Raw genomic sequence first — 112,177 nt, forward strand, 5'->3', positions numbered from 1 at the left:
CGGCTTCTTCTGGATCTTCTTCTCCATGAACATCGTGTTCCTGCTGATCAGCTACATTCCCATGTTCCCGGCGTTTTTGAAGCTGCGCTCGGTCGATCCGGCCGCGAACCGCGTGTTCAAGGTGCCGGGCGGGCGCGGCGTGCTGCTGGTGGTAACGTGGCTGCCCGTGGTGCTGCTCGTGCTGTCCATCATCGCCACCATCGTGCCGCTGAACGGCTCCGAGGCCGAGATGTCGAAGATACCCATGCTCATCGGCGTGATAGCGTTCGTCATCCTCGGCGAGATCGTGCGCGTGTGGTCGGCCCGCGGGCGCGACGACCACTACGGCGGCATGGGCACGCACGGCGATCCGTTCGCCTACGACGTGGCGCACAGCTTCGAGGAGGAGCCCCCCTCCGAGGAGGTCGCCATGGAGGAGGACATGCTCATCGGCCGCGAGCCGCGCGATCTGGTGTAGCGCGCCGGCCTTGCGGGGCGCTCCGCCGCGCAGGCGCACGCCACTCGCGCGGGCGCCCTGCCTCGGCGAGGGACGCGGCTCCCAAGGCGCGGCTCTCGCCTGGGTGTGGCGCCCCGCCCCGCACCTGCTATGTTGTAACGACGTTCGAAAGGACCTGACCTATGGAAACCATTTACGAAGAGCAGTCCACCCCGAGGCAGGACGGCTACCGCATGCCCGGCGAGTTCGAGCCGCAGGAGCGCATCTGGATGCTCTGGCCGCACCGTCCCGACAACTGGCGCGACGGCGCAAAGCCCGCGCAGAAGGCGTTCGCCGAGGTGGCGCGCGCCATCGCCCGCTTCGAGCCCGTGATCATCGGTGCGAAGCCCGAGGACTACGAGGCCGCCCGCTTCGAGATGTCCGAGGATGACAACGTCATGGTCATCGAGATGACCTCGGACGACTCGTGGATCCGCGACTGCGGCCCCACGTTCGTGAAAAACGACGACGGCGACGTGCGCGCGGTGCACTGGCACTTCAATGCCTGGGGCGGCCTGTACGACGGCCTTTACTTCCCCTGGGACCAGGACGCGCTGGTGGGCGTGAAGGTGGCCGACCTCGCGCGCGCCGTGCGCTACCGCCCCGACACGTTCGTGCTGGAGGGCGGCTCCATCCACGTGGACGGCGAGGGCACCGTCATGACCACGGAGATGTGCCTGCTGTCGCCGGGCCGCAACCCGGAGCTCTCGAAGGAGGACATCGAGGGCTATCTGCGCGAGTACCTGAACGTGGAGAAGATCATCTGGATCAAGGACGGCATCGACCCCGACGAGACGAACGGCCACATCGACGACGTGGCGTGCTTCGTCCGCCCCGGCGAGGTGGCCTGCATCTGGACCGACGACGAGGACAACCCGTTCTACGAGGCCGCCCATGCCGCCTACGACACGCTGTCGCAGGCCACCGACGCGAAGGGCCGCCAGCTGAAGGTGCACAAGCTCACCATGCCGAAGGTTCCCACCTATATGTCGCAGGAGGAGGTGGACGCCATCGACGTGGTGGAGGGCACGCTGCCGCGCACGACCGACGATTACGCCATCGCCTCGTACATGAACTTCCTCATCGTGAACGGCGCCATCATCTTCCCGCAGTACGGCGACGAGTACGATGAGTTGGCCCGCGAGCAGGTGCAGGCCATGTTCCCCGACCGCGAGATCGTGGGGGTGCCCACCCGCGAGATAGCCTACGGCGGCGGCAACATCCACTGCATCACCCAGCAGGAGCCCGCCCGCAGGTAGGTTCCGCAGCTAGAAGCGCCCGGCCGACCCCGTCTGACTCGTACAGGCGGGGTCGGCGCCTTTACCGCAGCACCACGGCCTGCGCGCCCAGGGCGTAGTAGCGGGCGGCGAACGTGGCCAGGGGATAGGAAACCTGGCCGGCCAGGGAGTCGCTGACCAGCACGGTGCCGGCGTCCAGGTCGTAGCCGCGCACCACCACGCAATGGCTGTTCGTGACAAGGCGGTACGTGCGGCCTTCTTCCTGCGCGGTGCGGTAGCACGCGCCGGGCTCGTCCAGGCCAATGGTGCACCATACGACGACGGGGTTGCCGGCGGCCGCCTGGGCGAGCACGTCGCGGAAGGCCGCACCTGTCAGGTCGGTTGCCTCGAGGCTGGACCCGTGGGCGGCCAGGTAGGCCGACGCCGCGTCCGCGATGGCGGGGGCCATGCAGGAGTGCCCGTTGGGGGAGGAGGGATCGCCCATGAAGGCGTGCACGAAGTCGTCGGCGCTCGTGGGCAGCCACTCCTGGGCCATCTCGGTCTTCTGAAGGACGAAGCCGCAGGCCAGAAGCGCGTTCGTGAGCGCTACCGACTCGCAGCCGGTGGGGAGCTCGGGGTACTGCTGCAGGGCCGGCACGTCAAGGGACGCGCTGCGCGGGAGCTCGGCGGCGGCCTGCAGCTGGGCGGCTTCGGCGGCGGCCCGCGCCTCGAGGTCCACGTCGGCCGCCGCCGAAGGCGAGGTCGTGGGCGGCAGGGCGAGCGCAAGGGCCAGCACGAGAGCCGCAGCGCCGAAGCAGGCGAGGGCCGCCTTGCAACGTGCCAGGACGCTTCCCGCCCGCGCCACGCGGCTCTGCGCGAACAGCGGCCGGGAACGGCGGGCGCCTTCGACGCAGGGGCGGCGCCGGTACGGCGTGGTGCCGGGGAAGGTATTCTGGCGACGGGTCGGTCGGTACGGCATAGGTGCCCCTTCGAGCGGTTTCCTTTGGTGCCGAGGTTAGCGCCCGAACTTGAAAGCAAGCTGAAAGAACGGGCGAACCTGCATGCGCACCATCACGGCTCCTCGGTTACCGAGCCGTTACCAAGAACACGCGCGAGGAAGCCGAACTGTTTCGCCGGCCGCGGAATCTCCTCAATTTCGTGGATCAGGCGCGGGCGCGCCCCGAGGAGCGGCCCGAGCCGCCCTGCATGTGCGCCCTAGGTGCAGCCCGCCCTGCGCACGCGCTTTGGGCAGCCCGCGCTATCTTGCACTCCCCCCCGGCGTCGTTTCTCTGCTTGCCGCATAACCTCCAGATTTTCGATAGGCCCGCGCAAGAAGGGAGGTGCGTTTGCTACCCTTGCGTTGTCGCATCGGGACTGCTGCTTCGCATCCTGTGCGAGATTTTTTGAAAACACCCCTTGACCCTCCCCGTGCAGGAGGCTGTTGAATGCGATGAGAAGGAGGTGAGAACCATGTTCTACATCGGAGAGTTCTCGAAGATGGGCAAGACCACCATCAAGACGCTGCACCACTACGACCGCATCGGGCTTCTGCGCCCGGCTGCCGTGGACGGCGCGACGGGCTACCGCCTGTACACCACGTCCCAGCTCGTCGACCTGCACCGCATCCAGGCGCTGCGGCAGGCGGGCCTGTCGGTGGACGAGGTAGCCGCCATCGAGGGCGGCGCCGACCCGCGTCCCATCCTCGCACGACGCCGTGAGCTCGTCGAGCGGGAACTCGCCGCGCGCCAGGAACGCCTCGCGCGTATCGCATTCATGCTCTCAGACGAAGGAAAGGGGTTTTCCATGAACTATCAAGCCACCATCAAGGACCTGCCCAGCTGCATCGTGTTCTCCAAGACCATGACCGTGCCCGACTTCTCCGCGTACTTCGAGGTGATTCCCGCCCTCGGCCGCGCCGTGAAGGAGGCCAACCCGAACCTCAAGTGCGCCACGCCCGAGTACTGCTTCATCACGTACCTCGACGGCGAGTACAAGGAGCGCGACATCACCATCAAGTACAGCGAGGCCGTGGAGGAGTACGGCGTGGAGTCGGACGGCATCGTGTTCGAGGAGGCGCCGGCGGTCACCGTTGCGTCCGTGATGCACCGCGGTTCCTACGCCGACCTGCCGCGCGCCTACGCGTTCGCCATGGACTGGATCGAGCAGAACGGCTACCGCGCGTCCGGCCTCGCCCGCGAGAGTTACATCGACGGCATATGGAACTGCGCCGACGAGTCCCAGTGGCTCACCGAGATCCAGGTTCCCATCGAGAAGAGGTAGCGTGTGGCCGGGGCGCGGAACGGCCGCCGCGCCCCGGCTTGCGCTCTAGTCGTCGAGCAGCTCGAACCCGTAGCAGTCGGTGTCCTGCGTCGTGTGGAAGATGCGGCGCACAGTGAGCGTGTCGTCCGTGCACGTGTAGTACACCCAGTAGCGCTTCACGAGCTTGCGCCGGTAGGCCGGATGCTCGAGGTCCTCGTCGAAGAACGGCTGGCCGAGCTCCGGCATCTCGGTCGCGCGCTCGATGGCGGCGAAGATCGCGTTGGCGGTGTCGCGCGCAGCTTGCGGCGACTTCAACGTGAGCGCGATGTAAGCGAGAATGCCGTCGAGGTCGGCGCTTGCGCGCGGCCTGAACTCAATCTCGCGCATGAAGTTGCTCCGCCGATTCGATGAGCTTGTCAACGCGCGTCTTCACTTCGTCGAAGGGAATGGCGGCCGGCCGATATTTCTCCTCGATCTCCGCTTCGCGTAGCTTGCGCACGGCGCGCTCATGGCGCAAGTGCTCGTCGTAGGCCTCGCTGTCGATGACGACGAGCGAGGCCGCGCCGTTTTTCGTCATGATGATGGGCTCGCGCGTCTCGCGCGCCAGACTCTCGATATCGTTCAACCGTGTTCGCAAGTCGCTGATGGGCCGTATCTGAGGCAGTGCAGCCTGCATGCTCATGGACGTCCTCCTTGTTATAAATAAGTAACTTATTTATAACATAATAAAAGACTGCCAGCAAGCACGCATCGTCTTACCGGTGGACCCCCCACCCGAACAGCCCGCAACCCGCTCCCCAGTGACGCAGAGCACGCAGCTTGACCCCCTGCGAAAGAGTCCACCACCCTGCCGGTCGGCGCCCCGCCCGTGCAGCACGCCGAGCTTTCGCGAAGTGTGCGAGAAGCGCTGCACGGGCGGGGCGCCGACCGGCAGGGTGCCCACGCCCCCTATTTCATCAGCATCTTCAGCAGCTTCATCTTCGTATCGTCAAAAGGCGGGTTGCGGATGGGCATCTCCAGCCACGTGCCCTTCTTGAGCGTGGACTTGTAGTGGGTGAAGCAGTCGAAGCCCACCTTGCCGTGGTAGGCGCCCATGCCGGAGTTGCCCACGCCGCCGAAGCCCATGTGGTTGTTCGCCAGGTGGATCACCACGTCGTTCACCGTGGCGCCGCCGAAGGGCAGGCGCGTGAGCACGCGGTGCTGCACCTGCTTGTCGTCGGAGAACACGTAGCAGGCGAGCGGTTTCTCGAAGGCGCGCACGATGTCGAAGGCCTGGTCGAGCGAGCGGTACGTGAGCACGGGCAGCACCGGCCCGAATATCTCCTCGCCCATGATGGGGTCGTCGAGCGTCACGCCCCGCAGGCACGTGGGCTCGATGCGCAGCGTCTCGGGGTCGCCGTGGCCGCCGAACGCCACCGTCGCGTTCGGATTGCGTCGCTCGATGAGTCCCATAACGCGCTCGAAGTGGCGCTGCGAGATCATGTGCGGCCACTGCTCGCACGCCAGGATGTCCTGCCCGTAGTACTGATGGAAGCACGCGTCGAGCTGCGACACGAAATCGTCCACGACGTTCTCGTGCACGAGGAGGTAGTCGGGCGCCACGCACGTCTGCCCTGAGTTGATGCCCTTGCCCCAGGCCACGCGTTGGGCTGCGCGCTTCACGTTGGCGGTCTCGTCCACGATGCAGGGGCTCTTCCCGCCCAGTTCCAGCACCACGGGCGTGAGGTGCTTCGCCGCCGCCTCCATGATGGTGCGGCCCACGCCCGGGCTGCCGGTGAAGAAGATCTGGTCCCAGCGCACGTCCAGCAGCCAGTCGTTCATGGCGCCGGAACCGGGGAAGCCGCATACGAATTCGGGCGGGAACACGTTCGCCAGGATATCGATCAGAAGCTCGCTCGTGGCCTTCGAGGTGCGCGAGGGCTTGAGCGCCACGCAGTTGCCGGCCGCGATGGCGTCCACCATCGGCACGAGCGCCAGCTGCACGGGGTAGTTCCACGGCGAGAGCACCAGCACGACGCCCAGCGGGCTCGGGTACACCTTCGACGTAGAGTGGAAGTGCACGAGCGGCGTGGGCACCCGGCGCGGGCGCGCCCACTTGGACAGGTGCCTCACGCACGTGTTGATCTCGTCGTAGACGAGGCCGAGCTCGGTAGCGTAGCCCTCGAACGCGGCTTTTCCCAGATCGGCGTGCAGCGCCTCCAGGATGCGCGCCTCGTTGGCCTTGAGGTAGGCCTTCAGCTTCACGAGCGCCTCGCGGCGGTAGTCAACCTGCAGCGTGGCGCCCGTCTGGAAGAAGGCGCGCATCCGCTGCGCGGCGGCTTCCACGTCGGCGAGGCTTGCGAAGGTGGGGATGTTGGTCATGCTCGTGCCTTTCTCGTTACCTTCGTAGGGCAAGGGCTCTGTCCTTGCCGCTCGACCTGCGATGGCGTCCCCTATTGACTGCAAGGGCAGAGCCTTTGCCCTACGGGGGAACCTGCCTAGTACGTTGCTTCCAGGATCTCGAGGGCGTCGTCCAGCGTGATCTCGGCCTCGTTGTACAGGGCGGCGCCGTCGTAGCGGGCCTGCCTCGCCACGGCGGGAAGCTGGTCGTGCGCCACGCCCAGCTCCGACAGCTTGAGCGGCACGCCGTACTGCTCGTGGCAGTGCTCGTTCATGGCGAACAGCGCATCGCAGAAGGCCAGGTCGCGCTCGGCTGGCATCGCCTGCGGCCCCAGCTCGGCCGCGCGCGCGGGCGCCAGGTGGGACAGCAGCTCGCCGTAAAGCCCGGCGTGCACGCCATGGTAGAGGTTGAAGCGCACGCAGTGGGGAAGGAGCATCATCATGGCCTGGCCGTGCGGGATGTGGCAGAGGCCGCCGAGCGAGTGCCCGAGCGCGTGCACGATGCCCACCATGGCGTTGCTGAACGCCGCCCCCGCCATGAGCGATCCGAGTGCCAGGCTCGTGCGCGCATCGACGTTCGCGCCGTCGCGGCAGGCCGTGGGCAGGTTGGCCGCGATGAGCTCGATGGCCTTCACCGCGAACGCGTCGGACACGGGGTTCTTCTGGATGGACGTGTACGCCTCCACGGCGTGCGTGAGCGCGTCCATGCCGGTGGTGGCCGTGAGCTTCGGCGGCAGCGACGCCGTGAGCGCCGGGTCGAGGATGGCCGCGTGCGGCACCAGCTTGTAGGACGTGAACGAGAGCTTCGCATGCTTCTTCGTGTCGGCCACCACGGCCACGAGCGTTACCTCGCTGCCGGTGCCGGCGGTAGTTGGCACGGCGATGAACGGCGGCAGGTCGGCGTGCAGGATCTCCGAGCCCTGCAACGTGGCGAAGTCCACGCCCTCGCAGGCGAGCGAGGCGGCCGCGCCCTTCGTGGTGTCGATGACCGAGCCTCCGCCGATGGCCACGAACCCGTCGCAGCCGCGCTCGGCGTAGAGGCGCGCCACCTCGTTCACCACGTCCATGGACGAGTCGGGCGGCACCTGGTCGAACACCTCGTAGGCCACGCCGGCCGCGTCCAGCACGTCGGTGAGCTTGGCGGCCACGCCCAGCTTCACCAAGCCCGCGTCCGTCATGACCAGCGGATGCACCACGCCGCGGTCGGCCAGCTCATCGGGCAGCTTGTCCAGCGCGTGCGACCCCGCGATGATCTTGGTGGGGCAGCAGAATTCGAATGCTTTCACGGCTTCTCCTTCGCCTTCTCGGGAAAACTTGCCACAGCCTCCGTTCTTGTCCAGCGCCATGAGCAGGTCATATGCTGCATCTACGCAGGTCGAACGCTTGCGAAGGTGCGGCCGAAAACAGAGGCTGTGGCATGTTCCGGGGCACCGTCTCCCTTTCTCCTACGGCGTTGCCGCCGTCGGTCTGCGATACGCGCGCCGCCAGCCGAAGAACATCTTCAGCAGCGCCGTGAACAGATAGGTGAGGGCCACGCCCGTGTCGTTGGGACCGCGCGTGGAGAACGCGCGCTGCGCGAGGGCGTCCTTCAGCGTCAGGCCGCCCGAAAAGCAGCCGAACGCATAGGCCGGCGAGCGGAAGTCGATGACGTAGTCCACAGCCACGGCGTCCGCATCGGCGCTGGCCAGCCCGCTTCCCGGCTCGACGTCGCGGGCAACGCGCGCGGGCGGAATGCGCTCGAACGAGCCGCGGCCGGTGCGGCGGCATGTGCAGGCCAGGTCGGTGCCGCGCACAGACAGCATGAACGTATAGCCCGGCGCCAGGTAGGCCACCTCGGCGCGGATCTTCGGCGAAACGTGCCGGAGCAGCGTTATCAGGTGCGGCAGCAGGCGCAGCAGCACGCGTACGTACAGCGCTTGGAGGCGTTGGGCGGCGGTTCGCCGCGGAGGCGTTTGGTCGGACATGGGCGCTCCTTGCACATCCTCGATGACGATGCCTCTCATGATAGCACGCCCCTTCTCGCATCTCTTGCGCGGCCCGCCCCGCGGCCTGCGTCAGCCGATGTACGCCCTGTACACCAAACGGTGTAATTCCATGACGCGAAGATGACAATTGCGTTGAAGGAAACCTGATCAGGAACCACGCGTGATATGGTAGGCCCATCACCTACCTAAGCGAAGCGATCATCGACCATAACGATACCCAAGGAGCGTGAACCACATGACCGATATGCACGGCAACACCCCCGCCGGCGGCTCCGTCCCGCCGACTCCGGGCGACGAGCATGCCCAGCATTCAGCCCAAACGGGGCAGCAGCCTTACTACCAGCAAACCTACAAGCCGCAGCACACGCCTGGCCAGGTGACGGTTGAGAAGAAGTCGCACGGCCTGCGCACGTTCCTGCTCGCGTTCGCGGGCGCGGCTCTCGCCTGCGTGATCGGTTTGGGCGGCTTCGGCATCTGGCAGGCCGCTACCGGTGCCGACAAGGGCGGCGGCTCCGACTCCGGCTCGTCCACGCAGCTGGGCTCGCAGAGCTCCGGCAGCATCAACGCCACCGACGCCGAATCCGACCAGACGCTGGCCGAGGCCGTGGCCCAGAAAGCGCTGCCCTCCGTGGCCGCCATCGACGTGTACGCGAACCAGTCCAACATGGGCGGCATGTACGGCTTCGGCGGCGGTTCCAACTCCGGTTCCGGCAGCACGCTCACGCAGGCCTCGCTCGGCAGCGGCGTCGTGCTCACCGACGACGGCTACATCATCACGAACTACCACGTCATTGCGGGCGGCGACGCCTACAAGGTCACCATCGAGGGCGAGACCTACGACGCCGAGGTCGTGGGCAGCGATCCCAGCTCCGACATCGCGGTCATCAAGGCCAAGGACGCCAGCGGCCTCAAGGCCATCGAGATCGGCAACTCCGACGACCTTATCATCGGCGAGTGGGTCATGACCATCGGCAGCCCGTTCGGCCTCGAGCAGTCCGTCGCCACCGGCATCGTGTCGGCCACGAGCCGCTCGCAGATCATGGACGCCGGCACCGACCAGTACGGCCAGAGCTCCGGCGAGACCACCATCTACCCGAACATGATCCAGACCGACGCGGCCATCAACCCCGGCAACTCCGGCGGCGCGCTCGTCGATGCCGACGGCAAGCTCATCGGCATCAACACGCTGATCACGTCCTACTCGGGCAACTACTCCGGCGTCGGCTTCGCCATCCCGGTGAACTACGCGGTGAACCTGGCGCAGCAGATCATCGACGGCAAGACCCCGACCCATGCGCAGCTCGGCGTGTCGCTGTCCACGGTTAACGCCCAGAACGCCCAGCGCTACGGCCTGTCGGTTGACGAGGGCGCCTACGTGGCCGCCGTCAGCGCGGGCTCCGGCGCTTCCGAGGCCGGCCTGCAGGAGGGCGACATCATCACGAAGTTCGACGGCCAGAAGGTGGAGTCCGCGAGCGACCTCATGCTGGACGTCCGCTCCAAGAACCCCGGCGACAAGGTGAAGCTGGAGGTCAACCGCAACGGCGAGACGAAGGAGGTCGAGGTCACGCTCGGCTCCGACGAGAGCTCGCAGAGCGCCTCCACCCAGCAGAACAACGCTCAGGAATCCCTGCTCGAGCGCCTGTTCGGCGGTGGCAGCGGGTCCAGCGAGAACGCGGCGTAAGGGTTGCGGGCGGATACCCGCCGCCCGTCTGCTCATTGCGTGAACTGCCTGGAAAAGGCCGTGCGAGCTGCGCGGCCTTTTCCATTTTCGGGTAAGATTGATGCAACGTATGCACATATGACGGTCATCGAAGGGGTTGGTCATGGCTGAGGACAGGGCGAAGGCGGAGGAGAACGTCGAGGAGCTTGAGAAGTGGGCGCGCGTGCGCGAGCGCGGGTATGCGTACCCGCGCGTGCTGCTGAAGCTCTCGGGCGAGGCGCTGGCGGGCGACGTGGGATACGGCATCGACCCGAAGGTCGTCGACGCGCTGGCCGACGAGATCGCCGACATCGTCGAGGACGAGGTGGAGGTGGCCGTGGTCGTGGGCGGCGGCAACATCTTCCGCGGCTTGGCGGGAAGCGCCGAGGGCATGGACCGCGCCCAGGCCGACTACATCGGCATGCTGGCCACCGTCATGAACGCATTGGCCCTGCAGGACGCCTTCGAGCGCCACGGGATCTTCTCCCGGGTGCAGAGCGCCATCACCATGCAGGAGGTTTCCGAGCCCTACATCCGCCGCCGCGCCGTGCGCCACCTGGAGAAGGGCCGCGTGGTCATCCTGGCCGCCGGCACGGGCAACCCCTACTTCACCACCGACACCACGGCCGCCCTGCGCGCCTGCGAGCTCAACGTGGACTGCCTCATGAAGGCCACGAAGGTGGACGGCGTCTACGACAGCGACCCGTCCAAAAACCCGGACGCCAAGCGCTTCGACCGCATCAGCTACATGGACGTGCTGTCGAAGGGCCTCAACGTCATGGACTCCACGGCCACCTCGCTGTGCATGGACAACCACATGCCCATGATCGTGTTCGATCTGACGGTCGAGGGCAACATTTCGCGCGCTTTGAAGGGCGAAAACGTTGGAACCACGGTAGAATAGAGATGCATCCGCGCCCCGGCGCGGCGATCGGTGCGCGCCGCCGCACCGCAGGGAGTTGGGTGAAAGGAGCCGATCATGGTTGATGATATTATGTTGCAGGCCGAGGAGCGCATGGAGCGTGCGCTCGCGTCGCTGGGCGAGGCGTTCGGCTCCGTGCGCACGGGGCGGGCGAACGCCCTGCTGCTCGACCGCATCAAGGTGGACTACTACGGCGTGCCCACGCCGGTGAACCAGATGGCCGGCATCAAGACGCCCGACGCGCATATGCTGGTCATCGAGCCGTGGGACAAAGGCGTGCTGGGCGCCATCGAGCATGCCATCATGGAGAGCGACCTGGGCGTCACGCCGTCGAACGACGGCTCGTGCATCCGCCTGCCGTTCCCCTCGCTCACCGAGGAACGCCGCCGCGAGCTGGTGAAGCAGTGCAAGGGCTATGCCGAGGAGGCCCGCGTCGCGGTGCGCAAGGCGCGCCAGGACGCCAACGCCGCCCTCGATCGCTGCGTGAAAGACGACAACCTCCCCGAGGACGACGAGCGCCGCGCCCAGGCCGAGGTGCAGAAGCTCACCGACAAGTACGTGGCCCAGGTGGACGAGGCCTTCAAGAAGAAGGAAGCCGAAGTGATGGAAATCTAGGGGTTCCGCGGGCCTCCGGCCCGCGGAACTGCTCGACGCTGCGAAGCGTCGATGCGCCCGATCTCGCGGCGAAGCCGATGACTCGCGTACCGAAGTACGCTTCGCCATCGCCTTCCCCACGATCTCGAACACCTCGACGCTTCTCGCTGACTTACTACGCCAACCTGTGGGATTTGAATCAACCTGCGCGGTTGGCGTGCGACTTGAAAGCAGTGCTTCCTTGAACAAACCGCTCGACTACATATTCCCGAACCCTCCCGCCGACCTCGATCCGACGCGGCTCGACCCTGCGGCGGTGCCCGAGCACGTGGCCGTCATCATGGATGGCAACGGCCGCTGGGCCAAGGAGCGCGGCAAGAACCGCCTGTTCGGCCACAAGGCCGGCATCGAGGCGGTGCGCGAGACCATCCGCTGCGCGTCGGACGTGGGCGTGCGCTACCTCACCATCTACTCGTTCTCGTCCGAGAACTGGAAGCGGCCGCAGGACGAGGTCATCGGCCTCATGAACCTGTTCGCCACCACGATGCTTGCCGAGGTGGACGGCCTGCACGAGGAGCACGTGCGCGTGATGACCATCGGGCGCACCGACGAGCTGCCGAAGAAGACGCGCGACGCGTTCGCGAAGGCGTGGGAGAAGACGAAGGACAACGACGGCATGACGCTCGTGGTGGCCGTGAACTACGGCGGCCGCGTGGAGATGCTGGACGCCATGCGATCGCTCATGGACGAGGCCCATGCCGCGGCGCGCGCCGGCCGCGCGCCCGAGGAGCTCACCGAGGAGTCGTTCGCCCGGCACTTGTACACGGCGGACATCCCCGACCCCGACCTGCTCATCCGCACGAGCGGCGAGATGCGCGTGTCGAACTTCCTGCTGTGGCAGATCGCCTATTCCGAGTTCGTGTGCACCGACGTGCTGTGGCCCGACTTCGACCGCTACGAGCTCCTGCGGGCGCTCTTGGAGTTCCAGGGGCGCGACCGCCGGTTCGGGGCGGTGAAGTAGGATGGAGCCGCGGCGGGCCGACGAGGCGGTTCCGGAAGAGGACGACCGCACGCGCAAGGAGCGGCTCAAGGACTTCGCACAGGACAAGACGCCGAAGAAGCTGAAGAACCCCACGAACTTCCAGGTGCGTTTCCGCACCGGGTTCGTCTACATCGTCGTGTCCGTGGTGTGCGTGCTGGCCAGCGAGTGGACCACGCTCGCGCTGCTCGTGGCCATGGCCGGCATCACGGCCGGGGAGTTCTACTACATGCTGCGCCAGGACGCGAAGCTGCCGAACGAGATGCTGGGCATCATCGCCGCCATGCTGTATCCCGTGAGCGTGTTCTTCCTCGGGTTGGACGGGGCGCTGTACGTGAGCCTGGCGCTGCTCTTGGCGCTTATCGTGTGGTACGTGTTCTGGATGCGGGCGCGCGTGCCCGACGTGGGCGTGAGCTTCTTCGGCGCCGCGTACTGCGGCATGCTGCTATCGGGCATCATCGTGGTGCGCGAGGCGCTGCCGGCGCCATGGGGCGGCGTGCTGGTGCTGGGCATCCTCTTGAGCGTATGGGCCAACGACTCGTTCGCCTACTTGGTGGGAAGCAAGTTCGGCAAGCACAAGCTGGCCCCGCGCACCTCCCCGAAGAAGAGCTGGGAGGGCTTCTTCGCCGGGCTCGCGGGCTCCGCGGTTTTCTGGTGCCTGATGACGCTCGTGCCCGGTGTGACCATGTCCATCCCGCAGGCCATCCTGTTCGGCTTGGCGAGCGGTCTCATGGGCGTGCTCGGCGATCTGGCCGAGAGCCGCATCAAGCGCAACTCCGGCTTCAAGGACTCCGGCACCATCATGCCGGGGCACGGCGGCCTGCTCGACCGTTGCGACTCGCTGTTCCTGGTGGCCGTGACTTCGGCCATCTTGCTGGTGGCAGGAGGCTGCATACCGTATTAGGCTCCGCTGCTCTAGGAGGCACGTATGAAACGCATCGTCGTACTGGGGTCGACCGGCTCCATCGGCACGCAGACGCTCGACGTGGCGCGCCGCCATGCCGACAAGCTGGAGGTGGTGGCGCTCGCCGCGGGCACGCGCGCGGAGGAGCTGCTGGCGCAGGCACGGGAGTTCGGCGTGCGCCACCTGGCCGTGGGAGACGGACGCCTGGCAGGCGAGCCGGTGGCCGACGAGCTGGCCGCGCAGGCGCGCGGCGGCGCGCTGCCGGCGGCGGATGCGCCGTCGTCGCTTGCCGAGGCCGTGGCGCGCCGCAGCGCGGGCGGCGAGGGCTCGCTCGGGTTCGGTGCGCAGGCCGTGGCCGACCTCGTGCGGCTGCCGGAGGCCGACATCGTGGTGAACGCGCTCGTGGGCGCGGCCGGGTTGCGTGCCAGCTACGAGACGCTGCGCGCCGGCAAGGTGCTCGCGCTGGCCAACAAGGAGTCGCTTGTGGTGGGCGGCGACCTCATCATGCCGCTGGCCGCGCAGGTGGACGCGCAGCGCCGCGCAGCCGGCGCGGCGCCCGCCGTCGGGCCCGCCGGAGCGCTCATGCCCATCGACTCGGAGCACGGCGCTATCTACCAATGCCTCTTGGGCGAGGACGCGCGCGAGGTGGCGCGCCTGTGGGTGACGGCGTCGGGCGGCCCGTTCCGCGGCCGCACGCGCGCCGAGCTCGCCGCCATCACGCCCGCCCAGGCGCTCGCGCACCCCACGTGGAACATGGGAGCGAAGATATCCATCGACTCGTCCACGCTCATGAACAAGGGGCTCGAGGTCATCGAGGCGCACCACCTGTTCGCCATGCCCTACGACCGCATCAGCGTGGTGGTGCAGCCGCAGAGCGCCATCCATTCCATGGTGGAGTACTCCGACGGCAGCGTGAAGGCGCACCTCGGCACCACCGACATGCGCATTCCCATCCAGTTCGCGTTGAGCTACCCCGAGCGCTGGGACGCGCCGGTTGAGCCGCTCGACTTCACGAAGCTGGGCTCGCTCGAGTTCGCCGCGCCCGACACCGGCACGTTCCGCTGCCTGGCGCTCGCGCGCGCGGCCGGCGAGCGCGGCGGCACGCTGCCGTGCGCCATGAACGCTGCGAACGAGGTGGCCGTGGCGGCGTTCTTGGCCGAGGAGGGCACGTACTTGGGGATAGCCGCCTGCGTGGAGGCCGTCATGGACGCCCACGACGTGCAGCCCGTGGAGAGCCTGGAGCAGCTGGAGGCCGTGGACGCCTGGGCCCGCGCAAGGGCCCGGGAGTGGATCGCGGCGCAGTAAGGGGCGGCCGCGCTCTTGCGGGGACGAAGGGGAAGGGGCTCGGCATGGAAGAAGCCGGAGAAGGGCGTGGGACCAGGCGGGATCCTTTCCGCCTGGTGATCTGTGCGGCCGTCGCCGTCTCGCTCGGCCTTCTTGCGGTGGCAGGGGGCGTCCCGGCGCCCGAGCCGTCGGGAGAGCCCCTCGTGCAGGTGGTGAAAAGCGCGAAGCAGTTCCCCAACCGGGTAACGGAAGGCCGCGCGTCACTCGGGTATCCTGACGGCCTGTGGGTGATCGCGGAGATGGAGCCCGGGACTTCGAACATGATGGGCAGGGAGATCGCCGGTTCGCAGAAGGTGGTGGGCGATGACAGCTTCTCCCACGGGTTCTACGTGGGGGAGTTCACAGGGATGAGCTTCGACGATCTGCGGGGCTATACCGAGAAGGCGCAGGAGGAGGCGCGCAAGGCGGCCGATGCGCTGGAAGAGAGATTGCGTGATCCGAAAACCTCGGATGCGCAGGCTGCCATGTGGTCTTCGTTTCTGGAGAACCTTCGAAAACGCGTCTACCTCGAGCCGCAGCTTGTGGTCTTGGACGGGTGCCGCGGCTTGATCTGGGATACCGTCGTGCCCTACGAAAACGATGGGTTCGTCACGAGATCCTGCTTTGCAGAAATCGACGGGGACACGGTGGGTTTCGTATACTGTGGGTTCTACCAGCACGAATACGACGACGACCCCGCGTTTTGGGACGACATCCTCGCCAGCCTCGAGGTACGCTAGAGAAAACGCCGGTCACCGTGCGGCTCGCCGCCGGCCTGCCGCCGCCCGATTCGCCGTCCGGCCTGCTGCAACCTGGCCTGTCGCTGCCCGACCCGCCGTCGTCCGGCCTGCTGCAGCCGGCTTCTCGTGTGCATTTTCCACAGGGCTTGTAGGTTTTTCCCGCACATCGGTTCGGGCGGGTTCCCGTTTCCTATAATGGGCGCAGGCGCGGGAAACCGCGCTGGCTTTCCCAACCTCGCGCTCGAAAGGACTCGAGTTCATGGATATAGTTCTTATGATCGTATACGCCACGATCCTGCTCGGGTTCCTCGTGTTCATCCACGAGGGCGGGCACTATCTGGCTGCGCGCGCGTTCGGCGTGCGAGTGACTGAGTTCATGCTGGGCCTGCCGGGACCGAGCATCGGCTTCACGCGGGGCGGCACGCGGTTCGGCGTGACGGCCGTGCCGCTCGGCGGGTACGCGAAGGTGTGCGGCATGGAGGCGGGCGAGATGAGCCCGCATCTCCAGCAGGTGCTCGCCGCGCTCTACCGCCGCGGCACCGCCAACATGGAGGATATCGCGCGCGACTGCGGCATCTCCGACGACGAGGCGTACGACGCGCTCGAGGAGCTGGTAGAATGGGGCAGCATCAAGGGCCCCACGAAGAAGGACCAGTACAACACGTACCGCACCGTCGAAACGAGGCCTACGAGGAAACAGCTCAAGGCCGCGGCGGCAGGGGAGGCGGCCCCGGTGTCCTATGCGCTCGGAGAGGCGCGCCCGGTGGACGACGCGCACGCGCTGTATCAGAGCGAGTACCGCCAGCAGTACCGCGCGCTGCCGTTCTGGAAGCGCTCCGTCATCCTCGTGGCCGGCGTGTTCGTGAACCTGCTGTTCGCCATGTTGCTTTTCGTGCTCATGTACTCGGTGATCGGCTTCGAGGCCCAGAGCCCGAACACCGGCGTGTTCTACCATGCAGTGCTCACGCCGCTGCAGTCCGTGCAGGCCGGCTTCGCCTATATCGGCCAGGTGGTGGCGCTGGTGGCCAGCCTGTTCAACCCGGCGACGGCCGCGGACACCATGTCGAACACCACCTCCATCATCGGCATCGCCGTGATGTCGAAGGACGCGGTGGACATGGGCCTCATGGGCATCTTGAGCTTCACGGCCATGATCTCGGTGTCGCTCGGCATCATGAACCTGCTGCCCATCCCGCCGCTCGATGGCGGGCGCTTCGTGGTGGAGGTATTCCAGAAGGTGTCGCGGCGCGTGGTCTCAACGCGGGCGCTCAACTACATCTCCGCGGCCGGCATGCTGCTGTTCCTGGGATTCTTCCTGATCATGGCGAACCAGGACATCCAGCGGTTCGTGTTCGGGAATTGGTGAGCGGCGGTCTGGGGGCCGCCGGAACCCGCTGATCGCCCAGCTTGCTTTTGGCACCTGGTCTTCGCTTGCAAAGCCGGGTGCCTGCGTGGCCGTAGCAGGCCGCATGCGTGGCTTCATCTTGTCCCTGCGGCGATTGGGCCCGGCTTCGCCGAGTCTTCCAGCATCCTTCGAGTCTTCCGGCATTCCCTCGGTTCTTCCGGCATCCCCTCGAGTCTTCCAGCGCAGCGATGGGCCGGCCTTCGGGTCCCGGCTTGCCCCGTCGCGCCGGAGGCGCCCTCCGTGCATCCTTGGGATGGGGCCGCAAAGGCACAGTAATCACCGGTTTTCGACGGGCTGTTCCTCTCCCGGGATTACGCCGCTTTCATCATCACCTCGCGAGCAGGGAAAACGTCCGAAGTCCCGGACGAAGCGCGTTCGCGCAGGCAGTCCCTGCCTCGAATCGGTAGAAAATCGGTGATTACTGTGCAACGGAGCCTCGGCTTCGGTTCTCGCTTCGCACGGTCCGTGCAAGGCCCGGGCCGGTACGGTGCACCTCGAACCTGCTTTGGGCACCTGTCGGTTGCTTGCCGGCCGCTTCCGGCCGGTTTTTGCGGCAGACTTCGTGAAGGGACCTCGGGCGGGCCGCTTTCGGCGGTACAATAGCCCGACATGCGGTTTGAGGCGCTTGAGGAAACGGAGGGGCGGATGCCCGGCACAGCGAAGCCGAACGAGGGGACCCGGCGGGTCATGGTGGGCGGCGTGCCGCTCGGCGGCGGCGCGCCCGTCGTCGTGCAGTCCATGCTGAACGCCCCGGCCGGCGACGTGGCGGCGAACCTCGCGCAGATCGAGGCGCTGGCGGCGGCCGGCTGCGAGGTCGTGCGCATGGCCATCCCGCACAAGACCGACCTCGACGCGTTCGAGGCCGTGTGCGCCGCCTCGCCGCTGCCCGTGGTGGCCGACATCCACTTCTCGGCCGATATCGCGGTTGAGGCCGCGCGCCGCGGCGCGGCGAAGCTGCGCATCAACCCCGGCAACATCGGGGGCCTCGCCAAGTCGGACGCCGTGCTCGACGCGGCGGGGGAGGCCGGCATCCCTATCCGCATCGGGGTCAACGCCGGCTCGCTCGACGCCGAGCTGGCCGCGCGTACTGACCTCACGCTCGCGCAGAAGCTCGCGCGCTCGGCCGCCGACTACGTGCGCTACTGCGAGGGCCGCGGCTTCCGCGATTTGGTGGTCAGCGCGAAGGCCCACGACGTCATGGCCACGGTGGCCACGTACCGCCAGCTCGCCCGCGAGCTGCCAACGTGCCCGCTGCACATCGGCGTGACGGAGGCCGGCACCCTGTTCCAGGGCGTCATCAAAAGCGCCTGTGGCCTGGGTATCTTGCTGGAAGAGGGCATCGGCGACACGCTGCGCATCTCGCTCACCGACGACCCCGTGCAGGAGGTCCGTGCCTGCTGGACGCTGCTCGCGGCGCTCGATTTGCGCCGCCGCGCGCCGGAGCTCGTGAGCTGCCCCACGTGCGGGCGCTGCCAGGTGGACCTCATCGGGCTGGCGCAGCAGGTGGAGGAGCGCATCGCGAACCTGGGCAAGCCGCTCAAGGTGGCCGTCATGGGCTGCGTGGTGAACGGCCCGGGCGAGGCTGCCGACGCCGACATCGGCGTGGCGTGCGGAGCAGGGATGGGCGTGGTGTTTTCCAAGGGAGACGTCGTCCGCAAGGTGGAGGAGAAGGCCATCGTGGACGCTTTGATGGAGGAGATAGGAAAGCTATGACGAACGCGAATATCATGCGCATGAGCGAGCTGTACGTGCCCACGCTCAAAGAGGATCCGACCGATGCGGAGATCGCCAGCCACAAGCTGCTTCTGCGCGCCGGCATGATCCGCAAGACGGCCTCGGGCGTGTACACGTTCCTGCCGCTCGGCAAGCGGGTGCTGGCGAAGGTGGAGCGCATCGTGCGCGAGGAGATGGACGCCATCGGCTCCCAGGAGATCATGATGCCGGCGCTGCAGCCCGGCGAGCTCTGGCACGAGAGCGGCCGTTGGAACGACTACGGCCCCGAGCTCATGCGCCTGGTGGACCGCCACGACCGCGAGTTCTGCCTCGGGCCCACCCACGAGGAGCTTATCACGGCCCTCGTGCGCAACGAGCTGCGCTCCTACAAGGAGCTGCCGCTCACGCTGTACCAGATCCAGGTGAAGTTCCGCGACGAGATCCGCCCGCGCTTCGGCCTTCTGCGCAGCCGCGAGTTCATCATGAAGGACGCTTACAGCTTCCACGCGAGCCAGGAGTCGCTGCAGAAGACCTACGACGACATGAGCGCCGCCTACGGGCGCATCTGCGAGCGCATGGACATGGACTACCGTCCCGTGGAGGCGGATTCCGGCCAGATCGGCGGCAGCGTGACCTGCGAGTTCATGGCGCTCGCCGAGGCAGGCGAGGCCGAGCTCGTGCACTGCGCGTGCGGCTGGGCGGCCAACGCCGAGGCGGGCGACTGCCTGGCGCGCCCGACCGTCTACGACGTGCCGGCCATGGAGAAGGTGGCCACGCCGGGCGTGCACACCATCGCCGAGCTGGCGGCGTTCCTGGACATCCCCGAGTCCTCCACCGTGAAGGCGCTGTCGGGCAAGAACGACGCAGGCGACCTGGTGGTGCTGTTCATCCCCGGCGACCACGAGCTGAACGAGCTGAAGGCCGAGCGCGTGGCCGGCGGCTTCACGCTGCTCACCGACGAGGACATGGAGGCCTTCGGCCTGCACAAGGGCTCCATGGGCCCGGTCGGCCTGCCCGAGGGCGCGCGCGTCATCGCGGCGCGCAGTCTGCAGGCCGTGCCGAAGTGGGTCGTGGGCGCGAACGAGGACGGCTACCACTACGTGGGCGCCCAGCTGGGCGTGGACTTCAAGGTGGACGAGTGGGCCGACCTCTGCATCGTGCAGCCCGGAGACAGCTGCCCGAAGTGCGGCCTGCCGCTGGAGGGCGCGCGCGGCATCGAGGTGTCGCAGGTGTTCCAGCTGGGCGACAAGTACTCGAAGGCCATGGGCGCCACGTTCATGGCGGAAGACGGTTCCGAGCAGCCGTTCCTCATGGGCTGCTACGGCGTGGGCGTGTCGCGCACCATGGCGGCCATCGTGGAGCAGCACAACGACGAGAACGGCATCGCGTGGCCCTTCTCGGTGGCGCCGGCGCACGTGTGCGTGCTGCCGCTAACCGTGGGTGACGACGAGGTGCAGCCAGCGGCCGAGAAGCTGGCCGGCGACCTGGCGAAGCTCGGCCTGGAAGTGGTCATCGACGACCGCAAGGAGCGTGCCGGCGTGAAGTTCGCCGACGCCGACCTCGTGGGCTGGCCGCTGCAGGTCGTGGTGGGCAAGCGCGGCCTCGCCGAGGGCAAGGTGGAGATCAAGCACCGCAAGACGGGCGCGCGCCGCGACATCTCGCTCATGGCGCTCACCGACGCGGTGGCGTTCGCGCAGCGCAACACGAAGGTGTGGGGCTCCGAGGTCGACCTGTTCGGCGGATTGTTCGCCTGATGAGCTCCTTCCCGGACGTACGCGGGGTGCTGTTCGACCTGGACGGCACCCTGCTCGATACCCAACGCCTGATTTTGGTTTCGTTCCGCCATGCCGTGGAGACGGTGCTGGGGAAGAGCATGCCCGACGAGCTGCTCATGGCCAAGGTGGGCCAGCCGCTCACAGTGCAGATGTGGGACTTCACGGACGACCAGGAGGTGCACGACGAGCTGCTCGCCGTCTACCGCGACTACAACGCCCGCGTGCACGACGACCTCATCCGCATCTTCCCCGGCGTGCCCGAGCTGCTGGCTGACCTGCGGGAGACGGGGCTGCCCTTCGGCGTGGTGACCTCGAAGCGCCACGAGGCTGCCGTGCGCGGCCTGGCCACGTTCGGCTTGGACGGCGCGTTCGACCTGCTCATAGGCTCCGACGACTGCGCTGCCCACAAGCCCGATCCCGGCCCGGTCCTCCAGGGCTGCCGCCAGCTGGGCCTGCGCCCCGAGGAGTGCGCGTACGTGGGCGACAGTCCCTTCGACCTCCAGGCTGGGCGCGGCGCCGGCTGCCCCACCGCCGCGGTCCTGTGGGGCATGTTCCCCGAAGAGGTGCTGCTGGCGGAAAAGCCGGAGGTCGCATGCCGCAACGTGGAAGAGCTCCGCGGGTGCCTGCTCTAGGCCAGGCTGGGCTGCGGGGCTAGCCCCTCTCGTTCTCGCCCAGGGAATGGAGGGCTCCTCCGGGGGTCAAAAGGGCGTCGAGGGGGCGCTCGAAGGCCCGCGCGAACTTCACGACCTTCGAGAAGTCGGCGTCTATCAAGCCGTCCTCGATGTCGGTGATGTGGCTTCGGCTGGACCCTACCATGTCCGCCAGCTCCTTTTTCGTCAGGTGCTGGCTTTCGCGCAGGACGCGCACGTTCTCGCCGAACGTGCGCGCGAGGAGTTGGACAAGGGGGTCCTTGCCCAGCATCTTGGCCTGTCGTGACTTCTCCGGCATGATCGAAATCGTAGGCGAGCCTCCAAAGTTGAAAGTATTCAGCTGAATACACTTTGCCTGCGCCGGACAACAAAGCCGCTCATTTCGGGATGCAGGCGGTTGGCCCGCCACCCGCCTGCGCGAAGCACGGCCGATCGCGCCCCTCATCCCCCTATTCTGTTGCTTAGCAGTGAATTTCCCCCGGCATCTACGCCGCGACCTCAACCTTCCTCTATAATCGGTTATTCGATCTTTGACTAACTGCAAATCGAAGGGGGTGTGAGTTCATGCCGAGACTTCAAATCATGGATACCACGATCCGCGACGGCCAGCAGAGCCTCTGGGCCACGCGCATGCAGATCGGGGACATGCTGCCGATCCTGCCGAAGATGGACCGGGTCGGGTACTGGGCCATCGAGGCGTGGGGCGGTGCGACGTTCGACACGTGCCTGCGCTTTCTCGACGAGAACCCGTGGGAGCGTCTGCGATCTATCAAGGCGAACACGCCGAACACGCCGCTCGCCATGCTGTCCCGCGGCCAGAACCTCGTGGGGTACAAGCACTACTCGCGCGAGATCTGCAACCGTTTCATCAAGGCTTCCAAGCGCAACGGCATCCACGTGTTCCGCGTGTTCGACGCCCTCAACGACATCCGCAACGTCGTGGACAACGCCGAGGCCATCAAGGAATGCGGCGGCCACTTCGAGGGCGCCATCTCCTACACCATGTCGCCGGTCCACACGCTGGACAGCTACTTGGAGTACGGCCAGAAGATGAAGGATCTGGGCGCCGACTCCATTGCCATCAAGGACATGGCCGGCATGCTCACGCCCTACCGCACCGAGCGCATGGTGAAGGCGTTCAACGCCGAGATCGGCCTGCCGCTGCACATCCACTGCCACTACGTGGGCGGCATGGCGCCCGCCAACATCATCAAGGCTGCCGAGGCCGGTGCCGCCATCGCGGACACGGCCCACGCGCCGCTCGCGTTCGGCAACTCGCATCCCGCCGTGGAGATGATCGTGGCCGCCCTCCAGGAGAGCCGCTACGACACGGGGCTCGACCTCGACCTGCTGTTCGAGATCGCCGAGTACTGGGAGGAGGTGCGCAAGCGCGGCCACTACAAGCGCGGCGTGTCCTCGCTCACGCACATGAAGGTGTACTCGCACCAGGTGCCCGGCGGCATGATGTCCAACCTCGTGTCGCAGCTGGAGATCCAGAACGCCGGCGACCGTCTGCCCGAGGTCATGCAGGAGATCCCGAAGGTGCGCGCGGAGGTGGGCTACCCGCCGCTCGTCACGCCCCTGTCGCAGATCGTGGGCACGCAGGCCGTGTTCAACGTGCTCACCGGCAAGCGCTGGAGCGTGGTGTCCAAGGAGATGAAGGACTATATCTGCGGCTACTACGGCAAGGCGCCGGGTCGCATGGACAAGGACATCGTGGCGAAGGTGGTGGGCAACTCCGAGATGCTGCCGCCCGATATTGCCCCCGGCTCGCTCGTGACCACTACGTATTCCCAGGTGGAAGACGAGATCGGCGACCTCGCGAAGAGCGAGGAGGACGTGCTCATGTACGCCCTGTTCCCGAACGAGGCCCGCACGTACCTGAGCAAGCACCGCACATCGGAGAAGGTCGACTTCCTCATGGAGCAGGAGTCGAGCCACACCAAGGAGGACGATTACGTGGACATCAATCAGATTCGCGAGCTGGTTCGCGTCGCCGAGGAAAGCGGCGTCGGCGAGATCGTAGTCGAGGAGGAGGGCACCCGCATCGCCGTGCGCATGCCGGGCACGCTGTCCTCCGACGCCGTGGCGGCCGCAGCCGCGGCGGCCCCGGTGGCCGCCGTCGCCCCCGCCCCCGCGGCCGAGGCCCCCGCTTCCGCCGACGACGGCGTCGAGCGCCCCTCGAACTGGTACTGCGTGACGGCCCCCATGGTGGGCACGTTCTACACGTCCCCCGCGCCCGGCGAGCCGCCGTTCGTGCAGGTGGGTGATGAGGTGGCTGCCAACCAGACGCTCTGCATCGTGGAGGCCATGAAGCTCATGAACGAGATCACGGCCGAGGAGATGGGCACGGTGCGCGAGGTGTGCCTCGAGGACGCCATGCCCGTCGAGTTCGGCACGCCGCTGTTCTACGTCGAGCCCCACGGCGCCCCGGCCCCGGCTCCGGAGACGGCGTAATGTTTAGCAAGATACTGGTAGCGAACCGCGGCGAGGTGGCGTTGCGCATCATGCGCGCAGCCAAGGAGCTGGGCGTGAAGACGGTGGCGGTGTACTCCACGGAGGACGCGGACACCTATCCCGTGCAGTACGCCGACGAGGCCGTGTGCATCGGCCCCGCCCAGGCGAACAAGAGCTACCTCGTCATGCCCAGCATCATAGCCGCAGCCAAGAACGCCGGCGCCGAGGCCATCCACCCCGGCTACGGCTTCCTGGCCGAGAACGCCGACTTCGCCCGCGCCTGCGTGGACAACGACCTGGTGTTCATCGGCCCCGCGGCCGACTGCATCGAGCGCATGGGCGACAAGAGCATGGCGCGCGAGACCATGAAGTCCTGCGGCGTGCCCACGGTGCCCGGCTCCGACGGCTGCATCGACACGGCCGCCGAGGCCAAGGCGTTCGCGGACAGCGTGGGCTATCCCGTGCTCATCAAGGCCACGGCGGGCGGCGGCGGCAAGGGCATGCGCGAGGTGCACGACCCAGCCGATCTTGAGGCCCAGTACCAGGCCGCGCGCACCGAGGCCGGCGCCGCCTTCGGCAACGACGGCGTGTACCTGGAAAAGCTCGTGCTGCGCCCGCGCCACGTGGAGGTGCAGGTGCTGGCCGACGACTTCGGCAACAACCTGGCGCTCTGCGAGCGCGACTGCTCCGTGCAGCGCCGCCACCAGAAGCTCATCGAGGAGGCGCCCTCGCCGGCGCTCACCGAGGACCTGCGCCGCGCCATGGGCGTGGCGGCCATCAAGGCCGTGCGCGCCGTGAACTACAAGAACGCCGGCACGATAGAGTTTTTGCTCGACGAGCGCGGCAACTTCTACTTCATGGAGATGAACACGCGCGTGCAGGTGGAGCACCCCGTGACCGAGCAGATCACCGGTACCGACATCATCAAGGAGCAGCTGCGCATCGCCTCCGGCGAGCCCATCAGCTGCGCCTCCCGTGCGCCGTTCGCCCCGTTCGGCCATGCGATGGAATTCCGCATCAACGCGGAGGACCCCGCGCACGGCTTCCGGCCCTGCCCGGGCACCATCACCAAGTTCGAGCCCCCGGCGGGTCCCGGCGTGCGCGTGGAGAGCTATGTGCGCACCGGCTCGCGCATCTCGCCCTACTACGACTCGCTCGTGGCGAAGCTCGTGGTGTACGGCCAGGACCGCGAGGAGGCGCTGCAGCGCGGCCGCCGCGCCCTTGACGAGTTCGTCATCGAGGGCATCGAGACCACCATCTCGTTCCACCGCCGCGTGCTGGACAACGCCGTGTTCTGCGCGGGCGAAGCGACGACCGACTTCATTGAGACCCAGATGGGAGACGTGTTATGAACGAGCTGAACCTTGACGGCATGGCGCTTGCGCCGGGTGTCGTCGAGACGATCGTGTCCATTGCAGCCAACGAGGTGGAGGGCGTGGCCTCCGTGGGCTCCGCCGCCGCGGGCGGACTGCGCTCCGTGTTCGGCGCCAAGCCGTCCACCCAGGGCATCGATATCGCCGTGGACGAGGACGACAAGCTGGTCATATCGGTGCGCGTGGACGTGTACTACGGTTATGTGCTGCCCGAATTGGCCGCCAACCTGCGCCAGGCCGTGGCCGATGCCGTGGCGAGCCAGGTGGGGGCGCAGGTCTCCTCGGTCGACGTGTACATCGACGGCATCCAGTTTGCCGGTTAGCCGGAGGTTTGCTGAGCTCCTATGGCTGCTAAACGACATGAACGAACGCGTGCGCGCCGCTCGGCGCTCGCGCTGCTCTACACGAGCGAGATCACGGACGAGGGCGCTACCAAGATCGCCGAGGAAGGCCGCTACCTGGCCGAGGACGGCCCGCTGCCCGACTACGCCACAGCGCTCGTGCGCGGCGTGGAGGCGCACCGCATGGCCATCGACAAGCATTTGGCGGCCACGTCGGAGAACTGGGCGCTTGCGCGCATGCCCATCGTCGACCGCTCCATCCTGCGCCTGGCCACCTACGAGATGATGTACGTGGACGACGTGCCCACCTCGGTCACGATCAACGAGGCCGTTGAGCTGGCGAAGGACTTCGGCGGAGAGGACGAGTCGCCGCGTTTCGTCAACGGCGTGCTGGGCCGCATCGCGAAGATCCTGGACGAGGAGAAGGCCGAGGAGAAGGCGGCGTCGGCGTCCGCTGCGGCGCGGGAGGGCGAGCTGCCCGAAGGAGCCCCTTCCCATGGCGCATGAGTCATATGAAAGCTTTGACCAGGTGAAGGCCCGCCTCGACGAGATCGTCGACGCCGTTGGCTCGAGCGAGATGCCCCTCGACGAGGCGCTCTCCCTGTATGAGGAGGCTGTGGGATTGGGCCTGCGGGCGAGCGAGCTGCTCGAAGAGAACATCGAGGCCCGCGATGCCGAAGACGAGGCCGAAGACGGCGCGGGCAAGGCCGTCTGCGAGGCCGCCGCGGGAACCGAGGTTGAAATCGAAGCCGCAGCTTCGGACGCGGAGGCGTCCGCGGCGGCTGCGGCTCAAGCGTAACGGGGGGCGTGACTATGGACCATCGCATTCTCGACGTGATCTCGTCGCCGGCCGACCTCAAGCTGCTGACCAACGAAGAGCTCTCCATCCTCGCCCGCGAGATACGCGAGGAGATCGTGTCCGTAACGTCGGAGACGGGCGGTCACGTGGGCTCGTCGCTCGGTGCCGTGGAGATCATCCTGGCCGTGCACAGCATGCTGGACTGCCCGCGCGACCGGTTCATCTTCGACGTGGGCCACCAGGCCTATGCGCACAAGCTGGTCACGGGCCGCCTCGAGGAGTTCAAGTCGCTGCGCACCTACGGCGGCCTCTCCGGCTTCCCGAAGCCCGGCGAGAGCCCCTACGACGTGCATCCCTCGGGCCATGCCTCCGACTCGCTTTCGGTGGCGCTCGGCCTGGCGAAGGCGCGCGACCTCTCGGGCGGCGACAACAAGGTGGTAGCCCTGATAGGCGATGCGGCGCTCTCGGGCGGCATGGCGTTCGAGGCGCTCAACCACATCGGACAGGCGCAGACCCCGATGGTGGTCGTCCTCAACGACAACGAGATGTCCATCTCGCGCAACGTGGGCGCGCTCATGAAGCACCTCGGCTACATGCGCGCCTCCTCGCAGTACCGCCAGACGCGCGACTCCGTCCAGGAGAGACTGGAAAGCAGCGGACCCTTCGGGGAGGCACTCGCGAACTTCGGGCGCAACATGAAGGAATCCATGAAGCAGTTCGTGCTCCCGCGTACCATGATCTTCGAGCAGCTGGGTATCCTGTGCACGGCGCCCATCGACGGCCACGACATCGGCGCGCTCAAGGAGACGCTCGCCATGGTGCTGGAGACGGACGCACCCGTGCTCATGCACGTGGTGACGAAGAAGGGAGCCGGCTACGGGCCGGCCGTGCGCAACCCCGAGAAGTTCCACGGCATCGCGCCGTACGACGTGGCTACCGGTGCCGTGAAGAAGAAGCCGTCCGCCGCTCCCTCGTACACGAGCGTGTTCGGCGCGGCGCTTGCGGCCGAGGCGCGCAAGGACGAGCGTATCGTGGCCATCACGGCCGCCATGAAGGACGGCACGGGCCTGGCGGGCTTCGCCGAGGAGTTCCCGAGCCGCTTCGTGGACTCGGGCATAGCCGAGGAGCACGCTGTGGGCCTGGCCTCGGGCCTGGCCATCGGCGGCAAGAAGCCGGTCGTGGCCATCTACTCGACGTTCCTGCAGCGCGCCGTGGACCAGCTGGTCATCAACAACGCGCTGCCGAACCTGGACGTGGTGTTCGCCATCGACCGCGCCGGCGTGGTGGGGGAGGACGGCCCCACGCATCACGGCATGTTCGACCTCGCATACACGCGCATGGTGCCGCATATGCGCGTGCTCGCCCCGTCGAACGAGGCGGAGCTCGTGCATGCGCTGCACACGGCGCTGGCGCTGGGCGGCCCGTTCGCTATCCGCTACCCGCGCGGGGCGGCGGAGGGCGTGCCGCTGCCCGAGGAGCCCCAGGTGCTGGAAGTGGGGAAGTCGCAGGTGGTGCGCGAGGGGGCCGACGTGGCCATCCTCGCGTTCGGCCGCATGGTGGGCCGTGCGCTGGGCGCCGCGGAGCTGCTGGCGGTGCGCGGCATCGACGCGCGCGTCGTGGACATGCGCTGGGCGAAGCCGCTCGACGCCGATGCCATCGCGCGTGCGGCGCAGACGCGCCTCGTGGTCACGGTGGAGGGCGGCATCGTGTCGGGCGGTGCGGGCGAGGGCGTGCTGGGCGAGCTTGCGCGCCAGGGCCTGGCCGTGCCCGCGCTCACGCTGGGCATCCCCGACATGTTCGTGCCGCAGGGCAAGGCCGACTTGCTGCTTCGCGACCTGGGCCTCGATCCCGAGGGGATAGCGGCCTCCATCGAGGAGCGCATGAAATAGGGGCGACTTTACCTAAACTTGATCTTTCCGTTGCCTTGACTTGACAAAGCACCGTTATCATACGATTCCGTGTGCTTTGTCACCGAAGCCGTGAAAGGGACCACAAGTTGAATACTCTTGCCGATCGGCGCCCTTCGTTCGAGGAGGAGTCTGAGTGAGCTACGATTTCGGCTCGTTCGCTGCAGCGTTCGTCAGCGACCCCATACTCGCCCTCATCGTCATCCTGACGCTGGGCGCCACGGTGGTGAACGGGGCGACCGACGCCCCCAACGCCATCGCCACCGTCGTGGGCACGAAGGCCATGAAGCCCACGCCCGCCATCGTTATGGCGGCGATATGCAACTTCGTCGGCCTTGCCGGCATCACCCTGGTCTCGTCGGCCGTGGCCGCCACCATCTTCAACATGGTGGATTTCGGCGGCGACAACCACGCCGCCCTCGTCGCGCTGGCGGCGGCCATGGTGGCCATCATCGTATGGGGCGTGGCGGCCTGGTACTTCGGCATACCCACGTCCCAGAGCCACTCGCTCATCGCCGGCATCACCGGCGCGGCCATCGCCCTGCAGGGAGGCCTGGGGGGCGTGAACGGCGGCGAATGGATGAAGGTGGTATACGGCCTGGTCATCTCCACGGTGCTCGGGTTCGGCACGGGGTGGCTGTTCACGCGCCTCATAAAGAAGGCGTGCCGGCGCGCCGAGCGCTCCAAGGCGAACTCGTTCTTCAAGTGGGCGCAGATCGTGTCGGGCGCCGGCGTGGCCGTGCTGCACGGCGCGCAGGACGGCCAGAAGTTCCTGTCGCTGTGCATGCTGGGCATCATGCTGGCCATGAGCGGCCAGTCGGGCGGCGACGTGTCGTTCCCGTTCTGGCTCATCATCATGGTGTCGGCCGTCATGGCGCTGGGCACCGCCGTGGGCGGCAAGAAGATCATCAAGTCCGTGGGCATGAACATGGTGAAGATGGAGCAGTACCAGGGCTTCGCCGCCTGCCTGTCCGCCTGCTTCTGCATCGGCCTGGCCACGTTCACGGGCCTGCCGGTGTCCACCACGCATACCAAGACCACCGCCATCATGGGCGTGGGCGCCGAGAAGAGCCTGCGCAACGTGAAATGGGGCCTTGCCGGCCGCATGGTGGGCACCTGGGTGCTCACGTTTCCCGGCTGCGGCCTACTGGCGTTTGCGTTCACGCACCTGTTCCTGATGTTCTTCTAGGGGGATCGGGTGGTGCGTCCAACGAGGTCGTAGACGGGTTGGCGTTGTAGATCGGCGCGAGGGGCCCCCGTGCCCAGAATTGCCGTGAGCCGGCGAAGCGCGCTTTTGCACGCGAGGAAGGCTTGGAGCGGCAAGGCTGGGCACGGGGGCCCCTCGCGCCGTCGAGCGTTTCCGCTGGCCGTTAGGCCAGCGGAACGAGCTAATCCTCTTCCACGACTTCTGCGCCGGGGGCGTTCCTCTTCACGCTCTCGATGCCCTTCTTGCAGGATTCCTTGGACTGGTAGTGCTGCGACGTGGCGATGACTTCGCCGTTGTCGGCTTCCAGCACGAAATGGCATCCCGTCTCGGACGTCTTGATGACGAACTTGCCCATGCGACCGCTCCTTCTCTTCGACGATAACGGAATCATATACCCCGGTCAGATAGAAGGGGCGTCACAGCAGGCGGTTTCACCAATGGTTGAACGGCATCCTATGCGCCGATGCGCTTCTCCATGATGAAGTCGTCCATGATGAAGCCCTGCCCGATGTCGGTCTCCACGGAGTCGATGGTCTCGAACCCCTTGCCCCGGTACGCGCGCACGCCCAGGTCGTTGTGCTTGTTCACCGTCAGGTACATGGCCGCGAGTCCGCGTGCGCGGCACAGGTCCTCGTAGAAGCGGATGGTCTGGCTGGCGAACCCGTGCCCACGCTCTTCGGCGCGCAGGTAGATCTTCGAGATGAAGAAGCGGTTCGTCTCGGGCTCGACGCGCCCTCCCGTGTAGCCCACGGTGCGGCCATCCTCGGCGGTGCGCAGGAACCAGTACTCGTAAGCGTGCTCGGCCACGTCGCGCTCGATAGCTTCGAGGCTCTGGAACTGTTCCACCATGTAGTCGGTTTGGGCCTCGCCGATGAGGGCGGGCCAGTACTCGTGCCAGATCTCGCTGGCGAGCGTCGCCAGGGCGGCGCGGTCCTCGGGCGTTTCGACGGGGACGAACTCGATGGTCATGCGGTGGTCCTTTCTCTCGCGTGTCCCTTCCACTATACCGCAACGGTGCGCGCTGCCATCGTTCCCGCAGTCCGATTCCTTCGGGCTCGCGGCCCGGTGCTGCGAGGCGTGTTTCCTTTCGGTAACGGCGATGCTTCCCGTCTGTTAAAAGGCGTTTTTGAGCGCGTTAACAGTTGCAGGTCTCGCTTGGGACGGTCGCGGGGCGGTGGGATCATCGAATGCGTAAACAGGTAGCGCTCGTATTCGAGGGAGGTAGAGGCACATGTTCGACACAGGATCGACGGGTTTCATGCTGGTATGCGCGATGCTCGTCTTGCTGATGACGCCGGGGCTGGCGTTCTTCTACGGAGGTTTGAGCCGTCGCAAGAACGTCGTGAACACGATGCTCATGTCGTTTGCGGTGCTCGGCATCGTGGGCGTCACCTGGACGGTGTGCGGATGGTCGTTCGCGTACGGCGGGGACGGGTCGCTTCCGTTCTTCGGAGGCTTCGACCAGCTCGGCCTCGCGGGGCTGGTGGCCGACATCGTGGGCGAAGCCCCCGAAGCGCTGAGCCACGACGCGTACCCCGCGATGGCCGACGTGGTGTTCCAGATGGCGTTCTGCATGATCACCACGGCCATCGTCACGGGTGCGGTGGCCGGGCGCGTGAAGTTCGGCGCGGTGTGCGCGTTCACGGCGGTGTGGACCGTCGTGGTGTACCCGCCGCTCGCCCACATGGTGTGGGGCGGCGAGGGGAGTCTCGTGGGAGGCATGATCGGCGCGCTCGACTTCGCGGGCGGCGATGTGGTGCACATCTCGTCCGGCCTCACGGGCCTGGTTCTCTGCGTTATCGCGGGCAAGCGAAAGGGGTACGCCGTGATGAGCTACCGCCCCCACAACGTGCCGTTCGTGGCGCTGGGCGCGACGCTCCTGTGGTTCGGATGGTTCGGCTTCAATGCGGGCTCCGAGTTCGCCCCCGACGGCGTTGCCGCGCTCGCGCTCGTGAACACCGCGGCGGCGTCTAGTGCGGCGCTCGTTTCATGGCTGGCCGTCGAGCGCGTGCGGGTCGGCAAGCCCACGCTCGTGGGCGCGGCGACGGGCTTGGTGGCCGGACTCGTGGTCATCACTCCGGCAGCGGGCTTCGTGGAGCCATGGGCAGCGGCGGCGATGGGCGTCATCGTGTCGCCCGTGTGCTACGCCGCCGTCTCGTTCCTCAAACGCACGTTCGGCTACGACGACGCGCTCGACGCATTCGGCATCCATGCGGTCGGTGGCGTGACCGGCGGTATTCTGACCGGGCTGTTCTGCGTGCCCGAGCTGTCGTGGACCGATTTCGGCGGCCTGCTCTATACCGGCGATCCCACGCTGCTGGGCGCGCAGGTGCTCGGCATTCTCGTGACGGCGGCGTTCGTGGGCGTGCTCGACGTGGCGCTCGGTTTCATCGTGAAGGCGTGCTTCAGGGGAAGCCTGCGTGTGGGCGAGGCGGAGGAGGCGCAGGGCCTCGACGTGACCGCGCACGGCGAGAGCGCGTATCCGGCCTATGTGGGACTCGACTAAGGTTCCCCTTCTGCCGAACGGCGGAACGGGCCGGCGACTCTCGCTGGCTTTGACGAACCAGTGATAGCAAAGGAGCTGCTAAATGAAGAAGATCACCGCCATCGTGCGGCCCGAGAAGCTCGAGCCGCTCAAGGAGGCGCTGTTCGCCGCGCAGGTGGGCGGCATGACCGTCAGCCAGGTGCAAGGCTGCGGCAGCCAGCATGGTTGGAAGGAGTACTACCGCGGGACCGAGGTGATGCTCAACATGATACCGAAGGTGAAGTTCGAGCTCGTGGTCGACGATGCAGAGGTGGCGCCTCTCGTCGACCTCGTCCGCGCCACGGCATGCACCGGCGAGGTGGGCGACGGCAAGATCTTCATCTTCCCGGTGGAGGAGGTGGTGCGCATCCGCACCGGCGAGACGGGCGTCGCCGCTGTGTAGCGAGCGCAGAAGGTGCCGGCATGTCCGGACGGCATCGATCCAGCCTGGATCGGTGCCGTCCCGTGTGGAGGTTCGGCGGCGGGGTTTGCAGGTTGTTGTTAATGGGATATAATCCTATTTAAATTACGATAGTGATAAGCAGACCCAAGGAGTTCGCAATGGCCACGGCAACGAAGAAGGGGGCGTCCACGGCGCCCTCGCGCAACACCATACAGCGGGCGCTCGTGCTGGAGGCAGTGCGGTCGCTGCATAACCACCCCACGTCGGCCGACGTGTACGAGGCGGTGCGTCGCACGTACCCGAACATCTCGCGCGCCACGGTGTACCGCAACCTGGGCGTGCTGGCTAGCCGAGGCGACGTGCTGCGCGTCGAGGTGCCCAACGGCGCCGACCGCTATGACTTCTTCAACGAACCGCACTATCACGCGAAGTGCCGCGTGTGCGGCGGCATCGTGGACGTCGATATGCCCTACGAGCCGGACATCGCCTCCCGTATAGCCGATGCACATGGCTTCGCTATCGAGGGCCACGAGATCATCTTCGACGGCGTGTGCGCCGCTTGCCAGAAAGCCTAGGGCCGAGGCCTGCCGCGCGGCGGGCAGAAACGGCCGCGCCTTCGCGCCTCGCGCCCTCCGCCGCCTGCCTCATGGGGTAGAATGGACGCGGGAACACGCCCCGGAAGGCACGGGGTGCAAAGGCGCACGCGGACACCGCCCGTCGTCCGAGACGGGCACGGGCCGAGGGAGATAGCGAGGAGAGGGCCGGCATGGCTAACCCTTACGAGATATTCGACGCGCTGGCGGAATGCGTGTACGTGAGCGATCTCGATACCCACAAGATGCTGTACCTCAACGGATCCGCGGAGCGCCTCGTAGGCGACTGGCGGGGCCGGACGTGCTATGACGTGGTGCTGGGCAAAGACGCCCCCTGCGAGTTCTGCAACAACCACGAGCTTTCCGCGGACGCGTTCGTCACGTGGGCGCACTACAACGAGAAGTTCGGGCGCCACTACCTGCTCAAGGACAAGGTCGTGGACTGGGAGGGCCGCCCGGCCCGTTTCGAGGTGGCGTTCGACATGACCGCCGAGCAGGAGCAGCGCCGGGCGTTGGAGACGAAGCTGGGCCTGGAGACGCTGCTCGTGCGCTGCGCCATGAAGCTGCAGAACATAGACGGGTTCGCGGGCGACATGACGTCCGTGCTCCAGATGATAGGCGAGTTCATGGAGGCCGACCGCGTGTACCTCTTCCAGGTGTCGCCCGACGGCACCTCGTTCAGCAACTCGCACGAGTGGTGCGCCGAGGGCGTGGTGCCCCAGATCGACGAGCTGCAGAACATGGACCTGCATTTCGTGACGCAGTGGATGCCGCTGTTCCTGAAGCGCGAGACCATCGTCGTCAAGAACCTGGAGGATTTGCGCGAGACTTCGCCGAACGAGTACGAGATGCTCGCCCCGCAGGGCATAACCACCCTGGTGGACGCGCCGCTGCTCGTGGAGGGCGAGCTCATCGGCTCCATCGGCGTGGACAATCCGGCCGCTATCCACCTGGACCACTGCGGGGAGTTCTTCAGCAGCCTTTCCTACTTCCTGTCCATGGAGCTGGAGCGCTACCGCACGAAGGAGCGGTTCCGCCAGCTCAGCTTCACGGACACGCTCACCGGCCTGGGGAACCGCAACCGCTTCATCGCCGACGTGGAGGAGCTCGACGCCGCGGGCCCGCGCAACGGGTTCGGCGTGGTGTACGTGGACATGAACGGCCTGAAGGACATCAACGACCGCGACGGCCACGCAAGGGGCGACCGCGCGCTGATCGCGGCGGGCAGCGCGCTCGCAGACGCGCTCCCGGGGGCATACGTGTACCGCATGGGCGGCGACGAGTTCCTCGCCATCGTGAAGGACGTCTCCGCAGACGGCTTCGACGCGCTGGTGGAAACGGTGCGCGCCCGGCTGGCCGACGCCTCGTGCCCCATGGCCATGGGGCTGCACTACGCCGCGGAGCCTTGCCTTGTCGACGAGGCCGTCAGGTGGGCCGACGGTGCCATGTACGAGGACAAGCGGGCCTACTACAGCTCGCATGCCGCCTCCGCGCGCTACCGCGGCTGATGCGAGGCCAAAGGTGGCGGAATGGCGAGAAATAATCGTGGGGCCTTGTGAATAGTGGTTCTGGGGACGTTGCCTGTGTGATATACTAATGCGGCTTATCGGGAATCCTCCCGGAAGCGCACGTAACTGTAGGCCCCCGAGACATGTTTTTGTTGCACAGCTGAGCGAGCAAGCTTTTGCAGAGCGAACATGGTGTAAGCAATCAATCATGACGAAGGGTCCCCGACTTAAGTTTGAAAGGGGTCCGTTTTGACCGACATCAAGAACACGTCCGTCATCGACTTCAGCGACATCTCCGACGAGCAGATGAACGAGATGATCGACGGCACGCTGACCGAGTTCGACGAGGGCGACCTGGTCGACGGCACGGTCGTCAAGATCGAGCACGACGAGGTGCTCGTGGACATCGGCTTCAAGAGCGAGGGCGTCATCCCCTCCCGCGAGCTGTCCATCCGCAAGGACGCCGACCCGTCCGACATCGTGGAGCTGGGCGAGAAGATCGAAGCCCTCGTGCTCCAGAAGGAGGACAAGGACGGCCGCCTGATCCTTTCCAAGAAGCGTGCCGAGTACGAGCGCGCATGGATCCGCGTCGAAGAGAAGTTCAAGGCCGGCGAAGTGGTCACGGGCGAGGTCATCGAAGTCGTCAAGGGCGGCCTGATCCTCGACATCGGCCTGCGCGGCTTCCTGCCGGCGTCGCTGGTCGACCTCCGTCGCGTCAAGGACCTCGACATGTACCTCAACACCGAGATCGAGGCCCGCGTCATCGAGATGGACCGCAACCGCAACAACGTCGTCCTGTCCCGCCGCGTGCTGCTCGAGGAGGGCCGCAAGAACGAGCGCGCCGAGATCCTCGCGAAGCTCTCGAAGGGCATGCGCCTCAAGGGCACCGTCTCCTCGATCGTCGACTTCGGCGCGTTCGTCGACCTCGGCGGCATCGACGGCCTGGTGCACATCTCCGAGCTGTCCTGGAACCATGTCAACCATCCGTCCGAGGTCGTCAAGGTGGGCGACGAGGTCGAGGTGGAGGTCCTGGACGTCGATCTGCAGCGCGAGCGCATCTCGCTCGGCCTCAAGCAGACGACGGAGGATCCGTGGATCAAGCTCGTCGAGAGCTACCCGGTGGGCACCATCGTCGACGGCAAGGTGACGAAGATCGTGCCGTTCGGCGCGTTCATCGAGCTGGGCCAGTCCATCGAGGGCCTCGTGCACATCTCCGAGATGTCGCAGCGCCACATCGACACCCCCGCGCAGGTCGTGAAGGCCGGCGACGAGGTGAAGGTCAAGGTCATGGAGATCAACCCCGAGCGTCGCCGCATCTCCCTGTCCATGAAGGCCGCCGCCGAGGAGCTCGGCTTCGAGATCGAGGTGGACGAGTCCATCCAGGCCGAGGAGAAGCCGGCCAAGAAGAAGGCCGAGAAGAAGGAAGAGGCCGCTCCGGCTGCCGCTCCCGCCGAGGAGCCGGCTGCGGAGTAGCTTCCCCGCCGATTGTACGAGGGCCCCTCGAAAGAGGGGCCCTCTTTGCTTTATGAGGAGTCGTTGGCGCAGCCGGCCCGTTCGGCCCTTGAGCCGGATGTTTAGCGCTCGATCGACCCGAGGAGGTCGCGGGATGCCGCGTCCAGCGCGGAGCGGTAAGCTCCCTCGATTTCAGCGAGAGCCAGGTCGATGGGGGTTTGCACGGCGGGAGCGGCAGCATCTTCGGCATGCTGCGGCAGGTAGCTGGCCACGGCGTCGTGCACGAGGTCGATATAGACGCGCGCGCCCTCCTCGGTCAGGTGGGTGCCGTCGCCGTCGAAGAGCTCGTCGCGTCCGGCGCTTGCGCCGAACCAGTCGATGAGATGGACGTTCCCATAGCGCTCGGCAGCGCCTGCCAGCACGTCGTTCGTGGAGGATACCCAGTCTTGCGGGCTGCGGGTGTTCACGAGCCAGAGCTGTTTGTCGGTTCCCACATCGGCGACGATATCGTCCAGCTGCCCATCGGTAGCCGGGCCGTTCGTGCCCAGCGCCAACACGACGATGCCGCCTACAAGGCCCTGGTCGCGATACGAGTCGTACACTTCCCTTCCCACGTAGATCTGGCGGTTCACGGCGGCGTCGATGGCGCCGTGGGGGAAGCGCTCTTGGAAATAGGGCACGGAGCGCACCGATACCGAGTCGCCTATCATGAGCACATCGAGCTTCGGTTGCTCGTCGGCGACGGGCGCGGAGCCTTCGGGCTCCTGCGGCGACTCCTCCGCCAACGGTTGCCCCGACGGATCTGCCTGGGCCTGGCCCGAGGGGCTCGTCTGGCCCTGCTCGGCCTGCTTCAGCAGGTCGCCGCCCTCCAAGGCCGAGGTGGGCGGCACGAGCGCCAGCCCGCCTGCGGCCACGATCACGAGCGCGCCGGCGCCCACGGCAGGCACGGCGTGCGTGCGCAGCCAGTCCGGCAGCGACGCCTCGCCCGAGCGTACCTTCCTCACCAGACGGCCGAAGGCCCCGTGGCGGAAGGGGTTCTCCACGAAGCGGTACGACAGCGCGGCGCAGCCGAACACGGCCGCCAGCTGCAGCAGGTAGAGCCACCAAGGCGTGTCGCTGATGCCGCCCGGGTCCATGAGCAGCAGCAACGGGTAGTGCCACAGGTAGATGCCGTAGCTGCGCTTGCCTATCCACACGAGCGGCCTCGCGCCCGCAACGCGCCCGATGATGCTGGCCGGATGCACCATGACCGCGATGACCAAGGCGGTGAGCATCGAGCACAGCACGAGCCCGCCCCGGTACAGGAAGGGCGAGAACCCGTTCGAGAACACCACCAGCAGCAGCAAGCCCGCGAGCGCCGCGGCCCCCACGCCGTCGAGCACGGAGCGCTCGCGCTTCGTCAGGCGCACGCCGCTTTTGGCGCCCAATAGGTGCGACGGCCACACGAACGCCAGCCATGCGCCGATGAGCAGCGAAAACGCCCGTGTGTCGGTGCCGTAGTACACGCGGCTCGGGTCGGCGGCGGGGTCGAACAGCAGCGCCATCTCCAGTGCGGAGAGCGCGGCCAGCACGAGCACGACGTTGCGCACCGTGCCCTTCCTCGCTCCCAGCTTCAGCGCGGCGAGCAGAGCCACGGGCCACACGAGGTAGAACTGCTCCTCGATGGCCAGCGACCAGAAGTGCGCAAGCGGCGACGGCGCGCCGAGCGCCTCGAAGTAGGACACGTCGTGGAATATCTGCCACCAGTTGTTGAAGAAGAGCAGAGACGGCAGGACGTCGGGGCGCATCTTCGTGAGCAGGGCGTGGTTGAACAGGGTGCAGAGCACGGCCGTGCAAACGACGACGAGCACGATGGCGGGCACGAGCCGACGGACGCGGCGCAGCCAGAAGCGCGGAAGGTCGATCGTGCCCGATTCGTCGTGCTCGATGAGCAGCAAGCTGGTTATAAGGTAGCCTGACAGCACGAAGAAGACGGTGACGCCCAGCAGGCCGCCGGGTGCCCAGGGCATGCGCATATGGTAGGCGATAACGGCGAGCACGGCGAAAGCTCGCAGGCCGTCGAGCGCCGGTATATAACGGGATTTCGAGCCCGACACGTGCGATCCCCCTTGTTGCGTTTGCGGTCGATGCGCGGGATGCGCAGGATCCAGTATAGCGCTCCGTCAAGCGCCGAGAGCGTATCATACCGCGCTGCGCTCCTTCTGCGTAGGCTCTTCACGTATAGTTGAAGCGCTGCGCTGCACGGGCATCGCTTCCTTTATACTGGCGACGAAAGAAGATGCAAAAGGAGGGAAGATGGCAACGGGCGAGAACGGCGCACGGCGCGTTGCGCTGGGTATGAGCGGCGGGGTGGATAGCGCGGTATCCGCCGCACTGCTTATGCGCGCAGGCTACGAAGTGGTAGGCGTCACCTGCCGCTTCACCGACGATGCGGCGGCCGACCGCGCCGCCGACGACGCGGCGGCGGTGTGCGCCCGGCTGGGCCTGCGCCATGTGGAGCGGGACTGCGCAGCCCTGTTCGAGAGCGCGGTGGTCCAGCCGTTCGTGGATGCCTACGCGGCAGGCCTCACGCCGAGCCCCTGCGTGGGCTGCAACGCCTGCTGCAAGCTGCCCTCCTTGCTGGACGCGGCCGACGAGCTGGGCTGCGACGTCGTGGCCACCGGCCATTACGCCCGCATCGCACAGCTTGCGGACAACGGACGTTACGTGGTGAAGTGCGCGCTCGACGCCCGCAAGGACCAGAGCTACATGCTGGCGCTGCTCTCGCAGGAGCAGCTGGCGCGCCTTGTGCTGCCGCTGGGCGGCACGACGAAGGCGGAGGTGCGCATGCTAGCCGCCGACCTAGGGCTTCCCGTGGCCGAGAAGCCGGAGAGCCAGGATGTGTGCTTCATCGAGGGAGACTATCGTGCGTTTCTGCGCGAGCGGGGCGTAGACGATCCGCCGGGCGCCATCGTGGACTGCGCGGGTGCCGTGCTCGGCCGGCATGACGGGCTGTCAGGTTTCACCGTGGGGCAGCGCAAGGGCATCGGCGTGGCCGCGCGCGAGCCGTACTACGTAGTGGGCAAGCGGTCCGAAACGGGCGAGCTGGTGGTGGGGTTCGCCGACGAGGCCCGCATTGCGAACGTGCTCGTGGGCCCGGTGAGGTGGCAGGCCTTCGTGTGCCTGGACGAGCCGCGTGCCGCCAGCGTGAAACTGCGGTACCGTAGCCGGGCCGTTCCGTGTATCATAGAGCCCGAACCCGAAGGGCGCGTTCGCGCAGTGCTGCGCGAGCCGCAGCCGACCACGGCGCCGGGACAGTTCGCCGTCTTCTCCGTGGGCGACACCGTGCTCGGAGGCGGCATGATCGAGGAGGTAGCATCGGTATGAAGAAGCTGTTCATCATCGGCGGCATGGGCGCCGGGAAGTCGACTGCCCGCAAGGCCCTTGTGGATGCGGGCCTGCCGTACATCGACCTCGACAAGGTGGGCCACGACGTGCTCGCCTGGGACACGGTGAGGGAAGAGCTGGTGGACACGTTCGGCGTCGACATCATGGACGGCGACGAGGTGAACCGCAAGGCGCTCGCCCACAAGGCGTTCGTGAGTCCCGCCGAGACGCGCAAGCTCAACCGCATCACCGTGCCGCGCATCGAGGACGCCTACCGCGACAAGGTGGCCGAGCTGGAGGCCGCGGGCCATCCGGCCGTGGTGGTGGAGCATTCCGTGTTCAAGAACCGCACGTCCTCGCTCGCCTACGATGCCGATGTCGTTATCGCCGTGCTGGCACCGCTGGACGTGCGCATCGAGCGCGCCGTGGCGTCGGGCTTCGACGAGGCCGATGTGCGCCGCCGCATCGCCCGCCAGATCACCGATGCCGACCGCATCGAGGCCGCCGACGTGGTGTTCAACAACGACGGCACCCCCGAGGAACTGCACAACCAGGTGATAGCCTGGTGGGGAGAGTACGAGAAAGGCCTGTAAAGACTAGACGGCGAGGATGCCCCTTGGGCGGGCCCTTCCCGAGCTTTTAGTCGCGTCCGGCGTGGGCCAGCATCATGTTCGAAAAATTATATTAGAACATCCGTTTTATAAGTACGGATGTTCTTTTTTGTGCTACCATGTGATTTGTCGAAAAGAGCCAGTGCAAGCGCCTGCCCGATGCCGCAATGCGGGAGGGCGGCCCATAGATGGCGACGGTGTTCCGCGTCCGCCCGTACCACGCTTGCAAGATCCTCTCCAGCTTTCGGAACCGGAAGAGGGGTCTGCCATGGAAACCTTCATCTGAAAAACGACGAGAGGAAGTGCGGGTCGCTCTCCGTGCCCTGCCTTCCTTGACGCTGCGCCATTTACGTTTTACAATTTCGTTTAACAAAAAGGAATAGGTGATCGCCCGATGGAAGTGCTGGTTGATTTGCACGCGCTCAAGCATGGGTTGACCGAGGAAGAGATCCTGTATGCTTGGAAGAACTACGCGAGGAAGCAACATCGTAGGGCACCGAAAGAGGATCGTGTGGTAGCCCTTGGGTTTTGCAGCGATGGACGCCTCGTCCAGATGGTCGGCGTCGACAAATGGTACGGTGTGCTGATATACCATGCAATGACGCCGCCGACAGCGAGCGTTTTGGCAGAGTTCGGGCTGACAGGGAGGTAGAACGTGAAGACAGCGAAAGAGCTTGAGGAGATGTTCGGGGTCACCGCCGAGCAGCTTGATGAATGGGAGAAGGAAGCAGCGCAGGGCATCTTGCCTGGCGAGCAGGTGGGCGAGATCATTGTGGGGCGACCCCTCAAATTCGGGGAGCCGTTGCAGTTCGTCGGGTTTAAGGACACGCCGCAGAAGGTTGCGGCTATGGACGAGCGGGCGTCGAAGCTGGGCATGAGCCGGTCGGATTACCTGCGCAGCTTGGTTCGCAAGGATTTGGCAAGCGCCTAGGCAGCTCGACATCATCTCGAAAGATGGGGAAGATAACGGTTGAATCACGAACATATGTTCATTTTGCTTCTGCTGTGCTAGACTGAGTGGTCGATGAACCCTCTCGTCGGTGTCCTTCGGCATGCGGCGTTCTCTTCGGGAAGGAGCTTACGTGGCGCATCTTTCGAATATCGAAGGCCTCGAGATGGAGGGCAAGCTGCCGGAGGTGCGGCTGGCAACGACACCTCTCAAGGTGGTGTCGCCCTACGAGCCGTCGGGCGACCAGCCGCAGGCCATCGAGAAGCTGGCCCGCGGGGTCGAGGACGGCCTGCGCTACCAGACGCTCCTGGGTGTGACGGGCTCGGGCAAGACGTTCACCATGGCCAAGACCATCGAGGCCGTGCAGAAGCCCACGCTGGTCATGGCGCCGAACAAGACGCTCGCGGCCCAGCTGGCCAGCGAGCTGAAGGAGTTCTTCCCGAACAACTCCGTGGTGTACTTCGTGTCGTATTACGACTACTACCAGCCCGAGGCCTACGTGCCCTCGTCCGACACGTTCATCGAGAAGGACGCCTCCATCAACGAGGAAGTGGAGAAGCTGCGCCATGCGGCCACTTCGGCCCTGCTCTCGCGGCGCGACTGCATCGTGGTGGCCTCGGTGTCGTGCATCTACGGCATCGGCTCGCCCATGGACTATGCCGGCATGGCGGTGTTCGTGGACAAGCAGAAGGAGATGGACCGCGACGACGTCATCCACGATCTCATCGACATCCAGTACGACCGCAACGACTACGAGCTGAAGCGCGGCACGTTCCGCGTGCGCGGCGACAACCTGGACGTGTTCCCGCCCTATGCGGACAACCCGTTGCGCATCGAGTTCTGGGGCGACGAGATAGAGCGCATTGCGGAAGTGGACAACGTCACGGGCGAGGTGGTGAACGAGTTCGAGGCGCTGCCCATCTGGCCCGCGTCGCACTACGTGGCCACGCGCCCGAAGATGGACCGCGCGCTCGGCACCATCCGCGACGAGCTGCGCGAGCGCCTGCAGCAGTTCAAGGAGGAGGGCAAGCTGCTCGAGGCGCAGCGTTTGGAGATGCGCACGAACTACGATCTGGAGATGATGGAGACGATGGGCTTCTGCTCCGGCATCGAGAACTACTCGCGCCACATCGACGGGCGCTCGCCGGGCGAGCCGCCCTACACGCTCATCGACTACTTCCCGAAGGACTTCCTCTGCATCATCGACGAGAGCCACGTGACGGTGCCGCAGATCCGCGGCATGCACGAGGGCGACCGCTCGCGCAAGATCACGCTGGCCGAGCACGGGTTCCGCCTGCCCAGCTGCCTGGACAACCGCCCCTTGCGCTTCGACGAGTTCGAAGAGCGCATTCCGCAGTTCGTGTACGTGTCGGCCACGCCGGGCGACTACGAGCAGAAGGTGTCGCAGCAGCAGGTGGAGCAGATCATCCGCCCGACCGGCCTGCTGGACCCCGAGATCATCGTGCGCGGGAGCGCCTCCCAGATCGACGACATCATCGACGAGTCCAAGGACCGTGCCGCCCGCGACGAGCGCGTGCTCATTACCACCCTCACGAAGAAGATGGCGGAGGATTTGACCGACCACTTGCTTGACCAGGGCGTGAAGGCGCGTTACATGCACTCGGACATCGCCACGCTCGAACGCGTGGAGATCCTGCGCGAGCTGCGCCAGGGCAAGTTCGACGTGCTCGTGGGCATCAACCTGCTGCGCGAGGGCCTGGATTTGCCCGAGGTCTCGCTCGTGGCCATCCTCGATGCCGACAAGGAGGGGTTCCTGCGCAACCACCGCTCGCTCATCCAGACCATCGGCCGCGCCGCCCGCAACGTGTCGGGCCAGGTCATCATGTACGCCGACAAGATGACCGACTCCATGGCGCTTGCCATCGACGAGACGAAGCGCCGCCGCTCCATACAGATGCAGTACAACGAGGACCACGGCATAGAGCCGCAGACCATCCGCAAGGCCATCAACGACATCATGGACTACGTGACCGACGAGGTGGGCAACACCACGGCCGAGCAGGTGAATGCCGAGCTGGCCGCGCTCTCGCGCGAGGAGGTGCTGCGCATCATAGCCTCCATGGAGGACGAGATGGCCTCGGCGTCCCAGAGCATGGACTACGAGGAGGCGGCCCGCCTGCGCGACCAGGTGGTGAAGCTGCGCGCGAGCGTGGAAGGCGCGAGCGAGGAGGACGTGCTGAAGGACTTGAAGAAGGGCGCCCGCAAGGGCAGCGCCTTCGGCAACCGCAAGAACGCCGCCTACGGGTCGAGCCGCCGCTCGTAGGCGCGGGACCGGCGACGGATGCGGGGGCATCGAAGGCCGGCGAGTAAAGGGGCAGGGGAAATGGGCGGGATATCGGTCATGGTCATGCTGTCGGTGATGGGCGCCGTGGCGTTCGTCATCTTGGGCATGGTGGCGCTTGCGCTGGCGATGTTCGTGGCGGCAACCGTGGTGAGCATCGTGTTCGCGTGCCGCGCGAAGGCACGGCGCGAGCAGGGCAAGCGGCTCAAAGGCCTTGCGGCCGTGCCCATCGTGCTGTACGCGGTGAGCGTCCCCGTGCTCATATGGTTCGCAGTCGTGTGGGTGGTGCCGCTCTCCACCGATAGAGAGGGTGACGAATTCGTCGACTTCTCCCAAGCCGTCACGCGGCACGATCCGGAGGCGTTGCAGGCATGCTTTGACGCCGATGAGTTCGCGTTCCCGGAGGAGGGCCCCGAGTCGCTTGCGGCTCTGCTGAAGATCGCGCGCGACTACGAGGACGAGGAATGCGCGTCCATCGTCATGCGCGAGGCAAGGGCAGAAGGCGTGTTCCTGGCGCATGACGGCCCGGTTTCCCTTGGTCTGCCGGAGTGGTCCGGGCCTGGGCAGGCGCCCGAAAAGGGATCATCGGACGCGGCCTGACCTAGCACCTGGACCGAACCGGGCGATGGGCTCCGCCTGCCCGGGCGCGCAGCACCAGGGCAGGCAAGCGCCGCTAGGCCTCGGCTTCCGCCGTCTGCCCGCCGGCCGTCTCCGGCTGGACGGCCGGCGCATGGTCGAGGGCGCGCACGCTCTTCGGCAGATACACCACGAGGCCCAATACCAGGCAGATGGCGCCGTCTACCACGAAGAACGGGGCAACTCCGATGCTCTCCGCCAACATGCCGCCAAGCGCGATGCCAATGGGCGATGCCAAGCCCATAGCCGCCATGGACAGTCCCAGCGCACGACCCGTCTTCTCCTCGGCCACGTTGCGCTGGATGAGCGTGATGAGCGGCCCGTTGAACCAGGCGCAGGCGATCGCCATGACGGCGCAGAGCGCAACGAACGCCCAGAACATGCTTGGTGCAAGGAAACCGCAGGCCATGGTGGTGGCGCCTACGATAAGGGCCGCCACGCCGATGAGCAGAGCGAGCCTCTTGCCGCCGCCCCAGGCCATGAGCACGATGGAGCCGCACACCATGCCGATGCCGAACGCGGCCTCCACGAGCGAGGCCGCGTAGCCGTCGCCGCCGAAGTGGTCGAACGTCATGAGCGGGAAGATGGCGCCCAGGGGCGCGAACGCCACCATGCCCACCGTCACGCCGGCTATGAGGATAACCAGGCCGCGGTTTGCCGACAGAGCGCGCCAGCCGTCGCGCAGGTTCGCCAGCACGTGCTGGTTCTCGGCCGCCTTGTCGATGACGGTGGGTATCTTCGCCAGGGCGAGGCCCGCCACGGCTGCGAGCGCGCCGAAGAAGTCCAGGAACATGACGGTATGGAAGCCGAGGGTGGTGTACAGGAAGATGCCGAACGCCGGAGCGCCGATGGACGCCACGCTCATGAGCAGCTGGTCGAGCGTGTTGATGCGCAGCAGATGCTTCTCGGGCACGAGCAGCGGCATGGCGGCCATCATGGCCGGCCCGTGGAACGCCTGGCCGATGCTGCGCACGACAACCAGTATCATGAGCAGGGCGAACGATACCTGGCCCAGGAGGATGGCCACGCCCAGCCCGAGCGACACCAAGCCGACTCCCAGGTCTGCCACGATCATGACGGTCTTGCGGTTGTGCTTGTCGGCGATGACGCCGCCGAACGGCGAGAGCAGGCCCTGCGGCAGGTAGGCGCAGATGGCGGCGGCAGACAGCATGAGGGCGCTGCCGGTGGTCTCGGTGATGTACCAGACCACCGCGTAACCTGCGGCATAGCTGGTTATCATGGAAACGGCCTGGCCGATCCAGATGGTGGCGATGACGGCGAGCCAGCGCTTGGGAAGCGGATGGCCCGCGGCGCTCAGGGTCATGGCAGATTCGGTCATGGGAGAGAGCTCCTTCAAGGTCGATGTATTCGTCGGCCGCGCAACGGGTGTTGGGCGGTGTGCATTTCAGTGTGGGGTTGCGAACGCGGCCGCGCCAGCCATTTCGGTTGGCAAAAGGGGTGCAACGGGAAGTTGCGACGAGGTTCGGCGCGCGTGGGCGTGCCGACTACTGAAATACGTAATACATCGAAACAGAGCTCCTTGGTTGGTTCCAGTCCGCACAGTCTACTGGCGCGTCTGGGCCCTGTCAAGTACGAATGTGCGGTTTTGGGGTTCGAAGCCGCGCTCGGCGAGGGCTGCAACCGATCGTTGCGGTTGGGATACGGCCGGCAGGCTTCGGGCGATGCGGCGTCAGCCTGCGGCGGCGAAGCGGATGTTCAGGTCCGCACGGGTGGATATGCCGGCCACCGTGCCGGCGCTCGTGTACTGCCACATGACGAAGTCGAACTGCCCGGTGGGCACGGCCACGTCGTACTCGGCGAACCACACCGGACGGCCGTCGAGGTCATCGCCGCCGAACCGGGCGATGTCGCGCTTGTTGCCGTAAACGAGCGTGTCGTAGCCCGCCTGCTCGATGCGCTCGCAGAACGCGCGGGCGCAGGCGGCCAGCTCGGGGCCCGTGAGGCGGTTCGCGCGTCCGGCGTTGTCGGAGACGGGTTCGTGGTCGAAGGCGACGGGCAGGTCGAGGGGGCGGCCGGCCAAGAGCCCGAGCACGAAGTCGGCCTCCTCGCGGGCTTCGTCAGGCGTGACGGCCTGCGAGAAGAAGTAGACGCCCGTGGCCAGACCTGCCGCCTTGGCGCCATCGACGTTCTCCGCGAAGCGCTCGTCGGCGTACAGCGCGCCCTCGGTGTAGCCGCGGTTGCCCGCGCGCACGATGGCGAAGTCCACGCCATCGGCCGCCACGGCCGGCCAGTCGATGGCGCCCTGATGGCTGGAAACGTCCACGCCAAGGTCAGAACGCAGCACGCCGTCCTCGTAGTAGGCGAGCCGGTCGCCGTTGCGCTCGAGGCCCGTCCAGTCGTAGGGGCTCACGTATGCGGCCGGCGCCGCGGCGTGCGGGGTGCCGGCGCACCGCCCGGCCAAAAGGCCCGCTGCGAGGGCGAGCAGAGCCAGGGCGAACAGCCCGACGACGACGCGCCGCGACGACGCGCGTCTCTGCACCGGCCGCGGCCGGGGTGCATGCGCCCGCGCAGTGTCGCGGCGCGAGGGTCGGGGCGGGAGGGTTTTGTTCGTGTTCATGCCGTCATCCTAGCAAATCGCTGCGCGCTGCCGCCTTCGCCCCCGCGCTTCCCATGCGAATACCAGAAGTCCCCGATTCTCGTCTTGGCGGGTACGCTCGCCGCCTCCCTACGCCCCCGCGCCCTGCGCGCCGATGCGGCGGGCGTCGGCCTCGTCGAGGTAGTCGTAGGCCACGAGCTTCTTAAGCACCTGGTATTGCCGCTGGCGGGCGAGGTCGGGGTTCTCGGAGAGCGCGTAGGCGCTCGGCGCGTTTGGTATGCCGGCCAGCAGCGTGCACTCGCCCGCATCGAGTTCCTGCGGCTCCTTGCCGAAGTAGCCTGCGCTGGCATTGCCGATGCCCTCGTAGCCGTCGCCGAAGTAGATGGAGTTCACGTAAAGCTCCAGTATCTCTCTCTTCGTGAAATGCTGTTCCATGGTCAGCGCCATGAACACCTCGGCCACCTTGCGCTCGATGGTCTGCTCCTGCGTGAAGTACTGGTTCTTCGCCAACTGCTGAGTGATGGTGCTGCCGCCCTCTACGATCGCCCCGGCTTTGAGGTCGTTCACGAGAGCGCGGCCGGTGGCGATGGCATCGAAGCCCGGGTGGGCGTAGAACCGATGGTCCTCCACGGCCACGACCGCCTGCAGATACAGGTCGGGCAGCTCCTGGATGGGCGTGAAGCCGGATGCGCCCTCTATGCGCTGCTCCATCTCGTCCAGCGGGAGTGCGGCCAGGGCCTCGCGGTACTGGTTGAAGCCCCGTGCCACGAAGAACGTGGCGGCAAGCGCCACCAGGATGATAGCGAAGATAAGCAGGCTCCCGACGAGCCGTGCGACCGGCCGGTCCGGGGTGGTGCGCTGCGTGCTCGGTGCCATGGCGGTGCCTTTCCCTAACCTTGTTTCCCTATGCTCTCTGTTATACCAAGCCTTCCTTAACGCAACCTTACCGACCGCTTGCCCGGGCCTTACATTCCTGAAAGGAAGATCGGCGAGGATATGCTACCGATGCGCTATACTTACGGCGGTTGAGCGGCTGCCCTCAGGAGGAGACGGGCGCGACGGAACGGTGAGGATGGTGGCGGACATGATGATTTCGACGAAGGGGCGCTACGCCCTGCGGCTCATGATCGATATTGCCAGCCGCGAGCAGGATGGTTCCCCCGTGACCATGCGCCAGGCGGCCGCGCGCGAGGACTTGTCCGTGAAGTACCTCGAGCAGCTGGGCGGCGCCCTGGTGAAGGCCGGCATCCTGAAGAGCATCAGGGGGGTGAGCGGCGGCTACCTGCTTGCCAAGCCCGCCGAGGACATCACTGCCGGCGACGTGCTGCGCGCCACCGAGGGCAGCTGCGCCCCCGTGGCCTGCCTCGAGGACGGCGCCGAAGCCTGTCCGCGTCGCGGCGAGTGCGTGGCCGTGAACTTCTGGCGCGGCCTGGACCGCACCATCGAAGGCTACGTTGACGGCGTCACCCTGGCCGACCTTGTGAAGATGGGCTGACACCCGTCCGCTTGCGGCAGCGGGCCTCAGAAGTCCCGCTTTTCGCTCAGGCGAAAGGCGAGCCAGGCGGATACCGCGTAGAGCACCCGTTAGCGGAATCCGACCAAGACGGCAGCCGAGGGCGCGTAGAACATCTTGCCTTGCATGGGTGCCTTCTTCCTTGAGGCAGGGCTTTGGGGCCGGCGGCTTTGGCTAGAAGTCGCGCCGTCGGTAGGCGGCGAGGCATGCAGCGCAGGATGCGGCGTACAGCGCGAAGGCGGCTGCTGTCAGGGCACCCGCTGCCACGAGGAAGGTCTCGGGCGACGTGGCGATCGAGACGAGCCCGCCGAGGGCCGCCGGCGCCGCCTCCGGCTTGACGCAGACGTTGACGATCGGGTTGATGCCAAGCACCGACACCATCATGACCAGCGCCATCGCGTAGCGCGGCCCGTTTCCCATGCCGAAGCTGAAGAACGTGGGCAGCATGATTCCCCCGACCACGAACGCGAGCGCAAACGACACGGCAACGGACCAGGCGAGCCCGATCGCGTCGAAGCCGCCCGGGCGGAGCGTAAGCGCCGCATAGGCCGGCACTTCCTGTACGGCCAGCGTGACGACCAGGTAGAGCGCCACGCCCATCAGCGTGCCCGCCACGGCGACGGCTGCGAGGAACGCGTAGCGCCCGAGCACGACGCCCGTGCGGGTGAGCGGCATGGTCAGGCGGAACCGGCTCCAATCGCGCCGATCATCGTAGAACGCGAGCGCCTGCGCGACCGAGATCACGGACAGCTCTCCGAAATACGGGATGATGCCCGGGTGGCTGCCCACCATGAGTGCGGCCAAGCCTCCCATGCCCAGGAGCAACAGCAAGTAGCGCCGCAGCAGCTTCTTAACGGTGACGAAATCCATCAGGAACATCGCTTTCATGGGCAGGGCTTCCTTCTCGTCGGTCGGCGCGCTCTGGCGCCCGGCAGAAGCGCCGCCTGCCTGGTGAGCGGTGCAGGCGGCACGGGGATGCTGCTTAGAACTCCCGCTTTTCGTACAGTTTCACGGAAAGCATGCACGAGAGCACGGTGAGCACGGCCATGAGGGCGATCACCGCGGCAACCAAGGTGATGGTGCCCGCCGGCGTGCTCGCCCAAGTGGCAAGGTCGAGGACGAATGCGGGCGGGGGGCCGGCCTTCTGCACGAGCACCGTGCCGATGGGCAGCAGGATGATGAACGCCAGCGGAAGGTAGCGCACGGCTTTCGTCATGCCGAAGCGCGCGACGAGAGGCAGGGCGACGAGCCAGAGGGCGAGCGAGAACGCGATGGAGGCTGCAACCATGCCCAGCGCTATCTGCCAGTCCATGCCCTCAAAGAGGCCGGCAAACAACTCGGTCTGCGGAAGCGCAAGCGACAACCCGTACACGATGGCGGTGACCGCCATGCCCAACACGAGCCCGACCAGCGTCATGACAACGAATGTGGCGTAGCGGCCCTGCACGACGTTCGCGCGCGAGAGAGGCAGCGTGAGGCGGAAGCGCTCCCAGTCGTTGCGCTCGTCGAAGGCCACCAGCGTGAAGCCCACCGAGTAGGCCAGCATGAGCGCCATGAGGGGCATGATGCACAGGGCGGAGCCGGTGGATACCGTGAGGACCAGGGCCACCACCACACCCAGAAGCAGCTGCGACCGCGCGAGCTTCTTGGCCGTCAGCAGGTCGAACATGAGCATGGTCTTCATCGGACCTCTCCTTTCAGCATGAGTGACATGTACGTTTCGATGTCGGCCCGCTCCAATACGATTTGGGGGAACCTCGCCGCGAACGACTGGCGGTGAGGGACGAGGACGGTGATGCCGTAGGTGTTGCGCTCGTAGTGCATCCCTCCGCGGGGGAAGAAGCCGCTGTCCACAATGGCGTCGAACTCGGCCGCGCGGCACTGGGCCACGCCGGCTAGGTCGGTGATGACATCCTTCTCCACCGAGAACACGATGCGGCCCGCATCGATGCACACGATGTAATCCGCGATTTTCTCCAAGTCGCTGGTGATGTGGCTGGACATGAGGATGCCGCGGCTCTCGCAGTCCATGTACAGGCGAAGCGTATCGAGTGCCTCCTCGCGGGCCATGGGGTCGAGCCCGGCTGTGGCCTCGTCGAGCACGAGCAGGTCGGGGTTGTGGGCCAGCGCGCACGCCAGCGATAGCTTCATGCCCATACCGCGCGACAAGTCCTTCACCGTCTTGTCCTGGGGCAGCTGGAACGCATGGGCGAACGTGCGGAACGCACCAGGGTTCCAGTCCTTGTAGCTTTGAGCCATGAGGCTGCTCACCGTGGACACCGTAAGCTCCTCGGGGAACGAGCACGTATCGAACACCACGCCGATGCGCTGTTTGAGCTGGGCGAGGCGCCTCTCGGGCGCACCGGTCACTTCCTCGCCGAAGAGCGAGATGGAGCCGCCGTCGGGGCGGATGAGCCCGAGTATCGCCTTGATGGTGGTGGTCTTGCCGGCGCCGTTGGAGCCGATGAAGCCCACCACGCTGCCGGCCGGCACGCTTAAGGAGACGCCCTCCAAATCGAAGCCGTCGTAGTGCTTTTCCAGATTCTGTATGCGCAAAAGGTCACTCATCAGTCGTCACTTTCTTCCGTGGTCGAACGGTCTGGGGTGCAGCCCTGCGGGCGCCATCCCCGGTCAGTCCTCCATGAGGAGGTCGAGCATGTCGTGGAGCTCGCCCGGCGCGACGCCCGCGCTGCGGGCCTCTTCCACCGCGCGCGCCATCAGATCCTCGATGTGCTTCAGGCGCTCCTCGCGCAGAAGCTCCATGTTGCCGCCGGCGACGAAGCTCCCCTTGCCCTGCACCGTCTCGATGAACCCTTGGGCCTCGAGGTCGGCGTAGGCGCGCTTCGTGGTGATGACGCTGATGCGCAGGTCGTTCGCCAGCGCGCGCATCGAGGGAAGCTGGGCGCCTTCCGCGAGCGTGCCGTTCAGGATGAGGTTCTTCATCTGGGCGGTGATCTGCTCGTAGATGGGCTTGTCGCTTGCGTTCGAGATGATGATGTCCAACGGTGCTCCTCGTCTTGTCCTTTGAGGGGGCGCCTGGCGTCCCAAGCACTCCCGGTGGCGGAGCCGCGACGTCTCGCCGCTTCGCCCGACGGCTGGGAAACACGTTCTTTCCCCGCCGCCCGAAGGTCCCCTGCCTTGCACCCCGCCTTGCGGCAGTGTGCAAGGTGTATATACCCTCTATGCACACTATAAACACCTTGTGTGCACACTGTCAAGGGAGGCAGGGAGATTTCACGGGTATTGAAAGTACTGCCGCCTTACGTTATAACGAGGTATCGGAGGGGTCTCGTCTGCTCGCGCATGCCGTCCCTGTCTTCAAATGGGCTCTCCAGCTGCTTGGGAAAGGACATCGGACTCGTTTGCGACATTGCCGATCTTGTGGAAATCCGGTAAGGGAAAGAGGTTCTTATATGGCTGACGTGCTGTTCTTGGAGTACCCGAAGTGCTCCACCTGCAAGAAGGCGAAGGCATGGCTCGATGCGCACGGCGTGGCGTATGCCGACCGGCACATCGTGGAGGACAACCCGACGGCCGACGAGCTGGCGGCGTGGCATGCGGCCAGCGGGCTGCCGCTGCGGCGCTTCTTCAACACGAGCGGCATGGTGTACCGCGAGCGCAACGTGAAGGCGCTCCTCGATGCGGGCATGGGCGACGAGGAGGCGTACGCGCTCCTTGCGGAGGACGGCATGTTGGTGAAGCGGCCGCTCGTGGTGGGCGAGGGCTTCGTGCTCGTGGGCTTCAAGGAAGCGGAATGGGAGCAGGTGCTGCTGGGCTAGCGGGTCGTCTGGCGGCTGCGGATTCACACGAAAACATCCGTCTTGGCTCCCCCTTTGACGCATAGTCGATGATCGCGGTCGTGCCGCAAGCGCAAAGCTCCTTGCGCATGCTTGCGGCGATTCAATATATGATTGAAAGGGTAAGGGACAAAAAGGTTCGGTAATCTATAGATTTTGGACGGAAATCAATAGGTTCTGGATGCGACGTTTGCGAAACGCCTGGTAGCAGGCCCGGTGTTTAAACTATCTTTTATCCAGAATAGCGACAACTGCCCCTTTTTGTCCACGGCACCGCATACCCCGCGCGTCGAGCGGCTGCCCCTAGGGCCACAACGCGCGAAGGTCGCCAGATTGCGCTAATCGCTGATTGCGCGTCAAAGGGGGAGTAAGAGCATCCGTTCCGAAATACCCGGTTGTGCTGCGGCGTATCAGAGCTCGTCGGTGTCGAGGCAGAGCGTGAAGGGGCCGTCGTTCACCAAGGACACGTCCATGTACGCGCCGAAGCGGCCTGTTTCCACGCGGGCCACGTCGCGGCGGGCGCGCTCGGCGAACCACTCGTAGAGGCGGTTCGCCTCGTCGGGCGCGCCAGCAGCGGTGAACGAGGGGCGGTTGCCCTTCCTGCAGCTGGCGTACAGCGTGAACTGCGACACCACGAGCACCTCGCCCTCCACGTCGGCCAGCGAGAGGTTCGTCTTGCCGTCGGCGTCCTCGAAGATGCGCAGGCGCGCGATCTTGCTCCATAGGCGCTCGGCTTGCTCCTCGCCGTCGCCGTGGCCCACGCCCAGCAGGATCAGCAGGCCGTGCCCGATGCTGCCTGCCGTCTCGCCGTCGATGTCCACCTGTGCGCTGCTCACGCGCTGAATCACTGCTCGCATGGATGCTTCCCTTCCTTTGCCCGCGATGCACAGGTCGCCCGGAACGCATGCTGGGATGCACGCATCGCTGCGCCGCCTGGCGTGCGTTCCGAGGCGCTTCGCCAGCTTCGCATGCTGATCGCGGTTTTTTACCGTCCGACCCAGTATACCGGGGTTTACAGTGGGAGCGTGCCGGCGTATAACGATCTGCAACCGAGCGAAGGCGCCCTAGTGCCGCCGCCCCCGACGTAAGGAGCGAAACCCATGACGTACGCGATCGTCTACGACAGCAGAACCGGCAACACCGAGGAACTCGCGCGCGCCGTGGCCGGGGCGCTGCCCGCGCAGGGGTGCCTGGCGTTCGGGCGCGTGGACGAAGTGGACGCCGCCTCCATGGCGCAGGCCGACCGCGTATATGCGGGCTTCTGGACGAACCGGGGCGACTGCACCGACGAGATGGGGGAGTTGCTGGCCGGCCTGGCGGGCAAGGAGGTGTTCCTGTTCGGCACGTGCGGGTTCGGCGCCGACGAGACGTACTTCGCCGGCGTGGCGGCCCGCGCGGCCGCTCATCTGCCAGAGTCGGCGCAGCTCATAGGCACGTTCATGTGCCAGGGCCGCATGCCTTCGAGCGTGCGCCGCCGCTACGAGCACACGGCCGCGCAGAACCCGGCGCAAGCCGCCCGCATGGCGCAGCTCATCGCGAACTTCGACGAAGCGGTCGCGCACCCGAACGACGACGACCTTGTGCGCCTGCGGGCCAAGGTGCAAGCCGCGCTTTCGGCTTAAGGCTTGGGGCCGCCGGCCCCCGAGCACGTGCGAACCGCTGCTTCCGCAGCAAGAAACGGAGGACTCCCATGGCGAACCTCACCGATATGCCGAACATCGGCCCCCATGCCGCCGAGCAGCTTGCCCAGGTGGGCATTGCGACGCCCGATGACCTGATGGCCGCAGGGGCCGAGCAGGCATGGCTCAAAGTGCAGGCCATCGACCCCGGCGTGTGCCTGCACATGCTCTACGGCTTGGAGGGCGCGGTGCAGGGCGTCCCGAAGAAGGAGCTCGACCCCGTCCGCAAGCAGGAGCTCAAGGCGTTCATGGATGCGAACAGGCCGGCGTAGGGGACGCGCCGCGGAGGATCTGCCCGCGTCCGCAGGAACGCCGCGTAACGGCAGGAAGCCCCCGCAGTGCCCGGCGCGGCGCGGGAAGGAGCGCGGCCGGCGTGGCGGGGCCTCGGTGGAAACGTCGTGCTGATTGTCGCACGACAAAATGGTATGCTGTGCAGGAGCCTGCGCCGGCGAGTGCGGCAGGCGGCGGAGACGGCGAGAGGGGAGCGGTGGTCTTCGGCGAGCTCATCGTGTGGTACCTGTTCCTCGGCGGCACCGCCGCCGGGAGCTTCGCGGTGCTCTCCGCCATCGACCTGCACATGGCCTTCTCGCGTGCGAACGGCCCGTGCCTCGCCCGCGCGCCCCGCGGGTATCGCGGCCGCCGTGCGCGCTCGATGACGCAGCGGCGCATAGCCCAAACGGGCTACGCCGCCGCTTTCGTCCTGCTGGTGGCGGGCATGCTGTGCCTGCTGGCGGATCTCGGCCGGCCGGAGGCGTTCTACCTGCTGTTCCTCTATCCCACCGGCAGCTTCGTGTCCGTGGGGACGTTCGCCCTCACGCTGTTCGGGGCCTGCCTCGTCGTGGCGCTCGCGGAATCCGTGCTCACGTTGGGCCCTGCGTGGGAAAGGGCGGCGCTTGTCGCGAAGGCGCTCGGGGCGGCGCTGGCCGTCGTCGTGATGGTGTACACGGGGCTGCTCCTGAAGAGCGTCGTTGCCGTGGACCTGTGGCAGTCGGCGTGGCTGCCCGTGCTGTTCCTGTTCTCGGCGCTCTCGTGCGGTTGCGGCGTCGTGCTCTTGTGCACCTGCTTCTGCACGTCCTTCCCGGGCGTGCTCGCGTGGGTCCGGGGGCTGGCCGTCGCGGATGCCGTGTTCATCGTGCTCGAGGCGCTCGCGGCGGCGGCATATGCGGCGACGGCGAATGCCGCGAGCGCCGGCCGGCCGTTCGACGCACTGCTTGCGGGAGATCAGTCCGGCGTGTTTTGGCTCGGCTTCGTAGGATGCGGTATACTGGCGCCCCTGGCTATCGAGGCATCCGCGTTGGCCGCCCGACGCAGCCATCGGAGCAGCGCCGTCGCCGTGTTGGCGGTGCTCGTCCTGGTCGGTGGCCTGAGCCTGCGGTTCGTGCTCGTGAACGCCGGCGTCCAAACCGCAGTGTGAGAAACGACGGGACCGATGGCAACGAAGGACATACCCCCCTTTACCTTGAGCGACCAGAGCGATCTGCCGCTGTGGGTGCAGCTGCGCGACCGCATGGCGTACCTCATAAACTCGGGTTTCTACCAGCCGGGCGAGAAGCTGCCCACCGTGCGCAAGTACGCCGCCGACCTGCACATAGCCTACAACACGGTGAGCAAGGCCTACATGGGCTTGGAGCGCGACGGCTACGTGACCACGGTGCGCGGAAGCGGCGTGTTCGTCAGCGACCCGGGCGCATTCCCCCGTGAGGGCGGCCAGGCGGACCTGCTGGTCGAGGAGTTCGTGAAAAGCTGCCTTGAAGAGGGGATGACCTACGACGACATCCCCAAGCTCGTGTCGAAGCACATACGGAAGATGAAGAGGAACCATGAAGAGAAGCAATAAAGAGCGCATCGCGCCAGACGTGCGGGACTCCTACCGCCGTTCGGAGATGGAGTTCGGCGTCGCTGCCGACGCCTATCGCTCCGATCCCAGCAGGAAGGCCACGCGCAACGGGGCCGTGATGGTGACGGTGGTGCTCGCGCTGGCCGCCTTCCTTGCGGTGCTGGCACTGTGGTACGCGGTTGCGGGGGGCCTGAGCCTCGCTGGCATCGCCGTCGCGCTCGTCGTGGGGCTCGGGGTGCTGTCGTCGGTCCACGTGTGCCTCGAATGGGAGCGCGCGGTGATCATGCGCCTTGGCCGGTTCAACCGCTTGGCGGGCCCGGGCATATTCTTCAGCATCCCGCTCATCGAGTTCAGCACGCTGCGCGTGGACCAGCGCACGACGGCCACCCCTTTCGGGGCCGAGGAGGCGCTGACCAGCGACCTGGTGCCGCTCGACGTGGATGCCGTGCTGTTCTGGATGATATGGGACCCCGAGAAGGCCTGCATGGAGGTGGAGGACTGCCGCTTCGCGGTGGCGCTGACCGCACAGACGGCGCTGCGCGACGCCATCGGCCGCGCGTCGGTGTCCAACGTGGTGATGAGGCGCCACCAGCTGGACCAGGAGCTGCAGGAGGCGGTGGAGGCGAAGGTCACCGATTGGGGCATCGCGGTGCTGTCGGTGGAGATCCGCGACATCATCATCCCGAAGGAGCTGCAGGGGGTCATGTCCCTGGAGGCCCAGGCCGAATGCCGCAAGAACGCGCGCATCACGCTCATGGAGGCCGAGCGCGACGTGTCCGCTATCCTGCAGGAAGTCGCGGAAACCTACTCCCACGACGAGATCGCGCTCTCGCTGCGCAAGATCCACCTGGTGTACGAGGGCATGCAGGACAACGAGGGAACCGTCGTGGTGCCGAGCGCCTACAGCGAGGGTTTCACGCTCGACCCGAGCAAGGACGCCCCGAAGGCTAACGGAAACCCCGCGACTTAGTTATACCTAAAATAGTATAAAGACAGCAAAAATTGTCGTGCGACACTCTTGATTGTCGCACGACAATTTTCCATAATAGGCGACAGAGGGATCGGCCGATTTCCTGCATTGAACGCATCCGCGCGGCCACCGTGCGCGCGCCCCCTTCCTGGGAGGTGCCGCGTGCGCGCTGCGAGGGCGTGGCCTGTGCCATCGTGGCGCGCGCCGCAACAAGAGGCGCCTGCAGAGGGCGGGCGTTATGGGAAGAGGAGGCTTGAGCATGGGGCTTGAATCTTTGTATTTGTTCACTATGCTGGGAGGCTTGGCCGCCGGCGCGTACGCGTTCGATGCCGGCCTGCGCCGCACGCGCGAAGGCAGCCGTCCATGGCTGGTTCCCCTGGTCGTCGTGGCGCTGTTCGCCGTGGGTATGGTTGCGGCCACCACGCACGTGCACAGCATTCCGCGTGCTGTCGAATCGGTGTTCGGCGGTACGGTCAACTTCGGGTCCGGCATGATCCAGGAAGTCGCCGTTGCCGGGTGCTTCTTCGTGCTGGCGGCCATCGACCTGGTGGTGACGCTCGTCCGCAAGAGCAGCCCCTACGCGCTGCGCGTGGTGGGCGCCGTCGTGGGCGTGATCTGCATGGTTATGATGGGCGTGGCCTACATCGACATCTACGGCAACCCCGTGTGGTGCAACGCCCCGGCGACCATCCTCACGTTCGTTGCCGGCGACCTGGCCATGGGCTTGGCGCTGTTCGCCGTGTTGGCTTCGGCGGACTACGCGGGCAAGCTGCTGCGCTTGGCGGCCTTCATCGTGAACGCCGTGCTGGCCGTGGGGCTCGTTCTGGAGGCTGTCGCGTTCTCGGGCGAGGGCTTCAGCCCGATCAGCCAGATCGCGGGACTCGTTATCGCGCCGGTCGTCTCCGTCGCGCTCGTGGCGCTGTCGTCGAAGATCAAGAACAAGAAGGCGCTTGCGATTGCCGTCTGCGTCGCCTCGATCGTCGGCGTCGCCATCGCGCGCTACGCGTTTTACGCAACCTGCACGGTGGCGTAGGGAAGCAAAGGGGGATTCATCGTGAGCATTCAATCCAAGAACATTTCTCGTCGCGGCTTTCTGGGCGCGTCGGCGGCGGTGGTCGCGAGCGCTGCCCTGCTGTCGGCCACGGGCTGCTCCGCGGAGGCGAGCCTCGATGCCGCCGACAAGCACGAGCTGCCCGTCGACCCGGCCGAGGGCGGCGAGTGGGTGGCGGCCGCATGCTGGCACAACTGCGGCGGACGCTGCATGAACAAGGTCATGGTCAAGGACGGTGCCGTCGTGCGCCAGAAGACCGACGACACGCACGAGGACTCGCCGGACTACCCGCAGCAGCGCGGCTGCGTGCGCGGCAAGGCCCAGCAGCAGCAGTGCTTCGGCGCCGACCGCCTGAAATACCCCATGAAGCGCAAGAGCTGGTCGCCCGAGAACCCGAACGGCGAGCTGCGAGGCAAGGACGAGTGGGAGCGCATCAGCTGGGACGAGGCCATCGACTACATCGCCGACCAGTTCAAGACCATCAAGGAGAAGTACGGCAACCAGGCCTTCCTCATCGGCAGCTACGGCTCGCGCTATGCGTTTTCTCCGCTTCTGGCCTATGGCGGGCACACCTCCGTGGCGGACTCCACGTCCCACGGCGCCTACCTGCTGAACACGGCCGATACCATCGGCATCCCGCGGACGGACGCGGGCGTGTGCAACGACCGCACCGACATGCTGAATGCCGAGACCATCGTGTTCTATGCGTCCAACCCTGCCTGGTCGGCCGCCGGCACGCCGAGCTACCACTACATCCGCGCCAAGGAGGCGGGCGTCAAGTTCATCACGGTCGACCCCATCTACACGGCGTCCGCCCAGATCCTCGACGCGTACTGGATTCCCGTACGCACCGGCACGGATACGGCGTTCATGCTGGGCGTGGCCTCCGAGATGCTGCGCCTGGACAAAGAGGAGGGCAACGTCGTAGACTGGGACTTCCTCGACAAGTACACGGTGGGTTTCGATGCCGACCACAAGCCGGCCGACCTCAAGGAGGACGTGAACTTCCTCGACTACCTGAACGGCGTCTACGACGGCGAGCCCAAGACGGCCGAGTGGGCCTCGAATATCTGCGGCGTGCCGGTGGAGAAGATCACCTACTTCGCGCGCGAGATCGGCAAGGAGCATGACGTGTGGATGCTTCACAACTTCGCCGCCGCCCGCTGCAACGGGTCCGAGAACGTGCCCCAGCTGTTCATGACGCTGTCCGCCATGGGCGGTCACTACGGCAAGCCGGGCAACTGCTCCGCCAGCAACTACCATGCCAACGCCGGCAACGGCGGCCCGGCTCTCGTGAAGGCCGGCTCTTCCGGCCTGCCGAGCCTCAAGAACCCCATCGAGGGCGTTATCCCCGGCCCGCAGGTGTGGGAGGCGTGCTTCACGGGCAAATACCGCAACGTGGGCGACTGGTACAGCGGCAAGGGCGCCCAGGCAGGCGTCGACGAGACATGCGACATCCACTGCATCATCCACGACGAGAACGCCTACCTGCAGACCGGGCCCAACATGAAGCGAGGCATCGAGGCGCATCGCAAGATGGACTTCGTGCTGTCCAAGGCCCAGTTCCTCACCACCCAGGCGCTCTACTCCGACATCGTGCTGCCCGTGACGACGCAGTGGGAGGTTCCCGGCGGCCTCGCTTCCTCGAACCGCGAGTTCCTTTACTGCTTCTCCCAGGTCACGGAGCCGTTGTACGAGGCAAAGACCGATGCCCAGATCAACGCGCTTATCATGGAGGCGCTGGGGCTCGACCCGTCCACCGTCTACCCCATCAGCGAGAAGCAGGCGTTCTTCAACCAGATCGCCGGTGCCACGGTGATCAAGGAGGACGGCTCGGGCAAGTACGAGCCGCTCGTCACCATCACCGATGCCGACCTGAAGGAATGGGGCGTTTCCGGCAAGCCGCAGACGGGCCGCGTGGGCCTGCAGGAGTTCGTCGACAACGGCGGCTACCAGGTGGAGCGCAAGCTGGGCGATGCCTACAGCTCGTTCATCGGCTATGCCGACTACATCAAAGACCCCGCCGCCAACCCGCTGAAGACCAAGAGCGGCAAGCTGGAGATCACCTGCCAGGCCAAGGCCGACCTGTTCAACAGCATCGGCCTCATCGACCGGGAGTACCAGCCCTATCCCGAGTACCTCGTGCCCACCGTGGGCTATGAGACCACCTTCAAGGACGGCAAGATCGACGGCGAGGCGGGCGAGTACCCGTTCCTCATGTTCAACCCGCACTACTTCAGGCGCTCCCACAGCGTGTTCAACAACTGCCCGTGGCTGCGCGAGGCATGGGCGAACCCGGTTTTCCTGAATGCGAGCGACGCGGAGGCGAAGGGCATCGCGGACGGCGATACCGTGCGCGTATGGACGAAGTACGGCGAGGTGCTGCGCAAGGCCTGCTGCATGGAGAACATGCGGCCCGGCGAGGTGGGCATCCCCCACGGCGCCTGGGTGCGCGTTGACGAGGAGACGGGCATCGACCACGGCGGCGCGGACAACTACCTCATTGGCAACGATATTTCCGGCGGTGGTTTGACCAGCTACAACAACAATAACTGCAACTTCGAGAAGTACGAGGGCGCACCGCTGGAAGACGACTGCGACACCGACAAGCGCATCATCGAGCTTGGCTAGGGAAGGAGGAGCAACCATGGCTGTTGGATTTTACCTTGATATGACGCGCTGCATTGGCTGCCGCGCGTGCCAGGTGGCCTGCAAGGACAAGAACCGGCTCGAGGTGGGCACGCTGTACCGCGAAGTGCGCAGCTACACGGTGGGGTCGTTCCCCGAGGTGGACGGCTACAGCTACTCGTTCGGCTGCAACCACTGCGAGGAGGCCATCTGCCTGAAGAACTGCCCGACGGGGGCCATCTACAAGGCGCCCGACGGAACGGTTGTGCAGGACCAGAGCAAGTGCATCGGGTGCCGCATGTGCGTCATGTCGTGCCCGTACGGCCAGCCGAAGTACTTCCCGGACGAGGGCGTTTCCGGCAAGTGCGATGGCTGCTACGGCCTGCGCGAGGCCGGCGGCGAGCCGGCGTGCGTGGCGGGATGCCCCAACCGCGCGCTCAAGTTCGGCGAAATGGACGAGCTGCGCGCCGAGTTCGGCTCCGACTTGAACGAGGGCGGCATCGCCGTTCTGCCGTCTCCGGACGAGACGCACCCGAATATCCTCATCAAGGCGAAGGACTGCGCCTTTGACGAGGGATACCGGGAGCTTACCTGGTAACCCACCCCTTTCTTGCCGCGTCGCAGACCCCCTCCCTGCGGCGCGGCAACCTTTTTGCCGGTGCAGCCGCCGACCCGCCCGGCTGCTACGAGAGACGGGAGACCGTTATGCCGAACGAGGAGCGCGAGAGCGCGCTAGCGATGGGGCTGGCCCGTCGCACGTACCTGTACCGCCTGTTCCACGTGGTGTTCGGGAGCCGCCCAACCGGCGAGGGCGTCGCGAAGGCGTTTGGCGGCGAGACGCCGGCCATGCTCGGCTCTGTGGGCGATGCGTTGGCCGGGGACGGCTTCGCGGACCTGGCGGGGCGGACGCTCGGCTCGTCCGGACGCAGCCTTGCCGCGTGCGCCGAAGATGCCCGTGCCTGGGCCGAGCGGGCGCAGGGCGAAGCGGGCGACCCGGAGCGCGCCGAGGCCTTCGCTTCGCGCCTGCGCGCCTCCTACGACCGGCTGTTCCAGGTGCCCGGCGAGCATTACGTGCACCCGTGGGAATCCCCGTATGCGGGCAAGGAGTCCGTGGTGTTCCAGGAGAGCACGCTCGACGTCCGGTCGTTCTACCATGCGGCAGGCTTCAAGCTGCGAGCGGAGAGGCGATTCCCCGACGACCACATCGCTGCTATGATGGACTACCAGGGCGCCTTGAGCCAACGCGCGTACGAGGCGTTCGCCGACGGCCGCGACGGCGAGGCGGTCCGGACGCTCGCGACGCAGCGGCAATTTGCTGATCGGCACCTGCTGAACTGGGTCGACCAGTTCGCAGCCAAGGTCATCGAGAACGATGCCCAGGGGTGCTACGGCGCGCTCGCGGGCGGCATGGCGGCGTTCGTTGCGCTCGACCGCGCGATGGCCGAGCAGGTCGAGGCGGAGCTGGCCGGTTCGGAGTAGGCGGGTCCGGTCGGGCCGGCCGGGCGCGATGCGCCGGCCGCCCGCGCCGCCGAAGGGCAGACGTTTCTACAGGAGGGCACCGTGGATCTTCAGGGCTATAGGCAGGCGTTCGACGAGGCCGAGCGCGATTTCGAGGCCGCGGTAGAGGAGTACGGCCTGCCGTTCGAGCGCGAGGAGACCTCCCTGCGCGAGGCGCGCGTGCGCACGGCGGCAGAGTGCGGGTGCCGCTGCGAGAACGGCGCCTCGTCGCTGTGGCGCAACTGGATATCGCCTGCGTGCCTGGCCTGCCGCACCGGCGACGAGACGGCCACGTTCTTCGTCGACCTGCGGTGCGTGAAGAAGTGCTATTTCTGCTTCAACCCGAATCAGGACCACTACGAGCACTTCCTCTCCCATGAGCGCGACATCGTGGCGGAGCTCGAGCAGGCGCATGCCATGGGCGCGCGGTTCCGCTGCCTGGCCATCACGGGCGGCGAGCCGCTGCTGCATCCCGAGCAGGTGAACGCCTTCCTCCAGCGAGCCGCCCAGCTCTACCCGGACGCCCACACGCGCCTGTACACGTGTGGCGACCTGCTTGACGAGCGCGGCCTGCAGGAGCTTGCCGAAAGCGGCCTGGACGAGATCCGCTTCAGCATCAAGCCGCCCGACGCGGGCGACGGCCGGGACCGCGTGTACGAGCTCATGGAGCAGGCGGTGGGCACGATTCCGGCCGTGGTGGTGGAGGTGCCCGTGATACCGGGCTCGCTCGGGCAGATGAAGGACCTGCTGGTGCGGTCAGACGCCCTCGGCATCAGCGGGGTCAACCTGCTGGAGTTCTGCTTTCCGCTGCACAACGCCGCAGAGTTCGCGAAACGCGGCTTCCAGCTGCGCAAGCATCCCTTCAAGTATCTCTACAACTACTGGTACGGCGGCGGGGTGCCGGTGGCCGGCAGCGAGGCCGAGGCCTTGGAGCTGCTGGCGTTCGCCGAGCGCGAGGGCCTGCGGCTGGGAATCCACTACTGCAGCTCGGACAACAAGAACACCGGCCAGATATACCAGCAGAACAAGGCGTTCTTCGTGGACCCGGCGCTGCGGGACGCGCACCCGTGGATGCGTGCGGACGAGGAAGACCGGTTCCTGAAGTGCGCGAAGGCCTTCGGGGAGGATGCGCGCTGGGCGAGGGAATGGGCCGAGGGAGCTGGCATGGTTTGCGGCTACGACCCGGACGTGCCGAGCCTTGCGCTTGCGGACGACGACGCCGCGGCGCTGGAGGAGGCCTGCCCGTCCATCGTCCTGGCCGAGAGCGTGAACGTGGTGGAGGAGCGCGAGCCGGACGGCGCGCCCAGGGCGGGACGCGCCGGCGCGCGCCCCGCCCTCTACCTGAGGGAGGTGGCCGTCGAGCCTAGAGCTTGATGTGCCCGAACGTGACGATGGAGTAGACGAGCCCGGCGATGCCCAGCGCCACCACCACGGCCACGATGACCTTGTCCGAGGTCTTGGCGAGCAGCTTCGCCTTGGGGTCGTGCTGGCGCACGCCCACGATGTAGAGCGGCAGGCCGACGGCGTACACGATGCACGCCACCATGAGGTAGTTCAGCCCAGCGGCGTAGATGAGCCACAGGCCGTAGAGCGAGCCCGCCGCGCCGGTGAACACGGCCATGTTCCGGCTGGCGAAGATGCCCTCCGGGTATTCTTTCTTGATGGCGATCTTGAACAGGAAGAGCGTGCAGAACAGGTAGCATGGCAGCGCCATGACGCTGGTGATGCTGATCATGGTGGTCCAGGCGTTGCTGCCGATGAAGAACGAGATAACGAGCACGATCTGCACGATGATGGTGGTCCACAGAAGCGCGGTGGAGGGCGAGCCCTTCTTGTTCTCCTTCACGAACGCCTTGGGGAAGATTCCGCTCTTCGAGGCGGCCAGCGGCATCTCGCCCAGCATGAGCATCCACACGAGCCAGGAGCTCAGCACCGACACGATGACGCCGGCGTTCACCAGGATCTCGCCCCATTTCCCGAACTTGTCCAGCATGATGGCGGCCATGGACGGGTCGGCCATGGCGCCGACGTCGGCCTGCGAGTACACGCCGAGCGGCAGCAGGGACACAATGATGTAGAGCGCGAGCGTGACCAGAAAGCCGATGGTCGTGGCCTTGCGCACGGCGGCCTGCGACTTCGCCTTGCCCGACACCACGACGGCGCCCTCGATGCCCAAGAACAGCCACAGCGTGACGAGCATGGTGGCCTGCACCTGCGGCATGACGTTGTCCCAGCTGAACGTCAGGTCGATGGTGCCCTTCATGCCCCAGAAGCCCTCCATGAACACGGAGAACTTGAACACGGTGGCCACCGCGATGATGAAGATGGCCACGGGCAGCAGCTTGCCGATGGTGCCGATGATGTTCAGGAAGCTCGTGGACTTCGCGCCCTGCAGGGCCAGCAGGTACATGATCCACGTGATGATGGAGCCGCCGATGATGGACGGGATGTTGTTGCCGCCCGAGAAGTCGGGCACGAAGTAGTTGAGCGTGGCCATGACCAGCACCGAGTACGCCACGAGGGCGAAACAGTTGCAGATCCAGTAGCCGTAGGCCACGAAGAAGCCGATGAGCTTGCCGAAGCCCTTCTCGGCGTATGTGTACAGGCCGTTCGTGAGCTCCGGGCGCGCGGCCGAGAGGATGCGGAACGTGTTCGCGATGAACCAGATGCCGATGCCCGTGACCACCCAGGCGATGATGATGGCTCCAGCGGAGGCGTCCGCGGCCATGTTCTGGGGGAGGTTGTAGATGCCTCCGCCGATCATGGCGCTGATGACGATGCCGACGAGGCCGATCAGCCCTACCTTCTTCGAGCTGTCGGATGCCTTGGCGGCGCTTCCGCTGGAACCGGTCGAGGTATTGTCTGCCATGATTCCAGTCCTTGTCATGAGAGGCGCGCCCGCTGGGAGGCGGGCGCGCGGCGATCTTCGTTGCGGCGGGGGCAACGGGCGCCCGCCGTCATGCGATAGGGGAGCTCCGCGCTACTTCGCGAGGTTCGTGAGCGACTCGAAGTCCATTTCCTTCAGCCAGTCGGAGAGGTTGAGGTCGTTCAGCGAGGTGAAGCCCGTGGTGGGCACGGCGTTGCGGGCCAGCGTGACGTAGGGGCCCACGGTGATGGCGTTGCCGATCTCGCCCGGCTTCATCATGCGGTGCGCGAATCCCACGTACGTGCGGTCGAACAGCACGTTGGAGTCGCGGCCGCACTCCACCACGGACCAGACGATCTCCTTGCGGTGCTGCTCGAGGAAGGCCATCATGTCGTCCTCGTTGTCGTTTTCGGTCCATACGCCGGCGTCCTCGATGAACAGGTCGGCAGAGAAGTCGCGGTCGGCGGACAGCGAGATGGCGATGAACGACCAGATGCCGTAGGCCTCGCCGGCCTTGAGCGGGCGGTTCTCCTTCGGGCGGTAGGCGGTGACGCCCTTGTTGGCGCAGATGGTGTGCGCGCCGGGGATGGGATGGTAGCGACGGTTGTTCTCGGTGCCGAACAGCTCGACGCCGGCGTTCAGCAGCGGGGCGGCGTCGAACACCTTGAGCTCGGAGCCGTCGAACTGCTTCTCGGTGAACAGCGGCTGGCTCTTGCCCGACGTGATGTCGTCGTGGCGGGCGAGGTCGTAGCCCCACACCTGGCCGGCCATGCCGCAGAACGAGGAAGCCGTGAGCATGTTGATCTGGCCGATGTAGGCATCGGCCGTCTCCGCCTTGTCGTAGGTGACGATGGTGTCGATGAGCGCGTCGTTGGTCTTCTCCACCGTGCCGGCCGACACCTTCAGCACGGACACGTAGCCGTTGCCGTAGGCGCCCGGCATGCCGTAACCGTCGCAGTAATCGTCATAAGGGCTGATGGCCGTCTTGTCGATGTGCGGCGCACGCATGCTCGCGTGGTAGTTCGCCTCGCGGGCGATGGTGCGGTTGCGGCGTTCCTCGATGTTCTTCAAAACAGGTCTCCTTTCGCAGGTGTTCGATTCAGCGCCGATTGTAGGGCCCGAGACTCGCGTTTGATTTCGCATAACGGTTCCGAAAGGGAGCCGTGCCTTTCCCGATGGCGGATCGTTGGGGAGGTGAAACGAGGGCGTTTCCAAAGGGGCCCCGTCCCCCCCCCCGATGGTCGTCCCGCCCCGCCTCTTCCCTTGACCGGCGGGCGCGGGGGTGATATATTACAACTGTCATATAACATATGTTATGTTAAAGGGGGCGGCCATGCCGGAGCAGCGGGTGGGCAGGGAGCAGGTGCTCGACGCGGCGCTTGCCGTCGTGCGCGAGAAGGGCGAGGCGGCGCTGAGCGCGCGGTCGGTGGCACAGCGGGCGGGGTGCTCGGTGCAGCCGATCTACAGCCTGTTCGGCGACATGGGGGAGCTGGTGCGGCAGTTGTACGGCCACGCCCGCGCCTGGGTCGCGGCGTACAACCGCGAGCACGAGCACGACGGGTGCAACGCCTTCGAGTCCAACGGCCTTTCGCACCTGCGGCTTGCGCGCGAGGAGCGGCCGCTGTTCCACTTCCTGTACCTGTCGCCCCATATGGAAGCGACGGGCTTCGAAGGCGTGTACGAGAGCGTCGCCATCGATGGCGTGCAGCAGTGCATCGAGGAGCTGGGGCATCTGTCGCCCGAGGCGGCGCGCGATCTGTACCTCGACATGATCGTCTTCGTGCACGGCATGGCGGCGATGCTGGCCACGGGCGCGCAGTTCTCCGACGAGGAGCTGCACGCGCGCATGGATCGTGCGTTCAAGGGGTTCGTCGCGCTGGTGCGCGCGTGAGGGGCCGGATGCCAAGCAGCCTCGCATGAGGTGCTTGGACATCGAGAAAGGATGTCACGGCTTCCTTTTCCCCGTAAAGCAGGACGCGGCTGCGGCCTGCAGGGGAAGCCGCCACGACCGGGCGATCGAAAAACGTAGAAAGGCTTTGCAATGAGGGAGACGATCTCGCGGGGGCAGAAGCGCCAACGGATACGGCGGCTGATGCTGCTCGCAACGTTCTTGCTGTTCCCCATAATAATCTTCTACTTCTCGCCGGTGCTCATCATCGAGGGTGCGCTCTCGGGCGTCGTGGCGGCCAGCATGCTCGTGTTCGGCCTGCAGTTCTTGACGGCCATCGTGCTGCGCCGCGCATGGTGCGGATGGCTGTGCGCGGCAGGCGGGCTGCAGGAGCTTGCGGCCACCGCCGTGGGCAAACCGTCGAGGCCCGCCTGGCTCAAGCGCGTGAAGTACGCCATCTGGGTGCCGTGGGTGCTCTCCATCGTCGCTTGCGCCTGGGTGGCGGGCGGCTTCACGGTGGTGGACCCGCTGTACGGCATCCCGGGCGGCGTGTCGATGAACAACCCGCTGGGCCTGCCCATCTACTTCGGCATCGTGGCGCTGTTCTTCGTCCCCAACCTCGTTCTGGGACGGCGCGCCATGTGCCACGGCATCTGCTGGATGGCGCCGTTCATGGTGTTGGGCGAGAAGCTGGGGAGCGCGCTGCGCGTCCCGCAGCTGCACGTGAGCGCCGAGGCCGACCGCTGCATCGGCTGCGGGAAGTGCGACCGCGCCTGCCCGATGAGCCTGCCGGTGGAGCAGCTGGCGAAGGGCAGCGCGATCGTTGATGCCGAGTGCATCCAGTGCGCGGCGTGCGCCGACGCCTGCCCGAAGGGCGTGCTCAAGCTGCGGGTGGGGAGGCTGCGATGAGCGGGCTGCTCGCGTAGCAACCAGGCTGCGCGCGGGTTATTCCGGCAGGTCGACGAGGGCGTAGGTGTCAATGTCCTGGCGCTGATGGAGAATGCGGTACACCGTCAGTGCCGTGTCGTCGCAGCGGTAGTACACCGTGTACGGGCTTGCCAGCACCGTTCGATATTCCCGATGGTGAAGCCCGTCTATTGCGAAGCGCCCGCCTGCATCGGGAAATGAGCGCGCATGTTCGATTGCAGCGTCGACGCGCTGGATCGCCGCAAGGGCGGCTTGCGGGTTTTTGCATTCAAGTCCCAGGTAGATGGCGATCGACTCCCGATCGAGGTTGGCGCGCGGTCTCCAAGCGAGTTCGAGCATGATCAGTCCCCGTTCGAAGGGTAGTCGAGGTTCCAGAGCGCGAAGATCTCGCGCATCTTCGCTTCGGAATCGTCGGCGTTTAGGGTTTCGGGACGGTATTTCTCTTCGATTTCTGCCTCGCGGAGCGCTAGGTAAACACGGTTGCGCCGTTCGGTCGTTTCGTACGCGTTGCTGTCCATGAGCACGAAGGAAGCCACGCCGTTCTTCGTGAGCACGATGGGCTCTTGCAGCTCGGTCGCCTGGGTGCACACATCGTTGAGCTGCGTGCGCAGGTCGGTAATAGGCCTGATGACGGGTAGCGGTGCGGCGAGAGCGGACATGATGCTCCTTTCCATGTTCTTTATTCAGTACATAATAGCATATATAATAAGGTATATGAAGGGTTGCAAGAGGACAGAGCATGTTCGCGCTTGACTCTGACGTTGCGTGAGGGTGTAGGCTGTCGATGCGATCGCGAAAGGAAGGAGGCGCCCATGGAGCGCGAGCGGGCGGAGCGCGGCTACACGGTGCACGAGCTGGCGGCGTTGTCGGGGTGCACGGTGCGCACGTTGCACCATTACGACGAGCTGGGGCTGGTGCGGGCCGGGCGCGCGGCGAACGGCTACCGACGCTACGGGCCCGCCGAGGTAGACCGGCTGCAGCAGGTGCTGCTGTACCGCGAGGCCGAGATGCCGCTGGCGGACATCAAGCGGCTGCTGGACGACCCGGCGTTCGACGCGCGCGATGCGCTAGCCGGGCATCTGCGCGAGCTGCACGCGCGCAAGGAGCGCCTTGACGGACTGATCGCGAGCGTGGAGAAGACGCTCGCCAGCATGGAAGGAGATGGCCCGATGAAGGACGAGGAGAAGTTCGAGGCGTTCAAGCAAGGCCTCGTGGACGAGAACGAGAAGAAGTACGGCAAGGAGGTGCGCGAGCGCTGGGGCGACGATGCCGCCGACGCGAGCAACGCGAAGCTCATGGGCATGACCGAGGAACAGTACCGCGCCACGCAGGAGCTGGAGCGGGAGATCAGGGACGTCCTCGTGGCGGCGATGGAGACGGGCGACCCGGCAAGCGAGGAAGCGCGCCATGCGGCCGATCTGCACCGTCAATGGCTGTGCGCTTTCTGGAAGGACGGCACGTACTCCAAGGCCGCGCATCGGGGCCTCGCCGAGATGTACGTTGCCGACGAGCGCTTCAAGGCCTACTACGAGGCATGGGCCCCTGGCGCCGCCGAGTTCCTCCGCGACGCCATCAAGGCTTTCTAAGGCAACCTGCGGCCCATTCGTTGCTTGTGCCTGCAGGCGGGCCATCCTACACTGCTGCCCATGAGCAGAATCGCAACGTCCATGAAGTCCGTGCTGCACACCTCGGCGCGCCGTCTCGCCGCTTGGGTGCGCGCGCCGTTCGCCAGCCTGTACCGGGTTGCGGCGGCGGTCCTCGCCGCGGGGGCGGTGGGCCTCGCGCTGCCGCCCTGGGTCGGTTTGCTGCTGTTCGCCCCGGTGGCGGCGACCGTCGGGACGAAGGTCGCGCATGCCGTGCGCGCCATCGCCTCGCTATGCTACGTGGGCGTGGGGGAGAACCGCGAGGGACACCCGACGCTCGACGTGCGCCGCGATCTGCTGCAGCGCTCCCGGGCGCTCGGCACGGCCTCGCTCGCTGCGGGCGTGGCCGTGCTGCTCGCCGCGCGGGCGGCCCTGACCCTGTTCCCGAGCCTTGCCGAGGACGGCGTGCTCGCCCCCTACCTGGTGTTCACGGCGGTGCTGCTGGGCGGCTTCCTGCTGTTCTACACGCTGGCGCTGCGGTTCGACTCGTCGGTGCTGCGGGGCCTCACCAGCATCGCCGTCACGCTGCCGGTGTTCTTCATCGTGGTGGCGGTGGCCAGCATCCTGCTGTCGTGGGCCATGGGCGTGCTGGCGGGCTTCGGCGTGCCGGCCGAGGGCCTGCTGCAAGGCGGGTTCGCCTGGCTCTACGAGATGCAGCGCCTCCTGGGTGCGGCCGTCGGCTACTTCCTGCGGCAGGATACCCTCATCGTCGGCGTGTCCATCGTGGCAGCCGCGCTGCTGTTGCTGCTGTATGCCTACTCGGTGCCGCTCTACTGGCTGCGCAGCGTGTCGCGCTGGCTCAAGAGCATCGGCGTGGCCGCGGCCGCTTTCGGCGCGGCGGTCATCGTGTTCGCGGGCGTGTGGCTGGCCGACGTGCAGCATCTGGCCGAGCAGGCAGCGGCGGGGCGTCTGGGCACGGGCCTCGACGCCGGGGTGGCCAGCAGCCAGGCGCAGGCCGTCGCGCAATACCGCTCGGACGACCTCGTTGCGCTCATCAAGGCGTTCGTGTTGCCCTACACGGTGGGCGTGTTCGTGGCGAACGGCGTGGTGGCGTGGCGCAAGGGCCGCGCCAAGCAGGCGGCCGACGGCATCCTCGACGACTTCGCCGCCGCGGGCCACGTGGACGAGGCGGCGCTTCCCGAGCAACGCAAGCGCTACCTCTACTGCGGCGGCAGCCCCACGCTCTGGGATATTGCCCTGCGCTCCATCGGCCATGACGTGCCTCTTCCCCATCCCTTCGCCCCGCGCAGGCTCACGCTCAAGGAGCGCCTGACCGGCGTGCTGGAGGATCCGCCGCCCGAGAGGGCGCCCGAGCAGCCGCCCGACCCGCCGGCCGAGCAGCCGGCTTCGTCCGCTTCTGCCGGCTTGCCAGACGAAGTCGGCATGCGCACCGACTCCAAGGCCGGTCATGCCGAGGGCTGCACCAAGAGGAATGAGCCAAGACAGGCTCTGCAATAAGAGGGGAGGGAGGACAAGGGGCCAGGTCCTTGTCTCGTGCGTCGCGACGCCGGGGTTCGTCAGGGAATCCGTGGGCGTGGCGGCCCCTGCTGCTTCGCGCTTGGGCGCGGGCGAGCATCGGTGATGCGGCGAACCGATGGCTATTGTGCGTGCAGAAGCGCCCGGATGCACAGTTTTTACCAGATTATTGCAGAAGGAGGAGTTCGAGGGGCGATTTGTATGCCTCGACGGCATCGCGGTGCCTTTTATCGGCGGTGTTTTCCCTGATCGCGATAAGGCCGTCGATGCAACAGCCCCCGCAAGCGCTCCAAGCATGCAGAAAACTGGTAAAAACTGTGCAGAAAAGTCCGTGGGGGCCCGAACTTGAATAACCTGCGCGGGCTGTCCGCTTCCGGCATGCCGGTGCCGTTTGATGTGTTTCTTGTCTGACGGGACGGCAACGCGCCCGCCTCGCCTCGTGTCCTGCCGTTGCCGTTTTGTATAGTGGCCCCATGAAGAAATCCGAAGCGCTCAAAACCCTGGGGCTGGCCGACGGCGCCACCGACGACGAGGTCAAGCAGGCCCACCGCAAGCTGGTGATCGCGCATCACCCGGACAAGTTCGCCCTGGACTCGCCGGAGCGCGCCGAGGCCGAGGAGCTTGCGAAGCGCATCAACGAGGCCCGCGACGTGCTGCTGAACCGTTCGTGGACCCCCGAGTTCGACCCCCGCCGCGACCCGCGTCCCTACGCGAACAACCCCTACGCGCACCCCGGTCGCCCCGGATCGTCCGCCGCGCCGGGCGGACCGGCCGGCCAGGATCCTTTCGCCGGCTGGCCCTTCGCGGGAGGCCAGGGCTCGCCGTTCGGCCAGGGCCAGGGCACGGGCCCCGCACCAGGCCGCACCACCTACGTGTGGACTTCCTGGGATGGCACCCGCACGGCCGGCGGCGATCCGGGCGTCGGCGGGCCCTTCGACCCGTTCGACCCCTTCGCGCCCTTCCGCGCCGCCGAGCCGCGCAAGACCCCGCAGCAGGTGCTGGCCGAGGCCGTGCGCTCGCTGCGAAGCGAGGCGCTCGCCGTGGCGGGCAAGGCGGCCGTGCTCGCTGTGGCCGCGCTGCTGGGCTCGGTGGCCACCGGCCTGTTCTTCTACGTGATGATATCGCTCGTCTGGGGCCTGTGGAAGCGGCTGGGCAGCTGCCTCATCGGCTTCATCGTGCCCATCGCGCTTCTGGGCGCCCCCTTCGTGTTCCTCATCGCGCCGCGCCAGGGCGCCGTGACCGTCGGCTTGGCCGTCTTCTTCCTCGCGGCCGTGCTGTTCGACGCCGTGAACCTGCGCAACGCCCTGCGCGCCTACCGTGCCGCCAAACGCGCCGCCCGGCCGTAGGGCCTCCCCTCCACGACCTCGTGCTATACTAGCCGCTTTAGGAAACGTTCGCGGGAAGGGTCCGGTTGAAGAAAGCGCTGCTGCTCGTTATCGGCATCGTCGCGGTGTGCTTCCTCATCGCGAACGCCGACTACCTGGCGAGCTTCCTCGCCACCCTCCAGACCGGCGCGCTCGTGCCGCTCGTGGTGGCGTGCGCGCTGATGCTGGCCCGCCACCTGGTGCAAGCGGCCTCCTACGACGCGGCGTTCGAGGCCGTCGGGCATAAAACCGGTTTCTGGCACAACGTCGTGCTCATCTTCTCGCTCGTGTTCATCAATACGTTCTGCCTGTTCTCGGGCGCGACGGGCGTGGCGTTCATCATCGACGACGCGCACCGGAGGGGCTGTGACGCCGGCCAGGCCACCTCGGGCGCCATCCTCTCGCAGATCGGCTACTTCGCCGCCATCCTCGTGATCTCGGTCATCGGTTTCGTCACCATGCTCGTGTCCGGCTCCATGAACACGCTCTTCCTCGTGGGGGGCCTTGCGCTTGCGGCCGTGCTGGCCGTGCTGTCCAGCATGTTCGTGGCGGGCTACCGCAAGCCGCGCATCCTGTTCCGGCTGTTTTTGGGCCTCGAGTCGCTCATCAACAAGCTGCTCGGCCTGCTGAAAAGGCACCTCAAGCCTGGTTGGGGCCGCAAGACGGCCGGCTCGTTCATCTCGTCGGCGTCCATCTTGGCGAAGAACCCGCAGGGCACGCTCGTCACCGTGGCCTATGCGTCGTTCTCGGCCATCCTCAACATGGCGTGCCTCGTGGCCATCGGCTACGCGTTCGGCTTCACCCACGTCACCGCACTCGTGGCGGCGTTCGCGGTGGCGGCCATCTCGGTGATACTGAGCCCCACGCCGCAGGGCGTCGGCGTGGTGGAGGCCGCCATCGCGGCCATCCTCACGGCCCATGGGTGCTCGCTCGCCACGGCCACGGCCATCGCGCTCGTGTACCGCGGCATCATGTTCTGGATGCCCTTCTGCATCGGCGCCGTGCTGCTGTCCCAGTCCGGCTTCTTCGCCGACAAGAAGAACCCCTCCGAGGAGCAGCGTGCGAAGGACCTCGCCTGGATATCCGGCACGCTCGTGCTGGTGGTGGGCCTGGTGAACCTGGGCCTGGCCCTCATCCCCAAGTCGTTCGAGCCGTTCACCGTGCTCACGGAGTGGGTGAACATCGGCGGCGTGCTCATCGGCCCGGCGCTCATCGTGGGAAGCGCGGTGCTCGTCGTGCTGGCGGTGGGCCTCATCCTGCGCTTCCGCACGGCGTGGGCGCTCACCATCGGCGCGCTCGTGCTGCTTGCCGGCGCCGAGTTCCTTTACGTGAACACGTGGCAGGTGGCCGTGGCTGCCGTCGTGCTGGTGGTGTGGCTGTTCTGGAAGCGCTCCGCGTTCGACCGGCCCGTGGTGCTGAAGGGCGACGCGGCGCGCATCGCCCGCGAGTTCGGCGATAACATGACCCGGTTCCGCCGTTGGCGCGCCGAGCGCCGCGCCCGCCGCGACGCCTCGTCCGGCGCGCCGATTGCCGGATCGGACGACCTCGACGAGCTTGCCGGCGCCCGAGCCGGTGCGCCGGCCGGCCCCGGGTCTCGCCTGCGGACCGCTGCCCCCGCCGGGCACCGCGCGCGCGGTGCGAGGGCGGCCGAGCCGCCGCGCAAAACAAGTTGGGAACAGCAGGCCGAAAAGGGCGCGCTGCTCATGCGGCAGGTGGAGCAGGAGGGTATACTGGCAGACGAACCATCTGCGAAGGAGGAGCAACGCCCATGATAGTGCTCGACGAGCCGTACGTGTCCGAACCCCTGGTCGATTGGCTGGAGCAGTCGCAGCAACCCGTGCTGGACAACGATGTGGCCGCCGCGCTCGCCGCGGGGGGCCGCCGTCTCAACCTGGTGGGAGAGGACGAGGCCGCCCGCCGTATCGATGCGGGCGAGCGCGTGTACACGAACTCCGAGAACGCGCTGGCATGGATCGCGGACCATACGGCCAACACGTCCCTCGCGCGTGCCATCGACCTGTTCAAGGACAAGGCGGCCATGCGGCGCGCGCTGGCCGGCCTCGATCCCGACCTGTTCTTCAAGACGTGCTCCATCGACGAGCTGTTCAAGTTGGACTTCTCCCGCCTGCCCGCCCCGTTCGTGCTCAAGCCCTCCGTGGGCTTCTGCAGCGTGGGCGTGTACGCCGTGGCAGACCGCGAGGACTGGGAGCGTGCGCTGGCCGATATCCAGAAGAACGCCGCGAGCTGGCACGACCTCTATCCCGAGAGCGTCATCGGCACGGGATCGTTCATCTTGGAGGGCTACATCGACGGCACGGAATACGCGCTCGACGCCTACTTCGACGAGCAGGGCCGCGCGCGCATCCTGAACGTGCTGCGCCACGACTTCGCCTCGGCCGAGGACACGTCCGACCGCATGTACGTGACGAGCGCCGCCATCGTGCGCGACAACGCCCCGGCGTTCGCCGCCTGGCTCGACCGGGTGAACGCGCTCGTGGGCGCCCGCAACTTCCCCGTGCACGTGGAGGTGCGCGTGGACGAGGGCCACGTGTGCCCCATCGAGTTCAACCCCCTGCGCTTCGCAGGCCTGGGAGGCACGGACGTCAGCTGGTATGCGTACGGCTACCGCACCTACGAGGCGTTCCTCGAGGGCGTCCAGCCCGACTTCGGCGCGGCGTTCGCCGGCAAGGAGGACAAGGTCTACTCCATGTCGCTGCTCAACGCGCCTGCCGGTACGAAAGGCAACGAGCGCTTCGACTACGATGCGCTGCGCAGCCGCTTCTCGCACGTGCTCGAGCTGCGCCCGTTCGACGTGGGCCGCGTGGGCAACTACGGCTTCCTGTTCCTGGAAACGGATGCCGAGACGGCCGGCGAGCTCGATTTCCTTAAAAACACGGACTTGAAAGAGTTCCTCCGCTAGCGGCGGGGGCGTTATGGGACGGAACGGGGGCAGGCCTTGAAGCTGAGCGTGCGCAACCTGCTCATCGGGCTCGTCATCGTCATCGTGCTCGCCGTGGTGCTGCTGCGCGGCGACCAGCTGGTGGAACTCGTGGAGACCATCAAGAAGGGGTCGGTGATCCCGCTCGTCGCCGCCCTGTGCACGCAGCTGGGCAAGTACTTCGCGCAGAGCTTCGCCTACTCGTTCGCGTTCGAGGCCGTGGGCGAGCGCATGGACCCGCGTTCCACGCTGCCGCTCGTGTTCGGCACGTTCTTCATGAACACCATCGCCCCCTCGCTCAACCTCGCCGGCACCACGCTCGTGGTGGACGACGCGCGCCGCCGCGGCATCCCGCCGGGGCGCGCCACGAGCGCAGCCCTGCTCATGCAGATCACCGTGGACTCGGGTTTCGCCACCATCATGCTCGTGGGCTTCGCCATCCTCGCGTTCACCGTGGGGCTCTCGCCGCTGTGGTTCCTCCTGGGCCTGCTGGTCATCGCGCTCGTCACGGTCATGGTGCTCATCCTGGTGCTCGGCCGCAAGCGCCCGGCGCTCGTGCTGCGCGCGCTGCGCCCCATCGAGCGCTTGGTGGACCGCATCCGCGTGCGCTTCAAGAAGCCGCCGCTGGACTCGTGGGTCGAGCGCACGGTGGGCTCGTTCTCCGACGCGGCCGGCCTCATCGCCCACAACCCGAAGGCCACCGCCAAGGCGTTCGGCTGCTCCGTGGTGGCCTCCCTGTGCGAGCTCGCGTGCTTCTCGCTTGTGGGCGTGGGCTTCGGCGTGACCGTGCCCGAGGCGCTTATCTGCGGCTACGTAGTGGCCACGCTGTTCGCCATGATATCGATCACCCCGCAGGGCGTGGGCGTGGTCGAGGCTGCCGTGGTGGTGGCGTTCACGTCGTTCGGCGAGTCGAGCGCGGCGGGCCTGTCCATTGCGCTCGTGTACCGCGGCATCGTGTTCTGGTTCCCGTTCTTGGTGGGCGCCATCCTCATCCAGACCACGAAGTCCTTCAAGCAGGAGGCGAAGAAGACCGTGCGCACCGCCCGCAAGTCCGACCGCATGCGCACCGTCGAAGGACAGGCCAGGCGCCTGGACGAGGCGAAGGCGCAGGGCGCGCCCGTCTCGGGCAAGGCACGGCCCGCCGCCCGCTCGCCGCAGGAGCAGGCCGCTGGCGCGCCGCCCGCTTCCTCCGAGCCGCGCGGCCGCTGACCGTCCGCGGCGCGCTGTACGTTTTCCAACCTCAAAAACTACGACAATCGGGGGTTTACGCCATGCGCGGGTTCGCCATGCTATAGAATAGCGGGATGGTAGCATATCGCGGGCCGCAGGCCCGCTTGCAGAACGGGGGCAGTATGGAACGTGGGAAGCTTTTCGGCGCCGTCGCAACGTTCGCGCTGGCGGGGATCTTGGCCTGTGCCGGATGCGCTGGGGGTGGGCAGGGCGCGGCGGGCGAAGCCGGCAAGGCGTCGGTGCTCGACCCGGCCGACCCCGTGCAGGTGGAGCTCTGGACGTACTACAACGGCACGCAGCAGCAGGCGTTCGAGGATCTGGTCAAGGAGTTCAACGCGGGTCGCGGCAAGGATACGGGCGTCGTGGTAACCAGCTCCAGCCAGGGAGGCGTGAACGACCTGGCCGCCGCCGTCACCGACTCGGCGCAGGAGCTCGTGGGCTCCGAGGCCATGCCCGATGCGTTCCTCTCGTACTCCGATACCGCCTCGGTCATCGACGGGCTCGGCCGCGTGGCCGACCTGTCGGCCTACCTGACCGACGGCGAGTTGGCCCAGTACGTTGACAGCTTCATCGAAGAGGGCGACATCAACGGCGACGGCAGCCTCAAGGTGTTCCCGGTGGGCAAGTCCACCGAGACGCTGCAGGTCAACTTGACCGACTGGCAGAAGTTCGCCGATGCCACCGGCTCGACGCTCGAGGAGCTCTCCACCATCGAGGGCGTCACGACCGTGGCGCAGCGCTACTACGAGTGGACCGACGCCCAGACGCCGGACGTCGCGGGCGACGGACGTCCTTTCTTCGGGCGCGACGCCATGGCGAACTACCTGATCACCGGCTCGCGCCAGCTGGGCCATGACGTGTTCGACATCGACGGCGGCGTGTGCACGCTCGACCTCGATCGCGCCACCATGAAGAAGCTCTGGGACAACTACTACGTGCCCATGGTGCAGGGCTGGTTCTCCGCCGAGGGCAAGTTCCGCTCCGATGCCGTCAAGACGGGCGACCTCGTCTGCTATGTGGGCTCGTCCTCCTCGGTGGTGTACTTCCCGAAGACCGTGACGGTCGACGACAATACGAGCTATCCCATAGAGCTGGCCGCGTTGGCGAACCCCACGTTCAAGGACGGCAAGCCGTGCGCGCCCCAGCAGGGCGCCGGCTTCGTGGTGACGAAGTCCGACGAGAAGAAGGAAGCCGCCTGCGTCGAGTTCCTGAAGTGGTTCACCGACAAGGAGCAGAACACGGCCTTCTCCATCAGCGCCGGCTACGTGCCCGTGAAGAAGGACGCGCTCACGCTCGACAACCTGCAGAAGGCTGCCGAGTCCGTCGAGGGCGCATCCGAGAACTACCTGGTGAACCTGCCGGCCACGCTCGATACCATCGAGGCGGGCGTGTACGCCAACCCGCCGTTCAAGGGCGGTGTGGAGGCGCGCGCCGTGCTGGAGAAGGCGCTGTCCAGCAAGGCCGTGGCCGACCGCGCGGCCGTGACGGCCGCCATCGAGGGCGGCGCGGCGCCCGAGGAGGCCGTGGCGCCGTACCTGGAGGATGCGGTGTTCGACTCCTGGCTGGCCGACCTGACCGCATCGCTCGAAGCGGCAATGGCCTAGCCAGAACGCCTTCGGCGAGGGCCGGGGAAGGGAAAACGACGGCGGCATGGGCCTGGAAACGGGAAAAAGGCGGGGCGCGCGGCGCGGACTGACGTTCAAGGTCCTCGTCGTGGTGCCCTTCTGCATAGCCCTCGCCATCCAGGGCGTCATGTGCGTGGCCGTGCTCGCGGGCAGCGAAACGCTCGAGCAGATGGAGGCAGACGCCTACGACCTGTTCTCCGAGCGCGTTTCCAGCCGGGCAGGCTATCTTGAGAACGACATGATATTCCGCTGGTCGGATTTCGACGTGGTCGTGGACGATGTGGGCGACGACATCGATTCCGCCCTCGCCGCGCACGGTGCGTCGGCGACCGACATCGCCACGGGATCCGACCTCTCGCTTGCCGTCATCGACGCATCGGCCGACGACCTGCTGTCGTTCGCCCGCCGTGCCGAGGTGGACGGCGTTTACCTCGTGCTCGCGGACGGCGCGGTCGACCCCTCCTCCGAGGGGGACGGTCATCCGGCGCTCTACATCCGCGACGCGAACCCCAAAGTGGACGTGGCGAATGGCTCCGACCTTCAGCTGGCGGCGTGCCCCATCAGCGTGGCCCGCCGGCTCGATATCGCGCTCGACAGCCAGTGGTCGGCCGCGTTTCCGCTCGCCGCCGAGGGCGAGGGTCAGAGCGCTTTCTACTATCGTCCCCTGCGTGCCGCCCAACAGTACCCCGATGCCGACACGAGCGACCTGGGTTACTGGGGACGGCCCGTCGACCTGGGATGGACGGGCACGCAGTCCGTCACGTACAGCAAGCCGGTGAGGGACGCCGCAGGCAATGTCGTTGGCGTGCTGGGAGTGGAGGTACGGCTCGACCGCATAGCCTCCTTCTTCCCGTACCTCGACCTCAACGAGGGAGGCAACGGCTCTTATCTGCTGGCCGTCACGGGGGAGGACGGTGGTTTCGCGCGCGACGGCGGCGTGTCGCCGGCAACCGGGCAACCACGCACCTACGAAGTGCTCACGGCCACGGGTGCATCGCAGAGCCTCTACGTGGAGGACGGCTCGTTCGAATCGTCCCTCGACGAGAAGGGGCGCATGACGGTGGAGCCGTCGGAGGCCGCGTCGTCGGCCGCGCGTGCCGCCGCCAGCGCGGCCGAGATCAAGCTCTACGACAGCACGTCGCCGTTCGCCTCCGAGCATTGGGCTCTCGTGGGGCTCGAGCGCGAGGACGACCTGTTCTCCGCCGCGCACCTTCTGTCCGAGAACCTCATGAAGGTGTTCGCGGCCTCCATCGTGGTGGGCATCGTTGTTGCCGTGCTCACGGCATGGCTGTCGTCGTCCCGCCTGCGCCACCTGATGGGGGAGGTGCGTGCCGCAAGTCCCGAACAGCCTATCTCGTTCACGCCCACCGGCATCGTGGAGGTGGACGAGCTGTCCGAGTCCATTGAGCTGCTGGGCTCCGAGGTGGCCTCGGCAGCCTCGCGCCTGTCCCAGATACTCAAGCTGTCCGATCGCTCCATTGCCGCGTTCGAGTGCAATTTCACGTCGTCCGTCGCCACGTATACGGATGGCTTCTTCGATGCGATGGGGCTCGTGCTCCCGTCGGGCTCGGGCGAGCAGGGCTCCGCGCATGAGGGCTCTCTCGGCGGCGCCGTGCCGCTCGGAGCATTCGAACGGCTTTTCCAGTCGCTTCGCCCGCGCTACGAGCAAGAGTCCGACGGTCGCTGGATCGTCTCGGATGTCGACGGCCGGCGCTGGGTTCGCATCGTCACGTTGGAGAGCGATGACGGAACGCGGGTGTTCGGCCTGGTGGAGGATGTGACCGACGAGATAGCCACACGCTGCCGCATAGAGCACGAGCGCGACCACGACGTGCTCACGGGCCTCTTGAACCGCCGTGCTTTCGAGCAGGCCGTCACGGAGCGCCTGGCCGGCATCCCGCCGGCGTTCGGCGCCATGCTCATGCTCGACTTGGACAATCTGAAGTACATCAACGACACGTACGGCCACGATTGGGGCGACCACTACATCAAGGCCGCGGCCAGCGTCATCGAGCGCACGTTCGAGGGCGAGGGCTTCTTCGCGCGCATCTCGGGCGACGAGTTCCTCGTGTTCGTCGACCGCTGCGCTGACGCCGATGGGGCGTACCGCCTGTTCGACTCGTTCATGCGCGCGCTCGACACGAGCGTGCTCGAGGCACCCGACGCCATGGTGCTCAAGGTGCGCGCATCCGTGGGCGTGGCGTTCTATCCCGAGGACGCCGTGGATTTCTCCCACCTGCGCGAATATGCCGACTTCGCCATGTACGAGGCCAAGAACCACCGCAAGGGCGCGCTCCTGCGGTTCGACCGCAAGAGCCACGAGCGGGGGGCGTTCATCCTCAACAACAAGGAGGACCTGAACCGCCTGCTCGACGAGAACCTCATCGACTACCACTTCCAGCCCATCGTGGACGCCCGCATGGGCGAGGCGGTGGCCTACGAGGCGCTCATGCGGCCGCAGCTTCCCTCCATCGCCACGCCGGACCGCGTGCTGCTGCTCGCGCGCTCGCAGTCGAAGCTCTACCGGGTGGAGCATCTCACGTTCTTCGGCGCCCTGGAGGCGTTCGCCAAGCACGGGGACGCCGCTCGCGGGGCCACCTTGTTCGTGAACAGCATTGCCACGCAGCGCCTGTCCTCCGATGACGAGGTGGAGCTGCAGAAGCGGTTCGGGCCCCTGCTCAAGCACCTGGTCATCGAGATCACGGAGAGCGACTACAGCCGCGAGATGTCGCTGTACAAGGAGGGCCTCGCACGGCGCTGGGGTGCGCGGCTCGCTATCGACGATTTCGGCAGCGGCTACAACGGCGAGACGTCGCTGCTCGACTACCACGCCGACTTCGTGAAGCTGGACATGGGCATCGTAAGCGGCATCGACGTTGCGCGCGACCACCAGGACATCGCCCGCAATCTCATAGGCTACGCGCATGACCGCGGCATACGCGTGATAGCCGAGGGCGTGGAGACGCCCTCCGAGCTCAAGGCCGTCATCGGGCTGGGCGTGGACTACCTGCAGGGCTACCTCATAGGCAAGCCCGCTGCCACGCCGCCGGCCGTGCCCGCCGATATCCAGGAGCTCATCCGCACGCTGGCCGGCACGTCCTGCTAGAAGGGAGCACCATGACCCTCACCGACACGCTGCATATCGAGACCGTCTCCGCTGGCAAGCGCCACGTGGAGGCGTTCATGCCCATCACCCCCGACGTGCTCCAGCCGCACGGCTACCTGCATGGCGGCGCAACCATCGCGCTCTTGGAGACGGTGGCCAGCATCGGCGCCGAGCAGGGCACCGATTTCGAACGTGAACGCCCTTTCGGCGTCGATGTGCGGGTGCGCCATCGCAAGGGTGGCAGGAAGGGCATGCTGCGCGGCGTGGCCGACCTCGACCGCGAGGAGGTCTCGGAGCGCACCGGTGCCGTGAAGCAGTACTGGAACGTGGCGGCGTACGACGACGCGGGCGACGTGGTGTCCGACGGCGTGGTCATGACCAAGATCGTGCCCCTCGCGTACCTGGAGGCGAAAGGCGAGGGAGGCGCGTGAGGCGTCGCCTTTCGTCTCCCTCCTTGCCCAAGACGGGTGCGCTTTGTCGCCCAGGGCGCATCCATCGGCCTCTCCTACGGGGGAGGGAGCGGCTTCGAGCGGCCTCGACCACCGGTGAAGAAGACGTGGAGGGGGAAATATTGCCACATTTTCTTTTACCTTCGATTACATTGTGCTATCATAACCGTCGCTGCAACAAGCAGCTTACGGGTTGTGGCTCAGCTTGGTAGAGCGCTGCGTTCGGGACGCAGAGGCCGCAGGTTCAAATCCTGTCAACCCGACCAGGGAGCTAAAGGGATGTAACTTTCAAGGAGCATCCCTTTTTTGCATAGTGTGTGCTACTCTGACGGCGTTGGAGTGGGCGGGGCGCGCTGCGGTGGCGGCCCGTAAGACAAGCTTGGAGGAACGTATGAAAATCCTGGGTATGGGCATGCCGGAGCTGCTGATCATCCTGGCAGTCATCCTGCTGATCTTCGGGCCGAAGAACCTCCCGAAGCTCGGCGGCGCGATCGGCAAGACCGTCAAGAACCTGCGCGAGGGCATGGGCGGCGGCAAGGCCATCGAGGAAGCCGAGGACGAGGACGAGGAAGTCATCGAAGAGGTCGAGGAAGAGAAGCCGGCCCCCAAGAAGGCTACCACGACTGCGAAGAGGACCACGGCGGCGAAGAAGAAGGCCGAATAGCCTGGCGCTAGCGAATCGGTTCGCGGTATGTGCAGACGGCTCGGCCGGGCACATACCGCTTTTTTGTATATCGGCCGACACTCCGTCGGAGCACTCACGTACAGAGATAAAAAGCCGCACGTCCGACAACCGGGCGTGCCTGTTGTAGGTATCGGACAGGTGAGAAGCATGGCAAACGACAACTTCATCCTCACGCAGGAGGGCAAGGAAAAGCTCGAGGAGGAACTGCACTACCTCGAGACCGAGAAGCGCGCCGAGATCGGCGAGCGCATCAAGGTGGCGCGCGAGTTCGGCGATATCTCGGAGAACTCCGAGTACGACGATGCCAAGAACGAGCAGGGCATGATGGAGGCGCGCATCGCCGAGATCAGCCGCATCCTGTCCGAGGCCACCGTCGTGAGCACGCCGAAGCGTTCCAGCAAGGTGAACATCGGCTCCATGGTCACGGTGGACATGGGGGGCAAGGAGCGCGTCTTCACCATCGTGGGCGGTGCCGAGAGCGACGCGGCTGCCGGCAAGATCAGCAACGAGTCGCCGGTGGGTGCAGCGCTCTTGGGCCACAAGAAGGGTGACAAGGTGGAGACTACGGGCCCGACCGGCCGCGACATCTCCATGGTGATTCTGAAGATCGAGCATTAGGAAGTTCCGTCGGCTTGGCGGCCGCCGGAACTCGCCGACGACTGCGGTTCCGGTTCCGTCGGCCTGGCGGCCGCCGGAACCCGCCGACGCTGCGGCCCGCCCTCGCACCCGATCTTCGCGCGATGTCGCGGGCTTGCGTACCGAAGTACGCGGCGCCCGCGCCATCCCCCGAATCTCGGGCACGAGGGCGGGCCTCGCTGACTTACTACGCCAACCTGCGCGGTTGGTTTTCGCGCTTCGCGCGAAGGGCTCGGCCCGTGCGGGCGAGCCCGCTCTGCGAGCTGGACGAGATTGAGGGGCACCGAACTATGAGCGACACCAACGACACGACGGGCAACGGGCAGGTCATCGAGGACGATCCCATCGCGGTGCGCCGCGCGAAGCGCGAGGCGCTCATCGCGGCGGGACGCGACCCGTACGGGCACGCATTCGCGTACTCGCACCACTTGGCCGACCTGGCCGCCCAGTACGAGGGCCTGGAGGACGGCGCATCCACCTCAGACGAGGTGAAGGTCGCTGGCCGCATCATGGCCAAGCGCGACCAGGGCAAGCTCGCCTTCCTCGAGCTGCGCGACTCGACGGGCGACATGCAGCTGTTCTGCCGTATCAACGCGCTGGGCGAGGAATCGTTCGCCGAGCTCAAGGACCTCGACGTAGGCGACTGGATCGGCGTCGTCGGCACCATGATGCGCACGAAGCGCGGCCAGCTCTCCGTGGCGGTCGAGTCCTTCGAACTGCTGTCCAAGAGCCTGCGCCCCCTGCCCGAGAAGTTCCACGGCCTGGCTGACAAGGAGACGCGCTATCGCCAGCGCTACGTCGACCTGGTAATGAACCCCGAGGTCAAGGACACGTTCACGAAGCGCTTCAAGATCGTGGCCGCCATCCGTCGCTTTATGGAGGATCACGGCTACTTCGAGGTGGAGACGCCCATCCTGCACCCCATCCTCGGCGGCGCGAACGCGCGCCCCTTCGTCACGCACCACAACGCGCTCGACAAGGACTTCTACCTGCGCATCGCCACCGAGCTGCACCTCAAGCGCCTCATCGTGGGCGGCTTCGAGAAGGTGTTCGAGATCGGGCGCCAGTTCCGCAACGAGGGCATGGACCCCTACCACAACCCCGAGTTCACTACCATGGAGTTCTACCAGGCGTTCAGCGACCTTGAGGGCATGATGGAGCTCACGCAGGGCGTCGTGCAGGCCGCGGCGCTGGCCGCATGCGGCACCACGCAGGTTGAGTACCAGGGCCAGCAGGTGGACCTGGGCGGCACGTGGCGCCGCGCCACCATGATCGAGCTGGCCAGCGAGGGCGCGGGGGAGGACGTGAGCTTCGCGCGCACCCGCGAGGAGCTGGTGGCCATCCTCGAGCGCAACGGCGGCCATGCCGAGGACGCGTGGGGCAAGGGCAAGCTCATCGCCGAGATCTTCGAGGCCGTGGCCGAGGAGAAGCTCATCCAGCCCACGTTCGTGACGGAGCATCCCCTGGAGGTGTCCCCGCTTGCCAAGAAGAAGGCGGGCGAGCCCGAGCTCACCGAGCGCTTCGAGCTGTTCATCTGCGGCCACGAGTACGCCAACGCCTTCGGCGAGCTGAACGACCCGGTGGACCAGGCCGAGCGCTTCCGCAAGCAGGTGGAGGCGAAGGACCTGGGCGACGACGAGGCCATGGGCTACGACGACGACTACGTGCGCGCGCTCGAGTACGGCATGCCCCCGGCGGGCGGCTGCGGCATCGGCATCGACCGCCTGGTCATGCTGCTCACCGACGCCCCGTCCATCCGCGACGTGCTGCTGTTCCCCCACATGAGGGACGAGGCCCCTGCAGGCGGGCGCTCGCGCGCTGCCGCGCCGGTTGCGGCCGCGCCGACGGCTGTCGCCGACGCTCCTGTGGCCGCGCCCATCGACTTCTCGAAGGTGGTCATCGAGCCGCTGCTCGAGGACGAGGTCGATTTCGACACGTTCAGCAAGTCGGACTTCCGCGCCGTGAAGGTGAAGGAGTGCGCAGCCGTTCCCAAGAGCAAGAAGCTGCTGCAGTTCACGCTCGATGACGGCACGGGCGCCGACCGCGTCATCCTGTCCGGCATCCACGCCTACTACGAGCCGGAGGAGCTGGTGGGCCGCACGCTCATCGCCATCACCAACCTCCCGCCGCGCAAGATGATGGGCGTCGAATCGTGCGGCATGCTGCTCTCCGCCATCCACGAGGAGCCCGGCAAGGACGGCCAGCCCGAGGAGCGCCTGAACCTGCTCATGGTGGACGACCGCATCCCCGCCGGCGCGAAGCTGTACTAGCGTCCCGGCAAAAGCACGCTCCCAACGAAGGCCGCCCTCGCACCCGCTCGGGCGGCCTTCTTGCGTCTAAGACGCCCCAGCGCACGGGAAACCCGGTTTCGTGGCAGGTTTTGACGATAGTTGATCATTCGAGATGCCGGAAGCCGGCTGCTGAAGGCTCCTTCTCGAAGGGCATTCGCAAAGGGCCAGGTCATGTTCATGTCTCTCAAACCGGTGTGCCTGACCGAAAAAGCCGATGATAAACTAGCGCCATTTTCTGCCACGAGCGTGGCGAATCGCCGCGCGCGAGGCGGATTGCGCTCAGCCGAGCAGCTCCCTTCGGAGGGCGAGCTGGCGCGCGGGGTATTCGGAGCAGACGGGCCTGGCCCTCGTGCCGAGGTGCTTCGCCAGCGCCTTGGCGAACCGGTTGTACTCCTGGTAGTTTTCCACCTGTTTCCAGGTGGCGGTCACCACCGTGAATCCGAGTGCCTCGAGCGCATCCTTGCGGGCGGCGTCCTCGGCGATGCGCTCGGCTCCGGTGTGGCAGAGCGTGCTGTCGTACTCCACGGCCACACGCTCATCGGGCCAGATAAGGTCGCAGCGCAAATGCGAGCGGCCGGTGACCCAGCGGCTGCGCTCGGGTATGGGGACGACAGCGTTCATCAAGGGGTGCTTGATGCCGCTTCCTCCGCGCAGACAGGGAAGGGTCACGAGCTCGGCCAGCGTTGATTCGCGCGGCGAGGCCGAGCCCTCCATGATGTGGGGGAGGGCTGTGCGCAGGGCTTTCGCTCCTCGAACGCCGTCGAGTTTTCGCAGGCAGGACGCTATTTTCTCCGGCGAGGTGAGCGGCTTCCTGGCCCCTGATCCGTAGGGGCGGCTCTCGTCGGGCGCGAACGTGCCGCAGAACTCGTATCCGAGGTGGGCGGTTCGTGGGAGGCTCGAGCAGCGGCAGCCGGACATCGCGAGGTGCGCTCCTGCGAAAAACCCCGCACGTGTCAGAACCTCGTCAGAAGTGAGCACTTTTGGAGGCATCGGGGGGCACGGCAGCGCGCAGCCGGAGGTCGTGATAGGATGAACGGGTCGCCGCCGCCTGCGCTTGTGGAGCGAGCGTGTGCGGCCATATGCGGCATTGGCACTCTCAATACAAGAGTGCTAAGATGGCACGGAACCATACGATAGACTCTGCGAGAAGAGAATAGAGGCTAGCATGTCATTTGAGAAGTTTACGGACAAAGCGCGCAAGGTGCTCGTCCTGGCGCAGGACGAGGCCCGCTCGCTCCACCAGCCCTACGTGGGCACCGAGCACATCCTGCTCGGCCTTATACAAGAGAAGGACGGACTGGCCGCCCAGGCCCTCGACCGCAAGGGCGTGAAGTACGACGCCGTGGTGCAGGCTATCCGCCAGGTGGTGGCCATCGACGAGGACACCGACGTGTCCGGGCATCTCTCCTTCACGCCCCGCGTCAAGCGCGTGCTGGAGAACAGCCTGCGCGAGGCCATGCAGATGGGCCAATCCTACATATCCACCGAGCATCTGCTGCTCGGCATCGTGCGCGAGGGCGACGGTACCGCGCTCGAGGTGCTCACGCGCCTGGGCATCTCCGGCGACGACGTGCGCAGCGCGCTGAACGACCTCGTGGGGCAGAGCCCCGTGTACGCCGGGCGCAACGCGTTCGACCCCCAAGGCCAAGGCTCCGACAGCGTGCTCAAGGAGTTCGGCACCGACCTCACGCAGAAGGCGCGCGACGGCAAGCTGGACCCGGTCATCGGCCGCGCGGGCGAGATCGAGCGCGTCATGCAGGTGCTCTCGCGCCGCCAGAAGAACAACCCGCTGCTCATCGGCGAGCCGGGCGTGGGCAAGACCGCCGTGGCCGAGGGCCTGGCGCAGCTCATCGTGTCGAACCAGGTGCCGGACATCCTGCGCGACAAGCGCCTGTTCACGCTCGACGTGAGCGCGCTCGTGGCCGGGTCGAAGTACCGCGGCGAGTTCGAGGAGCGCCTGAAGAAGTGCATCAAGGAGGTCATGGACGCGGGCGACATCATCCTGTTCATCGACGAGATGCACACGCTCATCGGCGCGGGATCGGCCGAGGGCTCCATCGACGCGGCCGCCATCCTGAAGCCGCCGCTGTCGCGCGGCGAGATCCAGGTCATCGGCGCCACCACCATCGACGAGTACCGCAAGCACCTGGAGAAGGACTCCGCGCTGGAGCGCCGCTTCCAGCCCATCACCGTGGGCGAGCCGAACGAGGAGCAGGCGCTGCGCATCATGGAGGGCCTGCGCGACCGCTACGAGGCGCATCACCAGGTACACTTCACCGACGAGGCGCTGCAGGCGGCCGTGACGCTGGCCGACCGCTACATCCAGGACCGCTTCCTGCCCGACAAGGCCATCGACGTGCTCGACGAGGCCGGCGCCCGCATGCGCATCCGCAACATGACGCTGCCGAAGGAGCTGCGCGACCTGGACGAGGACCTGCGCAAGCTCCGCGCCGAGAAGGACGGTGCCATCGCCGCCCAGGACTTCGAGCGCGCCGCCCAGCTGCGCGACGAGGAGGCCCAGCTCAAGGACAAGCGCGCCCAGGCCGAGAAGGACTGGGAGGAGAATGCCCAGAAGACCATCCAGCAGGTGACGGTGGAGGACATCGCCGACGTGGTGTCCATGACCACGGGCGTGCCGGTATCGAACCTCACCGAGGCCGAGACCGAGAAGCTGCTGCGCATGGAGAGCGTGCTGCACGAGCGCGTCGTGGGCCAGGAAGAGGCCGTCACGGCGCTGTCGAAGGCCATCCGCCGCTCGCGCTCGGGCCTCAAGGATCCGAAGCGGCCCGCCGGCTCGTTCATCTTCCTGGGCCCCTCGGGCGTGGGCAAGACGGAGCTCTCGAAGGCGCTGGCCGAGTTCCTGTTCAACTCCGAGGATGCGCTCCTGTCCTTCGACATGTCCGAGTACATGGAGAAGCACAGCGTGTCCCGCCTGGTCGGCAGCCCTCCGGGCTACGTGGGCTTCGACGAGGGCGGCCAGCTGACGAAGGCCGTTCGCCAGCGCCCCTACTCGGTGGTGCTGTTCGACGAGATCGAGAAGGCGCACCCCGACGTGTTCAACATCCTGCTCCAGATCTTGGAGGAGGGCCGCTTGACGGACGCGCAGGGCCGCACGGTCGACTTCCGCAACACGGTCATCATCATGACGTCGAACGTGGGCGCGCGCGAGATCGCGCGGCCGACGACGCTCGGCTTCTCCACCGAGGAGCACGCGGGCCTCTCCGACAAGGAGATAAAGAGCCGCGTCATGTCCGAGATGAAGAAGCTGTTCCGTCCCGAGTTCCTGAACCGCATCGACGAGATCATCGTGTTCAAGAGCCTGAACGACGAGCAGATCGCCGAGATCGTGAAGCTCATGGTGGCCGACCTGCGCGAGCGCCTGATCGCGCAGAACATGTCCATCAACCTGACCGACACGGCGTGCAAGCTCATCGCCAAGGAGGGCACCGATGCCACGTTCGGCGCGCGCCCGCTGCGCCGTGCCATCCAGCGCTTGCTGGAGGACCCGCTGTCCGAGGAGATACTCGAGGGCAAGTGGTCCACGGGGTCGATCATCGACGTGGATGCAGTGGACGGCGAGCTCGTGTTCACCCAGGGCTCGGGCGTTGTCCCGGAGCCGCGGAAGCGCGACAGCATCGCGCGTGATGCCGAGCTGCTGCTGACGAACTACGACCTGGGCCATGCCGGCGTGCGTGGCGGCGGGTCGATGTCGGGCGGCGCGGCAGACTAGCGCTCCCCCTGAAAAAAGCTCCCCTGTTCCCTGGGCTCGCATCTGGCGCCCGGGGAGCAGGGGTTTCTTGCGTTCTGGACCCGCATTTGTCGTATACTGGGGAAACGCTGATTGCTGCATCGTTCGGCCCGTTTGCGGGGCATGGGCTCTGCCCTTGCCGACGACCTGCGACGGGCCGCCTGTTGGGCGGCAAGGGCAGAGCCCATGCCCTGCGGCGCCTATGCGAGCTTCGCTCAACCGACCGACTACAGGAGGTTCTATGTTCGGAGACAACCTCGATCGCATCGTGAAGGGCATCGAGAAGAACTACGAGGCCGACGAGATATTCTTCACGAAACCGGGGCGGCAGTTTCCCAGCCGCTCGGCCGTGAAGGGGGTTCTCAAGGACTTGCGGCGGGTGCTGTTTCCGGGCTATTTCGGCGACGAGATGCTCACGCCGTCCACGAGTCCGGAGTACTTCATCGGCGAGACGCTCATCCAGATCGAGCGGGCGCTGCGCGAGCAGATCGTCCTCGCCCTCGCCTACACGTCCGACGACCGCGACGCCGAGGAGGCCGATCCGGCCCGCTCGCTGTGCGGCGGGACTCCCGAGCGCATCTGCGATCGCGCCTCGGAGGTGTGCACGGTGTTTTTCGACGAGCTTCCCAGCATCCAGCGGGTGCTGCTCACCGATGTTCAGGCGCTCTACGACGGAGATCCGGCCGCCGGCTCGAAGGAGGAGGTCATCTTCTCGTATCCAGGCCTGTACGCCATCTACGTGTACCGTATCGCGCACGTGCTCTACCAGCAGAACGTGCCCATCATCCCGCGCATCATGACCGAGCTCGCGCACAGCGGCACGGGCATCGACATCGGCGCGGGGGCCGAGATCGGCGAGTACTTCTTCATCGACCACGGCACGGGCGTGGTGATAGGCGAGACCACCGTCATCGGCGACCACGTGAAGCTCTACCAAGGCGTGACGCTCGGTGCGCTGTCCACGCGCGGCGGGCAGCGGCTCGCGGGGGTGCGGCGCCATCCCACCATCGAGGACGACGTGACCATCTACTCCAACGCCTCGGTGCTCGGCGGCGAGACGGTGATCGGGAAGGGGTCGGTCATCGCCGGTTCCGCGTTCGTCACCTCGTCGATCCCGCCGCATTCCCGCGTGTCGCTGAAGGCGCAGGAGATCACCGTGCGCCAACCGGGCGAGCGGGACTAAGTCCGCGGGCGCAGCGGGCGGGGCGGAAACGGAACAGCGCAAGGCGGAGAGGAAGATCCCATGACCAAGACAATCGATCCCGTGTTCTCGTCGGAGGTGCTGCGCGCGCCTGAGCTGGCGTGCGACAGCTTGGACATCGACACGATCGCGCAGTCGCTGCACGGGCTGAAGGGCGAGGTCGACAAGAACCCGCAGACCGCGGCCATCATACTGGCCGGCGGCACGGGGGAGCGCTTCGGCAAGGAGGGCGGCAAGCAGCTCGTGGAGATAGCGGGCAAGCCCATCCTCACCTGGTCGGCCGAGGCCTTCGACGCTGTGGGCGACATCGGGCTCATCGTCATCGTGTGCCCCGAGGACCGCTGCGACGAGTACCTCAAGCGCGCCATCGACCCGTTCCCGTTCGTCACGCCCATCGTGGTGGCGCCCTCGGGCCCCAGCCGCCAGGAATCGGCGTTCTCGGGCCTGGAGTTCGTGCCGGACGACTACGAGTACGTCATCCTGCACGACGGCGCCCGCCCGCTCATCTCGCCCGACCTCATCGCGCACACCATCGCCACGCTCAAGGGCAACATCGACTGCGACGGCGCCGTGGTGGCGCACCCGGCGGTGGACACCTTGAAGGTGGTGGAGAACGGCGTGATCGTGGGCACGCCCGATCGCCGCGTGTTCTGGAACGCGCAGACCCCGCAGGTGTTCCGCGCCGGCATCTACCGCCGCGCGCACGCCTCGGCGCTCTCCGACGGCTTCATGGGCACCGACGACTCCTCGCTCATCGAGCGCTTGGGCGGCCGCGTGCTCGTGGTGGAGGGCAAGCGCGACAACATCAAGCTCACCGTGCCCGAGGACTACCTCATGCTGGCCGCCGCCGTGCGCACCAACTACATGAAGGGGGCAGAGGAATGACGAGTGGCTCACCTGGGTTAGGAGGGCTTAATGGAAGGTGCTAACCGAAATATCCGTCAGCGGCTTCTTGAGGTTGTTGAAAAGGACAGCATCCAGGCGCGGCGCGACATAGCCTACGCCGCGCTCACTGAGTTTTCTGCGAAGCGGGCAGCATGGTATCGTGATAGAACGAAGATCAATTTGAAGAAGCTTTTGAGCAAGGATGTTGTTATGTTCGCTGCTCGGGGTGTCGCCACGGCGGAGGAGTTCGTGGAGGAGTCCTTTAGAGCTTGCGAAAGCTCAAGCGAAGAGACCGTCATGGGCACAACGTGGCAAGCGATAATTGCCTCTATATCTTCCGACACGCTCGACACGGGAGACATGATGACCGTTCGAGAGGGAGACCTTTACGTGTGCGAGCTCAAGTCCCAGTCGAACACCACGAATTCATCATCTTTCGTGCAAGAGCTTCGCGAGCTCAAAGACAAGTGCGAGGCGCAAGCAAGATTCCGCCGTGCTAGCAATCAGCGTGTTCTCCCGGCGTTTTGCGTGCTACGGAACAACAGATCCATCGATGAAATGCGTGTCTATCATGCCGATATGCGCGATCAAGCGAATCAGGATATGAACGGATTCGAGTATCGGTATCTCGCTGGATCTGCTTTTTGGACATGGCTTACCGGTTTCGATTCCGTTGAAGGACTTGTCAACGACGTGAACCTCATAGACATCGGCGACATCGTCCAGGCACGCGAGGAGTGCCGTGAAAGGCTGCAGGCGGAGATGACCTCGGCTTTGAGATCCAGCAATCTCGGTACAACCCTTAACGACGTTCTGATGCTGAAGGGCATCGTGTGCTAACGACGGTCTTCAGCATGACCATGTCTCCTCGCTGGTTCGGCGGTAGCGCGAGTATTTAAATTCGGCGAAACGCTTCTGGGGCTTCACGCCGTTCATGTCATCGATGATCGCCCTGCCGATCGCCTCGCCCAGGGCCGTGGGTACTGCATTGCCGATCTGTCGGTACTTGTCCAAGATATTGCCGCATATCGGCCAGTCGTCAGGGAAGCCCTGCACGCGTTTGTACTCCTCCACTGACAGAGGCCTGTCTTTCGTGGGATGACATAAATCGGTGGCAGGCATGGTTGGGGAGGTCACGAGGGTAGGGCAGGGACGGTCGAATGATATTCGTCGATAGAACCCGGTCTTTCCGCCGGAGAGAGTGAACGATTTGCCCATCGCCTCTTCTTGCAGCGACAGTGGCAAATGCCTCCAGCATTGGCCTTCTTTGAGCATCCTAAAATACTTCAGCCGCTTCTCGGGGAACTCTATATGGTGCATGTTTTCTTCGTCAAGGTCGGACACTGCGTCCCCGAAGGTTCTCCATGCGGGCAGGCCCCAGATGCTGTCGTCGGAATGCGTGGGGGCAAGATGCGGTACCTCCTCTGACCCTTGCTTTCCGATGATGACGACGCGCTCTCTGATTTGCGCTGCCCCGAAATTCGCTGCGTTGTACAGATTGAAGCTCACCGCATAGCCAGCCTGCTTCAGCTTTTTCAAGATGAGTGTAAGCGCTCCACCTTTTACAGGGGGGGCATCTTTCTCGACGGGGAACGGAGTGGAGAGCAAACCGCGGACGTTTTCAATTACCACATACGTCGGTTTTATCTCGGCGGCCAGGTCAAGGTATTTCAGGAACACGTTCCCTCGGGCGTCGTCGAAGGCACGTCGTGCGCCGGCGGTGCTGAACGCCTGGCAAGGAGGTCCGCCGAACATGATATCTACTTTGCCACGCTCGAGCCCTGTCAGACTTAGCACGTCGTCTGCGGAATATCTAGTAATATCTCCAATAAGAGCTGCCTCAGGACGGGCCGAATCGATAGTCATTCTGCATTTACGATCGTTTTCGCAAAAGAGAACAGGATGTATCCCCGCTCGCTCCATTCCCAGATCCAATCCGAGGGCTCCCGAGAAAAAACTCAGTGCAGCAATATCGTATCGTCGGGTGGCTTTGCGCGGGTGATCCTTAGGCTCGGGCACGAGATCGTTCTCTTGGAAGTACGACTTGAGCACATTGGCTGGGATGACCCAGGTGCCGCCGATTTTCTGGGCAGCGAGCCGATTCAGCCGAATCAGCCTTGTCACTGTTTGCTTCGTGACGCCGAGTGCGTCGGCTGCGTCGTTCACCGAGAGAAGCTCGTTTGAATAGTGCATGCGAGTATATCCTTTTTCTTATTCGAAAATTTTCAAGTCCCTAGTATACCTATTTCTTGCATGGCTGCAGGGAAGAGCTTATGTGATTTTCCCGGCTAGAAACGGGCTCGGATAGTCTTTGCCTGCAGTTTGTCGGAATCTCTCCTATAATCAGGTCAAAAGGCGGTTTCTTGTGTCGATTTGGAGGTTTCGATCATGTCCAGCGCCAACAACTCTCTTGCGAGTTTGCGCATCGGGCAGGGCTACGATGTGCATGCGTTCGCCGAGGGGCGCCGGCTCGTCTTGGGCGGCGTGGACATACCGCATGCGCGCGGGCTCTTGGGGCACTCGGATGCCGACGTGCTCGCGCACGCCATTGCCGACGCCCTGCTCGGCGGCATCCGCGGGGGCGACATCGGGAAGCTCTTCCCCGACACCGACCCGGCCTTCAAGGATGCGGACTCGCTCAAGCTCTTGGCCGCCGTGGCCGACAAGGTGCGCGAGGAGGGCTACGCCATCCTCGACGTGGATTCCGTCATCGCCGCTCAAGCGCCCAAGCTCTCGCCGCACCGCGATGCCATGCGCGCGAACCTGGCCGCCGCCATGGGCATCCCCGTGGAGAACGTGGGCGTGAAGGCCACCACCACCGAGCACCTGGGCTTCGAGGGCCGCGAGGAGGGCATCTCCGCCACGGCCGCGTGCCTGCTCTGCCGATGTAGCTAGAAGGCCGGTTCCTTCGGGAAGCCGGCCCGCTCGGCCCGCTGTGCTAGAATTTCAGGTTGACGCGCGCCCGCATGGGGCGGCGTTTCGGACAGGCAGGATGCGAGGACACTCTATGATCAGGCTCTACGACACCAAGGTCCGCGAGAAGGTGGACCTCGAGACGCTCGAGCGCGGCAAGGTCGGCATGTACGTGTGCGGCCCCACCGTGTACAACTACATCCATGTGGGCAACGCGCGCACGTTCATCAGCTTCGACAACATCCGCCGCTACCTCATGTGGCGCGGCTTCGACGTGAAATACGTTTGGAACGTCACCGACGTGGACGACAAGATCATTGGCAAGGCCAACGAGGAGGGGCGCAGCGCCGCCGAGGTGGCCGCCGAGTACACGCAGGCGTTCATCGAGGATATGCACAAGGTGAACGTGCTCGACCCCGACGTGCGCCCGAAGGCTACCGAGGAGATCCCCGAGATGATCGAGCTCATCGGCGAGCTCGTGGACGGCGGCCACGCCTACGAGGTGGAGGGCGACGTGTACTTCAGCGTGCGCTCGTTCCCCGGCTACGGGGAGCTCTCGGGCCGCAACGTCGACGAGATGGAGGGAGGCCACCGCGAGCTGCGCGCCGACGGCAAGGGCGTGGAGGACCGCAAGCGCGACCCGCTCGACTTCGCGCTGTGGAAGGCCGCCAAGCCCGGCGAGCCGGCGTGGGAGTCGCCGTGGGGCATGGGTCGTCCGGGCTGGCACATTGAGTGCTCGGCCATGTCGCGCAAGTACCTGGGGCTGCCGTTCGACATCCACGGCGGCGGCGGCGACCTCGTGTTCCCGCACCACGAGAACGAGCGCGCCCAGAGCGAGGCCGCGTGCGGCTGCACGTTCGCGAACCACTGGATGCACGGCGGCATGCTGCAGATCAACTCCGAGAAGATGAGCAAGTCGCTGGGGAACTTCAAGCTGCTGCGCGAAGTGCTGGAGACGACGCGTCCCGAGGTGCTGCGCTTCCTCATGCTGCAGACGCACTACCGCAGCCCCCTCGACTTCTCCGCCGACCGCCTGGACGAGGCAGCCTCGGCGCTCGGCCGCATCGAGAACGCGGTGAAGAACCTGGACTGGCTGCTGGCCAACGCCGAGGACATCCCCTCGCCGCTCGACCTGCGCGCTCTCATGGACCGCACGCGCCAGGCGAAGATGGGCTTCATCCTGGCCATGGACGACGACTTCAACACGTGCAAGGCGCTGGGCGAGGTGTTCGACTTCATCGCCGACGTGAACGCCCAGACGGCGGGCAAGACGCTGTCGCTGTCCGACGTGCCGCCCGTGCGCGACGCCCGCGCGCTCATCGTGGAGCTCATGGGCGTGTTCGGCATCGACGTGGAGGCCGCCGCCGACGCGGCGGACGAGGCGTCGGCGTATCCGGCCGAGGTCGTGGCGCTGGCCGCCGACATCGCCGGCTACGAGGGCTCGGATGCCGCCGAGGCCGTGGATGCGCTCCTGGCCGCCCGCGCCGACGCCCGCGCCGCCAAGGACTGGGCCCGCGCCGACGCCGTCCGCGACGGCTTATGCGGCCTCGGCTTCACCATCGAGGACACCCCCCAGGGCGCCCGCGTGACGTACGAAGGGTAGGGCGGCGTCAAAGGATTCGCATGCGAAGGACGGCTCCGAGGGGCCGTCCTTTTCGTGTCGGAAGTTTTCCGGTTAGGGGACAAGGGGGCGGTTCTCTTGTCCCTCTCCTTGGATTTTCTCAGGGAAGCGGCGCTCCCAGCAGGAAATCGTACAGGTTCACGTGGCGCACGCCGTCGCGGCCGTAGTCGGTGCGGTCTTTCGTGATCAGCACGCGAGGGAATCCATCTGAGAGCTTGGCGAAGGGGGTGAGCTCGCGTTCGAGCGTGGTGGGATCGAGCACGGTCTCGCTCACCTGAACATAGCTAATGCTTCTCCCGTGCTGCACGACGAAATCGATCTCGGCGTTGGGGAGCGTTCCGACGCTCACGTCGTATCCCCGGCGGATGAGCTCGAGGAACACCATGTTCTCCGTCAGATGGCCGCGGTTGCCGGCGCGCAGCCCCAAGACGCGGTTGCGAAGGCCTGGGTCGACGACGTAGTATTTTCCGTTCGTGCGCAGGCGCTCCTTGCCGCGGATGTCGTAGCGGTCGCAGCGGTAGATGAGGTGGGCCTTCTGCATGAGCGAGAGGTAGTTGTCGATCGTCTCGGCGCTCACTCTGTGGCCGCCTGCCCTGAGGGCCTTCTCGATAGCCGAGGCGGAGGTTTGGTTGCCGACGTTGTCGAGCACGAACGAGGCCACGCGCGCGAAAGCCGCCTCGTTGCGAATCCTTCCGCGCAGCAGGATGTCTCGCGTGAACACGGAGTCGTAGATGCCGTCGAGGATGGCGTGCTTGAGGGCGTCGGTGGGGGCGAGCGCCACGGCGGGGAAGCCGCCTTCCCGCACGAGGAGCTCGTAGGCGTCTTCGGCCGCCTGGCGTTCGGAGACGTCGATGCCGACGAACTGGCAGAGCTCCGCTAGGGAAAGCGGCAGGACGTGCAGGCTCACGTAACGGCCGGAGAGGTACGTCATGTCCTCGCCCGAGAACATCCTCGCGTTCGATCCGGTGACGTAGATGTCCAGCCCGAATTCCGCGCGAAGCCCGTTGATCGTCGGTTCCCAGCGATCGAGCTCCTGCACCTCGTCGACGAACAGGTACGTAGGGCCCTCGCGGTTCGCACGCTCGGCGATGTGGGCGATGAACGCGTCCGGATCGGTGAGGCTGCTGTTCGAGGGGAGCTCGAAGTCGACGTAGATGATGGAGTCGGGGGAGGTGCCGCCTTCCACCAGGTCGTTGCGGAGCTGTCTCATGAGGGTCGACTTCCCGCAACGGCGCACGCCGACGATGGCCTTGACGAGCTCGGGGGCCTTCAAGTCTTTGAGCTTGTTCATGTAAAGAGGGCGGCGAATCATAAAGGCTCCTTGCTCTATGGGTGATTTTAGGATAGCAGGTTTTCCGGTTAGCACTTGGAAAATTATCGAAAATGAAAAGTTTTCCAAGTGCTAACCGGAAAACTTCTCTATTTTTAAAGTTATCCGGTTAGCACTTGGAAAACTCGTGATAGTGAAGCCTTCCTCCGCGCTTGAGCTTTTGGCGATGGGTCGCGCCGCCGTCGTCCTGCGCTACAATACGGCGCATGCGAAATCAGACGGCACATATCCCCGAACTCCTCGCGCCGGCCGGCGGGCGGGCGCAGCTGGAGGCGGCGGTGCGCTTCGGGGCGGACGCCGTGTACTTCGCCTGCGATCGCTTCGGGCTGCGTCAGCGCGCCTCGAACTTCGCGCTCGACGACGTGCCGGCTGCGGTGGCCTGTGCTCATGCGGCCGGCGCGAAGGCCTACGTGGCCGTGAACGCGCTCATGGACGCCGACGATGTGGCGGCGCTGCCCGCGTACCTGGAAGCGCTCGACGCGGCGGGCGCTGACGCGCTCATCGTGAGCGACCTCGGCGCGTTCTCGCTCGCGCGCCGGCACGCGCCGCATGCGGACCTGCACGTGAGCACGCAGGCGGGCGTCATGAACGCCGAGGCGGCCCGCATGTGGCACGAGCTGGGGGCGAGCCGCGTGGTGTGCGCCCGCGAGATGAGCGTGGAAGGCATCGCGCGGATGCGCGCCGACGCGCCGCGCGATCTGGAACTGGAGGCGTTCGTGCACGGGGCCATGTGCATGGCCGTGTCGGGGCGCTGCCTCTTGAGCTCGGCCATGGCCGGCCGCTCGGGCAACAGGGGGCACTGCGCCCAGCCCTGCCGGTGGAGCTACGCGCTGGTGGAGGAGCAGCGTCCCGGCGAGTTCTACCCGGTGGAGGAGGACGTGCGCGGCACCTACGTCATGAACGCGCAGGACCTGTGCATGGTGGAGCACCTGGACGATCTGGCCGCCGCCGGCGTGGACTCGCTCAAGATAGAGGGGCGCAACAAGAAGGCGTTCTATGTGGCTTCGGTCGTGCACGCCTACCGCCGCGTGCTCGACGGGGCCGACCCGGCCGAGGGCGCGGCCGAGCTCGCGTGCGTGTCGCACCGTCCGTACTCAACCGGCTTCTACTACGGGGCCGCCGAGCAGTCGCCGGAATGCGACGGCTACGTGAGGGAGTGCCTGCATGCGGCCGACGTGCGCGTATGCGCCCCCGCCGGGCACGGCGCCTGGCGCGTGGAGGCGGTGTGCCGCAACCGCTTCTGCGAGGGCGACGAGCTGGAGGCCGTCGTGCCCGGACGCGCATCCTTCAGCGTGCGGGTGCGCAACCTGGCCTGGCTGCCGCGACCCGATGCGGACGATCCGCACCCCGCGCCCGTCCCCGCAGCTGTGGCGAACCGCTCCGCCGAGGCGTACGCGTTCACGGTCGCCGAAGAGCTCTCCCCGGGAGACTTCCTGCGCATAAGGACACCGTAGGCGATCTCCTCGTCATCCCATCAGCCGGCCGAGAGCTCGTGTGCTAGGGGAGCTGTCCGGCGCATACGGCAATCCCCGAGGTTGACCGCATGCGCCGGGGCGGCCGTCTCTGGTCGCATGGTTTCGGCTGGCTGATATGAGGGGGGGACCTCCGGTTGGTGCGGGAAGGGCGGCATCTTCGTCATCGTTGAGCTTTGCGCCCCTCATCTGCGCCGAAGCGATGGATACCTGCCATGTGGCCGTAACGGCCCGGCCTCGGCGCCGCGCTACACTGGGCTGCACCAATCGAATCGAGGGCGCTCTCGGCGCCCCCTTAGGAAAGCGAGGTGCATCATGCCCAACCATGCCTATCATGCCACGGCGGCACCGGGTGTCGTGCAACGGGCTCGCAGCACGAAGGCCGGCCGCAAGCTTGAGCGCGGCGGCTACCTGACTGCCGAGACGGTGACGATGTGGGTCGTCTACGCGCTCACGCTCGTCGGCAACGCGGTTATCGAGGGAGGCCAGGTAGGGGGCAACACATCGGCCACCGTGGCCTACGGCGTGTTCACCTGGTTCACGCCGGCGGGCTACGTGTTCTCCATCTGGTCGCTCATCTACGTGGCGCTTATCGCGTGGCTCGTGTCCTACACGCGCGAGGCGCCCTTGCGCGCCAAGCGCTTCACCCCCGTGTCCGTGCTGTTCATCGGCAGCTGCGTGCTGAACGTGCTGTGGCTGGCGCTGTGGCACTTCGAGCTGGTGGGCATCTCGTTCATCGTCATCCTGGCCGAGTGGGCGGTGCTCGCAGCCCTGTACCTGAACGTGCGCCGGTCGGCGAAGTCGGGCTGGGGCTGGGTGCCCATCTCCATCTACACCGCCTGGGTCACGGTGGCCGCGCTGGCGAACATGGCCATCCTCGTGACGCGCGCTTTGGACGGCGGCATCGCGTTCTTCAACGGGCTTTCGGTGCTGGCCCTCACGGCGGGCGTGCTGGCCCTCGGCTACGTCATGCGCAAGATGTACGACGACGTGGCGTTCCCCCTAGTGTTCCTGTGGGCCCTCATCGGCGTGGGCATCCACGTGGCCGAGGCGTCGTGGCTCGTGTCCTCCCTCGTGTTCATTCTCGTCATCGCGGGAGCGGTGCTCACGTTCGTGCCGCTGGGCAAGCTGCGCTCTGCCGTGCGGGGGTAGGCGGGCTTCCGGCGCGAGGGCGTTCGTCCGAGGCCTCGCAGGTGCTCCGGCGCCCTTCTTGGCAGATGCCTGCGAAGGCTCGGGGCCGGCGCCGCCGATGGCGCCCCTTCCGGCGCGCCCGGGCCGCGGGGGTTTGCCGCGGCCCGGGCGCTTCCGTATAATGACCCCCATGAGAAGCGTTTCAGACATATACGCGGCCGCCCGCGCGGCGGGCCGCCAGCCGGTCTCGTTCGAGATATTCCCGCCGAAGGGCGATCTCACGCTCGAGACGGCGCACGAGGTGGCGGCCGAGCTGGCCGACCTGCTGCCCGATTTCGTGAGCGTGACGTACTCGGCGGGCGGCAGCGGCAACCGGCAGGCCACGGCCGACGTGGCCGCCATGATCCACGATGATTTCGACATCCCCACGGTGGCGCACCTCACCTGCCTGGGTGCCACGGAAGAGTCCATCTCGCGTGCCATCGACGACCTGAAACGCAAGGGCATTGCCAGCGTCCTCGCGCTGCGCGGCGACCGCACGGCCGACGCATCGGAGGCGGAGGGGCCGTTCCGCTTCGCGAAGGACCTGGTCATGCGCCTGGCAGACGAGGGGTTCTGCGTGGGGGCGGCGGCGTATCCCGAAGGGCACATCGAATGCACGGACTTCCGCGCATCGGTGGCGCACCTCAAGCAGAAGCAGGATGCGGGCGCGTGCTTCTTCGTCACGCAGCTGTTCTTCGACAACGCGTACTTCTACCGTTTCCGCGAGGCGGCCGACGCGGCGGGCATCACCGTGCCTATCGCGTGCGGCGTCATGCCGTTTTTAGGGAAAGCGCAGATCCAGCGCATGGTGTTCATGTGCGGCGCCTCGCTGCCGTCGCCCATCATCAAGCTTCTGGCCAAGTACGAGGACGATGCGGCCGCGCTGCGCGCGGCGGGCATCGAGTACGCGTGCGCCCAGCTGGTGGATTTGCAGGAGCACGGCGCGGACGGGCTGCACGTGTACACCATGAACCAGCCCGACATCGCCCGCGCCTGCGCGGGCGCGCTGCGTGCGACGTGGCGCCCGGCGGGCGAGGCGGCCGTGCGCGGCGCCGGGGAGCCTGTCGGCGGGCGCGCCTGATGGCGACGGAGGGCCTGCGCGTCGACCGCGACGAGGCGCTGCGCTACTTGGGCTACGACGGGCAAAAGCTCGACGCCGACCTCGCGCGCCGCTTCGACGAGGCCGTGGCCGCCTGCGAGCGCCTGCACCTGCGCTGCCTCCATGCCGTGTTTCCCGTGGACCATGCGAGGTCGGATGCCGGGCACGTGGCGTTGGAGGGGTGCGGCCTCGTGCTGGAGGGACGCGACATCGCCCGCCATCTGGACGGTGCCGGCGAGGCAGTGCTCATGGCATGCACGCTGGGCGCCGAGAGCGAGCGGGCGCTGCGCCTGCGCACGGCCACGAGCCCTGTGGACGCGCTCCTGTACGGGGCTGCCGCGTCGGCGCTCGTGGAGGCGGCGGCCGACTTGGAGGAGTCCCGCATCGTGGCCGAGGCCGCCGCGCGCGGCCTGCGCACGAACTTCCGTTTCAGCCCCGGCTTCGGCGACCTGCCGCTTGCCGTGCAGCCCGCGTTCCTTGCGGCGCTCGATGCGCCGCGCCGCATCGGCCTCACGGCCACCGCGGGCAACCTGCTCGTGCCCACGAAGAGCGTCACGGCCGTCGTGGGCCTGTTCGAGGGCGAGCCGTCGAACGCCTCGGCGCGCTCGACGTGCGCTTCCTGCGCGCTGGCCGGACGCTGCGCGCTCAAAGACCAGGGAAGGACCTGCCATGGATGAGAACAAGCCCGCTGCTTCCGCCCCCGCCCGCTCGGGCGCGGGGCGTGCCGCTGGCGCTACCGCCCGCACCGCCGTTTCCGCCCCCGCCGGCCTGCCCGACCCGCTCGCGGGGCTGCGCATTGCCGACGCGCACCTCGGGCGCGTGCTGCGCGGGCAGGACTTCCTCGTGCAGGACGGCGCCATGGGCACGCTCTTGCAGGAGCGCGGCCTCACGGCGCACGGCGAGCTGCCCGACCTGCTGAACTTGCATGACCCGGACGCCGTCGTGGACATCCACGCCGGCTACGTGCGCGCCGGGGCCGAGATGATCACCACGAACACGTTCGGCGCCAACGCGCACAAGCTGGAGGGCCGCGCGACGGTGGCCGACGTCTACCGTGCGGCGGCGGCCAACGCCCGCGCGGCCGGCGCCCGCTACGTGGCGGGCGGCCTCGGCCCCATCGGCGTGCTGCTGGAGCCCCTGGGCACGCTGCCGTTCGAGGCGGCCTACCAGATATTCGCCGAGCAGGTGCGCGCCGTGGTCGAAGCCGGGTGCGACATCGTGCTCATCGAGACCATGACGGACCTGCGCGAGGCGAAGGCGGCGGTGCTGGCGGCGAAGGACTTCTCCGACCTGCCCATCTTCGCCTCCATGACGTTCGGCGAGGACGGGCGCACGTTCCTCGGCACGCCCCCGGGCGTGGCGGCGGCCGTGCTGTCGTCGTTGGGCGCTCATGTGGTGGGCGTGAACTGCTCGCTGGGCCCGAAGGAGCTGGAGCCGGTGGCTCGCGAGCTGGTGCGCTGTGCGCGCTGTCCCGTGGTGGTGCGCCCGAACGCCGGGCTGCCGCACGTCGTGGAGGGGCGCACCGTGTACGACGTGGAGCCTGCGGAGTTCGCAGCCGTCATGGAGCGCATCGTGGAGGCAGGCGCGAGCGTGGTGGGCGGCTGCTGCGGCACGAACCCGGCCTTCACCGCAGAGCTGGCGGCGCTCGTGGCGGGCCGCACGCCGGTGCCGCGCACGCCGCCGTCCGCGTTCACGGTGACGAGCGCCCAGGAGGCCGTGGAGCTGTCGGAAGGGCGCGCGGACGCGGTCGTCATCGGCGAGCGCATCAACCCCACGGGCAAGCCGAAGCTGAAGGCGGCCCTGCGCGCGGGCGATTACGACTACCTGGTGGGCGAGGCCGTGGCCCAGCAGGAGGCGGGCGCCGCCATCCTCGACGTGAACGTGGGTCTGCCGGAGCTGGACGAGCCCGCCGTGCTCGCGGCGGCCGTAGGTCGCCTGCAGGCCACGGTCACGGCGCCTTTGCAGGTGGATTCGAGCGATCCTGCGGCCATCGAGGCGGCCGTGCGCGGGTATGCCGGAAAACCGCTCGTGAACAGCGTGAACGGCAAGCGCGAGAATCTGGATGCCGTGTTGCCCGTGGTGGCGCGCTATGGCTGTGCGGTAGTGGGCCTCACGCTCGACGAGGACGGCATCCCGCCCACGGCAGAAGGGCGGCTCGCCGTGGCCGAGCGCATCGTGGCGGCCGCGGAGGCCCACGGCATCCCGCGCTGCGACGTGGCCATCGACTGCCTGGTCATGGCGGCGGCCACGAACCAGGACGAGGTGCGCGAGATCCTGCGTGCCGTGCGCCTCGTGAAGGAGCGCCTGGGCGTGCGCACGGTGCTCGGCGTGTCGAACGTGAGCTTTGGACTGCCGCAGCGCGGCCTCGTGAACGCCACGTTCCTGGCCGCGGCGCTCGCGGCGGGGCTCGACCTGCCCATCCTGAACCCGTTGAACGCCCGCTGCCGCGACACCGTCGAGGCATGGCGCGTGCTGAACGGCCAGGACCGCGGGGCGGCGGCCTACGTGGAGCGCTACGCCGGGGCGCCCGACCCGTACGCGGTGCGTGGTGCGTACGAGGCACCCGGGGGCGTTGCAGATGCCGGGGCCGCGGCGCCCGAAGGGGGGCGCAGTCCCGTGGCGGGGCCGGACGGAGCGGCAGGCATGCCGGTGCCGCCCGCCCTCGCGGACGCGGCCGAGGAGGTGCGCGCCATGGAGCGCCTCATCCTCACGGGACGCGCGACCCCCATGGCGGCCGCGACCGAGCGGCTGCTGGAGGGCCACGACGCGCTCGACGTCATCGACGGCGTGTTCATCCCGGCGCTCGACGCCGTGGGCGAGCGCTTCGAGCGTGGCGAGTTCTTCCTTCCGCAGCTCATGGCCTCGGCGGAGGCGGTGAAGGCCGGCTTCGACGTGGTGCGCTCGCGCCAGGGGGAGGCTGCCCCGACGGACGACGGCAAGGCCATCGTGCTGGCCACCGTGCAGGGCGACATACACGACATCGGCAAGAACATCGTGCGCATGCTCTTGGAGAACTACGGCTACCGGGTGATCGACCTGGGCCGCGATGTGGCTCCCGAGCGGGTGGTTCAGGCGGTGCGCGAGCACGGCGCGCAGCTCGTGGGCCTCTCGGCGCTCATGACCACCACGGTGAAGGCCATGGAGCAGACCATAGCGCTCTTGCACGAGCAAGTGCCGGGCACGGCCGTGTTCGTGGGCGGCGCCGTGCTCACGGCCGACTACGCGTGCGAGATAGGCGCGGACTACTATGGCAAGGACGCCGCCGAGGCCGCCCGCATCGCGGAGCGGTTCTTCGCCGCGCACCCGGCAATATGAAAACGAGATGCTTTTGCGGGTGCAACCTTCAGGAGTTCTTGCTATGATGTGTGCCAAGGCTTATTCCCGAGGAAAGGGGTCTGCTATGGGTGTGAAATCGGCGGAGGCGCTCGACGTTTCGTTCGACGAGCTGCCGAACTACCTGCACGCCAAGCATTCGGTGTACATGGAGGTCGGCGGCGCAACGTATTACCTGACCGATGTGAACGACCGCTACTGGCGCGCACAGGACACGGCCCAGTTCAACGACAAGGGCCACTACGTGGACACGAGCGAGCTGGTGCCCACGGTGAGCGAGTTCATGACGCTCCCCTTCGTGGACGGCAAGTCGATAGGGGATGTGTTCGAGGAAGCAACCTTCTACGCCTCGGAAAAAACCGAATAGTGAAAACAGGGACGGCCGCGCAAGCGGCCGTCCTCCGTTGAGCGTGACAAGGGGACGGGGATAATGTCACGTCTCCGGGAGTTTTGCGGCCCCGCGCCCAGCGAGGAACGGGACATCATCCCCGTCCCCTTGTCACGCGGCGCATGTCGTGGCGCTCCGATGCGCGCCTATGCCGGGCGGATGACGAGCTCTTTGATAAGGCTGTCGTCCAGGCTGCATACGCCGTCGTTGCAGTTCTCGATCTGCGCGAGGGCGTGGATGATGGTTCCGTTGTAGTCGGCGTAGAAGTTCACTGTGCGCTCGTTCACGATTCTCGGGTCGCGCATGGTGAAGCCGCCGAACATGAACTTGTTGTGGAACGACATCTCGATGGCGTTGCGCCCGTACAGAAACGTGTTCTGCCGCTTCACCATGGAGGGGCAGTAGTCCACGAGGCGGCTGTCCTCGGTGAAGCATGCCGCGAGCCCCTTGTGGTCCTTGCCCTGCATCGCGGTGACGAAATCGTTGATGACCATGTGCGCCTCCTAGTAGACTTTCTCGGAATTGAGCAGGGCGTCGGTGCCGCCGTCCACGAACAGCACCACGCCGTTGATGCCGCTGGCCTCGGGGCTGGCGATGAACGCCATGGCGTTCGCTATTTCGATGGGCTCCATGAGCGGCTCCTCGCCGAAGTGCGTCGGCACGGGGATGGCCTCCATGGCCGCGCGTTGCTCGGGCAGCATGTTCGCGGTCATGGCCGTGCGCACGTTGCCCGGCGCGATGGCGTTCAGGCGCACGCCGCGCGAACCCCAGTCGGGGCTCATGCGCCGCACCCAGCGGGCGAGCGCGTACTTCGTGGAGGCGTAGTACACGTGCCCGACGGCCGGATCAACGTCCTTCACGAGCTCGAGGATGCGGTCCTCGTCGGCCTGGTTGTTCAGCATGCCTGCCACGTCCATGCGCGCCGCGCCCTGGGCGATGGAGTTCGACGACGTGATAACGCAGCTGCCGCCCCTCTTCTCCAGAAGGTCGCGCACGCCTTTGGCCATCTCGGTGGCGCCGAAGTAGTTGAGCGAGATGATGAGCGAGATGGGCACCTTGCCGCCCGATACGCCCGCGTTGCAGATCATGGCGTCGATGCCCTCGGGATAGCGCTCGTGCAGCTCGGCGATGGCGCCGGCACGGCCCTCCTTCGTGGCCAGGTTCGCCTCGATGTCGCCGTCCTTGAGGTCGATGTTGACCACCTCGTGGCCTCGTTCGCGCAGGATCTCGGCCGTCTTCGCGCCGATGCCGCTCGACGCGCCGGTGATGACGTAGATGCCCATGCGTCCTTCCTTTCATGCGGGGCTGCGCGCAGCACAGCCCTTATCGATACGCATTACTATTACGAGGTAAATCATATACCATGGCCCACGGCGTCCTGCCTGCGCCAGGGCCAACGGTAGCCGAGGCGTCATCCGCGGCGGCTCCCTTTCGGCCGGCGGCCTCGGCGGCTGTCGAAACCGTTGGAGGGGCAACAGCTGCGGGGCGGCGGGCACCTCGGGAGCATGGGCGGCGGGCAGGCGATCGGCTGTCGGGCATCGTGGGCGGGCAGAGAAGGGGTTCGAAAGCCTACGGAGACGGGGTGCCTGCCGGGACCCGGCTGCCACCTCGGGCCTGCGAACCGGCCGGGGCGGGGAGCTCTGCTCCTGCGTGTCGTTCAAAATAAGGAACATAAGTTCTTAAATTCCCGATCATAAGCTCTAAATCCATGCTATACTGCCCCTAACCGCCCCATGACTCTTGGAGGATGCCCATGGTTGCCTGGCACGAGCTGTTTCCCGTAGACCGCGAGCCGTCGATGGAGGATATCTCCGCCTTTATCGACAACCCCCTATGGGATGCGTTCACCGTGTTCGTCGACGAGACGTACGGCGCCCAGCCGCGCATCGAGTACAGCCGCTGCGGCGGGGCGCCCGGCTGGAACGTGAAGTACAAGGCGCGCGGGCGGGCGCTCTGCACGGTGTACCCGCACGACGGTTTCTTCATCTGCATGGTGTCGGTGGGATCGAAGGAGAAGCCCGAGGCCGAGGGACTGCTGCCCGCGTGCGACCCGTACGTGCGCGCGCTGTACGAGAGATCGGCCGACAGCAACATGGGCCGCTGGCTCATGATCGAGGTGACGAGCGAGGCCATCCTGCGCGACGCCGAGGCGCTCATGATGCTGCGCGCCGCGCCGAAGAAGGAGGCGCGCTCATGATGCGCGACCCCGAGCAGACCATCGGCAACCTCGTCGACCACCAGAACGCGTCGTTTATCGGCTCGGTGGACGGGGACGGCTTCCCCGAGATCAAGGCGATGCTCCCGCCGCGCCGGCGCGAGGGCATCCGCACGTTCTACTTCACCACGAACACCTCGTCGATGCGGGTGCGACACTATCGCGCGCACCCGCAGGCGTGCCTCTACTTCATGGACCGGCGGTTCTTCCGGGGCGTCATGCTCAAGGGCACGATGGAGGTGCTCGAGGACTCGTGGGCGAAGGAGCTTATCTGGCAGGACGGCGACACGACGTACTATCCGCTGGGCGTGACCGATCCTGACTACTGCGTGCTGCGCTTCACGGCCGATGCGGGGCGGTACTATCAGAACTTCGGGTCGGAGGACTTCGTCGTGCCGGAGCCTGCTGGCGAGGAACCGGGCGCACCGGAGGCGTGACGCGCAGGCCGCTTGACCCACCAGGTTGCGGCCACGCTGAACAGGAGCGTCTGCGCGAGTATCTCGAGCGTTCCTCCGATGCTGATGCCCAGGGGCGCGTCCGTGGGCGCGAGGTAGATGAAACCCTCGATGGAGTCGGGCGAAGGGGCCGGCGTGTTGAAGATGCCAACGATGGCTATGACCGCCCACACGACGAGCCAGCCGTGCTTGCGCTCCATGAACGCGGGGCGAATGAGCCAGAGCACGAGGGCGAACAGAGCGCCGCGCACGATCTGGAACACAGGGGCCAGCCCGACGATGGGGTCGTCCAGGGGGCGCATGCCGATGGCCTCTACCGAGGATTGGTAGTCGAACAGGAACATTGCCGCAAAGCCGCACAGGGTGTAGGTGAGGACGTGCGCGACCGTGACCTTCGTGCCGAAGGCGAGCTTCTCTTTCATGGGTATGCCTTTCTGTTGGGTGATAGACGGGCGGGTGCAGGCGGCCGCGCTCAGCGGCGGTTCTTCTCGCGGTAGCGGGCGAGGGCCTGGTCGTAGCCGCCGGCAGTCTTCTTGAAGTAGACGGTGTAGCCCGCCGTGACGCCCGCGAGGATGAACAGGTACACGATGGCGAAGGCCGCCCAGACGCCGGGATCGTCGAGCGGGAACCACGGGCCCGCCCAGGCGCAGAGTGCCAGCACGGGCAGGCCGCAGGCGCCGAAGCCCGCTATGCGCGCCGGGTAGGCGAGCTTCCTGAACACGGCGCCGGTGAACCAAAGCGCCTGGAGAGCCGCCATCCCGAAGGCGGCGCCGAACACGCTCATGGTGAGGTTGAGCCCGTAGCTCGGCCCGGCGAACAGATAGCCCATGCCCGTGAACCACAGCATGACGATGGTGAACATGATGCACGCGGCGGAGGCGGCTTGGACGATGATCTTCTTCATGACGAACTCCTTCGAAATGAGACACGGGGACGGGGTTGACGTCTCATGCGGTGGCTACAGCCCGAGCTTCCGCTTGATGGCGGGCGCGTATTGGCGCGACACGATGACGGCCTCGCCGTTGTCCAGCATGAGCTGCAGGCGCGCGTTCAGGGCGGGCCGGATTGACGCGACGTGGTCGAAGTTCACGAGCATCTGCTTCGATGCGCGCACGAACTCGGTGCCCGCCAGCCGTTCCTCCAGCTCGTAGAGCTTGAACGGCGCCTGGTACACGGCATCGGCCGTGTAGAGGAACGTTTTGCCGTCCACGGTCTCGGCGTAGCAGACGTCGTCGACGTCGAGCCGGTACGTCGCCCCGTCGCGCTCGCCGACGAGCACGTGGTCGAAGGCGCCGAGCGAGGCCACGATGCGCTGCACGCTCTCGTCGATGCGCGGGCATGCGATGGCGACTTCGACGTCGTCGAGCGCGGGGTTCTCGGTGATGGTCACGTTCATGGTACGCGCCTTCCGTCGTCAGGTTGCGGTGGTTGGCCAACGACGCCAGTATGCCCGACCGCGCGGGGCCCGCGCAAGGCCGTCGGGGCCCAGTTGCATGCGGGGCCGCGCAAGTTGCACGGACGCGTCGTGTGGTATGCTCGGGAAGCAAGGCGAGGCAGGCGAAGGGGAGGGCGCATGGACGTGGAGGCGAACGTGGATATGGGCCGGTTCGAGGCGGCCGTCAAAGTGGTGGACGTGCATGCGGCCGGGGAGCCCTGCCGGGTGGCCGTGGGAGGCTTTCCGGAGCCTGCGGGCGCCACGATGATCGAGAAGCGCCGCTGGATGGAGCGGCACGCCGACGACCTGCGGCGGGCCCTCATGCTGGAGCCGCGCGGCCACCACGACATGTTCGGCGCGTTCCTGTGCCGGCCGGTCGACCCCCGGGCCGACGTGGGCGTGCTGTTCATGGACACGGGCGGCTACCTCAACATGTGCGGGCACGGCGCCATCGCCGTGGTCGCAGCCGTGCTGGAGGCCGGGATCGTGGAGGCGCGCGAGGGTGGGAACGAGGTCGTGCTCGAGGCGCCCGCCGGGCTTATCCGTGCCACGGCCTTGGTGCGCGGCGGTGCGGTGGAGTCCGTGTCGTTCGAGAACGTGCCGTCGTTCGTCTACCGGGACGATGTCGCGGTGCAGGTGGAAGGGCGTACCGTGCCGCTGACCATCGCCTTCGGCGGCAGCTTCTTCGCGCTTGCGGACGCTGACGGCCTGGGTCTCGGCGACATCGGCCCCGAGACGGCTCCCGCCTACGCGCGACTCGGCATGCTCGTGCGCGACGAGGTGAACCGCACGGTGGCCGTGAGCCATCCGGCGCTCGACATCGACACGGTGGACCTCGTGGAGTTCTCGGCATCGGGGGCGCCTGCGGCATCCGATGCTCCGACGGCGCTGCGCCATGTGGTGGTGTTCGGTGCCGGGCAGGTGGACCGCTCGCCGTGCGGCACGGGCCTGAGCGCAAAGCTCGCCGCGCTCCACCGCGCGGGCAAGGTTGCCGTGGGAGAGCCGGTGGTCTGCGAGAGCGTGATCGGGACCCGCTTCACCGGCACCATCGCCCGGACGACGCAGGTTGGCGACCGTGCGGCAATCGTCCCGCGTATAACGGGCAGCGCGTACCTTACCGGCTTCGGCACCTGCCTCGTCGACCCGAACGACCCGCTCGGCCATGGCTTCCTGCTGCCGCGCTGACCTTACCGTACTGTTGCCCGGTCAGAACAGGCTGCCCTGCGTGCCGATGGGCTGGGCGGGCTTGTACGCCTTGATGATGTCGGACATGCGCCACAGAAGTCCGTGCTTTTTGCAGAGGGCGCGGAACAGGGAGCGATTTTCGGTGGCGCGCGGGCTGTTGCAGAAATAGCGATCGCCGAATGTGGCGCGGTAGCGCTCGGGCAGCGCGGGGTCGACGGCGGCCACGCGGTCGAGGAAGTGCTCGCGCTGGCGGTCGCGCATCGTGACGCCCGTCATGTGGAAGACGAACCGCGCACCGGCCGCTGCCGCGCCCTCCACGACGTCGCGAATCGTGGCGTCGTCGTCCGTCACCCAGGGCAGCGTCGGCGTGAACAGCACGCCGCAGAACACGCCGGCGTCCGCCAGCTCGGCCAGCGCTGCGAAGCGCTCGCTCGGCGAAGGCGCGTGCGGCTCGATGATGCGCGCAAGCTCGTCGTCGGCCGTGGTGACGGTGACCTTCGCGATGGCGCCGCCCGCGCGCCCGATGGCGCTCAGCAGGTCGGCATCGCGCGTGACGAGGGTGCTCTTCGTATCCACCGAAACGCCGAAGCCGAACTCCTCCACCAGCTCGAGCGCCCCGCGCGTCACGCGCAGCTCCCGATCGAACGGGTTGTACGTGTCGGACATGGCACCGATGCCCACGATGCCGCGCACACGGCGGCTGCGCAGCTCGCGCCGCAGGATGGCCAGCGCGTCGAACTTGACGCTCACCTGGTCGAAGTCGTCGATGCGGTAGCACTCGCTTCGGCTGTCGCAGTAGATGCACCCGTGGCAGCAGCCTCGGTACAGGTTCATGTTGTAGTCGATGCCGAACCACTCGTCGCCGTGCGCGCGCACCTTCTGGAGGATCGACCGCGCGCGCACGACGGGGCAGGGGCTTGGCGCGGCATCGCTCATGCGGATGCGGGCCTCACGGGGTGGCGCAGCACGGTGCGCAGGTTCTCCGGCTTCGTGCGGCGTGGATCGCCCAGGTAGATTTCATGGTGCAGGCGCACCGAGGGAACTCCGCCGTCCGCGTCGAGCGCGTCCATCAGGGCCTCGGCGCTCGGCGGGTCGGCGATGTCCCCCGCGCGTCCCGTCGTGCGGACGAACTCCTCGAGAGCGGCAACCGTGGCGGGCTCGTCGTCGTAGGGCCCCTTGTGCATGATCTGCGCGCAGGGTCCTTCGGCGAAGCGCACGAGCCGCGCGCGGCCGACGTCGAGCCCGGGCTTCTTCGCCGCGACCTGCTCGCGTGCCCAGCGATATACCTCCGGCCTGACGAAGTCGGGCTGGCAGATCATCGACACCCAGTTGAGCGCGTCCTTGTCCTCGATGCGCCCTCCGTCGAAGCCGCCTCCCCACCACAGCCCTTCGAGCGGCGGCACGACGTAGTCGAAGTAGCCTTCCGGCTGCCAGTCGCCCATCTTCGCCATCTTCACGGTGAACGAGAAGGCGTAGAGCAGCCCGAGCGCTTCGGCGTAGTCGCCGTTCTCCTCGTTGGGGTTGCCCGAGCCGGCTACCGCGATGAACGTCATCGCCGGCACGTCGATGAGCATCGGCTTCGTCTTCGGCAGGTAGAGGTCCTTGTATTCCTTCTTGAAATCGAATGCTGCGGCCATGGGGTCCTCCTTCTTCGTCGTTCAGTCGGCGGCTGCGCCCTTCCAGCGTTCGAGCGTGGGCAGCAGCGATTCCATGCAGGCGCGCGCCTCTTCCTCGTTGAAGGGCGCCTCGGGGCCGGCCATGTTCTCCACGCAGATCTCAACCATGTCCTCCATGGTGCATTCGCCCAGGTAAGCGCCGTTCGCATAGCACCACTTGCAATGATGTTCGCTGGGCGAGCCGTCCGCCTCCGTGCCCAGCAGGCTTGCGTCCGCGAGGGGCATGCCGCAGCTCTGGCACACGGCTTGCAAGGGCATGTCGAGCAGCTTCTCGATGGGCACGTTGAACGTGGTGGCGATCAGTTTGAGCGCGTCGATGCCTGGCTGTGTGTCTCCGCACTCCCAACGCGACACCGCCTGGCGCGTGACGAACAGGCGCTCCGCCATCTCCGCCTGGGTGAGGCCGTTTCGCTCCCTGATCTCGATGAGCGTGTCCTTGATCGCCATGAAGGGCTCCTTTTCCCGGTGTCGATACTCAGGTTCCATGGAACCATGGCGCACGCGGCCCCGTCAAGCAACAGCCGGTTGCCCGACGGGGCCGCGCGTTCGGCGCGGGCGTTATCGCAAGGCCACGTACACGTCGATGTCGGCGCAGGACATGTCCTCGCCCGGAAGGTACGCCTCGAAGTCCACGGTGTACGCGCGCTGCGCCGTCAGCTCCTCGTCGGCCCAGATCTCCTCCCAGGCCTTGGCCACGCTCGCCACGCAGTCGCCGCCGCGGATGGCGATCTTCGCGTAGCGGCCTGCGGCGATGGTCTGGGCTTCCATGCCCTCGGGCGCGTCTGCGGACGTCTCGCAGCCCACGAGCATCGTGTAGCCCATGTCGCTCATATCGTAATCGTAGTACAGCCCGAAGCAGCCGTACGGCTCGACGCGCGTCTCGGGGATGGTGCGGTCCATGCCCTCGCCCATGAAGCGTCCCCACAGCTGGCCGATCGCGGCCACTTCCTCGGGAGAGTTGTTCGAGGTGCGGATGGTGGGGCCCACGATGGTGCGCTCGGGAAGCTCGACGATTTCGTAGTTCATGGTTCGGATCCTTTCGAAGCGGTGAATGTTGACAAGGAACACGATACCGAACATAACCGGACAGGGCGTGTCCGGTTATGCGGGAAAGTTTGGAAATCGTAGAGGATACGAGTTGTCAAATATTTTAGATATTCGATCCATACTATAAATCGTCAATAATATTTGACATACGGTGCTATACTCGATTTATCAAATATTATTGACAAAGGAGCGCGGCGATGGAGTGGAGCAACGTGTATTCCCCTAAGCAGCTCGGTGCGTTTTTGAAGAAGCGGCGCAAGGAGCGCGGCATCAGCCAAGACCAATACGCCGAGATGATAGGCGTTTCCCATGCAACGCTGTCTGCGCTCGAGAACGGCAAGTCAGTCTCTTCGACCACGATGTTCAAGGCGATCGGTTTTTTGGGACTGAACCTCGTGGTGGTTCCGAAAACCGCGCGTACGAAGGTGGTGCTTGCGAAGGATGTAGAGGAGCGAGAGGATGACGGCCATGCGCGGTGACAATCTGCTCGTGTACGTTGGCGACAAGATCGTCGGCCGGCTCGAACCGGTAAGGGACGGTGCGAGGTTCAGGTACGAGCCCTCGTTCGCCGCTTCTCACGCCGGCGAAGCGTTGCTTTCAACCGCGTTGCCCGTGCAGGACGAACCGTTTGATCGGGAAACGACGCGAAGGTGGTTCTCCGGCCTTCTGCCCGAAGCGGCGCGCTTGGGCGAAGTGAGCCGCTTCTTCGGCCTGCATTCGGAATCGTACGTCGACCTTTTGCGCGAAGTTGGATGGGAATGCGCGGGTGCCGTTCGCGTTCTTCCGGTTGGCGCCGAGATTGCGCGTGACGACGATACGGCCTGCAAGCGTCTCGGAGAGG

The 112,177-nt window shown here is 66.4% G+C and carries 109 protein-coding genes and 1 tRNA gene (2 of these 110 only partly in view); 76 read left to right on the plus strand and 34 right to left on the minus strand.

Features of this window, described 5'->3' with window-relative positions; all coding sequences use genetic code 11:
- A protein-coding gene (locus tag K9U15_RS03925) for an APC family permease (protein WP_301155629.1) crosses the window boundary here: on the plus strand, positions 1-457 show its end. The gene continues 1,046 nt to the left of window position 1, outside the view; the window shows 457 of its 1,503 coding nt (coding positions 1,047-1,503); its start codon lies off the left edge, out of view; the stop codon is at positions 455-457.
- 161 nt (positions 458-618) lie between these two features.
- Positions 619-1,734, plus strand: coding sequence for an agmatine deiminase (aguA, locus tag K9U15_RS03930; protein ID WP_096227226.1), 1,116 nt, complete (start codon positions 619-621; stop codon positions 1,732-1,734).
- A 61-nt stretch (positions 1,735-1,795) separates the two neighbouring features.
- Here aguA and K9U15_RS03935 read toward each other — a convergent pair whose 3' ends face one another.
- Positions 1,796-2,671 (minus strand): C39 family peptidase, encoded by an 876-nt coding sequence (locus K9U15_RS03935; RefSeq protein WP_301155630.1) that lies wholly within the window; start codon positions 2,669-2,671, stop codon positions 1,796-1,798.
- Positions 2,672-3,162: 491 nt separating this feature from the next.
- Here K9U15_RS03935 and K9U15_RS03940 point away from each other — a divergent pair, with 491 nt between their 5' ends.
- Positions 3,163-3,972 carry a MerR family transcriptional regulator gene (locus tag K9U15_RS03940; RefSeq protein WP_096227224.1) on the plus strand — a complete coding sequence of 270 codons (810 nt, stop codon included), beginning with the start codon at positions 3,163-3,165 and terminating at the stop codon, positions 3,970-3,972.
- 45 nt (positions 3,973-4,017) lie between these two features.
- On the opposite strand, the gene K9U15_RS03945 is transcribed toward K9U15_RS03940, so the two are convergent.
- The 5 genes from K9U15_RS03945 to K9U15_RS03965 form a co-directional block, all read right to left on the minus strand.
- Entirely contained in the window at positions 4,018-4,338 is a 321-nt protein-coding gene (locus K9U15_RS03945) for a type II toxin-antitoxin system RelE/ParE family toxin (protein WP_096227223.1), read from the minus strand.
- Positions 4,325-4,633 (minus strand): type II toxin-antitoxin system Phd/YefM family antitoxin, encoded by a 309-nt coding sequence (locus K9U15_RS03950; RefSeq protein ID WP_096227222.1) that lies wholly within the window; start codon positions 4,631-4,633, stop codon positions 4,325-4,327. Before K9U15_RS03950 ends, K9U15_RS03945 begins: the two co-directional genes overlap by 14 nt.
- A 266-nt stretch (positions 4,634-4,899) precedes the next feature.
- Positions 4,900-6,312, minus strand: a complete 1,413-nt coding sequence (locus K9U15_RS03955; RefSeq protein ID WP_096228585.1) for an aldehyde dehydrogenase — start codon at positions 6,310-6,312, stop codon at positions 4,900-4,902.
- A 116-nt stretch (positions 6,313-6,428) separates the two neighbouring features.
- Positions 6,429-7,616 (minus strand): iron-containing alcohol dehydrogenase, encoded by a 1,188-nt coding sequence (locus K9U15_RS03960; protein WP_096227221.1) that lies wholly within the window; start codon positions 7,614-7,616, stop codon positions 6,429-6,431.
- Positions 7,617-7,775: 159 nt separating this feature from the next.
- Complete coding sequence (locus tag K9U15_RS03965; RefSeq protein WP_087191430.1) at positions 7,776-8,294, minus strand: D-alanyl-D-alanine carboxypeptidase; 519 nt, start codon at positions 8,292-8,294, stop codon at positions 7,776-7,778.
- Positions 8,295-8,550: 256 nt separating this feature from the next.
- Here K9U15_RS03965 and K9U15_RS03970 point away from each other — a divergent pair, with 256 nt between their 5' ends.
- From K9U15_RS03970 to K9U15_RS04020, 11 genes are all read left to right on the plus strand, one after another.
- Complete coding sequence (locus K9U15_RS03970; RefSeq protein WP_301155631.1) at positions 8,551-9,996, plus strand: trypsin-like peptidase domain-containing protein; 1,446 nt, start codon at positions 8,551-8,553, stop codon at positions 9,994-9,996.
- Between the two features lie 142 nt (positions 9,997-10,138).
- Positions 10,139-10,918, plus strand: coding sequence for a UMP kinase (gene pyrH / locus K9U15_RS03975; protein ID WP_154270384.1), 780 nt, complete (start codon positions 10,139-10,141; stop codon positions 10,916-10,918).
- Between the two features lie 75 nt (positions 10,919-10,993).
- Positions 10,994-11,551, plus strand: coding sequence for a ribosome recycling factor (gene frr / locus K9U15_RS03980; RefSeq protein WP_123673762.1), 558 nt, complete (start codon positions 10,994-10,996; stop codon positions 11,549-11,551).
- Positions 11,552-11,771: 220 nt separating this feature from the next.
- Positions 11,772-12,551, plus strand: coding sequence for an isoprenyl transferase (locus tag K9U15_RS03985; RefSeq protein ID WP_096227219.1), 780 nt, complete (start codon positions 11,772-11,774; stop codon positions 12,549-12,551).
- Between the two features lies 1 nt (position 12,552).
- Positions 12,553-13,473, plus strand: a complete 921-nt coding sequence (locus tag K9U15_RS03990; RefSeq protein ID WP_087191405.1) for a phosphatidate cytidylyltransferase — start codon at positions 12,553-12,555, stop codon at positions 13,471-13,473.
- 24 nt (positions 13,474-13,497) lie between these two features.
- Positions 13,498-14,778, plus strand: a complete 1,281-nt coding sequence (dxr, locus tag K9U15_RS03995; RefSeq protein WP_301155632.1) for a 1-deoxy-D-xylulose-5-phosphate reductoisomerase — start codon at positions 13,498-13,500, stop codon at positions 14,776-14,778.
- A gap of 44 nt (positions 14,779-14,822) precedes the next feature.
- Positions 14,823-15,536: a hypothetical protein gene (locus K9U15_RS04000; protein ID WP_301155633.1), complete on the plus strand. Its 714-nt coding sequence runs from the start codon at positions 14,823-14,825 to the stop codon at positions 15,534-15,536.
- Between the two features lie 259 nt (positions 15,537-15,795).
- Positions 15,796-16,902 (plus strand): site-2 protease family protein, encoded by a 1,107-nt coding sequence (locus K9U15_RS04005; RefSeq protein WP_123673756.1) that lies wholly within the window; start codon positions 15,796-15,798, stop codon positions 16,900-16,902.
- A gap of 684 nt (positions 16,903-17,586) precedes the next feature.
- Positions 17,587-18,654 carry a flavodoxin-dependent (E)-4-hydroxy-3-methylbut-2-enyl-diphosphate synthase gene (gene ispG, locus K9U15_RS04010; protein ID WP_096227215.1) on the plus strand — a complete coding sequence of 356 codons (1,068 nt, stop codon included), beginning with the start codon at positions 17,587-17,589 and terminating at the stop codon, positions 18,652-18,654.
- Positions 18,651-20,408 carry a proline--tRNA ligase gene (locus K9U15_RS04015; protein WP_278853098.1) on the plus strand — a complete coding sequence of 586 codons (1,758 nt, stop codon included), beginning with the start codon at positions 18,651-18,653 and terminating at the stop codon, positions 20,406-20,408. Before ispG ends, K9U15_RS04015 begins: the two co-directional genes overlap by 4 nt.
- Positions 20,408-21,061 carry an HAD family hydrolase gene (locus tag K9U15_RS04020; protein ID WP_015538968.1) on the plus strand — a complete coding sequence of 218 codons (654 nt, stop codon included), beginning with the start codon at positions 20,408-20,410 and terminating at the stop codon, positions 21,059-21,061. Before K9U15_RS04015 ends, K9U15_RS04020 begins: the two co-directional genes overlap by 1 nt.
- Positions 21,062-21,080: 19 nt before the next feature.
- Here the strand turns inward: K9U15_RS04020 and K9U15_RS04025 are convergent, their stop codons facing one another.
- A complete protein-coding gene (locus tag K9U15_RS04025; RefSeq protein ID WP_096227213.1) occupies positions 21,081-21,377 on the minus strand; it encodes a helix-turn-helix transcriptional regulator in 297 nt (98 codons plus the stop codon).
- 266 nt (positions 21,378-21,643) lie between these two features.
- Here K9U15_RS04025 and accB point away from each other — a divergent pair, with 266 nt between their 5' ends.
- The 7 genes from accB to K9U15_RS04060 all read left to right on the plus strand — a co-directional run bounded on the left by accB (position 21,644) and on the right by K9U15_RS04060 (position 29,145).
- Entirely contained in the window at positions 21,644-23,536 is a 1,893-nt protein-coding gene (gene accB, locus K9U15_RS04030; RefSeq protein ID WP_227115036.1) for an acetyl-CoA carboxylase biotin carboxyl carrier protein, read from the plus strand.
- Entirely contained in the window at positions 23,536-24,888 is a 1,353-nt protein-coding gene (accC, locus tag K9U15_RS04035) for an acetyl-CoA carboxylase biotin carboxylase subunit (RefSeq protein ID WP_087191414.1), read from the plus strand. Before accB ends, accC begins: the two co-directional genes overlap by 1 nt.
- The gene (locus tag K9U15_RS04040; RefSeq protein WP_087191415.1) at positions 24,885-25,232 is read left to right on the plus strand and encodes an Asp23/Gls24 family envelope stress response protein; all 348 of its coding nucleotides are present in this window, start codon (positions 24,885-24,887) and stop codon (positions 25,230-25,232) included. Before accC ends, K9U15_RS04040 begins: the two co-directional genes overlap by 4 nt.
- Before the next feature lie 21 nt (positions 25,233-25,253).
- Positions 25,254-25,757, plus strand: coding sequence for a transcription antitermination factor NusB (gene nusB, locus K9U15_RS04045; RefSeq protein ID WP_087191416.1), 504 nt, complete (start codon positions 25,254-25,256; stop codon positions 25,755-25,757).
- Complete coding sequence (locus tag K9U15_RS04050; protein WP_096227210.1) at positions 25,747-26,049, plus strand: exodeoxyribonuclease VII small subunit; 303 nt, start codon at positions 25,747-25,749, stop codon at positions 26,047-26,049. The genes nusB and K9U15_RS04050 overlap by 11 nt, the downstream gene beginning before the upstream one ends.
- A 14-nt stretch (positions 26,050-26,063) precedes the next feature.
- Positions 26,064-27,938 carry a 1-deoxy-D-xylulose-5-phosphate synthase gene (gene dxs, locus K9U15_RS04055; protein WP_096227209.1) on the plus strand — a complete coding sequence of 625 codons (1,875 nt, stop codon included), beginning with the start codon at positions 26,064-26,066 and terminating at the stop codon, positions 27,936-27,938.
- A gap of 154 nt (positions 27,939-28,092) precedes the next feature.
- Positions 28,093-29,145, plus strand: a complete 1,053-nt coding sequence (locus K9U15_RS04060; RefSeq protein ID WP_096227208.1) for an inorganic phosphate transporter — start codon at positions 28,093-28,095, stop codon at positions 29,143-29,145.
- A 199-nt stretch (positions 29,146-29,344) separates the two neighbouring features.
- Here K9U15_RS04060 and K9U15_RS04065 read toward each other — a convergent pair whose 3' ends face one another.
- Together K9U15_RS04065 and K9U15_RS04070 are read right to left on the minus strand one after the other, a co-directional pair.
- Complete coding sequence (locus K9U15_RS04065) at positions 29,345-29,518, minus strand: YegP family protein (protein WP_301155634.1); 174 nt, start codon at positions 29,516-29,518, stop codon at positions 29,345-29,347.
- Positions 29,519-29,616: 98 nt separating this feature from the next.
- Entirely contained in the window at positions 29,617-30,132 is a 516-nt protein-coding gene (locus K9U15_RS04070; protein WP_087191421.1) for a GNAT family N-acetyltransferase, read from the minus strand.
- 262 nt (positions 30,133-30,394) lie between these two features.
- Here K9U15_RS04070 and K9U15_RS04075 point away from each other — a divergent pair, with 262 nt between their 5' ends.
- The 5 genes from K9U15_RS04075 to rpsA all read left to right on the plus strand — a co-directional run bounded on the left by K9U15_RS04075 (position 30,395) and on the right by rpsA (position 35,664).
- Positions 30,395-31,669, plus strand: a complete 1,275-nt coding sequence (locus K9U15_RS04075) for an ammonium transporter (protein WP_096227206.1) — start codon at positions 30,395-30,397, stop codon at positions 31,667-31,669.
- Between the two features lie 82 nt (positions 31,670-31,751).
- On the plus strand, positions 31,752-32,090 hold the full coding sequence (locus K9U15_RS04080; RefSeq protein WP_154270230.1) for a P-II family nitrogen regulator: 339 nt from the start codon (positions 31,752-31,754) through the stop codon (positions 32,088-32,090).
- A 158-nt stretch (positions 32,091-32,248) separates the two neighbouring features.
- Positions 32,249-32,665, plus strand: a complete 417-nt coding sequence (locus tag K9U15_RS04085; RefSeq protein ID WP_087191424.1) for a Fur family transcriptional regulator — start codon at positions 32,249-32,251, stop codon at positions 32,663-32,665.
- Positions 32,666-32,856: 191 nt separating this feature from the next.
- Complete coding sequence (locus K9U15_RS04090) at positions 32,857-34,191, plus strand: sensor domain-containing diguanylate cyclase (protein WP_301155635.1); 1,335 nt, start codon at positions 32,857-32,859, stop codon at positions 34,189-34,191.
- A gap of 249 nt (positions 34,192-34,440) precedes the next feature.
- Entirely contained in the window at positions 34,441-35,664 is a 1,224-nt protein-coding gene (rpsA, locus tag K9U15_RS04095; RefSeq protein ID WP_087191426.1) for a 30S ribosomal protein S1, read from the plus strand.
- Positions 35,665-35,765: 101 nt separating this feature from the next.
- Here the strand turns inward: rpsA and K9U15_RS04100 are convergent, their stop codons facing one another.
- Positions 35,766-37,739: an acyltransferase family protein gene (locus K9U15_RS04100; protein WP_301155636.1), complete on the minus strand. Its 1,974-nt coding sequence runs from the start codon at positions 37,737-37,739 to the stop codon at positions 35,766-35,768.
- Positions 37,740-37,938: 199 nt separating this feature from the next.
- On the opposite strand from K9U15_RS04100, the gene mnmA reads away from it, so the two are divergent.
- The 6 genes from mnmA (at position 37,939) to K9U15_RS04130 (ending at position 43,471) form a co-directional block, all read left to right on the plus strand.
- Positions 37,939-39,009, plus strand: a complete 1,071-nt coding sequence (gene mnmA, locus K9U15_RS04105) for a tRNA 2-thiouridine(34) synthase MnmA (RefSeq protein WP_301155637.1) — start codon at positions 37,939-37,941, stop codon at positions 39,007-39,009.
- Positions 39,006-39,602, plus strand: a complete 597-nt coding sequence (coaE, locus tag K9U15_RS04110; RefSeq protein ID WP_096227202.1) for a dephospho-CoA kinase — start codon at positions 39,006-39,008, stop codon at positions 39,600-39,602. Before mnmA ends, coaE begins: the two co-directional genes overlap by 4 nt.
- Before the next feature lie 412 nt (positions 39,603-40,014).
- Positions 40,015-40,272 (plus strand): hypothetical protein, encoded by a 258-nt coding sequence (locus K9U15_RS04115; protein WP_096227201.1) that lies wholly within the window; start codon positions 40,015-40,017, stop codon positions 40,270-40,272.
- 3 nt (positions 40,273-40,275) lie between these two features.
- Positions 40,276-40,551, plus strand: coding sequence for an antitoxin (locus tag K9U15_RS04120; RefSeq protein WP_123649876.1), 276 nt, complete (start codon positions 40,276-40,278; stop codon positions 40,549-40,551).
- Positions 40,552-40,735: 184 nt separating this feature from the next.
- Positions 40,736-42,853: an excinuclease ABC subunit UvrB gene (gene uvrB, locus K9U15_RS04125; protein ID WP_367316873.1), complete on the plus strand. Its 2,118-nt coding sequence runs from the start codon at positions 40,736-40,738 to the stop codon at positions 42,851-42,853.
- Positions 42,854-42,913: 60 nt separating this feature from the next.
- Complete coding sequence (locus K9U15_RS04130; RefSeq protein WP_123673734.1) at positions 42,914-43,471, plus strand: hypothetical protein; 558 nt, start codon at positions 42,914-42,916, stop codon at positions 43,469-43,471.
- A gap of 73 nt (positions 43,472-43,544) precedes the next feature.
- On the opposite strand, the gene K9U15_RS04135 is transcribed toward K9U15_RS04130, so the two are convergent.
- The 3 genes from K9U15_RS04135 to K9U15_RS04145 all read right to left on the minus strand — a co-directional run bounded on the left by K9U15_RS04135 (position 43,545) and on the right by K9U15_RS04145 (position 46,940).
- Positions 43,545-44,846 (minus strand): MFS transporter, encoded by a 1,302-nt coding sequence (locus K9U15_RS04135; protein ID WP_123673732.1) that lies wholly within the window; start codon positions 44,844-44,846, stop codon positions 43,545-43,547.
- Between the two features lie 351 nt (positions 44,847-45,197).
- A complete protein-coding gene (locus tag K9U15_RS04140; RefSeq protein ID WP_301155639.1) occupies positions 45,198-46,085 on the minus strand; it encodes a glycoside hydrolase family 25 protein in 888 nt (295 codons plus the stop codon).
- A gap of 108 nt (positions 46,086-46,193) precedes the next feature.
- Complete coding sequence (locus K9U15_RS04145) at positions 46,194-46,940, minus strand: biosynthetic peptidoglycan transglycosylase (RefSeq protein WP_301155640.1); 747 nt, start codon at positions 46,938-46,940, stop codon at positions 46,194-46,196.
- A 208-nt stretch (positions 46,941-47,148) separates the two neighbouring features.
- On the opposite strand from K9U15_RS04145, the gene K9U15_RS04150 reads away from it, so the two are divergent.
- A complete protein-coding gene (locus tag K9U15_RS04150) occupies positions 47,149-47,559 on the plus strand; it encodes an Rrf2 family transcriptional regulator (protein WP_087191952.1) in 411 nt (136 codons plus the stop codon).
- A gap of 192 nt (positions 47,560-47,751) precedes the next feature.
- On the opposite strand, the gene K9U15_RS04155 is transcribed toward K9U15_RS04150, so the two are convergent.
- The 4 genes from K9U15_RS04155 to K9U15_RS04170 form a co-directional block, all read right to left on the minus strand.
- On the minus strand, positions 47,752-48,465 hold the full coding sequence (locus K9U15_RS04155; protein ID WP_301155641.1) for an ABC-2 transporter permease: 714 nt from the start codon (positions 48,463-48,465) through the stop codon (positions 47,752-47,754).
- Between the two features lie 94 nt (positions 48,466-48,559).
- Positions 48,560-49,261 carry an ABC-2 transporter permease gene (locus K9U15_RS04160; protein ID WP_301155642.1) on the minus strand — a complete coding sequence of 234 codons (702 nt, stop codon included), beginning with the start codon at positions 49,259-49,261 and terminating at the stop codon, positions 48,560-48,562.
- Positions 49,258-50,145, minus strand: a complete 888-nt coding sequence (locus K9U15_RS04165; protein ID WP_301155643.1) for an ABC transporter ATP-binding protein — start codon at positions 50,143-50,145, stop codon at positions 49,258-49,260. The genes K9U15_RS04160 and K9U15_RS04165 overlap by 4 nt, the downstream gene beginning before the upstream one ends.
- 63 nt (positions 50,146-50,208) lie before the next feature.
- Positions 50,209-50,580, minus strand: coding sequence for a GntR family transcriptional regulator (locus K9U15_RS04170; RefSeq protein ID WP_041238960.1), 372 nt, complete (start codon positions 50,578-50,580; stop codon positions 50,209-50,211).
- A gap of 410 nt (positions 50,581-50,990) precedes the next feature.
- Between K9U15_RS04170 and K9U15_RS04175 the strand changes: the two genes are divergently transcribed.
- The gene (locus tag K9U15_RS04175; protein ID WP_154270236.1) at positions 50,991-51,356 is read left to right on the plus strand and encodes an arsenate reductase family protein; all 366 of its coding nucleotides are present in this window, start codon (positions 50,991-50,993) and stop codon (positions 51,354-51,356) included.
- A gap of 428 nt (positions 51,357-51,784) precedes the next feature.
- On the opposite strand, the gene dtd is transcribed toward K9U15_RS04175, so the two are convergent.
- Positions 51,785-52,231, minus strand: a complete 447-nt coding sequence (gene dtd / locus K9U15_RS04180; protein ID WP_154270237.1) for a D-aminoacyl-tRNA deacylase — start codon at positions 52,229-52,231, stop codon at positions 51,785-51,787.
- 243 nt (positions 52,232-52,474) lie between these two features.
- Between dtd and bilS the strand changes: the two genes are divergently transcribed.
- The 10 genes from bilS to K9U15_RS04230 all read left to right on the plus strand — a co-directional run bounded on the left by bilS (position 52,475) and on the right by K9U15_RS04230 (position 62,410).
- Positions 52,475-52,996, plus strand: coding sequence for a flavodoxin family protein BilS (gene bilS, locus K9U15_RS04185; RefSeq protein WP_123673714.1), 522 nt, complete (start codon positions 52,475-52,477; stop codon positions 52,994-52,996).
- A 68-nt stretch (positions 52,997-53,064) separates the two neighbouring features.
- Positions 53,065-53,325: a TfoX/Sxy family protein gene (locus K9U15_RS04190; protein WP_123673712.1), complete on the plus strand. Its 261-nt coding sequence runs from the start codon at positions 53,065-53,067 to the stop codon at positions 53,323-53,325.
- 215 nt (positions 53,326-53,540) lie between these two features.
- Positions 53,541-54,467, plus strand: a complete 927-nt coding sequence (gene nrfD / locus K9U15_RS04195; protein ID WP_301155644.1) for an NrfD/PsrC family molybdoenzyme membrane anchor subunit — start codon at positions 53,541-53,543, stop codon at positions 54,465-54,467.
- A gap of 15 nt (positions 54,468-54,482) precedes the next feature.
- On the plus strand, positions 54,483-54,890 hold the full coding sequence (locus tag K9U15_RS04200) for a GntR family transcriptional regulator (protein ID WP_227115040.1): 408 nt from the start codon (positions 54,483-54,485) through the stop codon (positions 54,888-54,890).
- Positions 54,874-55,860, plus strand: coding sequence for an SPFH domain-containing protein (locus tag K9U15_RS04205; protein ID WP_227115041.1), 987 nt, complete (start codon positions 54,874-54,876; stop codon positions 55,858-55,860). Before K9U15_RS04200 ends, K9U15_RS04205 begins: the two co-directional genes overlap by 17 nt.
- A 259-nt stretch (positions 55,861-56,119) precedes the next feature.
- The gene (locus K9U15_RS04210; protein WP_154270241.1) at positions 56,120-56,893 is read left to right on the plus strand and encodes a DmsC/YnfH family molybdoenzyme membrane anchor subunit; all 774 of its coding nucleotides are present in this window, start codon (positions 56,120-56,122) and stop codon (positions 56,891-56,893) included.
- 21 nt (positions 56,894-56,914) lie between these two features.
- Complete coding sequence (locus tag K9U15_RS04215) at positions 56,915-59,542, plus strand: molybdopterin-dependent oxidoreductase (RefSeq protein ID WP_227115042.1); 2,628 nt, start codon at positions 56,915-56,917, stop codon at positions 59,540-59,542.
- 16 nt (positions 59,543-59,558) lie between these two features.
- On the plus strand, positions 59,559-60,137 hold the full coding sequence (locus tag K9U15_RS04220; RefSeq protein ID WP_154270242.1) for a 4Fe-4S dicluster domain-containing protein: 579 nt from the start codon (positions 59,559-59,561) through the stop codon (positions 60,135-60,137).
- Positions 60,138-60,244: 107 nt separating this feature from the next.
- On the plus strand, positions 60,245-61,018 hold the full coding sequence (locus tag K9U15_RS04225; protein ID WP_301155645.1) for a molecular chaperone: 774 nt from the start codon (positions 60,245-60,247) through the stop codon (positions 61,016-61,018).
- Between the two features lie 81 nt (positions 61,019-61,099).
- Positions 61,100-62,410 carry a radical SAM protein gene (locus K9U15_RS04230; RefSeq protein WP_227115043.1) on the plus strand — a complete coding sequence of 437 codons (1,311 nt, stop codon included), beginning with the start codon at positions 61,100-61,102 and terminating at the stop codon, positions 62,408-62,410.
- Here the strand turns inward: K9U15_RS04230 and K9U15_RS04235 are convergent.
- Both K9U15_RS04235 and hdcA read right to left on the minus strand, forming a co-directional pair.
- Positions 62,400-63,905, minus strand: coding sequence for a basic amino acid/polyamine antiporter (locus tag K9U15_RS04235; protein ID WP_301155646.1), 1,506 nt, complete (start codon positions 63,903-63,905; stop codon positions 62,400-62,402). The two genes, K9U15_RS04230 and K9U15_RS04235, sit on opposite strands and share 11 nt — an antisense overlap.
- A gap of 111 nt (positions 63,906-64,016) precedes the next feature.
- Positions 64,017-64,973, minus strand: a complete 957-nt coding sequence (hdcA, locus tag K9U15_RS04240) for a histidine decarboxylase, pyruvoyl type (RefSeq protein ID WP_154270245.1) — start codon at positions 64,971-64,973, stop codon at positions 64,017-64,019.
- 262 nt (positions 64,974-65,235) lie between these two features.
- Between hdcA and K9U15_RS04245 the strand changes: the two genes are divergently transcribed.
- Both K9U15_RS04245 and K9U15_RS04250 read left to right on the plus strand, forming a co-directional pair.
- The gene (locus K9U15_RS04245) at positions 65,236-65,793 is read left to right on the plus strand and encodes a TetR/AcrR family transcriptional regulator (RefSeq protein ID WP_123673699.1); all 558 of its coding nucleotides are present in this window, start codon (positions 65,236-65,238) and stop codon (positions 65,791-65,793) included.
- A 150-nt stretch (positions 65,794-65,943) separates the two neighbouring features.
- Positions 65,944-66,699 (plus strand): 4Fe-4S dicluster domain-containing protein, encoded by a 756-nt coding sequence (locus K9U15_RS04250; RefSeq protein ID WP_096227177.1) that lies wholly within the window; start codon positions 65,944-65,946, stop codon positions 66,697-66,699.
- A 36-nt stretch (positions 66,700-66,735) separates the two neighbouring features.
- Here K9U15_RS04250 and K9U15_RS04255 read toward each other — a convergent pair whose 3' ends face one another.
- On the minus strand, positions 66,736-67,056 hold the full coding sequence (locus tag K9U15_RS04255; protein ID WP_301155647.1) for a type II toxin-antitoxin system RelE/ParE family toxin: 321 nt from the start codon (positions 67,054-67,056) through the stop codon (positions 66,736-66,738).
- A gap of 2 nt (positions 67,057-67,058) precedes the next feature.
- Positions 67,059-67,376 carry a type II toxin-antitoxin system prevent-host-death family antitoxin gene (locus tag K9U15_RS04260; protein ID WP_096227175.1) on the minus strand — a complete coding sequence of 106 codons (318 nt, stop codon included), beginning with the start codon at positions 67,374-67,376 and terminating at the stop codon, positions 67,059-67,061.
- Between the two features lie 153 nt (positions 67,377-67,529).
- On the opposite strand from K9U15_RS04260, the gene K9U15_RS04265 reads away from it, so the two are divergent.
- From K9U15_RS04265 to lysS, 13 genes are all read left to right on the plus strand, one after another.
- A complete protein-coding gene (locus K9U15_RS04265; RefSeq protein ID WP_123673693.1) occupies positions 67,530-68,303 on the plus strand; it encodes a MerR family transcriptional regulator in 774 nt (257 codons plus the stop codon).
- A gap of 60 nt (positions 68,304-68,363) precedes the next feature.
- Positions 68,364-69,818 carry a hypothetical protein gene (locus tag K9U15_RS04270; protein WP_227115044.1) on the plus strand — a complete coding sequence of 485 codons (1,455 nt, stop codon included), beginning with the start codon at positions 68,364-68,366 and terminating at the stop codon, positions 69,816-69,818.
- Positions 69,819-70,309: 491 nt separating this feature from the next.
- Positions 70,310-71,182 (plus strand): DnaJ domain-containing protein, encoded by an 873-nt coding sequence (locus tag K9U15_RS04275; RefSeq protein WP_301155648.1) that lies wholly within the window; start codon positions 70,310-70,312, stop codon positions 71,180-71,182.
- A gap of 65 nt (positions 71,183-71,247) precedes the next feature.
- Positions 71,248-72,972: a lysylphosphatidylglycerol synthase transmembrane domain-containing protein gene (locus K9U15_RS04280; RefSeq protein ID WP_301155649.1), complete on the plus strand. Its 1,725-nt coding sequence runs from the start codon at positions 71,248-71,250 to the stop codon at positions 72,970-72,972.
- The gene (locus K9U15_RS04285; protein ID WP_301155650.1) at positions 72,969-74,120 is read left to right on the plus strand and encodes an ATP-grasp domain-containing protein; all 1,152 of its coding nucleotides are present in this window, start codon (positions 72,969-72,971) and stop codon (positions 74,118-74,120) included. Before K9U15_RS04280 ends, K9U15_RS04285 begins: the two co-directional genes overlap by 4 nt.
- Positions 74,121-74,156: 36 nt before the next feature.
- On the plus strand, positions 74,157-75,347 hold the full coding sequence (locus K9U15_RS04290) for a lysylphosphatidylglycerol synthase transmembrane domain-containing protein (RefSeq protein WP_087191543.1): 1,191 nt from the start codon (positions 74,157-74,159) through the stop codon (positions 75,345-75,347).
- A 143-nt stretch (positions 75,348-75,490) separates the two neighbouring features.
- On the plus strand, positions 75,491-76,972 hold the full coding sequence (locus K9U15_RS04295; RefSeq protein WP_096227170.1) for an extracellular solute-binding protein: 1,482 nt from the start codon (positions 75,491-75,493) through the stop codon (positions 76,970-76,972).
- 46 nt (positions 76,973-77,018) lie between these two features.
- Positions 77,019-80,099 carry an EAL domain-containing protein gene (locus K9U15_RS04300; protein WP_301155651.1) on the plus strand — a complete coding sequence of 1,027 codons (3,081 nt, stop codon included), beginning with the start codon at positions 77,019-77,021 and terminating at the stop codon, positions 80,097-80,099.
- An 11-nt stretch (positions 80,100-80,110) separates the two neighbouring features.
- Positions 80,111-80,530, plus strand: a complete 420-nt coding sequence (locus K9U15_RS04305) for a PaaI family thioesterase (protein WP_123673688.1) — start codon at positions 80,111-80,113, stop codon at positions 80,528-80,530.
- Between the two features lie 207 nt (positions 80,531-80,737).
- Positions 80,738-80,814: transfer RNA gene (locus K9U15_RS04310), tRNA-Pro, on the plus strand.
- A gap of 125 nt (positions 80,815-80,939) precedes the next feature.
- Positions 80,940-81,212, plus strand: a complete 273-nt coding sequence (tatA, locus tag K9U15_RS04315) for a twin-arginine translocase TatA/TatE family subunit (protein ID WP_087191546.1) — start codon at positions 80,940-80,942, stop codon at positions 81,210-81,212.
- Positions 81,213-81,380: 168 nt separating this feature from the next.
- Positions 81,381-81,851: a transcription elongation factor GreA gene (greA, locus tag K9U15_RS04320; RefSeq protein ID WP_087191547.1), complete on the plus strand. Its 471-nt coding sequence runs from the start codon at positions 81,381-81,383 to the stop codon at positions 81,849-81,851.
- 308 nt (positions 81,852-82,159) lie between these two features.
- Positions 82,160-84,139: a lysine--tRNA ligase gene (gene lysS / locus K9U15_RS04325; RefSeq protein ID WP_123673686.1), complete on the plus strand. Its 1,980-nt coding sequence runs from the start codon at positions 82,160-82,162 to the stop codon at positions 84,137-84,139.
- A 300-nt stretch (positions 84,140-84,439) separates the two neighbouring features.
- Here lysS and K9U15_RS04330 read toward each other — a convergent pair whose 3' ends face one another.
- Positions 84,440-85,078, minus strand: a complete 639-nt coding sequence (locus K9U15_RS04330) for a hypothetical protein (protein ID WP_227115047.1) — start codon at positions 85,076-85,078, stop codon at positions 84,440-84,442.
- A 247-nt stretch (positions 85,079-85,325) separates the two neighbouring features.
- Here K9U15_RS04330 and K9U15_RS04335 point away from each other — a divergent pair, with 247 nt between their 5' ends.
- From K9U15_RS04335 to K9U15_RS04350, 4 genes are all read left to right on the plus strand, one after another.
- Entirely contained in the window at positions 85,326-87,890 is a 2,565-nt protein-coding gene (locus tag K9U15_RS04335; RefSeq protein ID WP_301155652.1) for an ATP-dependent Clp protease ATP-binding subunit, read from the plus strand.
- Between the two features lie 259 nt (positions 87,891-88,149).
- Positions 88,150-89,091, plus strand: coding sequence for a serine O-acetyltransferase (locus K9U15_RS04340; RefSeq protein ID WP_087191550.1), 942 nt, complete (start codon positions 88,150-88,152; stop codon positions 89,089-89,091).
- A gap of 60 nt (positions 89,092-89,151) precedes the next feature.
- Positions 89,152-89,994, plus strand: a complete 843-nt coding sequence (gene ispD / locus K9U15_RS04345; protein WP_087191551.1) for a 2-C-methyl-D-erythritol 4-phosphate cytidylyltransferase — start codon at positions 89,152-89,154, stop codon at positions 89,992-89,994.
- Positions 89,995-90,024: 30 nt separating this feature from the next.
- Positions 90,025-90,834 carry a PmeII family type II restriction endonuclease gene (locus K9U15_RS04350; RefSeq protein WP_301155653.1) on the plus strand — a complete coding sequence of 270 codons (810 nt, stop codon included), beginning with the start codon at positions 90,025-90,027 and terminating at the stop codon, positions 90,832-90,834.
- A gap of 9 nt (positions 90,835-90,843) precedes the next feature.
- On the opposite strand, the gene K9U15_RS04355 is transcribed toward K9U15_RS04350, so the two are convergent.
- Positions 90,844-92,187, minus strand: a complete 1,344-nt coding sequence (locus tag K9U15_RS04355; RefSeq protein WP_301155654.1) for a DNA cytosine methyltransferase — start codon at positions 92,185-92,187, stop codon at positions 90,844-90,846.
- Positions 92,188-92,382: 195 nt separating this feature from the next.
- Here K9U15_RS04355 and ispF point away from each other — a divergent pair, with 195 nt between their 5' ends.
- On the plus strand, positions 92,383-92,889 hold the full coding sequence (gene ispF, locus K9U15_RS04360; protein ID WP_301155655.1) for a 2-C-methyl-D-erythritol 2,4-cyclodiphosphate synthase: 507 nt from the start codon (positions 92,383-92,385) through the stop codon (positions 92,887-92,889).
- Between the two features lie 112 nt (positions 92,890-93,001).
- Positions 93,002-94,510 (plus strand): cysteine--tRNA ligase, encoded by a 1,509-nt coding sequence (gene cysS / locus K9U15_RS04365; protein WP_123674546.1) that lies wholly within the window; start codon positions 93,002-93,004, stop codon positions 94,508-94,510.
- A 118-nt stretch (positions 94,511-94,628) separates the two neighbouring features.
- On the opposite strand, the gene K9U15_RS04370 is transcribed toward cysS, so the two are convergent.
- Positions 94,629-95,840: an ATP-binding protein gene (locus tag K9U15_RS04370; protein ID WP_123674547.1), complete on the minus strand. Its 1,212-nt coding sequence runs from the start codon at positions 95,838-95,840 to the stop codon at positions 94,629-94,631.
- A 224-nt stretch (positions 95,841-96,064) separates the two neighbouring features.
- On the opposite strand from K9U15_RS04370, the gene K9U15_RS04375 reads away from it, so the two are divergent.
- The 6 genes from K9U15_RS04375 (at position 96,065) to K9U15_RS04400 (ending at position 103,302) form a co-directional block, all read left to right on the plus strand.
- Positions 96,065-97,312: a U32 family peptidase gene (locus K9U15_RS04375; protein ID WP_123674548.1), complete on the plus strand. Its 1,248-nt coding sequence runs from the start codon at positions 96,065-96,067 to the stop codon at positions 97,310-97,312.
- A 333-nt stretch (positions 97,313-97,645) separates the two neighbouring features.
- A complete protein-coding gene (locus K9U15_RS04380) occupies positions 97,646-98,482 on the plus strand; it encodes a TspO/MBR family protein (protein WP_087191556.1) in 837 nt (278 codons plus the stop codon).
- A gap of 169 nt (positions 98,483-98,651) precedes the next feature.
- Positions 98,652-99,584 (plus strand): methylenetetrahydrofolate reductase, encoded by a 933-nt coding sequence (locus K9U15_RS04385; protein WP_123674549.1) that lies wholly within the window; start codon positions 98,652-98,654, stop codon positions 99,582-99,584.
- Complete coding sequence (locus K9U15_RS04390; protein WP_123674550.1) at positions 99,584-100,279, plus strand: vitamin B12 dependent methionine synthase; 696 nt, start codon at positions 99,584-99,586, stop codon at positions 100,277-100,279. Before K9U15_RS04385 ends, K9U15_RS04390 begins: the two co-directional genes overlap by 1 nt.
- Positions 100,272-102,917: a homocysteine S-methyltransferase family protein gene (locus K9U15_RS04395; RefSeq protein WP_301155656.1), complete on the plus strand. Its 2,646-nt coding sequence runs from the start codon at positions 100,272-100,274 to the stop codon at positions 102,915-102,917. The genes K9U15_RS04390 and K9U15_RS04395 overlap by 8 nt, the downstream gene beginning before the upstream one ends.
- 85 nt (positions 102,918-103,002) lie before the next feature.
- A complete protein-coding gene (locus K9U15_RS04400; RefSeq protein ID WP_123674552.1) occupies positions 103,003-103,302 on the plus strand; it encodes a CDP-alcohol phosphatidyltransferase in 300 nt (99 codons plus the stop codon).
- A gap of 167 nt (positions 103,303-103,469) precedes the next feature.
- Here the strand turns inward: K9U15_RS04400 and K9U15_RS04405 are convergent, their stop codons facing one another.
- Positions 103,470-103,817, minus strand: coding sequence for a hypothetical protein (locus K9U15_RS04405; protein WP_087191560.1), 348 nt, complete (start codon positions 103,815-103,817; stop codon positions 103,470-103,472).
- Positions 103,818-103,826: 9 nt separating this feature from the next.
- Positions 103,827-104,606 (minus strand): SDR family oxidoreductase, encoded by a 780-nt coding sequence (locus K9U15_RS04410; RefSeq protein WP_087191561.1) that lies wholly within the window; start codon positions 104,604-104,606, stop codon positions 103,827-103,829.
- 470 nt (positions 104,607-105,076) lie between these two features.
- Here K9U15_RS04410 and K9U15_RS04415 point away from each other — a divergent pair, with 470 nt between their 5' ends.
- Together K9U15_RS04415 and K9U15_RS04420 are read left to right on the plus strand one after the other, a co-directional pair.
- The gene (locus tag K9U15_RS04415; protein ID WP_301155657.1) at positions 105,077-105,520 is read left to right on the plus strand and encodes a DUF3788 domain-containing protein; all 444 of its coding nucleotides are present in this window, start codon (positions 105,077-105,079) and stop codon (positions 105,518-105,520) included.
- Positions 105,517-105,975, plus strand: coding sequence for a pyridoxamine 5'-phosphate oxidase family protein (locus tag K9U15_RS04420; protein WP_087191563.1), 459 nt, complete (start codon positions 105,517-105,519; stop codon positions 105,973-105,975). The genes K9U15_RS04415 and K9U15_RS04420 overlap by 4 nt, the downstream gene beginning before the upstream one ends.
- On the opposite strand, the gene K9U15_RS04425 is transcribed toward K9U15_RS04420, so the two are convergent.
- Genes K9U15_RS04425 through K9U15_RS04435 form a run of 3 tightly spaced genes read right to left on the minus strand, consistent with a single transcriptional unit; the run spans position 105,903 to position 107,389 of the window.
- Complete coding sequence (locus tag K9U15_RS04425; protein ID WP_087191564.1) at positions 105,903-106,415, minus strand: hypothetical protein; 513 nt, start codon at positions 106,413-106,415, stop codon at positions 105,903-105,905. The two genes, K9U15_RS04420 and K9U15_RS04425, sit on opposite strands and share 73 nt — an antisense overlap.
- Positions 106,416-106,465: 50 nt before the next feature.
- Positions 106,466-106,897, minus strand: coding sequence for a hypothetical protein (locus K9U15_RS04430; RefSeq protein ID WP_087191565.1), 432 nt, complete (start codon positions 106,895-106,897; stop codon positions 106,466-106,468).
- A 54-nt stretch (positions 106,898-106,951) separates the two neighbouring features.
- Positions 106,952-107,389: a LytTR family DNA-binding domain-containing protein gene (locus K9U15_RS04435; protein WP_301155658.1), complete on the minus strand. Its 438-nt coding sequence runs from the start codon at positions 107,387-107,389 to the stop codon at positions 106,952-106,954.
- Positions 107,390-107,566: 177 nt separating this feature from the next.
- On the opposite strand from K9U15_RS04435, the gene K9U15_RS04440 reads away from it, so the two are divergent.
- On the plus strand, positions 107,567-108,613 hold the full coding sequence (locus K9U15_RS04440) for a proline racemase family protein (RefSeq protein WP_123674555.1): 1,047 nt from the start codon (positions 107,567-107,569) through the stop codon (positions 108,611-108,613).
- Between the two features lie 21 nt (positions 108,614-108,634).
- On the opposite strand, the gene K9U15_RS04445 is transcribed toward K9U15_RS04440, so the two are convergent.
- The 4 genes from K9U15_RS04445 to K9U15_RS04460 all read right to left on the minus strand — a co-directional run bounded on the left by K9U15_RS04445 (position 108,635) and on the right by K9U15_RS04460 (position 111,315).
- Positions 108,635-109,549 carry a radical SAM protein gene (locus tag K9U15_RS04445; protein WP_123674556.1) on the minus strand — a complete coding sequence of 305 codons (915 nt, stop codon included), beginning with the start codon at positions 109,547-109,549 and terminating at the stop codon, positions 108,635-108,637.
- Positions 109,546-110,250 (minus strand): GyrI-like domain-containing protein, encoded by a 705-nt coding sequence (locus tag K9U15_RS04450; RefSeq protein ID WP_123674557.1) that lies wholly within the window; start codon positions 110,248-110,250, stop codon positions 109,546-109,548. The genes K9U15_RS04445 and K9U15_RS04450 overlap by 4 nt, the downstream gene beginning before the upstream one ends.
- A 21-nt stretch (positions 110,251-110,271) precedes the next feature.
- Positions 110,272-110,736 (minus strand): zinc ribbon domain-containing protein, encoded by a 465-nt coding sequence (locus K9U15_RS04455; protein ID WP_123674558.1) that lies wholly within the window; start codon positions 110,734-110,736, stop codon positions 110,272-110,274.
- A gap of 111 nt (positions 110,737-110,847) precedes the next feature.
- Positions 110,848-111,315 (minus strand): GyrI-like domain-containing protein, encoded by a 468-nt coding sequence (locus K9U15_RS04460; RefSeq protein WP_123674559.1) that lies wholly within the window; start codon positions 111,313-111,315, stop codon positions 110,848-110,850.
- Between the two features lie 218 nt (positions 111,316-111,533).
- Between K9U15_RS04460 and K9U15_RS04465 the strand changes: the two genes are divergently transcribed.
- Both K9U15_RS04465 and K9U15_RS04470 read left to right on the plus strand, forming a co-directional pair.
- Positions 111,534-111,815 (plus strand): helix-turn-helix domain-containing protein, encoded by a 282-nt coding sequence (locus K9U15_RS04465; protein WP_087191572.1) that lies wholly within the window; start codon positions 111,534-111,536, stop codon positions 111,813-111,815.
- On the plus strand, positions 111,796-112,177 hold the 5' portion of the coding sequence (locus K9U15_RS04470) for a HipA domain-containing protein (protein WP_123674560.1). 911 nt of this gene lie beyond the right edge of the window; only the first 382 of its 1,293 coding nucleotides appear in the window; it begins with the start codon at positions 111,796-111,798; its stop codon lies beyond the right edge, outside the window. Before K9U15_RS04465 ends, K9U15_RS04470 begins: the two co-directional genes overlap by 20 nt.

This window comes from Gordonibacter sp. RACS_AR68 (assembly GCF_030418485.1).
Lineage (GTDB): Bacteria > Actinomycetota > Coriobacteriia > Coriobacteriales > Eggerthellaceae > Gordonibacter > Gordonibacter urolithinfaciens.

Bases quoted from the DNA above. Each gene is read 5' to 3' on its own strand.
- greA (WP_087191547.1), top strand. From the start codon at position 81,381: ATGGCAAACGACAACTTCATCCTCACGCAGGAGGGCAAGGAAAAGCTC.
- K9U15_RS04145 (WP_301155640.1), bottom strand. From the start codon at position 46,940: ATGGCACCGAGCACGCAGCGCACCACCCCGGACCGGCCGGTCGCACGG.
- K9U15_RS04040 (WP_087191415.1), top strand. From the start codon at position 24,885: ATGAACGAGCTGAACCTTGACGGCATGGCGCTTGCGCCGGGTGTCGTC.
- accC (WP_087191414.1), top strand. From the start codon at position 23,536: ATGTTTAGCAAGATACTGGTAGCGAACCGCGGCGAGGTGGCGTTGCGC.
- ispF (WP_301155655.1), top strand. From the start codon at position 92,383: ATGTCCAGCGCCAACAACTCTCTTGCGAGTTTGCGCATCGGGCAGGGC.
- K9U15_RS04455 (WP_123674558.1), bottom strand. From the start codon at position 110,736: ATGGCGATCAAGGACACGCTCATCGAGATCAGGGAGCGAAACGGCCTC.
- K9U15_RS04435 (WP_301155658.1), bottom strand. From the start codon at position 107,389: ATGAACGTGACCATCACCGAGAACCCCGCGCTCGACGACGTCGAAGTC.
- K9U15_RS04465 (WP_087191572.1), top strand. From the start codon at position 111,534: ATGGAGTGGAGCAACGTGTATTCCCCTAAGCAGCTCGGTGCGTTTTTG.
- K9U15_RS04160 (WP_301155642.1), bottom strand. From the start codon at position 49,261: ATGAAGACCATGCTCATGTTCGACCTGCTGACGGCCAAGAAGCTCGCG.
- K9U15_RS04050 (WP_096227210.1), top strand. From the start codon at position 25,747: ATGGCGCATGAGTCATATGAAAGCTTTGACCAGGTGAAGGCCCGCCTC.
- K9U15_RS04415 (WP_301155657.1), top strand. From the start codon at position 105,077: ATGGTTGCCTGGCACGAGCTGTTTCCCGTAGACCGCGAGCCGTCGATG.
- K9U15_RS04445 (WP_123674556.1), bottom strand. From the start codon at position 109,549: ATGAGCGATGCCGCGCCAAGCCCCTGCCCCGTCGTGCGCGCGCGGTCG.
- K9U15_RS04005 (WP_123673756.1), top strand. From the start codon at position 15,796: ATGGATATAGTTCTTATGATCGTATACGCCACGATCCTGCTCGGGTTC.
- K9U15_RS04130 (WP_123673734.1), top strand. From the start codon at position 42,914: ATGGGCGGGATATCGGTCATGGTCATGCTGTCGGTGATGGGCGCCGTG.
- K9U15_RS04420 (WP_087191563.1), top strand. From the start codon at position 105,517: ATGATGCGCGACCCCGAGCAGACCATCGGCAACCTCGTCGACCACCAG.
- K9U15_RS04080 (WP_154270230.1), top strand. From the start codon at position 31,752: ATGAAGAAGATCACCGCCATCGTGCGGCCCGAGAAGCTCGAGCCGCTC.
- K9U15_RS04025 (WP_096227213.1), bottom strand. From the start codon at position 21,377: ATGCCGGAGAAGTCACGACAGGCCAAGATGCTGGGCAAGGACCCCCTT.
- K9U15_RS03955 (WP_096228585.1), bottom strand. From the start codon at position 6,312: ATGACCAACATCCCCACCTTCGCAAGCCTCGCCGACGTGGAAGCCGCC.
- K9U15_RS04335 (WP_301155652.1), top strand. From the start codon at position 85,326: ATGTCATTTGAGAAGTTTACGGACAAAGCGCGCAAGGTGCTCGTCCTG.
- K9U15_RS04330 (WP_227115047.1), bottom strand. From the start codon at position 85,078: ATGTCCGGCTGCCGCTGCTCGAGCCTCCCACGAACCGCCCACCTCGGA.
- K9U15_RS04295 (WP_096227170.1), top strand. From the start codon at position 75,491: ATGGAACGTGGGAAGCTTTTCGGCGCCGTCGCAACGTTCGCGCTGGCG.
- dxr (WP_301155632.1), top strand. From the start codon at position 13,498: ATGAAACGCATCGTCGTACTGGGGTCGACCGGCTCCATCGGCACGCAG.
- K9U15_RS04135 (WP_123673732.1), bottom strand. From the start codon at position 44,846: ATGACCGAATCTGCCATGACCCTGAGCGCCGCGGGCCATCCGCTTCCC.
- K9U15_RS04140 (WP_301155639.1), bottom strand. From the start codon at position 46,085: ATGAACACGAACAAAACCCTCCCGCCCCGACCCTCGCGCCGCGACACT.
- K9U15_RS04405 (WP_087191560.1), bottom strand. From the start codon at position 103,817: ATGGTCATCAACGATTTCGTCACCGCGATGCAGGGCAAGGACCACAAG.
- K9U15_RS04090 (WP_301155635.1), top strand. From the start codon at position 32,857: ATGGCTAACCCTTACGAGATATTCGACGCGCTGGCGGAATGCGTGTAC.
- K9U15_RS04430 (WP_087191565.1), bottom strand. From the start codon at position 106,897: ATGAAGAAGATCATCGTCCAAGCCGCCTCCGCCGCGTGCATCATGTTC.
- K9U15_RS04150 (WP_087191952.1), top strand. From the start codon at position 47,149: ATGATGATTTCGACGAAGGGGCGCTACGCCCTGCGGCTCATGATCGAT.
- K9U15_RS04250 (WP_096227177.1), top strand. From the start codon at position 65,944: ATGAGGGAGACGATCTCGCGGGGGCAGAAGCGCCAACGGATACGGCGG.
- K9U15_RS04155 (WP_301155641.1), bottom strand. From the start codon at position 48,465: ATGAAAGCGATGTTCCTGATGGATTTCGTCACCGTTAAGAAGCTGCTG.
- mnmA (WP_301155637.1), top strand. From the start codon at position 37,939: ATGGCAACGGGCGAGAACGGCGCACGGCGCGTTGCGCTGGGTATGAGC.
- K9U15_RS04165 (WP_301155643.1), bottom strand. From the start codon at position 50,145: ATGAGTGACCTTTTGCGCATACAGAATCTGGAAAAGCACTACGACGGC.
- K9U15_RS04260 (WP_096227175.1), bottom strand. From the start codon at position 67,376: ATGTCCGCTCTCGCCGCACCGCTACCCGTCATCAGGCCTATTACCGAC.
- K9U15_RS04270 (WP_227115044.1), top strand. From the start codon at position 68,364: ATGAGCAGAATCGCAACGTCCATGAAGTCCGTGCTGCACACCTCGGCG.
- K9U15_RS04175 (WP_154270236.1), top strand. From the start codon at position 50,991: ATGGCTGACGTGCTGTTCTTGGAGTACCCGAAGTGCTCCACCTGCAAG.
- K9U15_RS04190 (WP_123673712.1), top strand. From the start codon at position 53,065: ATGGCGAACCTCACCGATATGCCGAACATCGGCCCCCATGCCGCCGAG.
- K9U15_RS04115 (WP_096227201.1), top strand. From the start codon at position 40,015: ATGGAAGTGCTGGTTGATTTGCACGCGCTCAAGCATGGGTTGACCGAG.
- K9U15_RS04385 (WP_123674549.1), top strand. From the start codon at position 98,652: ATGAGAAGCGTTTCAGACATATACGCGGCCGCCCGCGCGGCGGGCCGC.
- dtd (WP_154270237.1), bottom strand. From the start codon at position 52,231: ATGCGAGCAGTGATTCAGCGCGTGAGCAGCGCACAGGTGGACATCGAC.
- K9U15_RS04460 (WP_123674559.1), bottom strand. From the start codon at position 111,315: ATGAACTACGAAATCGTCGAGCTTCCCGAGCGCACCATCGTGGGCCCC.
- K9U15_RS04305 (WP_123673688.1), top strand. From the start codon at position 80,111: ATGACCCTCACCGACACGCTGCATATCGAGACCGTCTCCGCTGGCAAG.
- K9U15_RS04425 (WP_087191564.1), bottom strand. From the start codon at position 106,415: ATGAAAGAGAAGCTCGCCTTCGGCACGAAGGTCACGGTCGCGCACGTC.
- cysS (WP_123674546.1), top strand. From the start codon at position 93,002: ATGATCAGGCTCTACGACACCAAGGTCCGCGAGAAGGTGGACCTCGAG.
- K9U15_RS04340 (WP_087191550.1), top strand. From the start codon at position 88,150: ATGTTCGGAGACAACCTCGATCGCATCGTGAAGGGCATCGAGAAGAAC.
- K9U15_RS03950 (WP_096227222.1), bottom strand. From the start codon at position 4,633: ATGAGCATGCAGGCTGCACTGCCTCAGATACGGCCCATCAGCGACTTG.
- dxs (WP_096227209.1), top strand. From the start codon at position 26,064: ATGGACCATCGCATTCTCGACGTGATCTCGTCGCCGGCCGACCTCAAG.
- K9U15_RS04225 (WP_301155645.1), top strand. From the start codon at position 60,245: ATGCCGAACGAGGAGCGCGAGAGCGCGCTAGCGATGGGGCTGGCCCGT.
- K9U15_RS04245 (WP_123673699.1), top strand. From the start codon at position 65,236: ATGCCGGAGCAGCGGGTGGGCAGGGAGCAGGTGCTCGACGCGGCGCTT.
- K9U15_RS04065 (WP_301155634.1), bottom strand. From the start codon at position 29,518: ATGGGCAAGTTCGTCATCAAGACGTCCGAGACGGGATGCCATTTCGTG.
- K9U15_RS04015 (WP_278853098.1), top strand. From the start codon at position 18,651: ATGACGAACGCGAATATCATGCGCATGAGCGAGCTGTACGTGCCCACG.
- coaE (WP_096227202.1), top strand. From the start codon at position 39,006: ATGAAGAAGCTGTTCATCATCGGCGGCATGGGCGCCGGGAAGTCGACT.
- bilS (WP_123673714.1), top strand. From the start codon at position 52,475: ATGACGTACGCGATCGTCTACGACAGCAGAACCGGCAACACCGAGGAA.
- ispD (WP_087191551.1), top strand. From the start codon at position 89,152: ATGACCAAGACAATCGATCCCGTGTTCTCGTCGGAGGTGCTGCGCGCG.
- accB (WP_227115036.1), top strand. From the start codon at position 21,644: ATGCCGAGACTTCAAATCATGGATACCACGATCCGCGACGGCCAGCAG.
- K9U15_RS04070 (WP_087191421.1), bottom strand. From the start codon at position 30,132: ATGACCATCGAGTTCGTCCCCGTCGAAACGCCCGAGGACCGCGCCGCC.
- K9U15_RS04410 (WP_087191561.1), bottom strand. From the start codon at position 104,606: ATGGGCATCTACGTCATCACCGGCGCGTCGAGCGGCATCGGCGCGAAG.
- K9U15_RS04450 (WP_123674557.1), bottom strand. From the start codon at position 110,250: ATGGCCGCAGCATTCGATTTCAAGAAGGAATACAAGGACCTCTACCTG.
- nusB (WP_087191416.1), top strand. From the start codon at position 25,254: ATGGCTGCTAAACGACATGAACGAACGCGTGCGCGCCGCTCGGCGCTC.
- K9U15_RS03990 (WP_087191405.1), top strand. From the start codon at position 12,553: ATGGAGCCGCGGCGGGCCGACGAGGCGGTTCCGGAAGAGGACGACCGC.
- K9U15_RS04350 (WP_301155653.1), top strand. From the start codon at position 90,025: ATGGAAGGTGCTAACCGAAATATCCGTCAGCGGCTTCTTGAGGTTGTT.
- K9U15_RS04275 (WP_301155648.1), top strand. From the start codon at position 70,310: ATGAAGAAATCCGAAGCGCTCAAAACCCTGGGGCTGGCCGACGGCGCC.
- frr (WP_123673762.1), top strand. From the start codon at position 10,994: ATGGTTGATGATATTATGTTGCAGGCCGAGGAGCGCATGGAGCGTGCG.
- K9U15_RS04370 (WP_123674547.1), bottom strand. From the start codon at position 95,840: ATGATTCGCCGCCCTCTTTACATGAACAAGCTCAAAGACTTGAAGGCC.
- K9U15_RS04400 (WP_123674552.1), top strand. From the start codon at position 103,003: ATGGGTGTGAAATCGGCGGAGGCGCTCGACGTTTCGTTCGACGAGCTG.
- K9U15_RS03935 (WP_301155630.1), bottom strand. From the start codon at position 2,671: ATGCCGTACCGACCGACCCGTCGCCAGAATACCTTCCCCGGCACCACG.
- K9U15_RS04380 (WP_087191556.1), top strand. From the start codon at position 97,646: ATGCCCAACCATGCCTATCATGCCACGGCGGCACCGGGTGTCGTGCAA.
- K9U15_RS04390 (WP_123674550.1), top strand. From the start codon at position 99,584: ATGGCGACGGAGGGCCTGCGCGTCGACCGCGACGAGGCGCTGCGCTAC.
- uvrB (WP_367316873.1), top strand. From the start codon at position 40,736: ATGGAGGGCAAGCTGCCGGAGGTGCGGCTGGCAACGACACCTCTCAAG.
- K9U15_RS04440 (WP_123674555.1), top strand. From the start codon at position 107,567: ATGGACGTGGAGGCGAACGTGGATATGGGCCGGTTCGAGGCGGCCGTC.
- K9U15_RS04395 (WP_301155656.1), top strand. From the start codon at position 100,272: ATGGATGAGAACAAGCCCGCTGCTTCCGCCCCCGCCCGCTCGGGCGCG.
- K9U15_RS04285 (WP_301155650.1), top strand. From the start codon at position 72,969: ATGATAGTGCTCGACGAGCCGTACGTGTCCGAACCCCTGGTCGATTGG.
- K9U15_RS04000 (WP_301155633.1), top strand. From the start codon at position 14,823: ATGGAAGAAGCCGGAGAAGGGCGTGGGACCAGGCGGGATCCTTTCCGC.
- K9U15_RS03965 (WP_087191430.1), bottom strand. From the start codon at position 8,294: ATGTCCGACCAAACGCCTCCGCGGCGAACCGCCGCCCAACGCCTCCAA.
- K9U15_RS04235 (WP_301155646.1), bottom strand. From the start codon at position 63,905: ATGGCAGACAATACCTCGACCGGTTCCAGCGGAAGCGCCGCCAAGGCA.
- pyrH (WP_154270384.1), top strand. From the start codon at position 10,139: ATGGCTGAGGACAGGGCGAAGGCGGAGGAGAACGTCGAGGAGCTTGAG.
- K9U15_RS03945 (WP_096227223.1), bottom strand. From the start codon at position 4,338: ATGCGCGAGATTGAGTTCAGGCCGCGCGCAAGCGCCGACCTCGACGGC.
- K9U15_RS03940 (WP_096227224.1), top strand. From the start codon at position 3,163: ATGTTCTACATCGGAGAGTTCTCGAAGATGGGCAAGACCACCATCAAG.
- K9U15_RS04265 (WP_123673693.1), top strand. From the start codon at position 67,530: ATGGAGCGCGAGCGGGCGGAGCGCGGCTACACGGTGCACGAGCTGGCG.
- K9U15_RS04200 (WP_227115040.1), top strand. From the start codon at position 54,483: ATGGCAACGAAGGACATACCCCCCTTTACCTTGAGCGACCAGAGCGAT.
- K9U15_RS04085 (WP_087191424.1), top strand. From the start codon at position 32,249: ATGGCCACGGCAACGAAGAAGGGGGCGTCCACGGCGCCCTCGCGCAAC.
- K9U15_RS04210 (WP_154270241.1), top strand. From the start codon at position 56,120: ATGGGGCTTGAATCTTTGTATTTGTTCACTATGCTGGGAGGCTTGGCC.
- K9U15_RS04205 (WP_227115041.1), top strand. From the start codon at position 54,874: ATGAAGAGAAGCAATAAAGAGCGCATCGCGCCAGACGTGCGGGACTCC.
- aguA (WP_096227226.1), top strand. From the start codon at position 619: ATGGAAACCATTTACGAAGAGCAGTCCACCCCGAGGCAGGACGGCTAC.
- K9U15_RS04255 (WP_301155647.1), bottom strand. From the start codon at position 67,056: ATGCTCGAACTCGCTTGGAGACCGCGCGCCAACCTCGATCGGGAGTCG.
- K9U15_RS04355 (WP_301155654.1), bottom strand. From the start codon at position 92,187: ATGCACTATTCAAACGAGCTTCTCTCGGTGAACGACGCAGCCGACGCA.
- K9U15_RS04300 (WP_301155651.1), top strand. From the start codon at position 77,019: ATGGGCCTGGAAACGGGAAAAAGGCGGGGCGCGCGGCGCGGACTGACG.
- K9U15_RS03970 (WP_301155631.1), top strand. From the start codon at position 8,551: ATGACCGATATGCACGGCAACACCCCCGCCGGCGGCTCCGTCCCGCCG.
- ispG (WP_096227215.1), top strand. From the start codon at position 17,587: ATGCCCGGCACAGCGAAGCCGAACGAGGGGACCCGGCGGGTCATGGTG.
- K9U15_RS04075 (WP_096227206.1), top strand. From the start codon at position 30,395: ATGTTCGACACAGGATCGACGGGTTTCATGCTGGTATGCGCGATGCTC.
- K9U15_RS04020 (WP_015538968.1), top strand. From the start codon at position 20,408: ATGAGCTCCTTCCCGGACGTACGCGGGGTGCTGTTCGACCTGGACGGC.
- tatA (WP_087191546.1), top strand. From the start codon at position 80,940: ATGAAAATCCTGGGTATGGGCATGCCGGAGCTGCTGATCATCCTGGCA.
- lysS (WP_123673686.1), top strand. From the start codon at position 82,160: ATGAGCGACACCAACGACACGACGGGCAACGGGCAGGTCATCGAGGAC.
- K9U15_RS04220 (WP_154270242.1), top strand. From the start codon at position 59,559: ATGGCTGTTGGATTTTACCTTGATATGACGCGCTGCATTGGCTGCCGC.
- K9U15_RS04375 (WP_123674548.1), top strand. From the start codon at position 96,065: ATGCGAAATCAGACGGCACATATCCCCGAACTCCTCGCGCCGGCCGGC.